Below are 115343 nucleotides of genomic sequence, written 5' to 3'. Positions count from 1 at the left end.
AAGGCGGCGCCGTCGGCGCTCCAGGTGTCCTTGACCCCCGGGCCGCCCCCGCCGGTGCGGATCTCCCAGCCGTGCGCGGCGAGGGAAGGGTCGTCGGCGCCGGTGTAGTCGAAGTCGTCGAACAGGGTTCCCGGCGGTCCGGTGGGCGTCGGCGAGGCGTCCCGTGCGGGCCCGGCGGCGTCGGCGCTCCCGCCGGTCGCGGGGGCGGCGGAACACGCGGCGAGTACGCACAGGAGGGCGGGCAGCGTGAGCGCGGTCCACCCTCGGCGACGAGAGGTGCGGCGGGGCTGGCTCACACAGGCTCCTTGGGGCGTAGAGGCGGTGGCTGGACACGCCCGTTGCATGCGAACCAATCGCTGATCGCATGAATTGAGCGGTCATCCTAGCGAAGGATTCAAGCCATCCCGCCTCGTGTTCGCGACCCGGTCACCCAAGGGTCGGGAGGCGCCCGTTGACATACCGATCCGGTTACGACAGTCGATCGGAATATGCCAAATACGCACATCGCGCTCCAATCGATTCAGGTCATGCGCTACGGTCCGCTCTACGCTTCAGCAGTCTCCACATCATGCACAAAAAGGCCACAAGTCATGCGCCAAGTCGCCACATCCTCCAGGCGCGGATCGCTCCACTCGGCACAGCCCGGCGTGGCCGAATCGCGTCCGTTGGAGCCTGCTCCGGCACCGGTGTTCGTCGACCAGTCGGGTCTGCGCAGCCGTCTGCTGCGGCGCTTCGGCTGGCCGGTCTCCGTGGTCGGCGCGATCCTGGCGGCCGCCATGGGCAGCAGCCTCATCGGCGGGCAGTCGGACGCTCCGGCGATGGGGATACCGCCGAAGCCCCTGTACGTGCCCACCAAGGGGCCCCTGTCGCCCTCCTGGCCCTAGAGGGCGCAGTCTCCGACACCCCACCCGAAAAGTTTGGCCATCACGCCGAACATCGGGACATTCCCTGGCATACCGCGATCATCGTGTCGCCCGGAGCAACGCCTGCAGGCCGGGCCGAGCGCGCCTGATCGTCCGCACCACCCATCTCCAGGAGCGCCCTTGTCCCGCCACCAGCGTCGCCGGCAAACCCTGCTGAGACCGCGCCGACTGGCTGCGCCGCCGCTGCGCTTCTTCATGCCGCTGTCCCTGCTGGCCTGCTTGCTCGCGCTCCTCGTCCTGCGCGGCCTCGCCACCAACGAGGCGTTCCACGACACCCGGATCGCGACCTCGGTCGACAAGACGACCGTGCCGGAGAACCTGCTCAAGGGCGGCCCGATCATCGACGCGCGCGGCACCAGGAACGAGCGCCCCGTGAGTTATCGGATCCCCGACCGCACCGTGGTCCTGAGCTTCGACGACGGCCCCTCGCCGGAGTGGACCCCGAAGATCCTGGACGTGCTCGCGGCCCACGACATCCACGCGGACTTCTTCGTGACCGGCGCGATGACCACGCGTCACCCGGAGCTGATCCGGCAGATCGTCGCGGGCGGCCACGAGATCGGCGTGCACACCTTCACCCACCCCGATCTGGTGTACCAGTCGGAAGCCCGGGTCAGCTGGGAGCTGGCGCAGACGCAGCTGGCGCTGGCCGGAGTCGCGGGCGTCCACAGCGCGCTGTTCCGCCCGCCGTACTCCTCCGACGCCTCGGCGCTCGACGACTGGAACTACCCGGTGATCAAGTACGTGGGTTCCCACGGCTACCTCACCGCGTTCATCGACCGCGACACCCACGACTGGAAGCGTCCCGGCGTCGACGCGATCGTCAAGGAGGCGATGCCGCGCAAGCCCGGCGCGGGCGAGCTGATCCTGCTGCACGACGCGGGCGGCGACCGTACCGAGACCCTTGCCGCGCTCGAGCAGATCATTGAGAAGCTGCAGGGCGAGGGGTACCGCTTCGCCACCATCTCCGAGGCGCTCGGCGCCACCGACGCCACCGTGCCGGTGCACGGCTACCAGCTGTGGGCGGGCAGGTGTTTCATCTGGGCCACCCGGGCCGCCGTGCTCACCCTGCCGGTGCTGGTCGCTCTGCTGGCCGTCGTCGGCTTCCTCAACTTCGGACGGTTCGCGCTGATGCTCGTGCTCGCACCGCTCCACGCCCGGCGCTCCCGGCGGCGGGACGCGTGGGGACCGCCCGTCACCCAGCCGGTCACCGTCCTCGTCCCGGCCTACAACGAGCGCGAGTGCATCGCGAACACCCTGAACTCCCTCGCTTCCAGCGACTATCCGATCGAGGTGATCGTCATCGACGACGGCTCGACGGACGGCACCGCGGACATCGTCGAGGAGATGCGTCTGCCGTTCGTCCGGCTGATCCGCAAGGCCAACGGCGGCAAGTCCACCGCGCTCAACGCCGGCATCGCGGCCGCGTCGCACGACATCATCGTGATGATGGACGGCGACACCGTCTTCGAGCCGTCCACCGTGCGCGAGCTGGTCCAGCCGTTCGGCGACCGGGCGATCGGCGCGGTCGCGGGCAACGCCAAGGTCGGCAACCGCGACAGCCTGATCGGCGCCTGGCAGCACATCGAGTACGTCCTCGGCCACAACCTGGACCGCCGGATGTACGACATGCTCAACGTCATCCCGACCATCCCCGGCGCGGTCGGCGCCTTCCGCAAGGAGGCCCTGCGGCGGGTCGGCGGAATGAGCGACGACACCCTCGCCGAGGACACCGACATCACCATGGCGGTGCTCTGCGACGGCTGGCGGATCGTCTACGCCGAGCGCGCCCGCGCCTGGACCGAGGCCCCCGCCAGCCTCCAGCAGCTCTGGTCCCAGCGGTACCGCTGGAGCTACGGCTCCATGCAGGCGATGTGGAAGCACCGCCGCGCCGTGACCTCCCGCGGCCCGGCCGGACGCTTCGGCCGGCTCGGGCTGCCGCTCGTCGTGATGTTCGGCGTGGTCGCCCCGCTGCTCGCGCCGCTGGTCGACATGTTCCTGCTGTACGGCGTGCTGTTCGCGGACGCCCCGATCACCCTCGCCAGCTGGGGCGGCTTCATCCTGCTCCAGGCCGTGCTGTCCTGGTACGCCTTCCGGCTCGACGGCGAGAAGCCCCTGCATCTGATCAGTCTGCCGATCCAGCAACTGGTCTACCGGCAGCTGATGTACATCGTCCTGTTGCAGTCCACGATCACGGCGCTGACCGGTGGCCGACTGCGCTGGCAGAAGCTCCGGCGCACCGGCGAGGTCGCCGCACCGGTGGAGGCCTGACCATGACCGCATCCTTCGAGTTCGGGGGCACCCAGGAGACCCTCCGGCTGCGCGTCCCCGCCGTTCTGCGACGGGAACCGACGCAGGAGCCGGACCCCATGGCACCGCCCAGGGCCAAGGGCGGCCGGGACCGCTATCTCGACCTGCTGCGCGCCCTGGCGCTGGTTCGCGTGGTGCTCTACCACAACTTCGGCTGGTTCTGGCTGCCCGTCGTCTTCCCGTCGATGGGCGTGATGTTCGCGCTGGCCGGGTCGCTGATGGCCCGTTCCCTCGGCCGGCCCGCCCTCGGCGTCATCCGGGGCCGCCTGCGCCGACTGCTGCCGCCGATGTGGCTGTTCGGCGCGATCATGCTCACCGCCCAGATCCTCGACGGCGGAGGGCCCGACGACGAGGGGCACCCCGACTGGTGGTGGGGCAAGCTGCTGCTCTGGATCGTGCCGCTGAGCACTCCGCCGTACGCCGAATCGCTGAACGGATTCGACCATCTCGTGGGGCAGGGCTGGGCGGCGCAGGTCATCGTCCCGCTCTGGTACCTCCGCGCGTACCTCTGGTTCGTCCTGCTGTCACCGTTGATGCTGTGGGCGCTGCGGCGGATGCCGGTGGTGACGCTGTTCGTGCCGCTCGCGCTGACGATCGTCATGAACACCTTCTTCATCGACCAGGAGTTCCTCTACGGCCGGGTCTGGGAGACCGTCAGCGACTTCGCCACCTTCGGCTCCTGCTGGATCCTCGGCATGGCTCATCAGGAGGGCCTGCTCAAGAAGCTCCCGCAGTACGTCGTGCCGTCCGTCGCGCCGCTGATCATGGTGGCCGGCTCGTGGTACCTGCAGACCCGACCGGTCGATCCGACCGCACCCACCGACATCGAGAGCTGGCCGATAGCCCAGGCCCTGTGGTCCTTCGGCTTCGTCGCCATCCTGCTCCACGTGAGTCCCTCCTGGGAACGGTGGCCCCGACCGCTGGAACGCTGGAACGGCCTGATCAGCCTGCTCAACGCACGCGCTGTCAGCGTCTACCTCTGGCACGAGACCGCGTTGGTGGCCGCCATCCCGCTGATCGACCCCCTCTGGTCCGTCGGCTTCTTCTACGAGCACTTCCAATGGCTGCTGACCAGCCAGTGGTCTCCGCTGATGGTGGCGATCCCACTGACCGGACTACTGGTGCTGACCTTCGGCTGGGTCGAGGACGTGGCCGCGAAGCGCTCTCCGCGGCTCTTCCCGTACCCGCGCCGCGTGCGGGGCAGGCGCCGGGCCGGCGCCTGACGCGGGCCGCCCGAACCGCAGGGCACAGCGCTGCCCTGCGGACCGGGCCCGTAGGATCGCAGCCGACGACGGCAGGAGACCAGCATGTGGAAGCGGGCCCTGGACCGGGCCGGGGTCGGGGAGCCACGGCTACGGCGGGACTACACCGCGCAGCGCCGGGCGGTGCGGAGCTTCGCGACGGCCGAGTACGCGGCCGCACGCCTGCTGCTGCCCGCCGCGCTGGTGCCGCACGTCGTGGCCGCCGTCGCGTTCATGCACGACACCGACGACCGGATCGACCGCGGAACACCGGACGAACGAGCGGCCGCGCTCACGGAATGGGACGGGCTCGTACGCAAGGCCCTCGCCGATGGCGACTCCGCACTGCCCGTGCTGCGCTGCCTGGTACGCACCGTCGAACGCCACCCGGACGTACGCACGTATGTGGAGGCGTTCCTGCGCGGCTGTGAGCGCGAGGTCATGTGGCGGAGCATCGCGGACGAGGAGGAGCTGGAGCGGTACGTGGAGGAGTACTCCTTGCCCGCGCTGATGCTCACGGCCTGCCTCCTCGCGCCCGCGGAAACGTCCGCGCGGGAGGCGTTCACGGGCGGCTGCCACCGCCTCATCCGAGGCATGCAGCGCATCGACTTCCTGGAGGACCTGTCCGAGGACCTGCGCGTGGGCCGGACGGGCGTCCCCGCCGACGCGGTGGCGCGCCACGGTGCGGACCTCACGCGGCCCGACGCGGCGCTGGGCCGGCTCGTACAGGAGCAGGCGGACCTGGCCGACATCGACCTGACGGCGGCTGTCTCCCTCCCGGGCCTGGCGGCCCCTTCGTACAGGCCCTTCATACGGGCCCTCGTCGGGGTCCAACGCCTCCGCCTCGACGCCGTACGCCACGCGGGCGCATCCCTCGCGACACGGACCTCCGGCCCCGCGGCCCCGGCGTCCGCCGCCCTGCTGCTCCGCGAGACAGCGAGCCGAACCCGTCGGACCTCGCGGGCCGGGCACTGAGGTCGTCCGGGGGCCATGCGTCAACAGCGCGCAGGAGCCCCGCCTGTCCAGCGGACCTGTCCGTCCCCCGACCGGCGTGGCCGCTCGCCCGGCCGACCGTGATGCCGTCTACTCGTCGTGGACCGACATCCCTACGGTGGCGCCCGCGGTCACTGCCGCACCGCACCACCCCCGTACGAACCACCCAAGAGAGGGCACGCGGTGAAGGTGATCCTGTTCGGGGCGTCCGGCATGGTCGGCCAAGGCGTGCTGCGCGCCTGCCTGGAGGACCCCGAAGTGACCGAGGTCCTCGCCGTCGTCCGCCGCCCGCTCGGTCGCACCGCCCCCGAACTCCGCGAGGTGCTGCACTCCGACTTCGCCGACCTCACCCCGATCGCGGGCGAACTGGCCGGGGCCGACGCGTGTTTCTACTGCCTGGGTGTCTCCGCGGCCGGGCGCGACGCCGTCGAGTACGAGACGATCACGTACACCTACACGCTGGCGGCCGCGCGCGTGGTCGCCGCCGGCAACCCCGGCCTGACCTTCGTCTACGTCTCCGGAGAAGGCACCGACAGCACCGAGCGGGGCCGCTCGGCCTGGGCCCGGGTGAAGGGCCGCACGGAGAACGCCCTCCTGGCCATGGACATGCACGCCTACGCCTTCCGGCCGGGATGGATCCAGCCCCTCCACGGCGAGACCTCGGGCACACGCTGGTACCGCGTGATGTACCGCCTCACCTCATGGCTCTACCCGGTCATCCGCCGCGTGGTCCCCCGCTTCGTGACCAGTACCGAACAGGTGGGCCGCGCCATGCTCGCCACCACGCGCCTGTGCGGCGCCGGGCCCCACATCCTTCGGACCACCGAGATCAACCGGCTCGGCGCCTGACTGGCCGAGGAACGGGGAACACCGTGAGCATCCACGGACCCATCGACCGGGCGGGGGCCGTCGACCGGCTCGCCCGCGCGAACTGATCGACGCCGCCACCCACTTCGACGGCCGGAGCACCGTCACCCCGGACGGCGACCTCGCGACCGGCGTCACCCACGGCCGGCCCTGAACCGCTGCTATCCCTTGCTCAGTCGGTCGTGAAAACGGTGGGCCAGGTCCGTCAGCTCTTCCGCGTTCCGCGCGGTCTGCTGGAGGTCGATCAGGACCTCGTCGGCCCCGGCCGCATGGGCGGCGAGCAGGTAGTCCGAAACCTGCGACACCGTTCCCCGACGCGGAACGGTCTCGCTCGGAGCCGCTTCGGCCGTCACCACGGGGTTCACCCGGACGACGGTGCGCAGGGCCTCGGGGTCACGCCCGTTGGCCTCCGCGATCTTCCTGATCTGGCCTACGATGTGGGCCAGTTGTGGCACCGGCAGGGCTGCTCCGGCCCAGCCGTCCGCGCGCCGGCCGATGCGTTCCAGGGTGGCCGGGGTGAAACCGCCCAGGAGCACCGGCGGGCGGGGGCGCTGTACGGGGAACGTCTCGATGTGCGCGCTCGGCATCTTCCACAGCGCCCCCTCGTACTCGGCCGACGTGCCGGACCAGACGTGGTCCAGGACGTCCAGGATCTCCTCCAGCCGTGCCCCTCGCCCCTGCCAGGGAACACCGATGGCCTCGTACTCGTCGGACGACCAGCCGAGCCCGAAACCGATGTCGAGCCGGCCCTGGCTGAGGATGTCGACGGACGTCAGCGAACGGGCCAGCAGGAGCGGCGAGTAGAAGGGCGCGTTCAGCGTGCTGGTCCCGAGACGCAGCCGTCGGGTGGCGTGCGCCAGGAAGGACAGGGTGACGATGGGGTCGAGGAAGGTGCGGTACGCCTCCGGTAGCGGACCGCCGCCGGGATACGTGTCACGGGGTTCGGTCGGGACGAGGGCGCGGTCGCCCACCCACAGGCTGTCGAAGCCGATCGCTTCGACCGTGGCGGCGAACTCCGAGATCACGGCGGGGTCCGTGAACGATCCGTACTGGGGGGCTCCCAGGCCGATCTTGACCATGTCTGTCACCTGTTCGAGAGAATGCGGTGGTCCGTTCTCGGACCACCGTGGCGTACACAGCTCGACATGTGATCAACAACGGGTGAATGCGCTGCTCAGTGCCTTGCCGTAGGCGGTCGGTCGCCAGACGGCCCGACGCTCGGCGCGCTCCTGGAGCTCTGGGCCGACGTCCAGCCCGGCGTCGCGGCCCGGCGGCGTCAGGTGCCTCCGCCGCGGTCGCCACGCCCGGTGCCCGCCGCTGCCGCGGCCAGGGCGACGGCTGCCCCGACCGCTCCCCACAGCCACGTCCACCCCGGCCCCAACGCGCCGCCTCCCAGCGCGGACGCCACGACCCAGGCGACGGTTCCTCCGAGCGCTCCTGCCCCGAGTCTCAGCATGGCGAGTGTCCATCGCCGCTCAGGCACGACGACACGCAGCACCACCAGGGAGGCCACCAGAGCCAGGGCGCCCAGGGCCGCCACCACGGCGGGTTTCACCGAACCGGGAAGCGGAACGGTGTACTGGAGGGACTGCACGGCTGCCAGGCTCATCAGAATGGCACCGATGGCGCCCGTCAGCCCGAGATTGACCGTCTCCTGCCGTCGCTGCACATCGCGTTGAACCAACTGGTCCGCAAGGGCTCCGACTTGGGTGCACCGGCGCAGCGCCGCCTCCAGATACGTGGCATCGTCGTCGAGGCGCTGGATGAACCACTCGGACAGCGCCCGATCGTCCGCGAACAGTCCGCCGAGTTCAGGATCGCCGCTGAGCCCCGTGAGGTTGGCCGCGGCGATCTCCACGGTGCGGGACATCTCCCGGCTGCGGGTCGAGCGGTCGACCAGACCGCGTTCGCGAGCCTGGAGATCGACCAGGGCCCGCGACGCATCGAGCAACTCCGAGTGGCGGCCGGTCCGACGCCGAGAGGCGCCCGTCTTCTCCAGCACGTCGCCGACGACCCTGTCCGTAGCGGCGCGCAGTCGGCCGATGCCCTCGGCCGAGGCCCACACGCGCAGTTGGTACCGGAGCTTGGCCGCGTGCAGCAGGTACTTCCCCAAGGGGGGCAGCGCGCGTGTACGCGTGGTCCAGACCCAGGCGGTCAACTCGGGGTCGCGATCGTGCGCGGCGACGACGAGCAGGCGGCGCTCATCGCGAGCATCCTGGGACGTCGAGGTCTCCCACACGGCGAACCCCTGGGGAACCACGACGCCCGCGTACGGCCAACCCGCCGACGCGTTGTCAGCGGTCGGCGCATGGGCGCGCACGTACGAGGTCAGCGGGCCCTCCGGCGCCACCGAGGGCGCAGCCGAGACCCCGTTCGGAGGACGAGGATCCGGCTCGGACAGTCGAGCCAGATACAGCCGGGCCGATCCGATTACGCCTGCCTCGTGCCGCTGTGTGCTCCGAGCCGTCCGCACGACCCGTGACCACTGCGCGTCCAGTTCCGCCCAGCCCAGACCGTCGGCGGCGTCGGGCGCCAGCATGACCGACAGGCACAGGACATCGTGCTCCCGCCGGAGCGCGGCCTGCCACACCCCCGGTCCCGGTCGTCTCCTCGCCGCGAGCAGCCCCTGTGTGCCCCGGACGTCCGCGCTCCCGGCCGCTCCCGGCAGGCACGCGTCCCAGCCGCCCCCCGGTTCCACCTCCGTACCGGTGCCCTCCACCGGTACGGCCATCCCGAGCACCTCGCCGCAGGTGTCCCACAGATTCCGGACGAAGGCGAGAGCGTCGTGCCGGTCGTCCCCTGTGGTGACGACGAAGAGATGCACCCCCAGCGCCTCAGCTCGGAGCATCCGGACCTGCGGCGTCGGCGCCCGATGCGGCGCGGGAGCCCGGGTTGTCGCCGTCCAGGGCATGGACCAGCTCGTCGAGTCGTTCGCGATACTGCTCCGGCAGCGGCAGCATGGCGCTGTCCTCCAGCCCGGAGATGCGCTGAGGGCCTGCCAGCTCGACATCCCCCAGGGCCTCCTGGAAGGCAACGAGGTCTCCCGCTGCGAGCGCATCCCGCATGGCCCTCAGGCCGTGTCCGACCACTTCCCAGTTCCTGGCACGGAGCTGCCAGACTTCGACATCCGCCAAGACCTCGGCGGCCATCTGCCGCAGCTCGTCCTCCATGTACGCAGAACCTAGCGGCGCGGCGGAACGGATGCCGGTCCATTCGGGAAATCAATCAAGAGCCGATGACAGTAAGGTAGATGACCATCCGTCATGTTCCGTGGGTCCGCGACCTTGCTGCGAGGCACCTGTGGCCAGTGTTTCCTCTCGACAGTCCCCCGAGCAGCAGGAGGAGGAGCGTCGCGAACGAGCCCGGCTCCGCCTCCTCCAGCAGCAGGTCCGCGAGCGGGCGAGCCGCCGTCTGCGCGGCGACGCTCGTGCCGGGAGCGACACCCGTCCGGACATGGACCGCCTGACCGCGGCGGTCGCACGCGCGAAGCCCGGCACTCGACGCCGAGCGGCCGCCGTGACGGCCCTGTCCGCAGAACTGCTCCTCCGCTTCCGCCGGAGCCCGGAGAAGGACGTCGCCGACCTCGTGACGGCGATCCGGCTGCTGAGCGAAGGGGCGGGCGGTCGGACGGGAGGGGCCGCGGCCGGCCGTCGACACGCCGTGGACGACGCCCGCGTGGAACGGATCGTGGGATCGGGCAGCGCGGCGGATGCCGCGCGGGTGGCGTTGCTCGTCGAATGTTGCGAGGAGTGGGAGGCCTTCGAGCGGGTCGCACCCCCGGGCGGGTGGGGGACGGACATGGGGCAGGTGCCGGACCTCGACGTGCTGCGGCGGCGACTGGCCGGAATGGCGGGGGCGCCGGCCCGTCAGCGGGTTCGCATGCTGCACGCCTGCGGCCGTGTCCGCGCGGCCTCGGACGGGCCCGGGGCCGGCTACGAGGACATGGTCGCCGCCGTCGCCCTGCTGCCCCGGACGACCGGATGGGGCGCGCCCCCGGGCGGCCCGGGGTCGGCGACCGAGCAGGTCGCGCTCAAGGCCGCCGTCACGGCGGACGCGGCGGCCTGCGCCATCGCCGCCGGGCGCCCGGTCGAGGCGATCGAGCTGCTGGAGACCGGCCGCGGGGTGGTGTGGGACCAGCTGCTGCACGCCACGATCCGGGCAGAGTTACGGGCCGTGAACCGCCGCCTCGCCCGACGCATGGACCGGGCCTGCCGTGATCTCGAACGGCCCGGCCGGTCCGGCGAGGCACCCGACCGCTACGCGGAGCGCGACGTCGCGGCAGAGCGGAATGCCCGCCCCGACACACCCTCCGCGGAGGTCGCACGACGGTGGGGGCTGGTCCTCCGGCTCACGGAGAAGGGCGCCGCGCGGCGCGAACGGCGCTGGGCGCGGGCGGCCGGACGCGCGCAGGGACTGTTGCCCGACGCCACCTTCCAGACGGTGAGCTACCTCTCCGACATCCGGCCCGCCGCCGCCGAAGGGCCCGTGGTGGCGGTGATCCTCAGCCGGTTCGGCTGTCACGCCCTGCTCGTGACGGCGGAGGAAGACGCCCCGCGGGTCGTCCCGCTGCCTGCCCTGACCCTGCGGGCAGCACAACGCAACGCCCGCGGCTATCTCACCGCGTTGAACGAACTGACCGGGGCGGAGCGGGAGGCGCGCGTCCAGGCGACACTGCACTGGCTGTGGGAGACCGTCGTCGCACCCGTCTTCACGGCGCTGGCCCCGCCCGGACGCACCGGGGAGAGCGGGGGCGGCGAGCTCCCGCGCCTGTGGTGGTGTCCCTCCGGGCCGCTCGCGGTGCTCCCGCTGCACGCCGCCGCACCGAGGCCGGTCGCGGGTGGTGTACGCGGAGGGGCCGGGGAGCGGGTCGTGTCCTCGTACACCCCGACCCTGCGCAGCCTGATCTCGGCCCGCAAGGCTCGGGACCTGCGCCGGAACAGCGGCAGTGGCGACCAGGGCGGGAACAGGGGCGACCGGGATCGGCTGCTCCTGGTGTCGGCAGGCGGCCGCGCCGGCCACCAGGCCCTCCCGGCGACGGCCCGCTTCCGCGACTTCCTCACCGGCCTTCTTCCGGAGGACGTGCTGACCACGCTGCACGGGGCGCAGGCCACCACCGGGAACGTGAAACGCGCGCTGGGACGACACGGCCGGGTCCACTTCGACTGCCACGGCCGGCAGGACCCCGTGTCGCCGGAGCGTACCGGCCTGGTGCTGCACGACCAGGACCTGACCATCGCCGATCTCGCCGAAGTCCGGGCGAGGCGCCCCGAGTTCGCCTTCCTCGCCGCGTGCTCCACCGCGGCACCGGACCGCATGGACCTCGACGAGATGATCTCCGTGACCTCCGTCCTGCACTACCGCGGCTATCAGTCCGTCATCGGCACGATGTCGCCCGTCCTCGACACCAGTACCGAGCGCGTGGCCAAGGCGGTCTACGGCCGGCTCACCGAGTCCCGCCCCGACGCGCGGCCGGATTCGCCGCCGGTCTCTGCCGCGACCCTCCTGCACGACGCCGTGAGCCGGGAACGGCTGCGGCGTCCCCGGCACCCGAGCGCATGGGTGCCGTTCATCCATGTGGGCGTCTAGCGTGGCCCCCGTGCCCGAGCGGGCCCTCCCCGTTCTCGTCGCCGTCACCGGCGGCGGGCTGACCCGTGCCGACCTGTCGGCCCTCACCGGTCTCCCGCCGGACGAGCTGGACGCGGCGATCGCCGCCGCCTCCAGCACCGGCCTCGGCCGGGCCACGAGCCGCTGGACCGGCGGGACCGTTCACGTCATCGCCGACGCCGGGCAGCGGCACCGGGTCACGGACGAGGCCGGCGAGCGCGTCACGGCGGACTGCGCCGCTGCCCTGCACGCGTGGGCGGAGTCGTACCGGGTGGCCGGCTGGCCCGACGGCACACCGGAATACCTGCTGGACGGCTACTTCCGCCTTCTGGAGTCGACCGGCGACGTACACCGCATGACGGCCTGCGGTACCGACCGGGCGCGGCACGCGCGGCTGCGCGCGCTGACCGGCGGCGATGTCGCCGCGGCGCACGAGGTCGCGGCCTGCCAGGCCGCCCTCGCAGCGCAGGACGCCCCCGACCTGCCGACTGCCGCCGTCCTGGCGCTGCTACGCGATGAACTGACCGGCCGCGGCGACCGGCTGCCCACCAGCCTGCCCGCGACGCTCACTGCTGCCGGCGACTCGGTACGGGCCGACCAGCTCGCCCGCTCCTTCGCCGCTCCGGCTCGCAGGGCTGCCGCTTTCACCGGCCTGGCTCTCGCGCTCCTGGACGAGGGCCGACTCGCTCCGGCACGGCATGCCATCGACGAACTCGTCACCACCGTCGCCGAGTTGGGCGTGTCGGACGAGAAGCTGACGGGGGACGCTGTGCTGCGGCTCGCGGCCGCCGGCCAGTGGACATCCGCCGAGCGCGTCGCCCGGGCGGCCCCCTCACGGACGGCCAGGCTGGCCGCGCTGCGCGCCCTGGTGGGCGCCCAGATCGCCGCAGGCCATCTCGACCAGGCCGAACACCTCGCCCTGACCCTCACCTCCGACGACGGCGGCACCGACGGCTACCGCGGCGACGACACCGGCGGCGCCGACCGTACGGCGCTGATACCCGTGATCGCCGCGCTCGCTGCCGACGGCCAGGGCGCTCGGGCCGAGTCCCTGGCCCGTGCCTTCCCCGACCCTGTCTCGGTTCGGGAACACGGGGGCGTCCTTGCCCTGCCCCAGCTTGTTCTGGCACTCGCTGCGACCGGGCAGGACGAGCAGTTCCACCGGCTCGTTCGCGCCGTGCCCGACGAGCGGAGCCGTAACTGGCTGCTCACGACCGCCACGATGGCCGCGGCCCACGACGTCGACCAGGCGGAGGAGGTGGCACGTTCCGTAGCCGACGATCTCGGCAGGGCCGACGCCCTGAAAGGTGTCGTCGTCCGGCTCTTGGTGGCAGGCGACACGGAACGGGCCCTCTCCGTCGCGCGGGAGATTCCCGTCGGGCCCCTTGTCCGCGCGCTGCGGGAGAAGATGGGCCAGTCGGATACGGAACTCTTGCTGGATGCGCTCGGCCGCCACGTACGGCCGGGAGTCGTGCGGGCGCTCGTGGAGCAAGGACAACCGGACCTCGCCGAATCCTTCGTGAGCCGGATCACGAGCGACGACGAGCGCCGGACGGCCTCCTGCGAACTGGCTGTGGCCCTCGCCACGACGGGCAACACGGCCCGAGCCGAGGCCCTGTACGCGGAGCACCGCAGCCTCAGGTTCGACGGCCCGGAAGTGCTCAAGGCGGTGGCCCTCGCCCACCTGGAGACGGGGGCCCTCGACAAGGCCCTACGGACGGCGCACACGGCCGGCACGCCGCATCTGGCGAGGCAGCTTCTGCGTGACATCGCGGTGTGGCTGGTCGAGAACGGAATGACCGCAGAAGCGGAACGACTCGCGGCGAGCCCGGATGATGGCTTCGACGGCACCGTGGCCGGTGCCGCGGGTGGGGCCGTCGGGGCACTCGACACCAGGCCCAGGTACCTGCCTGATCACCCCGAGATGCTGGCCACGATCGCCGCCGCGGCCGCCGCCGAAGGAGATGCCGCCACCGCCCGTCGACTCGCGCGGCGTGCGGCGGAGTTGCCACAAACAGCGCCAGGGCTCCCCCCGCTGCGGCTGCTCCTGCTCGCTGAGGCACTGGTGGAAGGGGAGGAGGACGCCTTCGCTTGCCGACTCGCGGAGCGTGCGATCGCCTTGGTCGGAACCTCCAATGATGGTCTGCTCAGTCGCGCCGCGGTCCTCCTGGCCCGCGCCGGGGCCCTCTCCCGGGCCGAAACGCTGGCCCGATCCTTCTCGTTCTGGTCACACCGGGAACCCGCCCTGGAAGCCGCGGCGTCGGCGTACGCGGACGCGGACGACGTCGCCCGGGCACAGTCCGTCGTGGACGCCATGGAGAGCGGGCGTGAACATCAAGTCCGGGCGATGGCCGCCGTCGCGACAGCATTGACGCGCACCGGCGACCGCGACCGGGCCCGAAGGGTCGCCGCGGAGGCCCTGGGGATCGCTCGGGAGCTGTTCTACGGGCAAGGGTCGGCGCTCCTCGCCGTCATCGGTGCCCTGCTCGGCCTCGGGGACGTCACCGAGGCCGAGCAGACGGTCGGCGCGGTCCGCGACTACCACGAACGTGAAGCGGCGCGGAAGACGGTGGCCGCGGCACGCACGGAGCCGGCCGCCCAGGACACCCCTCGGCCGGCGTGGCAGCCCGAGGCTCCGGGTGAGGTACCCGCAGCCCTCGCGGAGGTGGCCCGCTGGTTGAAGGAGGTCGGCGACGAGGCGGGCGCCGCCCGGCTGCTCGCCGACGCCGCCGAGCACGCGCGGAACGCGGACACGTCTCGAGACGCGAGGGACGCAGAGGCCGGACCCCCCGCCTGGGTGTGCAGACTGCTTGCCCGCGCCCTGTGCGGCATCGGCAGGCACTGGGACTTCGTCCTCCCGAGCCTTGCCGCCCTCGACCGGACCGTCCCCGTCGCGGTCGCCGAGGCTCTGGGGCTCGACCGCCCCGCTTCGCTCGCCGACCGGCGACCCGGGCGTTCCTACGCCGGTCTCACGGCGGACCAGCTCGTCGTTCGCGTCGTGCTGTGCCGTCGGGCGAGCCGCACCGAGGATCCGGAGCTGCTCGTCGTCCTCGACGAACTGCGCCGGGACTACGGCCATCACGCCTGCCCCTTCGCTGCATCCCTGGAGCGCCTCGCCTACGGAACGCATGGCCCCGCTCTGTTCCAGGAGGGAATGCAGCCCGACGAGGCGGAGATCGTCGGCAGGATTCTGGAACAGCTCTCGGGCGACCCGGGGCAGCAGGCGCCGTGAACCCTCCAAGACCCCCGAGTGGCGCGCAGGGTGCTGAGCACCTCGCTTCACTCCCGTCCGGCCCGGCAGGGTGAGGCGCCCGTGCGTCGGCTCGGTGGTGCCGTCGTCCGCCTCCTCGGCGCTGCAGGATGGCCACGGGACGACGGGTTCCGGAGAGGTGTGAGCCGATGTGGGTGGCTGGTGAGGCGTACGAGCCGTACGTAGGCCGGTGGAGTCGTCCGGTGGCACACCGGTTCGTTCGCTGGACGGGTGCGGCGCCCGGGGGGAGCTGGCGCGATGTCGGGTGCGGCACGGGTGCGGTGACGCAGGCCGTGCTCGACGTGGCCGAACCGGTGACGGTCGTCGGCGTCGACCCGTCGGCCGGCTACGTGGCGTACGCGCGGAAGAGCGTCACCGACCAGCGGGCGGGGTTCGTCCTGGCCGACGCGGTGAACCTGCCTTTCGCCGACTCCACGGCGTCGGTCGCCGTGAGCGGGCTCGTGCTCAACTTCGTACCGGACGCACCACGGGCGGCCGCCGAGATGGTTCGTGTGGTCCGGCCCGGCGGGCTGGTGGGGGCGTACGTCTGGGACTTCGAGGAGGGAGGCATGGAGGCCATCCGTGCCTTCTGGGACGCCGCGTCCGCCCTGGACCCGGACGCGGCGGCCCTGGACGAGGCCGTCAGGTTTCCCCTGTGCGGCCGGGCGCCGCTGGGTGAGCTGCTGGTCGGGGCGGGGCTTGAGGACGTCGACGTGGACGAGATCACGGTGCCGACCCGGTTCTCGGGTTTCGACGACTACTGGCAGCCGTTCCTGGGAGGGCAGGGGCCGGCGCCCGCCTATGTGGCCTCCCTGTCGGAGGACCACCGCGCCGGGCTGCGTGAGCGGTTGCGCTCGGCACTGCCCCGGGCGGCGGACGGCTCGATCGCCCTGCGTGCGCGGGCCTGGGCCGCGCGGGGCACGCGCGGAACGTGAGCGGGTCGCCCGGGGACAGCGGTCCGGCCCGGCGGCGGGTCGGCCCCGTGCCCTGATGGGGTGGCGGTACCCGCGACCACGCCCGCCCGCCCGTCGCCGAGTACGCCCTGCCCCGTCGGCCCGTTCGAGCTGCGCCGTGACCCTCCCGGAGAGACGATGGAATCGGGGAACGGCCGATACCCGGAAGGGGACTCCGCCATGGCGCTGCTGAAATCCGCGCGGTTTCGCGGCGATCCGGTCCTGGAGCAGATACGTGCCGGAACGACGTCCTCCTACCTCAAGTACGGTCAGTCCGGGAGTCACATCGGAGCTGTCCAGTACGGGCTCATCGATCTGGGCTACTCCATTCCGAGCGGCGCGACCGGGTTCTTCGGGAACGAGACGTCGGCGGCCGTGGTCCAGTTCAAGCAGGACCAGGTGCCGCCCCTGACACCCACCGACCCGGTCGTCGGCATCGGCACGATGACCGCGCTGGACACGGCGTGGGCCATGCCGTGCGCCGACCGCGACGAGTGGCTGTCCTGGCAGACCCGGCGCATACCGGCGTTCGACTTCAATCGCAGCCGTGAACTGGCCAGGCTGCCGATCACCTCGTACACCTTCAACCCCGAGTCCGCGGTCATCCCGGTCCAGTTCCGGACCGCGATGACGGTCGGCCTGGAAGCCCTGCTCGACCCGGCCGGATCACCCGACGGACCGTTCACTCCGCCGGCCACCTGGGGAGCGAGCCCGCTCGACCTCGAACACTGCCACATCGTGGTGGACGTCCCCTCGCCCTCGGCGGACTGGCTCGACACGCGGAACAAGTACATCGCCCTCCGGACGCGGTCCACCGCGCTGATGAACCAGGCCGACCACTCCGGCCACACCAGGTTCGGCCCCGACTGGACCGTGGTCTACAAGCAACTTCTGACGGCCCCGGGCGTCGGAGCCACCCAGGGCTACCTCGATCAGTACGCCGAATTCCTCAACGAGGTGCTGAGCACCAGCGCGACGACGTCGGAGTCCGTACGGCTCCTCTGGCACACCTTCGAGTCGGACAACTGGCGCCCCGTCGGAATGGCCGACAACGATCCGCGCCGGGCCTGGTGGAACCAGGTCGTGCCGGCCCCGTCCGGAGTGACGCGTCCCCCCTTCGGGAGTGACGAGGGAGCAGTGGCGGCGCACACCTTCCTCCTGGGCGACCTGCAGTTCGTCGTCGACGAGTTCGCCGTGATCACGGCTCTCGCCCCGACGTACATCGAGGCGGCGGCGCTGGTGGGCCTGGAGGAGAAACACATCTTCGCCGCCATGCAGGGATTGCCGTACCCCTAGGTTCCGTCGTCGAACGCCCCGCCCGCGTCAGGAGTGAGGCCCGGGTGGCAACTGCTTCGCGGGACCCGGCGACCTCCAGGTCCTCTCTGGTGGGTCTGGTCGGCCTGCTCGGTCTGGTCGGCCTGCTCGGGGATCGGATGAGCGACGCCGTCTCTCGCGTCCACCTCGCTGTCTCCGCGTGCGCAAGCTGCGGTTACGCTCGTCGGCATGCCGAACCGTGTTCCGTTCAATGAGGCGCTGCTCTCCGCCGTGGGCACCCCCGAGCAGGCCGAACTCCTCGACAGCAGCCCGCGGTCACGGGTGTGGCGGGTGCGGCTGGCCGACCAGCGGCTGGTGATCGTCAAGCAGATCACCGACGACGGAGACACGGGCGCCGATTCGGACACGCGCTTCGCGCGGGAGGTCGCCGGGCTGCGACTGGCGGGGCGCGCCTCCGGACGCACCGTGGCCCCCGCGCTGCTCGCCACGGACCCCTCCTCGCGGGTGATGGTCCTCGAGCACCTGGACGACCTCGGCAAGACGGACGACTGGATGCCGGGGTACGCCGAGTCCCTCGCCCGGCTGCACGCCCTGACCGGGCCCGCCGACGTGGGCGCACTACCGGCCTGGTCGGGGCCCACGGCCGCCGACGCGGAGTCCTTCCTCGCCCTTGCCAGGGCGCTCGACGTGCCCGTACCGTCCACGGTTCCCCATGAACTCGCCGGTCTCCTGGAGCGGTTGGACCCCACCCCGCACCATGCGCTGCTGCACGGCGACCCCTGCCCCGGCAATGATCTGCGCACCGCCGACGGCGTCCGCTTCGTCGACTTCGAGCGGGCCTCGCTCGGCAACGGCCTGATCGAACTCGCCTACTTCCGCATCGGCTTCCCCACCTGCTGGTGTGCCATGTCGGTCACCGCGGCCCCGCTCACGGAGGTCGAGGACGTCTACCGGACCACCTGGCGCGGCCTCACCGGGAAGGACGTGCCGGGTGACCTCGCCGACGCGTGCGCAGGCTGGCTGATCCAGGGCGACGCGCTCGTCGAGCGGGCCCACCGGGGGACGGTCGACCAGCTCGCCCGGGTGCCCGCCGAGGACTTCGAGTGGGGCTACGTCTCCGCCCGTGAGCGGCTCGTCCACCGCCTGGGCGTCGTCGCCGACATGACCCGTGACCACGATCACCTGCACGCCGTCGGCCGCCTCAGCTCGGCCCTGGCCGACCGCCTGCTCGTACGCTCGCCGAACCTGCGCCCGCTGCCCACGCAGGACACCCGCCCCTGGTTCTAGGACGTGCCGAACCGGACGGCCGTGCAGTCGGCCCGACACGCCCACGGGCGTCGGCCGTCAGCGCCTGGGGTAGACGCTGAGGATGGCATGGGTGGCCGGTTTCGCCCCCGGGTCCTTCTCGTTGACGGGTGTGGCGTCGTACAGCGCCACGTCACCGGTCACCCGGGTCGGGAGCGTCACGTCGCCGTCGAGCTTCGTCGGCTTGCCGGTAGCGAGATCAAGAGCGACGAGGCCCGCCGATCCGGCCGTCGTCACAGCGCCGTACGCCGTACCGGAGTTGTCGACACCGCGGAACTGCACACCCGCGCGGGACTTCGTCTCGCCGAAGCAGTAGCCCTTTCCGGCCTGGAGGTCGAAGGCCACGTCCCCGTTGACCAGGTAGCGGCCGTTGTCACTGAGGATCGTCTCGTCCCCGCTGGTGAGGACGTCGGTCAGGCCGTCGCACTTGACGCTGATCGTCGGCTTTCCGGTGCGCTCGTCGTGCAACGCCCACACGTAGTTCATCGCCAGGCCGGAGATGTCGTAGTCCTGGTTCTTGGACGGCCATCGGGCCACGAGGTGGCCACCGCGGACTCCGTAGGCCACCCCCTTGTCCAGACCGCTCTCGGAAGCCGCACCCGAAGGCACCACCTGCTGCCCGGCCCAGGCGTCGGCGACGTCGAACTCGGGCTGGGTGAAGCTCTTCACCCTGACCACGAATTCGGGAGTGTTCCTGCCCCGGGAGGGCGTGGTCGTGCCGGTGGTGGCGTCCACGACCGCCATTCCGTCGGAGGTCGGCACAGTCACGGTGCCGTCGGTGTCGTGGGGGAAGACGCCGCCCTCCGCCCCGGGGACCGTGACCTGGTGCGACGGGGCTACGCCGGTCCCGGAGGAGTCCGCGGGAAACACGGCGAGACGAGCGGCGGGCTTCCCCTGGTTCAGCGCGTCCTTGCCCTCTCGGACCGGGACCGCCAGCACGACGAAGTCCTTGCCGCCCTTGCTGGTGACCCCCAGATCCGCGTCCTCGGCCCGGAACTCGTCGGGCCCCCCGCTCGTCTTCCAGGGGGCGCTCGACCAGCGGACGGCGCCGGTGGCCGCGTCCCGTGCCTCCACGCCGAGCGCCTTGGCGTCCGGATACGTCTTGAGGAGCAGCACCAGTTTCGCGTGCGGCGCGACGGCCGGCCGGTCCAGCCGCTCCGCCTGCATGACGGCCCACCCCTTGGCGCCGTCGAACGCGGGCGGGACCTGCCGCGCCTGCGCCTGAGGCACCGCGGGCTTCTGCGGGGAGGAACTCTTCGGCGGCGGCCCGGGCGTCTCGGACTTCCCCGAATCCCCGTCCGTCGAACCGCAGCCTCCCACGGCCAGTACGGTCACGGCTGCAAGTGCGCCTGTCAGTAACTTCTTCACGTTCGGCCCCACCTCGATCGACCCTGCATGTCCAGGGAAACTATCCTTGATCGCATCACCACATGAGGCCCGGTTGCAGGTACCGACTGCGCGGCTGTGCGCGGAGTGGCTGCGAGGGGGAGCCGCGGCCCCGCTCCGCCGCTCGTCCCGGTTCGGTGACCCGCGTCACAGCAGGCTCCTGTCAGCAATCAGGGCGCCATCTCGTTCAAGGGGCACGCGAACGAGACAGGAGCCAAGCCATGAAGCACCGCATCGTCGTCCTCGGCGCCGGATACGCCGGGGCCTTCGCCGCCGGAAACCTGGCCCGTCGGCTTTCTCCCGCCGACGTCGAGATCACCGTCGTCAACGCCGTGCCCGACTTCGTCGAGCGGATGCGGCTCCACCAGCTCGCGATCGGCCAGGACCTCGCGGTCCGCAAGCTCGCCGACGTGTTCGCCGGCACCGGGGTGCGGTTGCGCCTGGCGCGCGTCACCGGTGTCGACCCCGAGCGCGGAACCGTCGCGGTGACCGGCGAGGACGGCGACGGCGAACTCGCGTACGACACGCTCCTCTACACGCTCGGCAGCACCGTCGCCCACCATGGCGTCCCCGGCGTGGCCGAGCACGCCTTCGATGTGACCGGCCGGTCCTCGGCACTACGACTGCGCGAGCGCATGAACACCCTGGGCGCGGGCGGCACCGTGCTGGTCGTCGGTGAGGGGCTCACCGGCATCGAGACCGCCACCGAGTTCGCGGAGTCGCGGCCCGACCTCTCCGTCGCGCTCGCCGCCCGCGGCGAGCTGGGCGCCTGGCTCTCCCCGAAGGCCCGCCGCCACCTGCGCCGGGCCTTCGACCGGCTCGGCGTCACCGTCCACGAGCACACCGGCATCGAAGCCGTCGAGCCGACCCGGGCGATCGCCGCCGACGGTACGTCCATCCCGGCCGACGTCACGGTGTGGTCGGCCGGGTTCGCCGTGCACCCCATCGCGGCCGTCGGCGGTCTGGAGGTCGCCGAGACGGGGCAGATCGTCGTCGACCGCACCATGCGCTCGGTCTCGCACCCGGATGTCTACGCCGCCGGTGACTGCGCCTACGCGATCGGCGAGAACGGCCGGCCGCTGCCGATGTCCTGCGCCTCGGCCGGCTTCACCAACATGCAGGCGACCGCCACGATCATCGCTCGCCTGACGGGCGGCGAGATCCCGACCGTCGGACTGAAGTACCACGGCAACCACATCAGCCTCGGGCGGCGGGACGCGATCTTCCAGATGGTGGACGGGGACGTCCGGTCGAAGTCCTGGTACCTGGGCGGCCGGACCGCCGCGCGACTCAAGTCGGGCGTGCTCCTGGGGGCCGGGTGGGGCATCGCCCACCCGACCTTCGGCCTGCCGAAGCGCAGGCGCCGGGTGGCCACCGCGCCTGAGCAGGTCGGAGTGCGGGTCGCCGCCTAGGCTGTTGCGCATGGACAACGCAGCCGTCGAACGGTTCGAGGCCGGCCGGGGCCGGCTGGCCTCCCTCGCGTACCGTCTGCTCGGCTCGGCCGCCGATGCCGAGGACGCCGTGCAGGACACGTTCCTGCGCTGGCAGGCCGCCGACCGCGAACGGGTCGAGGTGCCGGAAGCCTGGCTGACCAAGGTCGTCACCAACCTCTGCCTCGACCGGCTCCGCTCGGCGCAGGCGCGCCACGAGCGTGCGGCCGGTGCCTGGCTGCCCGAACCGCTCCTCGAGGGCGACCCGATGCTCGGCCCGGCCGACACCTTCGTACAGCGCGAATCGGTGTCCCTGGCCGTATTGATCCTCCTGGAGCGCCTTTCACCGGTCGAGCGGGCCGCCTACGTCCTGCGTGAGGCCTTCTCGTATCCCCACGCCGAGATCGCCGGGATCCTCGACATCACCGAATCCGCGAGCCAGCAACATGTCCACCGGGCCCGACGCCGGGTCACCGCGGAGCGCCGCGGCGGCGACGAGGTGGACCCCGCGTCCGCGCGCCGGATCGTCGAGGAGTTCCTCGCCGCCGCCACGTCGGGCCGCACCGAACGACTGGTGGCGCTGCTCACCGACGACGTGACGGCGGTTTCGGACGGCGCCGGACTGGCCAGGCGATTGCTCCGGTACAAGACGCGCGAGCGCGTCGCCTCCTACGTGCGCGCCGGCTTCAGGCCCACGCCGGCGAAGCGGCGGCTGGCCGGCGGGTCCCCGGCGTTTCATGTCGCGCTGGTCAACGGCTCCCCGGCCGTCCTCGCCGTGGTCGACGACCGGGTCGTGGGCACCGTGGCGTTCGAAGTCGGCGACGGCAAGGTGGCGGCCCTGTACGGCATCGCCGCCGCGGACCGCCTCGTGCGTCTCGGCGAGGCGTGGCGGCAGCACGAACCCGACGCGCCGGTCATTGCCTCATGGTGACCGCCGCAACCGCGACCCGGTGACCTGAGGGGGAGCGAGGGCGGCACCGTGCCCTCGCCCCTCGCCCCTCGCCGGGCAGCGGCGCGCTCCTATCGGCGGGGATCGTCGTCGGCGGCGGACTCTCCCGGTGAGACGAGTCCTGTCTCGTACGCGAGGACGACGGCCTGCGCCCTGTCGCGGAGGGTGAGTTTGCCGAAGATCCGGGCCACATGGGTCTTCACCGTCGCCTCGCTGAGGGTCAGTTGCCGTGCCAGTTCGGCATTGGACAGCCCTCGGCCCATGAGTGTCAGCACTTCGCGTTCGCGCGGCGTCAGCGCGGCCAGGTCCCTGTGGACGGCCGGCGTCGCGGGGCCCGAACCGGTGCCGCCGGCGAAGCGCTCCACCAGGCGGCGGGTGATCGAGGGCGAAAGCAGGGCATCGCCGGTGTCGACCAGGCGTACGGCGGCGGCCAGATGTGCGGAGGTGACGTCCTTGAGCAGGAAGCCGCTGGCTCCGGCGGCGAGGGCGGCGTAGACGTACGAGTCGAGGTCGAAGGTGGTCAGCATGATCACCCGGCAGTCCGGCGCCTGTGCGAGTACGTGGCGGGCGGCCTCCAGACCGTCCATGACCGGCATCCGGATGTCCATGAGCACGACGTCGGGCCGCAGCCTCCGTACGGCGGCCACGGCCTCGACCCCGTCGCCGGCCTCACCCACCACGTCGATACCGCGGGCGGTCAGAATCAGGCGGAAGCCGGTGCGGACCAGCTCTTGGTCGTCGGCGATCACGACGCGAGGGGCGGGCTCGGTACCCGTCGTCATGGCCGGTCCAACGGGATCCGGGCGCGGACGCGGTAGCCGCCGCCGAGGCGGCGGCGGGCGTCCAGGTCACCGCCGTAGACGCCGACCCGCTCCCGCAGACCGAGCAACCCGCGTCCCGTTCCGTTCGCTCGGCCCGTCCCGTCGGTTCGGCCCGTTACGTTCGCTCGGCCCGGGACCGGCCCACCTCGCGAGGGCCGGCCGGCCGACAGGACGCTCGGTCCGCTGTTCAGCACCTCGACTCGCAGGTAGTGGTCCGCATACCGCACGGTCACCTCGGCTTTCGCTCCGTCCCCGTGTTTGAGGGCATTGGTCAGGGCCTCCTGAATGATCCGATAGGCGGTGACATCGATCCCGGTCGGCAGGGGGCGCGGCTCACCGGAGACGCGTACCTCCACGGGCAGGCCGGCGAAGGAGATGCGGTCGATCAGCGGGCCGAGTCGGCTCAGGCTCGGCTGCGGTGACAGGTCCATACCGTAGGGCTTGTCATCGCCGTCCTGTGCTGGTGCGAGCAGGCCGAGCAGGTGTCGTAGCTCGGTCATCGTGTTCCGCCCGGCATCCTCGACGGCGCTCATCGCCGCCGCGGCCTCGTCCGGCATCGTGGCCAGCACCTCGCGGGCGGCCCCGGCCTGGACCACCATGAGGCTCACGTTGTGGCTGACGATGTCGTGGAGCTCGGCCGCGATCCTGGCCCGCTCGGCGTCGACCGCGATCTGTGCCGCACTCTCCCGCTCCCGCTCAAGCAGCCAGCCGCGCTCCTCGACGGCCGCCCGGTGCAGCCGCCGGGCCCGGACCACCGCCACGAACAGGTACCCGGCGGCGCCCACTGCTGCCGCCAGGGCGATGACCAGCCAGATCGTCCCGGATCCCCACACCGGATCATCCTCTCAGCCGCACGGCCCTCTCCTCGTCAGTCCCCGGATGCAGCTCCGTACATCCCAGGGATGACCTGCCCGGACGGATACATGCGGGGGGTGACGCCCCGTCCGCGACACCCCGCCTAGGTTCGAGCCATGACAACTGATCAAGGAAACGCCCGGCACGTGGTGGTGCGGCTGGAAGACGTGCACAAGGAGTACGGCGACGCGAAGGCCCTGGACGGCCTGTCGCTGGAGATCAGGGCGGGGGACGCGGTCGCCGTGATGGGCCCCTCGGGCTGCGGCAAGTCCACCCTGCTCAACATGGTGGCCGGCCTGGACCGGCCGACCTCGGGCACGGTCGAGGTGCAGGGTCATGACCTCGGACAACTGAACGAGACCGGATTGGCGCTGTTCCGGCGGCGGAACGTCGGCATGATCTTCCAGTTCTTCAACCTCATCGACGATCTGCCCGTCCTCGACAACGTGGCGCTGGTCGCGCAGCTGACCGGCACCCCGGCCCGGCAGGCGCGCCGCCGTGCCTTGGAGCTCCTCGACGAACTCGGCGTCGCCGAACGCCGGAACAACTATCCGGCGACGCTCAGCGGCGGCGAGCGGCAACGGGTCGCCGTGGCCCGGTCCCTGATGAACCGTCCCGCGCTGCTGCTGGCCGACGAACCGACCGGGGCTCTCGACAGCCGCTCGGGGGAGCAGGTGATGGACCTGCTGATCGATCTCAACCAGATCGGACAGACCCTGTTGATCGTCACCCACGACCCGCAGCTGGCCACTCGCTGCGCCAGCCGGCTGATCCGGGTCGCCGACGGCCGGGTGGCCGGCGAAAGCGCACTGGAGGCGAGGGTATGAGCGCCGTCTGGAGAGCGTCACGCGGGGCCGTGAAGCGCCGTCGGCTCCAGACCTTCGTCATCGGACTCGTCGTCCTCTGCTCCACCACGACCGTCCTGCTGGCGCTGGGGCTCCTGGCCGCCGCCTCGGGTCCCTTCGACAAGGCGTACGCCGAACAGCGCGGAGCCCATACGGTGGCGACCTTCGACACCACGAAGGTCTCGCCGGAGCAGCTGGCCCGGACCGCCCGGCAGCCAGGGGTGGAGGCCGCGGCCGGGCCTTTCGGGCAGGCCGTCGTCGACATCCCCGAGCGCTGGCTCTGGACGGCGGGCGGCAGCCTCACCGTGGTGGGCCGAGCCGATCCGGCCGGACCTGTGGACCGGGTCGAGCTACTGGAAGGCCACTGGGCCACCGCGCCCGGCGAGATCGTCGTCAACTGGTCCGTCGAGGGCTCCCCGGGCCCGGAGTTGCTGGGCACCAAGCTGGAGAACCCCGGAGGACCGACGCTGACCGTCGTCGGGTTCGCCGCGAGCATGAGCAAGTCGGCGAGTGCCTGGGTGTCACCCGAGCAGATGGCCGCGCTGCATCCGTCCTCCGCCCAGATGCTCTACCGCTTCACGGAGTCCTCCACGGACGCCCAGCTGGCCGCCGGGCTGGCCGGGGTCACCGCGGGACTGCCCGAGGAGTCGCTCACCGGCGCACAGTCCCACCTGGCCCTCAAGCAGGCCTTCTCCGCGCTCGTCGACTCCTATCTCCCGTTCATGACGCTCTTCGGCGTCCTCGGCCTGCTGGTCTCCGTCCTGATCGTCGGAAACGTGGTCAGCGGGGCGGTCGTGTCCGGGTACCGGCACATCGGGGTGCTCAAGGCCCTGGGCTTCACACCGAACCAGGTCGTCGCCGTCTACCTGACCATGCTCTCCGTTCCGGCCGTCGCGGGCTGCCTCCTGGGCACCCTGCTCGGGAACGTGCTGGCCGCTCCGATCCTGAAGGTCGCGTTCACCGGCATCGATGTGGGCCGAGCCTCCGTCGGCGACATCGACCCATGGGTCTCCGTCGTCTGTCTCCTGGGCATGCCCGCCCTCGTCCTGCTGGCCGCGCTGGTCCCCGCGCTGCGCGCCCACCGGCTCCCCGCGGCTCAGGCGATCAGCGCGGGCAGCGCGCCGCGCACCGGGCGCGGGCTGCGCGTCCAGCGGATCCTCGGCGCCACCCGGCTGCCGCGCCCGGTCAGTCTGGGTCTGGGCCAGCCGTTCGCCCGCCCCGGCCGCACCCTGCTGACCATGGCCGCCATCGTTCTCGGGGTCACCACCGTGACACTGTCGACCGGACTGACCAGCACCATGCTGGCGTTCGGCAACGTCGGGCGGGAGGACGGCGGCGCCAGGATCCAGGTGGCGGCGGGGGAGCCGGGCGATGCCCGGACGATTCCCCGGCTCAGCGACCGGCAGATCGACGAACGGCTCCGCTCCCTTCCGGGCGCGGCGGGGGTACGGGCCCGCGCACTGACCCAGGCGAACATGACCGGGCAGAACCAGCCGGTCTTCGCCGATTTCTACCGCGGGGACGATTTCCCGTACACCCATACGATCGTCAAGGGCCGGGCGCCGACGGCGGCGGGCGAGATCGTGGCCGGACCGTCGTTCCTGACCCAGCGAGGACTGAAGGTCGGTGACCGGGTCGGTCTGGAACTGGGCGGCAGGCGGATCTCCGCGATCGTCGTGGGTCAGCTCATCGAAGGCAACGCCCGGGCCCTGGAGGCCACCTGGCAGACCCTCGCCCAGCTCGCACCGCACACGCGCGCCGGCGAGTACACGGTACGGCTCGCGCCCGGCACCGACGCGCGTGCGTACGCCGAGGCGGTCGAGGCGCTCGACCCGGGCCTGCGCGCGTCGGTGGCGGACTCGGAGAGCACCGGCACGACCACCGTCGTCACCTTCTCGACGGTGTTCACGGTGCTGCTGACCCTCGTCGCCTCGCTCGGCGTCTTCAACACCGTCCTGCTGAACACCCGCGAGCGGCGCCGGGACCTGGGCATGCTCAAGTCGATCGGAATGACCCCCCGTCAGGTGGTGGTGATGACAGTGACCTCCGTCGCCGCGTTGGGCGCGGCCGGTGGGCTGCTCGGCATTCCGCTGGGGGTCGTGGCGCACCGCCTCGTCGTGGACAACGTCGGAGTGGTCTCCTTCCCGGCCCATATGAAGGACGTGTGGCACGCGCCGCAGTTGGCCGCGATGCTCTTGGCGGGTGTGGCGATCGCAGTCCTCGGCGCCCTGGTCCCGGCCCGGTCGGCGGCGAGGACGACCATCGCCTCGGTGCTGCACACCGAGTGATCACCCGTCGGCGCCTGTCTCCTGGCGCCTGTCTCCGGGATCCGGCACACGACACCCCACCGCGTCAGCCGTCGGCTGCGCGGAAAGGGATTCCGCCGCCGCGCCCGCTGGGAGTCGGCGGTCGGAGCCGGTCCCGCCGCGGTTCACCGGGGGTCACAGTGGCTGCGTGGGCCAGTCGAGGAGTCTCGCGCCGATCACTGCCGTCTGGAGGGTGTAGCGCTGGACGGGGTCGGTGGGGTCCGACCCGGTGAGGCGGTGGATGCGGGCGAGGCGGTACGTCATGGCACGGACGCTCAGGCTCAGTTGGCGGGCGGCCTGGGCGCTGACGCATCCGGTGTCGAAGTAGGCGGTGAGGGTCTCCAGGAGGGGGCCCGCACCGCCGCGCGCCTCCTGGAGGGGGCCGAGCACGGTGCGTACGAGGTCGGCCATGGCCTGCCGGTCGCGGGTGAGGACGGGGTAGACCAGGAGATCGGCGGCGTACAGGACCGGTTCGTTCAGGTCCATGCGGGCCGCGAGTTCGAGGGCGTTGAGGGCTTCCTCGTAGGAGTGGACGACACCGCCCGGACCCGGATGGGGTCGGCCGACGGCGACCTGGCCGCCGTCGGTCGCGGCGTACGCCTGCTTGGCGAAGTGGGCCAGCACCTCGGGCTCGTCGGCGGGTGCGATGCAGATCAGCCGGCCGTCCTTGGTGGTGAGCAGGATGCGGCGGTTGCCGAAGCGGGCGGCGAGCGAGGCCTCGACGGTACGGATGACCTCGTAGCCGTCGCCGTACGACTCCCGCCCCTGGGCGACGGCCACGGCGTGGGCGTGCGAGAGGAGCAGCCCGAAGCGCTCGGCGCGTTCGGCTATCAGGCCGAGACCGCTGCGGCCGTGCAGCAGGTCGTCGATGAACTCCCGACGATGTGCCTCTTCCTGACGCACCGCCAGGTGCTGTGCCAGCTCGTGGCCTTCGGCGAAGGCGTCGACGGCCTGCTCGACAGCGCTCAGGAGATGCTCGGCGGCGCCCCGCGACAGGCCGGAGGCGACGTGCTGAGCGGCCGAGAGATGGGCCCGGACGAGGGCCCGTAGACCGATGCCGGCCTTCGCGGCCCGATCCCCGCGGGACCGCAGTGCCGCCCGTTCCTCACGGGTGAGCCTGCGGCCGGTCGCGCACACTCCCGTCAGGATCTCGGCGAACCCCTCCAGATGGTCCACCGTCGTGTCCTGCTCCGTCACGGCCCCTCCCGCCTCCCCCGACACGCCCTCGACGCGTTCCTGACGCGCGGGGATCAAGAGTGCCATGGCGCTCGCGGATGCCCTTCACCGGCATCAAGGAGGCGTCAAAGGCTGCCGGGTCGCGGCAATGACCGGACTGGTGTCGATGCGTCAGGGTGGGGGGACGGCAGGGCGTGGGCGGTGCCCCGGTGCCGGGACACGGAAAGCGTGAGCGGAGGGGGGAAAGCCATGGGCGGGCCTGCCAAGCTGTTCCCTGACGAACCCGGGGCCGCCACCGGTCCGTCCCTGCGTGGCTCGACTCCGTCCGTACGCATCGGAACGTAGTTCAGCCGGGTTCCCTCCTTGCCTTACGAGGCGAGGCGAGGCGAGCTGAGGCGCTCGTGCTCGCGGCCGGCGCTCCGGGCCGTGCTTCCCGGCCGCCTACTCGCGCTGCCCTCGCCCCCTCCTCGTGCTGCCCTCGTGCCGCCCTGGTGCCGTCCTTCGTGCCGCCCGAGGCCGCGACTCCCGCTTCCCACCGTCGACCTGCTCCCTCGACTTCCTCCACCGACACGGGGTTCTCTCATGGATTTCCTGACCGCGGGCCTCGGCGTGCTCGTCGCCGTCGTCCTGATCATCGCCGTCGCTCTGCTGTTCGTCGTCAGCCGGCTGTTCCGGAAGGTGGAGCAGGGCAAGGCGCTGATCGTCTCCAAGATGCGGAAGGTCGACGTGACCTTCACCGGACAGATCGTGCTGCCCGTCCTGCACAAGGCCGAGGTCATGGACATCTCGGTGAAGACCATCGAGATCTCCCGGACCGGCCGGGACGGCCTGATCTGCCGGGACAACATCCGCGCGGACATCCGGATCTCGTTCTTCGTACGGGTCAACAAGACCGTCGACGACGTCATCAAGGTCGCCCAGGCCATCGGCACCGAGCGGGCGAGCGACAAGGACACGCTGCAGGAGCTGTTCAACGCCAAGTTCTCCGAGGCGCTGAAGACGGTCGGCAAGCAGCTGGACTTCACCGATCTGTACACCAAGCGCGAGGAACTGCGGTACCGGATCATCGAGATCATCGGCATCGACCTCAACGGCTACAGCCTGGAGGACGCGGCCATCGACTACCTGGAGCAGACCCCGCTCGCCCAGCTCGACCCGGGCAACATCCTCGACGCCCAGGGCATCCGCAAGATCACGGAACTGACCGCCGTCGAGAACGTCCGCACGAACGAGTTCCGCCAGCACGAGCAGAAGGAGATCACCCGGCAGAACGTCGACGCCCGCGAAGCCATCCTGGAGCTGGAGCGGCGTCAGGCCGACGCCGAGATCAAGCAGAAGCGCGAGATCGACACCGTACGGGCCCGGGAGGAGGCCGAGACCGCCCGGGTGGTGGAGGAGGAGCGGCTGCGGGCACAGAGCGCGTTCCTCAGGACCGAGGAGCAGCTCGGCATCCAGCGGGAGAACCAGGCCCGAGAGGTGGCCGTCGCACAGAAGAACCGCGAGCGGGTCATCGCCGTCGAGAACGAGCGGATCGAGAAGGACCGTCTCCTCGAGGTCATCGCCCGGGACCGGGAGACCGAACTGACCCGCATCTCCGCCGAGAAGGAGGTGGAGTCGGAGCGCCGGGACATCGCCGAGGTGATCCGCGAGCGGATCGCGGTGGACCGCACGGTCGCCGAGCAGGAGGAGTCCATCAGGCGGCTCCGTACGGTCGAGGAGGCCGAGCGCACCCGGCAGGCGATCGTCATCGCCGCCGAGGCGGAGGCCCAGGAGAAGCTCGTCAAGGACATCAAGGCGGCGGAGGCGGCCGAGCAGGCCGCCGTGCACCGGGCCGCCGAGGAACTCACCCTGGCCGAGGCCCGCAACAAGGCCGCCGACATGGACGCCCGCGCCAAGATCCGCCTCGCCGAGGGAGTGCAGGCGGAAGCGGCGGCCGAGGGGCTCGCGGCGGTGCAGGTCCGCGAGAGGGAGGCCGGTGTCATCGAGAAGGCCGGCCGCGCGGAGGCCGAGGCCACCGAGGCACGGCTGCGAGCCGAGGCCGTCGGCACCCGGGAGAAGGCCCTCGCCGAGGCGACCGCGATCGGCGAGAAGCTGAAGGCGGAGGCAGCCGGTCTGACCGAGAAGGCGGCGGCGATGGCCGCGCTCGACGAGGCTTCCCGGGCCCACGAGGAGTACCGCCTCCGGCTGGAGGCGGAGAAGGACATCCGGCTCGCCGGGCTCGACGTCCAGCGGCAGGTCGCTGAGGCCCAGGCGACCGTCCTGGCCACCGGTCTGGAGCACGCCGACATCAACATCGTCGGCGGGGAGTCCGTCTTCCTCGACCGGCTCGTGCAGTCGATCGCCCTCGGCAAGTCCGTCGACGGCTTCATGGACCACTCGCGGACGGCGCAGGCGCTCGCCGGGCCCTGGCTGAACGGGGAGGGGTCCTTCACCGAGGACCTCACCAAGGTCCTGGGCTCCCTGACCAGCGCAGACGTTCAGAACCTCAGCGTCTCCGCGCTCCTGGCGAAGGTCATGAAGTCGGGCGTACTCGACGCGGGCGCCGGTGCCGGCAGCAGTGCCGGCAGCAGCGGCATCGGTGTCCTCGACGGCGCCGTCAAGAGCTGACCGCCCCGGGGGGAGCGGTCACGACGGGTCCGGTGCCGTGCGCGGGGGGCACGGCACCGGACCCCCTTCACCACCTTCACAGGGGAGCGGAACGGGATGAGCGCCGGAATCGACCAGGACACGTACGCCGTGCTGCGTGACCGGCTGGCCACGCAGGGCACCGAACTCGCCCGGCGCGCCGGGGAACTGAACCGGGCCCGCACCGCCGAGTACGGCTCCGGTGAGCTCGACCTCGCCGGCACCGGCCGACTGCGCACCGAACGGAACGCGGTCGCGCGGGACGTCGTCGCCGTCGGCGACGGCATTCTGCTCCTCGGCAGTCTCACGGCCGCCGAGCACAGCGCCGAGAGGCCGGTCGGTGACGTCTTCACGCTGTACGACCGCGACCTGAACGCGCTGGCCGCCGACGCCGTGCCCGGACTGCTCGACGACCCCGCCTTCGTACGGGAGTTCTCGGCGCTGCACCGCTACTTCAGGGGCGCCCGCCTGGTCCGGCTCCGCCGGGTGGAGGGCCGGCTGCTGGCCGTCTTCCGGGTCGGGGAGCAGGCCGAAGACCTCCGCGTCCTGCGGTGGTCGGTCGGTCCGGCCGGAGAGACGGCGTTCCTGGACGCGCGAGGGGAGCGCGATCACGTCCTGCCCCCCTCGTACGACGTCGACTGGGTGGGGACGACCCGGGACGACCACGTGCCGGGCCGGTACCCGCACATCTCGCTCGGCGGCCGCGCCTTCCTGTCCACGGCGGGCGGGACGCTGACGGTCAAGACGGAGAACGACACCGGGACGGGGGAGGGCGTCCACGCGGAGCCGGTCGACGAGCCCCTGCAGTCGCTGGCCGACGCCGATGTCGCGTACGCCACCGTGGGCCGTCTGCTCCTGGCCCGCGTCCGCCCGTACAAGGAGGAGACCGACCGCCACCTCGTCCTCAACACCCTGACCGGGACCGTCGTCAGGCTGGACGGCATCGGACGGGCCTGCCTGCGGCTCCCCGGGGACGAGGGGATCGTGTTCCCCGGCGGCTACTGCCTCTCCTCGGGCACCGTGAAGACCTTCGACACCCTGACGTCCCTCGACACTGCGAAGTCCTTCGACGCCGCGCACCCCTCCGCTACGGGGGCCGACGGGCCGGCCTTCGAGCGGGTGGTCCGTTCGCCCGACGGCGAGGACCTCCTCTACGTCTTCCACGACCAGAACGAGGGCCGCTGCCTCCTCCTTCCGTACAACCTCATCCGCAAGGAGATCGCGAATCCCGTCACCGGCAGCGGCTACGCCCTCTTCGACGACGGCACGATGACCGTGCTGCGGGCCGGCGACGGGGAGCCCGGCCGGCTCCATCCGGTGCAGATCTGGCGCACCCCGTACGTCGCCGACACCCATGCGACCGGCACGACGGACGGACCACTGGGACGCATCGGCAACGCGGATCTCGTCCGGGGCATCTCCGACTGCCTGTCCATCGCCCGGCAGGCCACCGAACCCACACCGACCGGCGAGGTGTACGAGGCGCTCGTCACCGCGTGCGCCCGCGCGGCCGACGCCCACCACTGGCTGGGAGCCCCCGAGGCCGGGGACCTCCGCACCCCGCTCGACGAGGTGCGCGCCACCGCCGAGCAGGTCCTCGGCGAATTCGAGACGGTGACGGCCCTCACCCGGCAGGCGGCCGAGGCCCTGGTGGAGGCGGGGCAGCGGATCGGCAGGCTCGCCCGGCTCGTCCGCGGGGAGGCTCCCACCACCGCCGAGGAATGGATCGCGCGGATCACCGAACTCCGCCGCGCCCAGGGGCGGCTGATCACCCTCAAGGAGATGCGGTACGCGGACACCGACGGCATCGACGCCCTCGCCCGGGACATCGAGGAGGACATCACCGCGGCCGCCCGGCGCGTCGTCGACTTCCTCCACGGCGACGAGGCCTTCACCGGCCACCACGCCGACGTGGAGCGGATCGAGGCCGAGGCGGGGGCCCTGACCGCCGTCGCCGCGACGGGACCCGTCGCCGAGCGGCTCGACGCGCACACCGCCGGACTGCGTACGCTCGGCGAGATCGTGGCCGGTCTCGACATCGGAGACGCGACCGTCCGCACCTCGATCCAGGAGCGGATCGCCGGAGTGCTGGGCGCGGTCAACCGGGCGAGGGCCGTGCTCACGGCCCGCCGCGCCGAACTCCTCGACGGCGAGGGCCGGGCCGAGTTCGCCGCCGAGTCCGCCCTGCTCGGACAGGCCGTCACCGCCGCCCTTGCGGCGTCCGACACCCCCGAACTCTGCGAGGAGCACCTCGGCCGCCTGCTGCTCCAGGTGGAGAACCTGGAGTCCCGGTTCCCCGAGCACGACGGATTCCTCGCCGACCTCGCCGAGCGGCGCACCGACATTCAGGACGCCTTCGCCGCGCGCGAGCAGTCGCTCAGGGACGCCCGCGCCCGGCGCGCCGAACGTCTGGCCGGCACGGCGGGCCGGGTCCTGGACGCGATCGCCCGACGCGCCTCCGCCCTGGACGGCCTCGACGACGTACACACCTACTTCGCCTCCGACGCCATGGTCGTCAGGCTCCGCCGGACCGCCGACGAACTCCGGGAACTCGGCGACCAGGTCAGGGCGGAGGAGCTGGAGGGCCGTCTCGCCGCCGCCCGGCAGGAGGCCGGGCGCGCCCTGCGGGACCGCGCCGACCTGTTCTCCCGCGGAGGCGACACCCTGCGGCTCGGCCGGCACCACTTCGCCGTCAACCGGCAGGCCACCGAGCTGACGCTCGTCCCGTACGGCGACGCCCTCGCGTTCGCGATCACCGGCACGGACTACCGCGCCCCCGTCCCCGACCCGGACTTCGCCGCCACCCGGCCGTACTGGGAACGCGCCCTGCCCTCCGAGTCGCCCGGGGTCTACCGCTCCGAGTACCTGGCCGCACGTCTCCTCGCCGAACACGGCGCCGACGCCCTGGCGGGCGCGGACCTGCCCGAACTCGTACGAGAGGCGGCATCGGCCGCGTACGACGAAGGCTACGAGCGGGGCGTCCACGACCACGACGCGGCCCTCGTCCTGGACGCCGTGCTCGGGCTGCGGGAGCACGCGGGCCCGCTCCGCCATCCGGCGGCGGCACGCGCGGCGGCGCAGATCTTCTGGGCGGGCCTCCCCACGTCCGGGGCCCGGGAGCAGTGGACCCGCCGGGCGGTCTCCCTGACCAGGGCCCGGGACCTCTTCGGGACCACCTCGCCCCTCGACGGCCTCCGGCGGGAGCTGGCCGCCGCGATCGGGGACGCGACGGCCGCCGCTTACCTCGTGGAGGAACTCGCCGCCGGAGGACGGGGCTTCGCCGTCTCCGAGACGGCACGCACCTTCCTGGACAAGTTCCGCAGGGCCGTCGGAAGCTCCGCCTACGACGACGACCTCGCCGCGTTCACCGACCCCGCCGCCCGGCGACAGCTCGTCGAAGGCTGGCTCGGCGCCTATGCCTCGGCCTCCGGCGAGCCGGTCGACGACGGCGTGCTCGCGGAGGCCGTCACCGTCGAACTCACCCCGGGCCTCGACCGCTACGAGGTGGACGCCCCCACCACGGCGACGGTCGGCGGGCTCCTCGGCACCCACCCCCGGGTCCGAGGAGGTGCGCTGCGACTGCGCCTGGACGAATTCCTCGCCAGGACGGCGGAGTTCGCCGCCGAGGACGTGCCCGCCTTCCGCGCCTACCAGCGGACCCGGGCCGAACTCGTCGCCGCCGAACGCGCCCGGCTGCGGCTCGACGAGTACCGGCCGCGCGTCATGTCCACCTTCGTCCGCAACCGGCTCGTCGACGAGGTCTACCTCCCCCTGATCGGCGACAACCTCGCCAAGCAGCTCGGGGCCGCGGGCGATGCCAAGCGCACCGACTCCCACGGCCTGCTGCTGCTCCTCTCCCCGCCCGGCTACGGCAAGACGACCCTGATCGAGTACGTCGCCGACCGCCTGGGCCTCCTCCTCGTCACGATCGACGGGCCGGCCCTCGGCCGGGCCACGACCTCGCTCGACCCGGACGAGGCGCCCGACGCGGCCGCGCGCCGGGAACTGGAGAAGATCGCGTTCGCCCTGGCCGCGGCCAACAACGTCCTGCTGTACGTGGACGACATCCAGCACTGCTCGGCCGAGCTGCTCCAGAAGTTCATCCCCCTCTGCGACGCCACCCGCACGCTCGGCGGCCACGACCTGAGGGGCAAGCGCTTCGCCGTCTGCATGGCCGGAAACCCCTACACCGAGTCCGGGCAGCGCTTCCGGGTCCCCGACATGCTCGCCAACCGCGCCGACGTCTGGAACCTCGGCGACGTCCTGACCGGCAAGGAGGAGGCCTTCGCCCTCAGCTTCGTCGAGAACGCCCTCACCTCCCACCCCGTCCTGGCACCGCTCGCCGGCCGCGACCCCGCCGACCTGGAGCTGCTCACCCGCCTCGCGGCGGACGACCCCACCGCACGCCGGGACCGCCTCGCCCACCCCTACGCCCCGGCCGAACTCGACCGCGTCCTCGCCGTCCTGCGCCATCTGCTGACCGCCCGCGAGACCGTCCTGGCGGTCAACGCCGCCTACCTCGCGTCCGCCGCCCGATCCGACTCGACCCGCACCGAGCCGCCCTTCCGGCTCCAGGGCTCGTACCGGAACATGAACAAGATCACGGCCCGCATCGCACCCGCCATGAACGAGGCCGAACTCGCCGCCGTCATCGACGACCACTACACCGCCGAAGCCCAGACCCTCACCGGCGAAGCCGAGACCAACCTCCTCAAACTCGCCGGACTCCGGGGCACCCTGACCGACGCGCAGGCGGACCGCTGGTCGGAGGTCATAGCCGCCCACACCCGCACCCAGAGGCTCGGCGGAGTCGCCGACGACCCGCTGACGCGGGCGGTCGCGGCGCTCGACCTGCTCGCCGACCGGATCACGGCCGTCGAGGCGGCGATCACCCGGGCCGCCGACCCGCGCCGCGCGGACCGACCCCCGGCACCCGCCCAAGCCCGTCCGGAAGGCGTCCGCGGGCCCGGCCGGGCCTGATCCCGCGCACCATCCGCGAGGAGACCGCAGGGGACCACGGGACGCGGGCCCGGACCACCCGGAGGAGAATGAGGGGGCGGAACGCCGCGTGGGAGGCCCCCGTGAACACGAGAAGCTCAGGCGGACCGGGGGGCCGCGCGGTCGTCGTGGGCGCGAGCATGGCGGGGCTGTGCGCGGCTCGCGTGCTCTCCGAGCACTTCGGCAGCGTGACGGTGATCGACCGCGACCAGCTGACCACGGACGCCGGCCGACGCCCGCACGTTCCCCAGGGCAGACAGCCGCACCTGCTGCTGCACGCGGGCACCCGACTCCTCGAAGGCTGGTTCCCCGGCGTGATCGAGGAGCTGTACGCCGGCGGGGCGACGCCCTTCGACATCTGCCGCGACTTCTACTGGCACCAGGGCGGGGGACCCCTGATCCGGCCTGCCACCCACATGGTCGGGCCCGTGATGTCACGGCCCTTCCTGGAGACGACCGTCCGCCGACGCGTCGCGAACCTCCCCGGCGTCACGCTCCGTGGCGGCGCCCCGGCCGAAGGGGTGCTCACCGGCGACCACGGGACCCGGATCACCGGCGTCCGGCTGTCCGACGGCAGCGCCCTCGACTGCGAGCTGCTCGTCGACGCCACCGGGCGGCAGGCCAGGAGCCTCGGCTGGCTGAAGGAGCTGGGCTACGGGGAGCCGCCCACCTCCGTGGTCACCGTCGACACCCACTACGTCAGCCGGATCTACCGCCGCGGCCGGCGGCCCGCGCGGGACTGGAAGGCGGCCGCGGTGATCGGGGCCCCCGGCACCAGGCGCCTGGCGATGGCCCTGCCGTGGGAGGGCGACCGGTGGATCGTGGCCCTGGTCGGCGTCAACGGCGAGCTGCCGCCGATGGACGAGGCGGGACGGCTCGCCTTCGCCCGTTCCCTGGACTCGCCGGTGATCGCCGACGTGATGGCCGCGTCGGAGCCCCTCGGCACGGCGGTCGGCCACCGGTTCGTCGCGAACCAGCGCCGTCATGTCGAGCACATGCGACGCCACCCCACCGGATGGGTCCTGATCGGCGACGCCGTGTGCAGCCTCGATCCCGTCCACGGACAGGGCATGAGCACCGCAGCCCTGCAGGCGGAAGCGCTGGGCCAGGCCCTGCAGCAGTCCCGCTCGGTCGACCGGACCTTCGCGCGCCGCTACTTCCGGGCCGCCGCCGGGTCGGTGGCCGTCGCCTGGTCCGTCACGGTCGGCAGCGACTTCGCGTACCCCGGCACCCGGGGCAAGAAGCCTCCGGGCACCGATCTGATCAACCGGTACATGAACCGGGTCACCCTCGCGGCGCAGCACGACGAGGCCGTGTGCGTGCGGTTCAGCGAGATCGCGGGCATGGTCCGGCGCCCGGAATGGCTCCTCACGCCTCCGTGCGTCCTGCGCGTGCTGCGTCTCTCCCGGCGGGGGCCGGCTCGCGTTCCCGCCTGACGTCTCCCCCTCAACCGTCGAGCAGACGCCACGCGGCGAGGGCGAACTGCGCCCGTAACAGCCCGGTGGGACTGGTCAGTTCGATCCCGAGGGCCTTGCCGAGGCGTTCGAGCCGTCCGGCGACGCTGCTGTGGTGCAGATGGAGCAGGTGGGCGGCCCGGCGCAGGGAGCCGGTGGCGCAGTAGGCGTCCAGCGTCTCCAGATCCTCCGGGTTGCCGGAGATGTCGGCGATGGCGGCGACGTCGGCGTTGTCGCGTACGGCCTCCTGCGGCACCTGCGCGAGGAGGGCCAGCGCCCCCAACTCGGCGTAGTGGAGGGCGGGTCGGCGGGCACTCGTGAAGCGGAGGGCGGTGCGGGCCTGCTCCCAGGAGCGGGCGGGTCCCTCCACGGCGCCGATGCCCGCACGGACGCCGGCCGGAAACCGCTCGGGGGCGACGACGGTGGCGGCCAGGATGACGCCGCTGTCGGAGAGCGGTGCCGCCTTCACCGGGCCGGTGGGACAGAGCAGGACGCCGACCTTGTCGAGCGGAAGGCGGGTGCGTACAGCGACGGCGCGCAGCGGCTGACCGGCGGGGAAACCAAGGAGGCGCAGGGCACGGGCCCGGGCCGCTTCGTCGGTGTCCGGGCTGACGACCAGTTCGACGAGGGCGGGGTCGGCCATGGTGGTGCGGGCCGGGCCGTACCGTTCGACGACCGTCGCGGTGGCGAGGGCGAGCCGGTCCAGGAGGACCTCGTCGAGGGGACTCGGCGCTCCGGGACGCTCCAGCCACACCGTGCCGATCTCCTCCTCGTCGAGGGTGATCGGCGCCGTGCTGGAGGTGGGCTGCGGAGGGCAGGGTGCCTCCCTCCCGTCCGGCGCGATGCGGACGACCCGTCCCGTGCCGTGGATCCCGATTCCGACCACGCACGCGGCCAGGCCCGCGGAGGACCGGGCGAGCGCGGGGACATCGACCCTGCGGCGCATCAGCGTGTCGTAGAAAGCGATGACGCGAATCGCGCCGTGGACGTGCGAGTCCAGGTCTGACAGCCGTTCGGACAGTGCCTCCATGGCTGGAGGATACGGCCCTCCGCACGGCAGGGGTGGCGCCGGTCGGCGCGCAATGGGGGCCGGATGCCCGACAGTTGGCGGGTGAACCAGGGGGCGGCCCGAGCGAGGATGGCCGGCATGGATCCCGAACTGGAAGCATTCGTCCCCCTGATCCCCCCTATCGATCTCAGCGACCCGCTCGCCGACCGCAGGAACTACGCCGCACGGGCCGCGGCTGCCCCGGCCTTCGACACCACGGGCATGGAGATCGAGGACCACGCCGTGCCCGTGCCCGGCGCGCCGGACGTCCCCGTGCGGATCTACCGGCCGCACAAGGCGGAGGGCGCCATCGTGTGGCTGCACGGCGGCTCCTGGGTCATGGGCGATGTGGACACCGACCACCCGTGGGCCTCCCGGCTCGCGGCCCTCTCCGACGTCGTGGTGATCTCGGTGGGCTACCGGCTGGCCCCCGAGCACCGGTTCCCGGCCGCCGTCGACGACGCCTACGCCGTGCTGACCTGGGCGGCCGGCCACGCGGCCGAACTCGGCCTCGACCCGGAACGGATAGCGGTCGGCGGCCACAGCGCGGGCGGCGGCATCGCCGCGGCGGTCGCCCTGCGGGCCCGGGACGAGCAAGGGCCACGGATCTGTTTCCAGCTGCTCAACCAGCCGGGGCTCGACGACCGGCCGGAGAACTGGACCAGAGGCCACCTCGCCGAGACGCTCGCGGGCGGTCACGTGCACGCCGCCGCGTCCTGGCGGCACTGGCTGGGCGGCGCCCCCGCCACCCCGTACGCCGCCCCGGCGCGGGCCGAAGACCTGTCCGGTCTGCCGCCCGCCTTCATCGCCGGCGCGGAGTTCTGCCCGTACCGCGACGTCGGCATCACCTATGCCCTCCGCCTGCTCCAAGCGGGAGTCTCGGTCGAACTGCACCAGTGGCCCGGCACCTTCCACGGCTCCCAGGCGATCCTGTCCGCCGACGTCTCCCAGCGACAGCTGGCCGAGGTCGGCGCGGTCCTGCACCGCGCGGTGGCCGGGTAGCGCGCGATGAACGAGCAGTCAGCACTGCCGCACGAAGAGCCCGCGGCGGCGGGACCCACCCTTGCGGGGCTCCTGCGCCCCCATGCCCGGAGCTTCGCCGCCGTCGTCGCTCTGCAGGTCGTCGGAGCCGTCGCGGGTCTGGCGCCGCTGCTCGCGGTCGTCGAACTCGGGCGCACGCTCCTCGCGCCCGGCCCGGCCGATCACGATCACGTCCGGTTCGTCGTGATCGCCGGTGCGGCCGGCATGTTCGTCCAACTGCTGTGCACGGCGGCGTCCTCCGGGATCGGGCACCTTCTCGACGGTCGGGTACAACTGGCGTTCCGTCGCCGGCTGGCCGCGCAGCTGGGGAGCGTACCGATCGGCTGGTTCTCCCGGCGCCGGACCGGTGAACTGGCCAAGGTGGTGGGGGAGGACGTGAGCGCCGTCCACCCGTTCATCGCGCACACCCCCGGTGAGCTGGTGTCCGCGTTCGTGGTGCCGCTCGTATCGCTCGTCTACCTGCTCACCGTCGACTGGCGGCTCACCCTGATCACCCTGATCCCGGTGATCCTCGCGGTGGCCCTGGTCCCCCTGATGATGACCCCGGCCCGGCTGCGCGAACAGGAGGAGTTCGACGCGGGCATGGGACGGATCACGAATTCCGTCGTCGAGTTCGTCCAGGGCATCGCGGTGGTCAAGACGTTCGGCGGATCCGGGCGCGCCCACGGCGCCTTCCGCGCGGCAGCGGACGAGTTCGTCGCCACCTTCCACCGGTGGGTGCACGGCATCTCCGGGATCGCCGCGGGGATGCAGCTCGCGCTGTCTCCGCCGTTCGTCCTCCTCGTCGTGCTGATCGGCGGTACGACGCTGATCACCGACGGCGGCCTGGCCCCCGCCGATCTGCTGCCCTTCCTGCTGCTCGGCCTCGGCCTGACGGCTCCCGTGGCCGCCCTCGGACACGGCTTCGACGAGATGCAGGCCGCGCGGCGTGCGGTCGGCCGGATCAGGGACGTACTCGCGGTGCCGGCACTGCCGGAACCCGCGCACCCGGTGGCGCCGCGAGGACACCGGGTGGAACTGCGGGACGTCCGCTTCGGATACGAAGCCGGGCACGAGGTGCTGCGCGGGATCGACCTGGTGCTCGAACCGGGAACGGTCACCGCGATCGTCGGACCGTCGGGGAGCGGAAAGTCCACCCTGGTCCAGCTGTTGCCGCGGTTCTTCGACCCGACCCACGGCTCGGTCCTTCTCGGCGGCGTCGACCTGCGCGAGCTGAGCGGCCAGGACCTCTACCGGACGGTGTCCTTCGTCTTCCAGGACGTCCGGCTGCTGCGCGCGTCGGTCGCGGACAACATCGCCCTGGCCGTTCCGCACGCCGACCTCGACGACGTGGTGCGCGCGGCCCGTCTCGCCGGCATCCACGAGCGCGTTCTCGAACTGCCCCGCGGATACGACTCGGTGATCGGCGAGGACGCCGGACTGTCGGGCGGGGAGGCACAGCGGATCTCGCTCGCCCGCGCGCTGCTCGGGGACGCGCCCGTTCTGGTGCTCGACGAGGCGACCGCCTTCGCCGATCCGGAGACCGAACAGGCGGTGCGCCGGGCCCTGGCGACGCTTGAGGGCGAGCGGACCCTGCTCGTCATCGCCCATCGCCTGGAGACGATCACGGACGCCGACACCGTCGTGCTGCTGGAGAACGGGATGATCGTCGAACGTGGTGCACCCGACGAACTCCTGGCGCAGGGAGGGAAGTTCGCCGCCTTCTGGCAATTCCACCGAGTGGCGACCGCCGACGCGTTCGCCACGCACGGCCCTTCCGGTGGCGATCGTGGTGCCGGGTCCCATGGTGACGTACGGCGAGGAGGCGAGCCCCGATGATTCAGCTGCTGCTCCGCGTCCTCGGACGCGAGTACGCCCGGCCGATGCGACGCACCCTGGCCTTGATGACGACGACCGCGGTCGTCGAAGGACTGTCCTACGCGCTGCTCGTTCCCGTGCTGCGGGCCCTCTTCGGCCCCACGCCGGAGGACGCCCGGCTCTGGCTCGTCGCGTTCGGGGCCGCCATCGCGGTCTACGCGACGCTGCGCTACCTCAGCGATCTGTCCGGGTTCCGCGTCGGGGCCTCGTTGCTGCGCGGCATGTACCACCGGCTGGGCGACCATCTGGCCCGGCTGCCCCTCGGCTGGTACGGCGCGGGCCGCGTCGGCGAGGTGTCGGTCCTGGCGGGCAGTGGTGTCCTGCAGGCGATGGGGGTGATCGCGCATCTGCTGGCGCCGTTGGTCTCCGCCTCGGTGACCCCGCTGACGATCCTCGCCGTGATGCTCGCCTTCGACTGGCAGCTGGGGCTCGCCGCGGCGGCCTTCGTTCCCCTGGTGGTGGCGATCCAGATCCTGACCGGGCGCGCGATGGCCGCCGACGACGCCGAGCGCGCCGAGCGCGACCACGAGGCGACCGGGCGGGTCGTCGAGTATCTGCGGGCCCAGCCGGTGCTGCGGGCCGGCGGCCGTACCGCCGAACGCTTCCGGCTGCTCGACGAGTCGCTACGGGAAGTGCGACGGGCCTCCCGCCGCTCCACGTTGTCGGCGCTGCCCGGCGTGGTGGGCCTGACGCTCACGGTGCAGGCGATGCTCACCGTGCTGCTGGTCCTGGGGGCCCACCTCGCGCTCGGCGGACACGTCGGCGTGGCGGAGGTGCTGACGATCCTGGTCCTCGCCGCCCGCTGCGCGGGTCCACTGCTCTCCCTGACGGACATCGGCGGCAAACTCCGCGGCGCGCGTTCCGTACTGGCGAGACTGGACGAGGTCCTGCGCACCGAGCCGCTTCCGGAGCCGCCCGAACCGGTCCAACCGGCGGGCCACGACGTCGAGTTCGAGGCGGTCACCTTCCGGCACGGGGACCGTACGGTGATCGACGGAGCGTCGCTGTCCGTGCCCGCGGGCCGGCGGCTCGCCGTGGTCGGCCCGTCGGGTGCGGGCAAGAGCACCCTGCTGCAGCTGGTCGCACGGTTCCACGACGTCGACGGGGGCGCGGTGCGCGTGGGAGGCGTGGACGTACGCTCCATCGCCCCCGAGGAACTGATGGAGCGGATCGCCATCGTCTTCCAGGACGTCCGTCTCTTCGACGGCACCATCGAGGAGAACGTACGTCTCGGCCGTCCCGACGCCGACGAGGCCGAAGTCCGGGCGGCGGCCGCCGCGGCACGCCTTGACGAAGTGATCGAGCGGCTGCCCGGCGGGTGGTCGGCCCATGTGGGCGAGGGCGGAGCACTGCTGTCCGGCGGAGAACGCCAGCGGGTCTCGATCGCGCGAGCACTCCTGAAGAACGCGCCCATCGTGCTGCTCGACGAGGTGACGTCCGCACTGGACCCGGTCAACGAGGCGGCCGTCCACGAGGGAATCGAGCGCCTGATGGCGGGCCGGACGGTGGTGATGGTGGCGCACCGCGTCCGCACGGTCCGCCGTGCCGACCACATCGCCTTCCTGGACGGCGGCCGGTTCGTCGAGGAGGGCAGCCACGAGGAACTGCTGCGCCGCGGCGGCCGCTACGCGGACTTCTGGAAGCTCTCCCAGGCAGGAGCGGCGAGGGGCGCGGGTCGGATGGGCGCCTGACCGCGCCGGAGCCCGGCCGGGTCTTCTCGGCCGGGCTGTCGGGCCGCCGGTGGGCGGGGGTCAGCCGAAGTCGGGGATCGGGTGGTCCGGGGCGAGTGCGGCGGCGATGCGCCGGGCGATGGTGTGGGCGCTGTGGCCGGCCCGGGCGGTGGGGCCGTTCGTGGTCGAGACGGCGATGGCCAGGCGCTTCGACGGGAGGTAGGCCTGGGAGGCGGAGTAGCCGAAGAACAACGGGTGCTGCGCGACCCAGTCACCCAGGACGAGCAGCCCCATGCCGTAGTGGGTGGCTTCGGTGTTCGCCAGGCAGACCGTCGCGGGGCACGTCTTGGTCGGCTTGCCCAGGCCCACCGTCCCCGGGTTCAGGAGCTCCTCGTACGAGGCCGGGGACACCAGCTCCCCCGATCCGATGCCGGCGGCCGAGCGGGCCAGGTCGCAGATGTCGGTGGTCTGCACCGCGCCGGGCGCCGTGGTCCACGAGGGGTTCCAGAAGGTGGACTCCTCGTACGTCCCCCGTTCGGCGGTGAAGGCGTGCAGGACGGGCTCGGGGATGTCGGGCGTGAAGCTGTTGCGGGTCTCGCGCAGTCCGAGCGGGCGCAGGACCTCGTGCCGGAGCAGGACGTCGAGGCGGGTCCCGGTGATCTTCTCCAGGGCGGCGCCGAGCAGGACGAAGTTGGCGTGCGAGTAACTCCAGTTGGTGCCCGGCTCGTACCAGCGCGGATGGCTCGTCGAGAGTGCGACCAGTTCCTTGGCCGTCCACTGGCGGAACGGGTTCGCGTAGACGCTCTCGCCGAACCCGGCGGCGGTGACGTAGTCGACGAGCCCGGTGGTGGACGCGGCCAGCATCCGCAGGGTGATCCTGTCTCCGTCCTCGAGGTCCGGAAGCCAGCGCGACACGGGGTCGTCGAGACGGACCTCGCCCTGGTCGACCAGGCGCAGCAGCGCGGTGCCCAGGTAGCTGATGGCGATGTTGCCGTTCCGGAAGTGCATGGCGGGGACGGCCGGCACGCCCGTCATCGACTCGCCGAGCGCGGTGGTGACGACCTCGCGGTCGCCGTCCGTGACCCGCACGATCACGGACTTGAGGCCCATCTCGGCCTTGGCCCGCTCCGCGATCCGTAGGACGTCGCGTGCCGGGCCGCGGTCGGGCAGCCGGGAGGCGACGCAGGGCCGGCGGTCGTGACCGTCGCCGCCGGTGGGGCCGCCGAGGGCCGTGACCGGGGAGCCGAGCGCGAGGAGTGCGGAGAGCGCGGTGACCGTGGCGGCGCGGGTCCGGAAGGGGGAGCGAGCTGATCTCATGGCGGGAGTATTGGCCGCGACGTACCCGCCCGGCGGCGGAGGCGTCGCCGACCCGCCCCCATGTCACCCGTCAGGCCCGCGCGTGCGGGCCTGCTCGGAGGGCGGTGGGCGGGCGGTCTCGGCCTCGGGTCCGGGAGACGCCGGTCTCGGCCTCTGGGGACGCCGGTGCCCGTCTCGGGTCCGGGAGACGCCGGTCTCGGCCTCGGGATGCGGCGGTGCCCGCCTCGGGTCCGGGAGGCGTACGTTCTTGCTTCAGGTGCGGGAGGCGTCGGTGCCCGCGGCCGTGTCCGTGCCGGCGGTCAGCCAGGAGCCGATTCCCGGGAGTGCGTCGGGCCCGCTCTCGCCCTCCACCGTCGTGACGAGATCGGCGATCGTGGTGCCCGCGAGCGAGGCCCTCCACGCGGCTTCCGCGGCCCCCATGGCCCGGGCGATCGGGCAGGGCTTCGTGCACTTCTCCGGCGGGGTCGCCAGCGGTCCGCGCTGCCGGATCTCGGTGCAGACGAACGCCGGGTCGGGCCCGTCGACGGCCTGCACGACGTCGAGCAGGGTGATCTCGGCGGCCTGCCTGGTCAGCACGTACCCGCCGGTCTTGCCCTGGACGGATCGCACGAGACCCGCCCGCGACAGCGCCTGCATCTGCTTGGCCAGGTAGCTCGGCGACACGTCGTGCAGCTGCGCGAGCCGGGCCGCGGGCACCGGTCGGCTCGCCGCCGTCAGGACCACACAGCAGTGGAGCGCCCACTCCACGCCACCGGACAGTTTCATGTCGCCTCCCCCTTTGACTCGGACACATACTATCCGAGTATCATCTCGGACATCGGGTATCCGAGTTTGAGTCCCGGGGTTCCGTGCCCCGAGGGCATGACCGGCCCACGAAGGAAGGCACACCATGAAGATCACCGTCATCGGCGGCACCGGCCTCATCGGCTCCCAGGTCGTCACCGTGCTCCGGAAGGCCGGCCACGACGTGGTCCCGGCGTCCCTGTCCTCGGGGGTCGACCTGCTCACCGGCGCCGGCCTGGACGAGGCCCTCGCCGGCGCCCACACGGTCATCAACGTCAGCAACTCCCCGACCTTCGACGACCGCTCGCTCGACTTCTTCCGCACCACCGTGGGCAACCTGCTCGGCGCAGGCGAGCGGGCGGGCGTGCGCCACCAGGTCGCGCTGTCGATCGTCGGCGTGGAGCAGGTCCCCGACCTGGACTACTACCGCGCCAAGGTGCTCCAGGAGGACCTGCTGCGCGACGGCCCCACCCCGTACTCGATCGTCCGCGCCACCCAGTTCTTCGAGTTCATGGACGCCGTGATGTCCTGGACCGCGACCGACGGCGAAGTCCGTCTCCCCGCCACCCCGCTGCAGCCGATCGCGTCCGCCGACGTGGCCGCCGCCCTCGCCGACGTCGCCGTCGGGGAGCCGCTGAACGGCACGCTCGACGTCGCCGGGCCCGACCCCCTCGCGCTGGACGAGATCGGTCGGATCACCCTGGCCGCCCGCGGTGACGGCCGCGCCGTCGTCGTCGACGACCAGGCGGGCATGTTCGCCGCCGTCCGCGGCGACGTCCTCACCCCCGGGCCCGGCGCGCGCCTGGCTCCCACCCACTACCGCGACTGGCTGAGCACCACCCTCGCCGGCTGACCGGGACCGGCAGCCGTTCGCGAGCGCCGCATCGTCCGCCGGCCGGGCACTCGGCCTCCGAGGTGAACGTCGCGGCCGGACGGCTGGGTGCGCGGTGGGGGAAGGGTGCGCGTCCTACGGTGGGTCGATGCGACCCGTTCCCAGGTGGGCCCTGTTGTCCTCGGGGTGTGCCCCGATCCTGCTGGCCGGCGGCTGGACCGTCGCGGCGCTCCTGGAGGGGCCCGCCTACGACCCCGTCACCCAGACGATCAGCGTCCTCGCCGCCTACGGGGCCGCGGGGTCCTGGGTCATGACCGGAGCCTTCCTCGCCCTGGGGGTCTGCCACCTCCTCACCGCCTGGGGGCTGCGGCCCGCCGCGCCCGCAGGGCGGGTGGCGCTCGCCGGCGGTGGCGTGGCGGCGCTGGTGGTGGCATGGGTTCCGGCGCCGAGCAGTGGGGGGTCCCTGCATCACGGGGCGGTCGCCGTGGTCGGCTTCGCGCTGCTCGCGGTGTGGCCCGTGCTGGCCGTCGAACGCGGTCGCGGCGCGCCCTGGGGGCTGCGGATCGCGCCCTCCGTCGCCGTGACCGCGCTGATGGGCCTCGGCGCGCTCTGGTTCCTCGTCGAGCTCAACCGGCAGGGCTCCGCCGGTGTCGCCGAACGACTCGTGACCTGCGTTCAGTCCGCGTGGCCCCTGGTCGTCGTCGCCTCCTGCCTCCGTCAGGCCGACGGCGAGGGTGCCACGCCGACCGGATGAGCTACCGCTCCGCGAGGACGTCGTTCCCCGGTGCCCGCCGATGCGAGCGAAGCGCGAGGGCGCACCAGACGGTCGCCGCGATCAGCGCGGCCGCCGCCATCGCGACGACCAGCGGCGCCTCGGGGCGCCAGCCCAGGGAGAGCCGGGTGCCGGCGTAGGTGAGCGCGGCCGCGATCCGTCCGGGTGCGTAGACGAGGATCCGGGCGGCGGCAGCCCGCAGGACCGCCGCGACCGCGACGCCGATCGCGGCCCACGCGGCCAGGTACGGCCACAGCGCGCCGGGAGCGGCGGGCGGAAGCCCGTACTCCTCGGGTCCGATGCGGAACAGGGCGGTGGCCCAGCCCACCGCCACCGCGCCGGCCGCGATGCCCACCACCCACAGCGCGTGGCGCCACAACGGACCCGGGCGCAGGGCCTCTTCGTCGCTGTCGGGGCCGGAGGGGTCGGAGAGGCCGGTGGGGTCGGAGGAGTCGTATGCGAAGGGCTCGGTCACGCCCCCTAGGACGCGGTGCTGCGGGCCGGGGTTGCCTTCGGCGTCTCAAGGTCATCGGCTCGTCAGCCGGCCCAACGCCCTGTCAGGAAGGTGACGGCGAACAGCGTCGACAGGGGCGCGGCGAGACAGAGGTACGCGGTTCTGAAGCGGGGTGCGCGCAGGCTCCAGGCGGCGAGCGTGATCCACAGCGGCCACCACAGGAGGGTGGCCCGGGGGACGGACTGGTACCAGTAGGACGTGCCCAGGGCCCACAGGCTGAGCCCGACGTAGGCGGCCTCGGGCCACCGGCGGCGTCGGATCAGGAGAGCCGTCAGGATCAGTCCGATCACCATGGCGAGCAGTTCGGCCTGGAACATGAAGGCGTAGCCGGTGGTCTGGACATGCCCGAACGCGGACTCCCAGGTGGTGCTCCAGGCGTCCCAGGGAGTGTGGAACCGGCGGTACCACCCGCGCTCCTGGGCATGCTTCCAGGCCATCCAGTCGCCGGTCCGCGACTGTAGATACCAGGTGTAGAGGAGCGCGGGCAGGGCCGGAAGGGCGAGCCAGGGCAGCGGGCGCCGGTCGGCGCGGGTGCGGGCGGTCAGGACGAAGTGCAGGGCGAGGGCGGCGGCGAGGAAGAGACCGCTGACGCGTACGGCCGTGGCCAGGGCGGCCAGTGTGGCGGCGAGGGGCCAGTTGCGGCGGTGGGCGGCGAGCCAGGCGGGCAGGGCGAGGGCGAGGAAGAGCGACTCGCTGTACCCGGCGGCGAGGAAGACCGCGCACGGTGAAAGCAGCAGGAGCTGTGCGGTCCGCCGGCCGGCCCTCGGGTCGGGCAGATACAGACGCGCGACACGTACGAGCGCCAGAACGGCGATGCCCCCGGCGACGAACGAGATCAGCAGACCGGCCGCGGTCCAGTGCGGAACGACGGTGTGCACGGCCCGCAGGGCGAGGGGGAAGCCGGGGAAGAACGCCTCGCGGTTGTCCCGGTCGACGTCCCCCGGACCGTTTCCGGTGGGGAAGTAGCCGTCGCGCGCCACGTTCAGGAAGTGCCCCCAGTCCCATCGTTCGAAGGGCGCGAGGACGGGGCCCGCGTCGCGCGTGCCGGCATCGGCCGGGAAGAGCCACCGCGCGCAGTAGGCGGTGGTCCACAGGGCGGTGCGCGTGAGCAGATACAGCCACAGCACGTCCCGGTCCTCGGCGCTCGGCCGCAGACGGCGGCCGACGCGGCGCACATCGTCGGTGCGGGGGACGCTCGACGCCGGGCGGGACCGGGGCCGGGGGAGCGGCGGCGCCTCTCCCCGGGACCTGGGGGATATCACAGACATAAAGGACCTTCGTAGGTGTGGGAAGGCATGGCGGATCGCGCGACGGCGGCACGTCGCGATGAAGGGCGGCGCAGGTCAGGGGGTGTGGCGGCGCAGGTCAGGGGATGTGGTGGCGCACGTCAGTGGGTGTGGCGGCGCAGATCAGGGGGGTGTGGTGGTCACGCGGCCGGAGGGCTGCGTCGCCGTGGCCGAGGGATCGCCGGGGGTGCCCTCGCGGGTGGGGGAGGTCGGCGAAGTCGTACTGGTCCGCGGCGGCAGGGTGGTCTCACCGGGATGCGGCGCGTCGGGCGAAGGGCTGGTGGCGGGCGCGACGGGAGCCGGCGCGTCCGACAGCAGAGCCGCCGCGGTCATTCCGCCACCGGCGAAGAGCAGGCACGCGGCGCCCGCCGCGACGGCGACCCGGCGCCGGTGCGCGCGCCGGGCGCGTTCGGCGATGCGCGCGACCGGCACGGCCCGGGTGCGGGACTGCCCGGCGGCGGCGGCCTGCCGGAACATCTCACGAAGGGGGTCCTGGGGTTCCTGGGGGTCAAGCACCGGGGTCCTCCTCAAGGTTCCGGGGCTGCAGACGATCGGCGAGGGCGACCCGGCCGCGGACCAGGTGCGTCTTGACGGTGCTGGCGGACTGTCCCGTCTCGCCGGCGATCTGTTCGACGCTCAGATCGCACAGGTAGTGCAGCGCCACCGAGCGGCGCTGCTGGGCGGGCAGGTCCCGCAGCGCGTCGATGAGCACCACGTGCTCGGGACCCGGTCCCTCGACGGGCGGTGGAGCGCCCGCGCGGTCCCAGGCGTCCGAGGCGCGCCTGCGGAAACGCCAGCGGCTCACGGCCATGCGCCAGGCGACCGTTCGGATCCACGCCTCCGGCTGCCCGTCGCGATCGAGCTGCCGCCGCCGACTCCATCCCTTGACGAACGCTTCCTGTACGACGTCCTGAGCCTCGTGCAGATCGCCCAGCATCACGTACAGCTGCCCCGTGAGTCGCGCGACCGCCTGCTCGTAGAACGCCTCGAACTCCTCAACGGTCAACACTCACTCCCGGATCTTTCGCTTCACCACGCATACGCCCGGGACCAGCCGTCCGGTTGACACGGCCCGTCGATCGGCGGAGTGACGGTGATCACGGAACCGAACGGAGCGGACACGCGTCCCCGGTCCGGCCATTCCACCAGCTCCGGACCGGGGACACCGCGGCGGCACACGACGTCGTTCGGCCCGGCCGCGTCCCGCTCATCCATGAGAGCTAAAGAAACCTGGACGCCGATGTCGAGAACCGGCGACCCGCTCCGTCCCCGGGGTGGATGTGACCACAATGGGTCGCACCGGCACCGAGGAGAACCGTCATGGCCAAGTACCTGCTGCTGAAGCACTACCGAGGCGCTCCGGCCGCCGTCAACGACGTACCCATGGACCAGTGGACGCCGGAGGAGATCACGGCGCACGTGAAGTACATGTACGACTTCGCGGACCGCCTCAAGGAGACCGGCGAGTACGTCGACGGCCATGCGCTCTCCCCGGAGGGCACCTTCGTCCGGTACGACGGTGAGGGACGGCCGCCGGTCACCGACGGCCCGTTCGCCGAGACGAAGGACGTCATCGCCGGCTGGATGGAGATCGACGTCGAGACCTACGAGCGGGCGCTCGAACTGGCCGGCGAACTGTCCGCGGCGCCGGGCGCGGGCGGAAAGCCGATCCACGAGTGGCTCGAACTGCGCCCCTTCCTCTCCGCGCCGCCCACCATCACGGAGTGACCCCTTCGATGGACGAGGCCCTGCTGAGGAGCCTCACGCCGAGCGTGCTCGGGATCCTCGTCCGCCGCGGAGCCGACTTCGCGGCGGCCGAGGACGCCGTACAGGACGCCCTGGTCGAGGCGGTCCGCGTCTGGCAGGCCGAGCAGCCCAGGGACCCGAAGGGCTGGCTCGTCACCGTGGCCTGGCGCAAGTTCCTCGACGCGACCCGGGCGGACACCGCCCGGCGCCGGCGCGAGGACCTCGTCGAGGAGGAACCGCCGTCCGGGCCCGCGACCGGGGTGGACGACACGCTCCAGCTCTACTTCCTGTGCGCCCACCCGTCGCTGACGCCGTCCTCCGCGGTCGCGCTCACGCTGCGCGCCGTCGGGGGACTCACGACCCGGCAGATCGCCCAGGCCTATCTGGTGCCGGAGGCGACCATGGCGCAGCGGATCAGCCGGGCCAAGCGGACCGTCGCCGGTGTGCGGTTCGACCGGCCGGGCGATGTCGCCACCGTGCTGCGCGTCCTCTACCTGGTCTTCAACGAGGGCTACTCCGGCGACGTCGACCTCGCCGCCGAGGCCGTCCGGCTCACCCGGCAGCTCGCGACCGTGATCGACCATCCCGAAGTGGCGGGGCTGCTCGCCCTCATGCTGCTCCACCACGCCCGGCGCGACAGTCGAACCGCGCCCGACGGCAGTCTGGTGCCGCTCGCCGAGCAGGACCGCGGCCGCTGGGACACCGGACTGATCACCGAGGGCGTCGAGATCCTGCAGGCGGCCCTCGCCCGCGACCGCCTCGGCGAGTACCAGGCCCAGGCCGCCGTCGCGGCACTCCACGCCGACGCGCGCACCGCCGAGGAGACCGACTGGGTGCAGATCGTCGAGTGGTACGACGAGCTGGCGCGGCTGACGGACAGCCCCGTCGTCCGGCTCAACCGCGCGGTGGCCCTCGGGGAGGCCGACGGCCCGCGCGCCGGGATCGCGGCCCTCGCGGAGCTGCCCGACACCCTGCCCCGCCACACAGCGGCGGCGGCGTACCTCCACGAGCGCGCCGGTGATCCGGCGACAGCGGCACGGCTGTACGCGGAGGCGGCCCGCAAGGCCTCCAACCTCGCCGAACGCGACTACCTGACCCGCCAGGCCGCCCGCCTCAACACCCGCCGAAGTCACTGAGGGGGTGTGTCGTCGATCAGGCCGGGCTCGCGACGCGGCCTGATCGACAGCACACCCCCTCGGCCGCGGTTCCGGTCCCGGCCGAACGCGGCACCGTCGCGGAGCGGGTCAGTTGAGGGCGTCGTCCATGGAGCTCTGCCAGTACGTCACGCGCAGCGAGCTGTCGACGTACACGCCCTTGCCGGCGAGCGGGGCCTTGGCCATGGTGCCGTTGGTGAAGCCGACCGTGAGGCTCGTCGTCGTGTAGCCGTGCTGTCCGCTGCCGTCGGCGGCGGACAGGATGACGCCCGCGTACCCGGACTCACCCGGAGCGAGGGTCACGACCGCCTGCGGATGGGTCTCCTCCATGACCGGCGGGACGGACTGGGCCTCGCCGAAGCGGGCGACCGGGTAGCCGAGGAGGTCGCAGTGGGCGGAGCCGGTGTTGGTGAGGGTGAGGAGCATGTGGTTGAGCGGGCGGGCGACCGGGGTGGCGGTGATCTTGGTGTTGCCCGCGCCGCACTGCTTGTTCCGCGAGGGCCCGCTCTTGTCGTCACCGCCGCCGGAGGCCGAGGCGCTCGCCCCGCTGTTGCCGCCGGAGCCGCCGCTCCCGGCGGAGGTGGTGCCTCCGGTCTTCCCGCCGGTCGTGGTGCCCGCGGTGGTGCCGCCCGAGGTGTCGCCCGACGTGCCGGAGGAGCCGTCCTGGGGCTTCGTCGACGTGTTGCTCTTCGGGGTCGTAGCCGTGGTCGGGGTCGTGGTCGGGGTCTCGGCCGGCTGAGGGGCGGAGGCCGTGGGCGCTACGGACGTAGCGGCGGCGCCCTCGTCCTTCGCGGTACCGGTGCCGGACCCGCAGGCGGTGAGCGAGAGCGCGGCGACGGCGAGCGTCGTGGCGGCGAGAAGACGGCTGCGGGTGGTGCGTCCGGACATGGGAGTCCCCCTCAAGGGTGGGGTCGGAAATCGGTCGTTGTGCGGTACGGGCCACCGGTTCCCCGTGGCGGCCTTGCTTCGCTGACCACACCTTGTGCGAAGATCCGTTCCAGCTGCCACTCCCGCCGGGTGGTACGGGACGCTGGAACGAATTCAAGGCGCTGACCTGCGCTGATGTCCCTTCCTGGGACGCGGGATCGAACGCTGGAAGAGGGTGGAACGGTGGCGGGGGACGAGTTCGCGGCGCTGTTGGGACAGCTCAAGGAGCGCTCGGGGCTCAGCTACGGCACGCTCGGCAAGCGCCTGCACCTGAGCGCCTCGACCTTGCACCGGTACGTCAACGGGGACGCCGTACCGGTGGATTACGCGCCCGTGGAACGGTTCGCGCGGCTGTGTCGCGCGACCCCCGACGAACTCGTCGAGCTGCACCGGCTCTGGGTACGGGCGGACGTGTCGCGCCAGCGGAAGGCTCCGGCCGCCGTCGGGCCGGAAAGCGCCGCCGAGAAGGAGCCGTCGTCGGCGGAGTCCGTGGCGTCCGTGGTGCCTGTGGAGTCCGTGGCGTCCGTGGAGTCGTACGAGCCGGAGTCCGAGGCGTCGACGACGGAGCCGACGCCGCCGGACGAACGCGTCGCGTCCGAGCCGACACCCGCGTTGGCCGCCCCACCCCCTCAGGAACGTCGGCGGTTCCGGCGTACCGCCGTGATCGTCGGCAGCGCTGTGGCCGCCGCCGTGTCGGTGGCGCTCGTCATGAACCTCTCGGGCGGGGACGGCCCGGCGAAGGGGCGGTTGGCGGGCGACGCGGCCATGCCCTCCGGCACCACGGCCGGAATGCCGGAGCAGCCCGGGAGGTCCGGCCCGTCCGACGGCAAGGCGGCGGCGCACGCGCCGACCGTCGCCACCGCGCCCCACACCTGGGAAGGGCCCTGCAGCCAGCACTACCTGATCGACCGCGAGCCCGAGCAGGTGCCGCCGCCGCCCACGGAGCAGGACGCGCCGGGATGGATCGCCGCGCTCGACGCGGTGCCGGGCGGGGACCAGCTGCTCCGGCTGACCGTGCAGGGCACCGGGAAGCAGACGGTCGTCCTGGAGGCCCTCCACGTCCGGGTCGTGAGCAAGAAGACGCCCCTGGCCTGGAACGACTACGTGATGGGCGTCGGCTGCGGCGGCGACGTGTCGACGAAGGCCTTCGCCGTCGATCTCGACGCCGGCCGGCCCACCGCCGTCCCCGTGGGCGGGCAGCGGACGTTCTCGTACAAGACGAGCGAGTCCGACCCGGTGATCTTCAACGTGGCCGCGCGCGCCCAGGCACACGACGTCAGCTGGTACCTGGAACTCGTCTGGTCCAGCGGCAAGGAGCAGGGCACGCTCCGCGTCGACGACGACGGCCGACCGTTCCGGACCAGCGGCAACCTCGCCCGGCCCGCGTACGCCCACCCCTTGGGCTGGACCGAATGGATCGACAACGACGTCGACACCAGCGGGCGCTAGCGGACGCCGGCGGACGCCGGCGGGCGTCGAGGGCGGCCACCAGGCTCGCCACCGTGACCGTGTCGAAGACGAAGGCGATGGCCGTCCCGCGTACTCGGCGGCCGTACGACGGACGACGCCACGCAGGGCGATCCCACGCCCGCCTGCCCTTGTACAGCGCGGCCGCGAACCCTCGGCACCCTGCTCGCCGATCGGCCGGCCGGTGACGATCCCCCTCCGACGACCTCGGCAACGTGCGGCGCGCACGGCCGAGGTTCGCTCCTCGCTCCTCAAGGCCCCGGTCCTGCGTGCGGTGTGGGCGGTCGATCGGCTCGGGGGCCACCTCGGTGACCGGGCGGTGTGGTGGTCCGGCAACAATGTCGTGACGTCGCCCGCACGCAACGGCACTTTCGATGACGAAGAAGGCGAGAGACACCCATGAACGTCAGCGCTCACATGGAAGCCGTCTACGCGGAGGTCCGCCGCCGCAACCCCGGTGAGGCGGAGTTCCACCAGGCTGCGGTCGAGGTCCTCGACTCCCTCGTGCCCGCGCTGGAGCGGCACCCCGAGTACGCCGAGACCGGGATCCTGGAGCGGCTGTGCGAGCCCGAGCGGCAGCTGCTCTTCCGGGTTCCCTGGGTCGACGACCACGGCACCGTGCGGGTGAACCGGGGTTTCCGGGTGGAGTTCAACAGCGCTCTCGGCCCGTACAAGGGAGGTCTGCGGTTCCACCCGAGCGTCAATCTCGGCATCGTGAAGTTCCTGGGCTTCGAGCAGATCTTCAAGAACGCGCTGACCGGCATGGCGATCGGCGGCGGCAAGGGAGGCGCCGACTTCGACCCCAAGGGCCGCTCGGACGCCGAGGTCATGCGCTTCTGCCAGTCCTTCATGACCGAGCTGTACCGCCACCTCGGCGAGCACACCGACGTACCGGCCGGTGACATCGGCGTGGGCGCGCGGGAGATCGGCTACCTCTTCGGCCAGTACAAGCGGATCACCAACCGCTACGAGTCCGGTGTCCTCACCGGCAAGCCGGTGGGCTGGGGCGGCTCCCACGTCCGTACCGAGGCCACGGGCTACGGAGCCGTGTACTTCGCGGAGGAGATGCTCGCCACGCGCGGCCAGGGCTTCGACGGGCGCCGGGTCGTGGTCTCCGGCTCCGGGAACGTGGCCGTGTACGCCGCGGAGAAGGTGCACGCCCTGGGCGGCCTGGTCGTCGCGTGCAGCGACTCCTCCGGGTACCTCGTCGACGAGGACGGCATCGACCTCGACCTGCTCAAGGACATCAAGGAGGTCCGCCGGGACCGGATCTCCGCCTACGCGGAGGCGAAGCCGACCGCGCGGTTCTCCGCCCGCGGCACGGTGTACGACGTCCCCTGCGACATCGCCCTGCCCTGCGCGACCCAGAACGAGCTGGGCCTCGACGACGCCGTCGCCCTGGTCAAGCACGGGGTCCTCGCGGTCGCCGAGGGCGCCAACATGCCCTGTACCCCGGAGGCGGTGAAGGTGTTCCGGGAGGCCGGGGTCCTCTTCGGCCCCGGCAAGGCCGCCAACGCCGGCGGCGTGGCCACCTCGGCCCTGGAGATGCAGCAGAACGCGGCCCGCGACAGCTGGACCTTCGAGCAGACCGAGGCCCGCCTCGCCGAGGTCATGCGCGGCGTCCACACCGAGTGCCGCGCCACGGCGGAGGCGTACGGCGGCAACGCCGAGGACTACGTCCTCGGCGCCAACGTGGCCGGATTCCTGAGGGTGGCGCAGGCCATGACCGCGCAGGGCGTGATCTGAGGGGCCCTGCCGCACGAGCGGTCCCGCCCCGCGTGCCACCGGGTGCGCGGGGCGGAGAGCCGGGCAGCGTACCAGCGGCGGACCCGGCAAGGGCGGATATTCACGTACTCTCCGCGCCCGGATGTGTTCATACGGTAGTCATGACGCCGGGAGGAACACCTTGATCTTCAGTCGCAGCCGCCGCCGGAAGTCTGTCCCCAGCACGGGCACCTGCCCCTACGCGTCCGGGGACCCCGCCCCCGCAGGCCCCGTCCACGAGGCCGGCGGCCAGGTGCCGCACCTCGTGGACCGGCACGAGGCGGAACGCTTCATCCGTCAGTTCCACGGCGAACAGCCGGGCGCCGGAGACGTGCGGGGCCGGGTCCGTGAGGCGCTGGCCGAGATCGATCGCACCGGCACCTACGAACACTCCCCGGCCGAACTCGCCTTCGGCGCACGCGTCGCCTGGCGGAACGCGGCCCGCTGCATCGGCAGGCTCTACTGGCGCAGCCTCGTCGTGCGCGATCTGCGGCACCTCGCATCCGCCGACGACATCGCCGCCGCCTCCTTCGAGCACCTCCGGCTCGCCGGCAACGGCGGCCGGATCCGGCCGGTCATCACCGTCTTCGCCCCCGACCGGCCGGGCCGCCCCGGCCCCCGGATCGTCAACGACCAGCTGGTGCGCTACGCCGGACACCGCACGCCGGAGGGGCGGTGGAGCGGCGACCCCCGCAGCGCACCCCTGACCGCCCAGGCCCGCGACCTGGGCTGGAAACGCGACGAAGAACCCTTCCAGGTACTGCCGTTGATGGTCCAGGAGCACCCCGGAGGCCGACCGGAATGGTACAAGCTGCCGGACGACTCCGTCCGCGAGGTGCCGCTGAGCCACCCCGATCACCCGTGGTTCGCCGACCTGGGACTGCGGTGGTACGCCGTGCCCGCGATCAGCGACATGACCCTGGAGATCGGCGGCGTGCGGTATCCGGCGGCGCCGTTCAACGGCTGGTACATGGGAACCGAGATAGGCGCCCGGAACCTCGCCGACACCGAGCGGTACGACCTGCTGCCCGCGGTGGCCGACCGGCTCGGGTTCGACCGGTCGAGCGAGCGCACCCTGTGGCGTGACCGGGCGCTCGTCGAGCTCAACGTGGCGGTGCTGCACTCCTTCCACCGGGCCGGGGTGACCATGGCGGACCACCACACGGAGTCCCAGCGGTTCCTGCGGCACATCGCCCAGGAGACCCGCCACGGGAGGGAGACGCCGGCCGACTGGAGCTGGATCGTGCCCCCGGTGTCCGGCTCCGCGACGCCGGTCTTCCACCGGTACTACGACGCGGTCGACCCGTCCCTCCGGCCCGCCTTCCTCGCCCGCGTCTGAGCGGGGCGGGGTGCGTGCGGGTGCGCGGGCGAGCAGCGTGCCCGCGGGCGCCTTCGCCTCAGCCGCCCGTCCCGGGGGCCCAGTAGTTGTGCACCGTCATGACCTCGGGGCCCGCGTCGGTGACGGGCCAGCCCTCCTCGGCCGCGATCGGCATCATGCGCGCGGCGAAGGCGTTCATCTGCTCCTCGGTCTCCCAGACGTCGAAGATCTCCAGGCCGCCGTCCGCCTTCACGCACGTGTGGGACACGCAGCCGTCGAAGATGTCGGGCGTCGTCTGGAGCCGGGCGTTGAGGGCGTCGTACTGGTCGGTGGTGATGCCCGAGAGGACGGCGTGCACGAAGATCGCCATGATGGATCACTCCTCCTGAGGGAGGGCGGCGGCACCTCCCGCGCCGCCCCCGGCGCCGTCCGCTCCCACCCACCAGCACAGCACGGCCCACCGTCGACGGCACGCCGGAGGCCGCCGCCCGCCCCGAGGCGCGGGCGGCGGGTGGTCAGCGGCCTTCGACCGTGTCCTCCACCGCGACCGTCTCCGAACCGGCGCCTCAGCGCCGTCCCAGGAGCTCCGCGATCCGCGTGAAGCCCTCCGCGCCGTGGCCCAGGGCCACCGTCCGGCGGGCCAGACCCTCGGCGGCGCGCATCACGCCCGCGTCGATGCCGTGGGCCTCGGAGGCGTGCACGACGTGCGCCATCGTCGACACCGCCGAAGTGAGCGGATTCCCCTCGCCCGAGTACCGGCCGCTCTCCACGTCCTCGGCCCACTCCTGGAACAGCGGCGGGAGGATCGCGCCGATGCCGGCGGCGAACGGCGCCAGCTCCGTCGGGGAGATCCCCTCGGCGCGCGCCATCGCCAGGGCGTGGACGTAGCCCGTCATGGACGTCCAGAAGATGTCGAGCAGCGCGATGTCGTACGCCGCCGCCCGGCTGATCTCCTCCCCGAGATGGGTGTGGGTGCCGCCCAGCGCGTCCAGCACCGGCCGGTGCTCGCCGTAGAGCGCCTCGGGGCCGCTGTGGAGGAACACCCCGGCGGGCGTCCCGATGGTCGGGGTCGGGGTCATGATGGCGCCGTCGAGATAGCCGATGCCGTGCTCTTCGGCCCACCGTCCGGTGTCCCTGGCCCGCTCCGGGGTGTCGGCGCTGAGGTTCACGACGGTCCGCCCCTTGAGCGCACCCGTCACGGCCGCCTGCCGCAGTACGGAGTCGGTGGCGTCGTAGTTGACCAGGCAGACCACGGTCAGCGGGCTCGCGGCGACCGCCTCCTCGGCGCTCGCGGCCGGGACGGCACCGGCGGCGACCAACTCCCCGTCCCGGCCCGGCGTCCGGTTCCACACGGTGGTCCGTACGCCCGCGGCCAGGAACGCGGCGGCCAGCGCCCGTCCCATCGGTCCGAGACCGACGACGGTGACCGAGGGTTCGCGGGAAGAAGACATGGGTGAACTCCCTTGTAGACATGGAGACAGATGAGTGAAGGACATGCTGGAAGAAGGAGGGGACGGGGATGTCACGCGCCCGGGCCCAGGACAGGAACACGTGCGGAGTGAGCGCCGCGATCGTGGTCATCGAGGGCAAATGGAAGACGCACCTGCTGTGGCTGCTGGAGTCCGCCCCGCACCGACCCGGCGAACTGCGCCGGAAGCTCCCCGAGATCAGCGAGAAGGTGCTGACCCAGGCCTTGCGTGAGATGGAGGAGGACGGTGTCGTGCACCGCGAGGTGTACGACGTCCTGCCGCCGAAGACCGTCTACTCGTTGAGCGGCTTCGGGCGTGAACTCTCCGAGGCGCTCGCCCCGTTGTCCGACTGGGGCCACCGCCGCCTGGACCGGCTCACGGAAGCACCCGTCGCTTCCTGAGGCCCTGTCGTTCTCCCTTCCTCCGGGCCGCTCTCAGCTTCGCCCGGGGGGCGCGCCCCTTCAAGTACGCACAAAAAAGTGGGTATGAGGGGAGCACGAGAAAAGGGGGGCCTCCCCGAAGGGAGGCCCCCCTTGTGCGCCGAATCCTCAGCCCCGCCGCTCCCCGAAGGCGGCCAGGATGCGCTCGGCGGCCAGCGTCGCCGTCAGCCCGCCCGCGCGGACCTGCTCCTCAAGGGCCGGCGCGAGCTCCTTGACCGCCGGGTCCGTGTGGAGGCGGCGCAGGAGTTCGTCGCGGACCATGCTCCAGGTCCAGTCGACCTGCTGGTCGTGGCGCTTGGCCGTGAGACGGCCGGTCGAGTCGAGCAGGGTGCGGTGCTGCCGAAGGCGGTCCCACACCTCGTCGAGGCCGGCCGATTCCCGGGCGCTGCAGCTGAGCACCGGCGGCGTCCAGAACGCGTCGGCGCCGTGCATGAGCCGCAGCGCGCCCGCGAGTTCACGGGCCGCGGCGCGGGCGTCGCGCTCGTGGGGGCCGTCGGCCTTGTTGACGGTGACCACGTCGGCGAGTTCCAGGACGCCCTTCTTGATGCCCTGGAGCTGGTCGCCCGTGCGGGCCAGGGTGAGCAGCAGGAAGGAGTCGACCATGTTGGCGACGGCGGTCTCGGACTGGCCGACGCCGACCGTCTCGACGAGCACCACGTCGTAGCCCGCGGCCTCCATCACGACCATCGACTCGCGGGTCGCCTTGGCGACGCCGCCGAGGGTGCCGGCGCTGGGGGAGGGCCGTACGAAGGCCGCCGGGTCGACGGCCAGCCGCTCCATCCGCGTCTTGTCGCCGAGGATGGAGCCGCCGGTACGGGTCGACGACGGGTCGACGGCGAGCACCGCGACCCGGTGGCCGAGCCCGGTCAGCATCGTCCCGAACGCGTCGATGAACGTCGACTTGCCGACACCGGGCACTCCGCTGATCCCGATCCGCACGGCGTTCCCGCTGTGCGGAAGCAGCTCCGTCAGGAGCTCCTGGGCGAGTGCCCGGTGCTGGGGGCGGGTCGACTCGACGAGGGTGATCGCGCGGGCGACGAGCGCCCGCTTCCCCTCCCGTACCCCCCGGACGTACGTGTCGAGATCGATCACCGCTCGTGCCCGAGGTCGGCCGACAGCCGCGTCACCAGGTCGTGGGCCGCGTCGGGGATCACCGTGCCCGGCGGGAACACGGCGGCCGCGCCCATCTCCAGGAGCGTCGCCACGTCCTGCGGAGGAATCACCCCGCCGACCACGATCATGATGTCCTCACGGCCCTCCGCCGCCAGTTCCTCCCGCAGCGCCGGTACGAGTGTGAGGTGTCCGGCGGCGAGCGACGAGACCCCGACGATGTGCACGTCCGCCTCGACGGCCTGGCGGGCCACCTCGGCCGGGGTCTGGAACAGCGGGCCGACGTCCACGTCGAAGCCCAGGTCGGCGAATGCCGTGGCGATCACCTTCTGGCCGCGGTCGTGGCCGTCCTGGCCCATCTTGGCGACCAGGATGCGGGGGCGCCGCCCCTCGGCCTCGCCGAAGGCGTCCACCAGGGCCCGGGTGCGTTCCACGGAGGGGGACTCGCCGGCTTCGTTGCGGTACACACCGGAGATCGTACGGATCTGTCCGGCGTGGCGTCCGTACACCTTCTCCAGGGCGTCGGAGATCTCGCCGACGGTCGCCATCGCACGGGCCGCGTTCACCGCGAGCTCCAGCAGGTTGCCTTCGCCGCCGGCCGCACGGGTGAGCGCGGCCAGCGCGTCCTGGCAGGCCTGCTCGTCGCGCTCCTCGCGCAGCCGCTTCAGCTTGGCGATCTGCTGGGCGCGCACCGAGGAGTTGTCGACCTTCAGGACGTCGATCTGCTCGTCCGTCGCCACACGGTACTTGTTGACACCGATCACCGGCTGCCGTCCGGAGTCGATCCGGGCCTGGGTACGGGCCGCGGCCTCCTCCACGCGCAGCTTCGGGATGCCCGCGTCGATGGCCTTGGCCATGCCGCCGGCCTGCTCGACCTCCTGGATGTGCTTCCAGGCGCGCCGCGCGAGGTCGTACGTGAGCTTCTCGACGTACGCGCTGCCGCCCCACGGGTCGATGGTCCGGCAGGTGCCCGACTCCTGCTGGATGAGCAGCTGGGTGTTGCGGGCGATGCGGGCGGAGAAGTCGGTCGGCAGGGCGAGCGCCTCGTCGAGGGCGTTGGTGTGCAGCGACTGGGTGTGGCCCTGGGTGGCCGCCATCGCCTCGACGCAGGTGCGCGTGACGTTGTTGAACACGTCCTGCGCGGTGAGCGACCAGCCCGAGGTCTGCGAATGGGTCCGGAGGGACAGCGACTTGGGGTTCGCAGGGTCGAACTGCTGCACGAGTTTCGCCCAAAGGAGTCGGGCGGCGCGCAGTTTGGCGATCTCCATGAAGAAGTTCATGCCGATCGCCCAGAAGAACGACAGGCGCGGCGCGAACGCGTCCACGTCGAGCCCGGCCTCGCGGCCCGCGCGGATGTACTCCACACCGTCGGCGAGGGTGTACGCCAGCTCCAGGTCGGCCGTCGCTCCCGCCTCCTGGATGTGATAGCCGGAGATGGAGATGGAGTTGTAGCGCGGCATCCGCTGCGAGGTGTAGGCGAAGATGTCGGAGATGATCCGCATCGACGGCCCGGGCGGATAGATGTACGTGTTGCGGACCATGAACTCCTTGAGGATGTCGTTCTGGATGGTCCCGGCCAGCTTCTCGGGCGGTACGCCCTGCTCCTCGGCGGCCACGATGTACAGCGCGAGGACCGGCAGCACGGCGCCGTTCATCGTCATCGACACCGTCATCTTGTCCAGCGGGATGCCGTCGAACAGCTGCCGCATGTCGTAGATCGAGTCGATGGCCACGCCGGCCATGCCGACGTCACCGGTCACGCGCGGGTGGTCGCTGTCGTACCCGCGGTGGGTCGGCAGGTCGAAGGCGACCGACAGGCCCTTCTGGCCGGCGGCGAGGTTGCGCCGGTAGAAGGCGTTCGACTCCTCGGCCGTGGAGAAGCCCGCGTACTGCCGGATCGTCCAGGGCTGGTTGACGTACATCGTCGGGTACGGGCCGCGCAGGTACGGGGCCATGCCCGGGCGGGTGTCCAGGAAGTCCAGGCCCTCCAGGTCCTGCCCGGTGTACAGCGGCTTGACGCCGATGCCCTCCGGGGTCTCCCAGAGCAGGTCGTCCCCGCCGGTGGCCTTCTTGACGGCCGTACGCCACGCTTCGGGGCCGCCGTCGGCGGTCGGCGCCCCGAGCTCGATCCCGGAGAAATCGGGGATGGACATCAGGACACTCCCATGCGGTCGAGGGCGGTGGAGAGCAGGGCGACGGCGTCACAGCCCGCGAAGAGGTACGAGTCGACACCGGGGTGGTCCCCGGGACGACCGGCGAGGAGGACGTGCTCGGCTCCCGCCGCGCGCAGCTCCGCGGCCACGGTCCCGGCCTGCTCCGCGTACAGCGCGTCGCTGGAGCAGAGGCAGACCTCGCGGGCGCCGCTCTCCTCGAACGTGCCCTCGGTGACCGGCTCGATGCCGCCCGCCTGGAAGAGGTTCGCGGCGAAGGTGACCCGGGCCGAGTGCGCGGCCGCCGGGCCGAGCGCGGCCAGATAGACCCGGGGCCGGGCCCCGGTCGCGGCCAGGTGCGCGTCGGAGCGGGCGCGCAGCGCCTCGTACGCCTCGTCGCGCCGGACCCGGGGCAGACCGCCGGACGGCTGCTCGGGCGCGGGTGCGCGCTCGACGGGCTTCTCGGTGAGGTGGGGGAACTCGCTGACGCCCGTGATGGGTTCGCGGCGCGTGGCCAGCTTCTTGCTGCGCGCGGCCCAGGTCGCGGCCAGCCGGTCGCCGATCGTCCCGGCGCGCAGCGCGGCCTCCTGGCCGCCGGCCCGCTCGATGCCCTGGAAGAACTCCCAGGCCGCGTGCGCCAGTTCGTCGGTGAGCCGCTCCACGTACCAGGAGCCGCCGGCCGGGTCGATCACCCGGGAGAGGTGCGACTCCTCGATGAGGACGGTGGAGGTGTTGCGGGCGATCCGGCGCGCGAAGGCGTCCGGCAGGCCGAGCGAGTCGTCGAAGGGGAGGACGGTGACGCTGTCGGCGCCGCCCACCCCGGCGGCGAGGGTGGCCACCGTGGTGCGCAGCATGTTCACCCACGGGTCGCGGCGCGTCATCATCACCGGCGAGGTCACCGCGTGCTGGCGCTGCGCGCCCGCGTCCGGGGCGCCGCAGACCTCGGCCACCCGGGCCCAGAGGCGGCGAGCCGCGCGGAGCTTGGCGATGGTCAGGAACTGGTCGGCGGTCGCCGCGTACCGGAACTCCAGCTGCGCGCACGCCTCGGCGACGCTCAGCCCGGACCCGGTCAGACCGCGCAGATAGGCCACGCCCGTCGCGAGCGAGCAGCCCAGTTCCTGGGCGGCCGAGCCACCGGCCTCGTGGTACGGCAGGGCGTCCACGGTCAGGGCGCGCAGCCCCGGGTACCGGTCGGCGCAGCGGCGCGCGAGACCGGCGACGGACGCGAGGTCGTACGCCGGGCGGCCGGTGCGGGCCTCGTGACCGAGGGGGTCGGCGCCCAGGTTGCCCCGGGCCGCGTCGTCGGGGACGCCGCGCTCCTCGTACAGCCCCAGCAGTCGCTCGGCGGCGGCCGCCGTCTCGGCGCCCGCGTCGAGGACCACCGGCGCCAGGTCGAGGTAGACCCCGTCGAGGACCGAGGCGAGGGAGGAGACCGGGATGCCGGTGCCTCCGACGCCCAGCCAGAGGGAGGTGACGCCGTTCTCCAGGTCGGCGAGGACCGCCTCGCCGTCGGCCGCGAGATGCCGCTGGCGCACGTCCCAGCCGCCGAGGGTGTTGCCCTCGGCGCGGCCGCCGCGCACGAAGGGGGCGAAGCCGGGGAGTCCGGCGTCGGGGGCGGCGTCGCGCGCGGTGTACAGCGGACGGGTGTCGAGGCCGTCTTCGAGGAGTGTGGAAAGGGCGTCCTCGGCGGCGTCGCCGGAGACCTCTTTGCCGGACTTGCGCAGGACACCTGCCACAAGGTGTTGCCACTGTTCGTGTGGCGCGTCAGGGAAATCGGACGCCAGGGAGAGCCCGTCGTCAGGCAGGACCGTCATGCTCGGATGCTAGGGGAGATCGACAAAGCAGCAGGAGGGCGTACGACTGTGACCTTCTTCTCTTCGACCTGGGGCGTTCTGTGTGGTGGGCGCTGTGAGCGGCGTCGTGGGCACGGTCGGCGGCGTTGTCAGTGGTGGCTGGGACGCTGATCGTATGGACAGGGACGAGGAGCTGTTGAGAGGCCGGGTCTACGGCCAGGACCATGACGACCCCCGCCCGGGCCCGCGGCCCGGCCGGGTCTATGCCGAACTGGTCGGCGGCCCGCTCGACGGGCTGCTGCTCGACGTCACCGACCGGACGCCGGATCAGCGGGCGGCTGCCGGCGTGGCCCTGGAGACGGAGCTGGGGAGGTACGGCGCCGAGGGGCGCTCGCTGTACGACGCGAGGCCCGGCGACCCCCTCCACTTCGACTGGTCCGGCGATGCGCCGTGAGCGGATTCCCGTCATATGCGCGCAAAAGGAGGCTCATCACACGGGGTGTCAGTCGCCCTGCGGCTCCCGGGTTTTCACCCCTCCGTTCCCTACCGAGCCCGTGATGGGTTAGCTTAGGCTTACCTAAGTAGCTGTCGCCATCTGTCCCGGGAGATCTCGGATGCGTTCCTTCACCACCCGCGTCACGCGGCCCACCCCCGCCGAGCGCGTGCGATCGATCCTGGCCGCCGCCCACTCGATGACGGTCGTGTCCGACGGACTCCACCAGGAGGTGCACCTCCTGGACGGGACCGGGCCCATGGGACACATCCACCTCCACGACCCGTCCGAGGAGAGCCACGCCGGGCAGCCCGCGCGGATCCCCGTGCGCCTGGAGTTCACCGACATCGCCCCCACCCCCGTACGGGAACGGCTGCGGGCCCGCGTCACCCTCACGGGACTCCTCGCCACCCCGTACGAGCCCGGGGCGACCACGAGCATCTGCATGGAGTTCGGCCAGGCCCTCCTGGAGGACGCCGAGGGCCGGAGCTACATCACCCTGGAAGAACTCCACGCCACCGACGTCGACCCGATGGCCTCCTGCGAGGCGTCCATGCTGACCCACCTCGTCGACGGTCACAGCGAGCTCGTCCCCCTGCTCCTGCGCCTCGTCCGGCCGCGCCCCGAACGGGACATGGTCCGCGCCCTCCCCGTCGCCCTCGACCGGTACGGCATCACCCTGCGCCTCGAACACCCCGCCGGCCACCAGGACGTCCGGCTGCCCTTCCCCACCCCGGTCACCGACCTCGACCAGGCCGGCCCCCGGATCCACGCCCTCCTCGCCGCGGCCCGCCGCTCCTCCCACCCCAACCGCCTGCTGACCTGACCGAACGCCCGCCCGCCCCATCCGAGATGCCGGACCGCCGAGGCAGGCGAACAATGGACGGGTAGACCCGCGCACGGTCGGTGCGGGGGACCGCTCGGGGACTTCCCAACCGGACACGGCCTTGCCATGAACGCAGGAAGCCCGGCCGCTACCCGGCCGACACCCCCCAAGGGTGCGCTGTACCGACTGGGGCATTGGTGCGCCCGTCACTTCATCGTCGTCATCGCGCTGTGGCTGGCTGCGATGGTGGGACTCCAGATCACCGACAGGGCGGTCGGAGGACAGTACTCCGACGACTTCGACCTCCCCGGGGTGCAGTCGACGGAGGGGCTCGACGCCCTCCAGGCGCACGACCCCGCTGCCGCCGGCTACGCGGCGCAGATCGTCCTGAACAGGTCCTCGGGGCCGCTCACGGACGAGGCGTCCGCCATCAACTCGACCGTCGCCGCCCTGGAGAAACTGCCCGACGTCATCGGCGCCCAGAACCCCCTGCCGCCGCCGGGCACCACCCCGCCCGCCCTGCCCGCCGGGGTCCCCAACACCGGCCCGCTGTCCACCGACGGCAAGACCGCCTACATCACCGTGCGCTTCAGCGTGCCTCCCTCCACCCTCGGCACCGACTACCTGCCCGGGGTCGACACCGCCGTCCAACCGCTCCGCGACGCGGGCGTGGACGTCGAGTACGGCGGCCCCCTGGGCGAACTCGCCCGGCCCGCGGCCGACGACCGCACCAGTGAGGCCATCGGCTTCGCCGTCGCGATCGTCGTCCTCCTCATCGGCTTCGGCAGCGTCATCGGGGCCGTCCTGCCGCTGATCACCGCGCTCCTCGGGGCGATCTGCGGCCTCGCGCTCCTCGGCCTGATGGCGGCGGCCTTCACCTTCGGCACCGTCTCGCCCACGCTGGCCACCATGATCGGCCTGGGCGTCGGCATCGACTACGCGCTCTTCCTCATCACCCGCCACCGCCAGAACCTCATGAACGGGCACGATCCCGCCGAATCCGCGGGCCTCGCGACCACCACCAGCGGCCGCGCCGTCCTGGTCTCCGGCTGTACGGTCATCATCGCCCTCTCGGGCCTGTGGGTCTCCGGCGTCAGTTTCATCGGCAAACTGGGCCTGGCTGCCGCCTTCACGGTCGTCACCGCGGTCCTGGCCGCGCTCACCCTGGTCCCGGCCATGCTGGGTCTCGTCGGCAAGCGCATCGACCGCTACCACGTGCGCAAGCCCGTGGCGGAGTCCGACGCCGAGCCCGGAGCGCCCGCGCACGGCACCTGGCACCGGTACGCGCAACGGGTGGAGAAGCGCCCCTGGTGGTTCCTGACCGGCGGCGTCCTGGTGCTGCTCGTCCTGGCCTTCCCGCTGCTCTTCATCCAGCTCGGCCACATCGGCGACGGCGCCGACCCCAAGTCCTTCACGGACCGGCGCGCCTACGACCTCATCTCCACGGCCTTCGGGCCCGGCGCGAACGGCCCGCTGACCGTGGTCGTCGACCAGACGGCCGTTCCCTCCGCGGACCGCGCGGACCTCGCCGACAAGCTCAAGCAGTCACTGACCGGGGTCCCCGACGCGGCCTACATCACCCCGCTCCAGGCCACCCCCGACGGGGACGTCCTGGTCGGCACCGCCTACTCGGTGGCCTCCCCGCAGGACGAGAAGACCACCCAGCTGACCAACCACCTCGTCGACGACGTACTGCCGCAGGCTGCGGCCGGCACCGACGCGAAGACCTACGTCACCGGCACGACGGCCTCCCAGGTGGACTTCCTCGACCTCGTCTCCAGCCGGCTCCCGCTGATCATCGCCGTGGTGGTGGGGCTCGCCTTCCTCGTCATCCTCACCGTCTTCCGCGGACTCCTCGTCGCGGTGAAGGCCGCCGTCCTCAACGTGCTCTCCATCGCGGCCTCGTACGGCGTGGTCGTGGCCGTCTTCCAGTGGGGCTGGGGCGGGCCCGCGCTCGGCGTCTCCGGCAAGGTGCCCATCGAGAGCTATGTGCCGATGATGATGTTCGCCATCGTCTTCGGCCTGAGCATGGACTACGAGATCTTCCTGCTGTCCCGTGTCCGCGAGGCATGGCTGCGCACCGGCGATCCGAAGGCCAGCGTGGCCCACGCCCTGGAGATCACCGCCCGGGTCATCACCTGCGCCGCACTCATCATGGTCAGCGTCTTCGCGGCCTTCATCGTCTCGGACAACATCGTGGTCAAGATGCTCGGTCTCGGCCTGGCGGCCAGCGTCCTCATCGACGCCACCGTGGTGCGCCTGCTGCTGGTACCCGCGGTGATGACCCTCCTCGGCAAGCACGCCTGGTGGATCCCGCGCTGGCTGGACCGGATACTGCCGCACCTGGACACCGAGGGCGAGGGCGAGGCCGAGCCGGAACCGGCGGCGGCCGGGGCGAAGAAGGGCTAGGGAGCGTCTTGCCGATCAGGCCGGGCTCGCGGCCCGATCCGGCCTGATCGACAAGACACCTCCCAGCGGTGTCCGACCCGTCCTGATCCGACGCCCCTTGTCGGACACTCCCTACAGCTCAGCCGCGGGACAGCTCGCCGAGCAGCTTCCAGGTGCGGACGCGGGCCTCCTCGCCGTTCAGTTCCGTCGCGGTGAACACCACCTCCGTCGCCCCCGCCTCGCGGTAGCGCCGCACCTCCTCGGCGACGGTCTCCTCGTCGCCGATGACGGCGAGTTCGGCCGCCCGGCCGGCGCCGGAGCGTTCGATGGCACGCTGGTAGGACGGAATCCGCTCGTACAGCGCGAGCGCCTCGGCCGCCTTCTCCCGTACGGCCCCGGCCTCGGCCTTCGTGGTGACCACGCCCGGCACCAGCGCCACGATCCGGGGTGCGGGACGGCCGGCCCCCGCCGCGGCGGCGGTGACGGCGGGGACGATGTGCTCGGCGAGTGCCCGCGGACCCGCCAGGAACGGCAGGATGCCGTCGGCCAGTTCACCGCTGACGCGCAGCGCCTGCGGCCCCATCGCCGCGACCAGGATCGGCACCGGCGGCCGGGCGCCCGGCACCGCCGCCGAGTACGGCGTCGTCGCGGTCAGGAGCTCGCCGTGGAAGTCGGCACTGCCCGTTTCGAGCAGCGGCCGAAGCGCCGTCAGGAACTCCCTGAGCAGCCCGATGGGCCGCTCGTACGGGAGGCCGAAGCCGGTCTCGGTCAGGTGCTTGGTGCCGAGGGCCAGCCCCAGGTGGTACCGGCCTCCGGTGGCCGCCTGCGCGGTCTGCGCCTGGCTGGAGACGAGCAGCGGATGGCGGCCGAAGACCGGGATCGCGGAGGTCCCGACCTGAAGGCCGGGCACCTCGCGCCCCACGATCGCGGCGAGCGAGGGCGAGTCGTACGCGAAGGTCTGGCCGAACCACGCCGAGTGCAGCCCCGCGTCGCGCGCCTCCCGCGCGAGCCGCACCGTGCTGTCGATCGTGTGCTGGACGGCGGTGGAGCCGAGCGTTACTCCGAGAGTCATGTATTCGGCAACCGGCCCCGCGGCGAACGGCATTCCCACCCAGATGTGAAGAGCGTGTTGCACCGTCACCGTCACCGTCACCGGCGAGCGCGAGCGCGAGCGGGAGCGGGAGCGGGAGTGGAAGCGGGCGCCGGCGGTAGGGCGGGACGGCGGTCTCCGGTACCCCGCGATGATGGGGCGATGAAGACTCTCGCCGAGGTGGACGCGCTCGCCGACCGCGCGCACGCCGGACAGACCGACAAGATCGGTGCCCCGTACGTCGAGCACGTCCGCGCCGTCGCCGCCGGCCTCGAACCGCTCGGCCCGCACCTGGCCATGGCCGGCCTCCTCCACGACGTCGTCGAGGACACCGCCTGGACGGCGGAACGACTCCGCGCCGCCGGCATCCCGGACCACGTCGTCGCCCTCGTCGAGGCCGTCACCCACACGCCCGGCACGCCGTACGAGGAGAAGATCCGCCGCATCACGGAGGACCCCGACGCCACCCTCGTGAAGATCGCCGACAACGCCCACAACAGCCGGTCCGACCGAGCCGCCGCACTGCCGCCCGACAAGCGGGAGCGGCTCGCCGCCAAGTACCGCGCGGCCCGGCAGACGCTGTGGGCCGCGGCCGACCCCGAGCACATCGCGACGATCCTGCGCATCGTCAATCCCGAACTCCTGGAGGAGCTGACCCCGCGATGTGACCCGGGTCACGGGAACCCGCTCCGGCGGCCGGACAGACGAGAGACGTGAACATCGACCTGCGCGCACGCATCCGGGACGGAGACCCCTCGGCCTTCGCCGAACTCTTCGACTCCTACGCCCGGAGCGTCTACAACCACGCCTTCCGGCTGACCGGCGACTGGTCCGTCGCCGAGGACGTGATGGCGGCGACCTTCCTGGAATCCTGGCGGCTGCGGCAGAAGGTGGACCCCGAAGGGGGTTCGCTCCGGCCCTGGCTGCTCGGCGTCGCCACCAACGTCTCCCGCAACCACTGCCGGGGCAACCGCCGATACCGGGCCGCCGCCACCGCGTACGCCGCCGCCGGCCCGCCGGAGGCCTCGGTGCCCGACCACGCCTCCGAGGTCGCCGGCCGCATCGACGACCGGCGCCGCATCGCCGCCACCCTGAAGGCGCTCGGCAGCCTCCGCCGCACCGAACGCGAAGTCCTCGTCCTCTGCCTCTGGGAGGGCCTCGCCTACACCGAGGTCGCCAGGGCCCTGCGCGTCCCCGTCGGCACCGTCCGCTCCCGGCTCTCCCGCGCCCGCGCCAAGCTCCGCACCGGCGCCGAGGAAGAACTCGCCCGGGAGAAACGGGAACCCGACTCCCGCACCCGACAGACAACAGGTGATCGCGTGAACGCGGTCCGGCCCGCGCAGGAAGGAATCCGATGAACCCCGACCCGGACAAGACCCGTACGGCGAACCGGTACGAGACCGGAGACCTGCCGGCGATCGAGGAGCACGACCTTCCTCAGGGCCGCCACCAGTTCCACAAGGAGCGCCTGATGAGCCAGATCCACGACGACCGCCGCGCCGCCGCCGAGACGCGCGCCTCCGCCGGGCGCGCGCGCAACCCCTTCCTGCGGAAGAGCATCCTCCTGCCGGCCGCCACCGCACTCGCCGGAGCACTCGCCGTCGGCGTCCTCGTCCTCACCCCGGGCGGCGGCGTCGACCCCGTCGACCGTGCCACCGGCCCCGCCCTCACCACCACCATCGGCGTCGCCGACGCCAAGGGCGCGCCCCGGCTCCTCGACCGCATCTCGCTCGCCGCCGCGGCGGCCGAGGCCCCCCACGGCCGGGCCGGCCAGTACATCTACATCGAGACGCGGTCCGCGAACACCTATGTGCGGACCGTCGACGGCGAGAGCAGCCTCGTCAGCGACCCCCTGCACACCCGGCAGTCCTGGCGGTCGCCCGACGGCCTCAAGGGCTGGCTGATCGAGCCCGGCAACACCGGCCCCGAGGGCCTCACCCTCGAAGGCCGCGACGAACAGGGCAACGTGCCGAAGTCGCACCTCGGTGCGCCCTCCCACGACTACCTCGCGACCCTGCCCACCGACCCCGACGCGCTGCTGCGGAAGATCTACGAGGAGACCGAGGGGCAGGGCCGCGGCAAGGACCAGCAGGCCTTCACCACCATCGGTGACCTGCTCGGGGAGAGCTGGCCGACCCCGAAGCTGACGGCGGCCCTCTACCGGGCCGCCGCGAAGATCCCCGGTGTCGTCATGGTGGACAGCGCCACCGACGCCGCCGGCCGCAAGGGCGTCGCCGTCGCGCGGCTCGACGAGACCAGCGGAGAGCGCACCGAGTGGATCTTCGACAGCAAGACCTTCACCTTCCTGGGTGAGCGCACCGTCCAGGTCAAGGGCAACAGCGGCGAGGGCGGCCTGATCAAGCCCGGGACCGTCGTCTACACCCACGCGATCATGGTCCGGGCCTTCGTCGACGACATCAAGGTCGTGCCGTAGTCCTCAGGACACCTGTCCGGACAACCAACCGCCCAGCTCTGTCGGGCGGTTGGTGATGACCCCGTCCACGCCCAGCGTGTCCAGTGCCTTCCAGCGGGCCGGGGTGTCGACCGTCCAGACGTTCACGGCGACACCCGCCGCGTGCAGCTCGCCGACCAGCCCCGGGCGGGTGGAGAGGGCCTTGTCCGAGGTGTTGTACGCCGCGAGGTGAAGGTCCTCTGCGAGGGAGACCGGGTCGGCGTCCAGGGTGTCCCGCAGCAGGCCCAGCGGCAGTTCGGGGGCCAGCTCGTGGACGTACTGCAGATGCGGGACGTCGAAGCTCTGGACGAAGACCCGGTCGCTCATGCCCTGTTCGCGCACCACCTCGACGATCCTGCGCACCTGGGCGTAGGTGTGAGGGCCCTTCACCTCAAGGAGCAGCTTCCCGCCGCGCTCGCGCAGGTCGGCCAACTGGGCGGCGAGCGTCGGCACACGGGTGCCCGCGTAGGCCGGGGCGAACCAGGAACCGGCGTCCAGGGCGTCCAGCTCGGCGGAGGTCAGCGAGCGGATCGGGCCCGTACCGTCCGTCGTCCGGTCGACGGTCGTGTCGTGGAGGATGTACGGCACGCCGTCCTCGCTGGGCTGGACGTCGTTCTCGATCCAGACGGCGCGGCCCCGCCGGGCCACCTCGTCGGAGACCAGGGTGTTCTCCGGGGCGGCCGAGGAGGCGCCCCGGTGGGCGATCACGGTCAGCGGCGCCCCTGCCTTGCGCATCCAGGGGCTCGCCGCCGCGGCGGCCCCCGCCGCCGCCGGAGCCGGAGCCGGTCCGGGCGCGGACCGCGAGGGCGGGGCGCCGACGACGAACGCGGTCGCGAGCCCGGCGACGGTGGTGACCACGGCGACCAGGCCGGCGGTCCTGCGCCGACGGGTCCGGACGGCACTCGGGTGACGGTCTCTCATGTCCGCACACCCTAAGTGGTGACGCGCCGATCGGGCCGGACCGGGGCGCGGCGTCTCGTGTCGTGCCCCGGGCGTGTCCGGAAGCCCCGCCCGGCCCGTGACGCCCCGCACGACCTGGGGCCCGCCCCTCGACACGACGGACGGCGCGAGCCCTTCGCCGGAATCGACCGGTCTGCGGCATGGTGGGGGACATGCCCGGAGCCGCGCCGTCGGGGGTACGCGGCCGGGCGCGGCGAGTCGGGGGGACTCATGGACGGCGGTACGGGAAGCTCGTCGGGCAGAACCGGGCACGGACAGGCGGGCGACCAAGGGCCCGCGCCGGCCCGTGGCCGGGGCGTACTCGAAGGGGCGTTCGCCCTGCTCGACGCGCTGCGCCGGAACGGCGACGAGGCGGGAGTGACCGAACTGGCGCTCGTCTGCGGAGTACCCAAGGGCAGCGTCCACCGGCTGCTCGACCAACTGGTCACGCTCGGCGCCGTCGAACGGAAGGGCAACCGCTACCGCGTCGGCCCCCAGCTCTACCGCCTCGGCCAGGCCTGGGAGCCGCACCCCGGGCTCCGCGCCGCCGCCCGGCTGCCGCTCCAGCGGCTCCGCGCCGCCACCGGCGCGAGCGTGGTCCTCGCCGTGCTGCGCGAGGACATGGCGATCACCGTCAGCTCGGTCCCGGGAGACCTCGAACCACTCCTCCCCGTACGGGACGGCATCGCGTTCCGGCTCGACACCGCCGCGGGGAAGGCCCTGCGGGGGCCACTCCGCGGCGGCGCGGTCCTCGACCGGGAGGACGTGATGGCCGGAGTGTGCTGCGCCTCGCTCCCGGTCCGCACCCCCGACGGGCGTACGGTCGCGGCGCTCGCCGGCCTGGTGCCCGCGGGCCGCCCGCTCGACTCGCTGGCCCGGGGCGTCGCCGAGGCGGGAGCCGCGATCAGCCGCGCACTCGCCAGGGGCGGGCCGCGAAGACCCGTCCCGACGACCGCGCTCGTGCTCTGAGCGAGCCGCGAGCCGCTCTGGCACGGCGCTGTTCCGCCCAGCGGAACGCGCGTAGAACCGGGACGACGGGCCGGGCACAGTGGGTGTCGTGCCGAGGGGAACGGCACACCGGCCCCGCCCCCACGAGGCGGGCCGCAACCACCGTCACGCGAGTGACACGATGTGTGGGGGGACCACATGCGCAAGAACCGAATCGCCCGAACCGCCGCCACCGCCCTGCTCGGACTCGGCAGCGTCGCCGCCTTCGCCGGCACCGCCCAGGCCGAGCCGATCGACTACGTGCGGATCGAACTGGTCGAGCTCCACTGCCAGAAGAACAGCGAGGGCGACCACGACGAGGCGTACCTCAAGATCACCGACGCCAACGGCAACGCCGTCAAGGTCTGGCCCGGCAACGGCGTCAAGTACCAGACCATGGGCACCGGTTACGTCCGCTCCATGGCTGACGGAAACGGCAACGCCGCCCTCATCCTCGGCAAGGAGCAGGCCCGCACCCTGACCCTGTGGGACTACGACTCGACCAGCGGCGACGACAAGCTCGGTGCCACGCTCGTCACCGGCAGCGAGGTCGGCGCCGAGACCCAGTGGCGCTCCGTGGAGGGCTCCGGCGGCGTGTACGTCATCGGCTACCGCGTGATCGACATCTGACCCACCCCCGGTACGTGAGGAAGGCCGTGCCCGAAATCCGGCACGGCCTTCCTCACCTGCGGGGGATCCGCGCGGGATCAGTCGCCGTCGGGAGCCCGCAGCTCACCCGACCGGGCCACCCGCGCGTACCAGCGGGCGCTGGACTTCGGGGTCCGCTCCAGGGTGTCGTAGTCCACCCGGACCGCGCCGAAACGCTTCGCGTAGCCGTACGCCCACTCGAAGTTGTCGAGCAGCGACCAGAGGAAGTAGCCGCGTACGTCCACCCCGTCCGTGATCGCCCGGTGCACCGCCTCCAGATGCGCGTGCACATAGGCGGCGCGCTCCGGGTCGTGCACCGAGCCGTCCGGGCCGACCACGTCCTCGTACGCCGCCCCGTTCTCGCTGATGACGAACGGGAGTCGGGGGTACGCGTCGGACATCCGGGTCAGCAGGTCGTACAGGCCGCTCGCGTCGACCGGCCAGCCCATCGCCGTCCGCTCGCCCGGCGCCCGGTGGAAAGCGACCGTGTCCGCGCCGGGCCACGGCGAGTGTTCGCTGTTGCCGTGCCCGTCGTCCTGCGGCTTGTCCGCCCCTTCCTGAACCTGCGAAACGACCGTCGGCGTGTAGTAGTTGATCGCGAGCAGGTCCAGCGGCTGCCGGGCCGTCGCGGTGTCGCCGTCCTTGACGAACGACCAGTCGGTGAGCTGCGCCGTGTCGCGGATCAGATCCTCGGGGTAGGCGCCCTCCAGCATCGGACCCAGCCAGATCCGGTTGCCGACCGCGTCGATGCGGCGGGCCGCGTCCCGGTCCTCGGCGGAAGCCGTGAGCGGCCGCACCTCGTGCAGATTGAGCGAGACCGAGAGCTGCCGGTCGGCGGGCAGCGAGGACCGCAGCGCCTGGACCGCGAGCCCGTGCCCGAGGTTGAGGTGGTGGGCGGCCCGCAGCGAGGCCACCGGGTCCGTACGACCAGGGGCGTGCACCCCGGAGCCGTACCCCAGAAAGGCGCTGCACCAGGGCTCGTTGAGGGTGGTCCAGCGGGTCACCCGGTCGCCGAGGGCGTCGGCGACGATCCCCGCGTACTCGGCGAACCGCTCGGCGGTCGCCCGCTCCGGCCAGCCGCCGGCGTCCTCCAGCTCCTGCGGCAGGTCCCAGTGGTACAGGGTGAGCGCCGGCTCGATCCCGGCGGCGAGCAGCTCGTCGACGAGCCCCCGGTAGAAGTCCAGTCCCTTCTGCACGGCCGGGCCCCGCCCGGTGGGCTGCACCCGGGACCAGGAGACGGAGAACCGGTAGGCGTTCAGGTCGAGTTCGGACATGATCGCGACGTCTTCGCGGAACCGGTGGTAGTGGTCCACGGCCACGTCACCGGTGTGGCCCTCGAAGACCTTGCCGGGAGTGTGCGAGAAGGTGTCCCAGATGGACGGGGTACGGCCGTCCTCGGCCGCCGCTCCCTCGATCTGGTACGCGGCGGTGGCCGCGCCCCAGAGGAAGTCGGACGGGAACGAGCGGGTGGCGGTGAGCGGCCGGGTATCGGACGCGGTCATAGGAGAGCGCTCCCAACGCGGGTACGGGGTAGGTACGTTCGGTACGGAGAGGGGTGGCCGGTCAGCTCTTGACGGCGCCGGCCGTGATGCCGCCCACGATGTGCTTGCCGAGGAAGGCGAAGACCAGGAGGAGCGGCACGGTGGAGATGAGGGCGCCGGTCAGGACGACCGCGTGGTCCACGGTGTGGTTGCCCGCGCCCAGGCCGGCGAGTGCCACCTGGAGGGTGGGGTTGCCGTCGGGTGTGAGGGCGATGAAGGGCCAGAAGAAGTCGTTCCACGACTGGACGAAGACCAGCATGCCGAGTACGGCCATGGCGGGCCTCGCTACGGGGAACACCACGTGCCAGATGATGCGGAGGCTGTGGGCGCCGTCCATCCGGGCCGCCTCCACCAGCTCCATCGGCAGTGCCTCCACCAGGAACTGGCGCATGAAGAACACGCCGAAGGCGGCGACGAGCGAGGGCAGGACGACCGACTGGAGCTGGTCGAACCAGCCGAGGTCGGTGATGATCTGGTACAGCGGGATGACGCTGAGCTGCGGCGGGATCGTCATGGTGGCGACCACCAGGGAGAGCAGCATGCCCCGGCCCCGGAAGGGGAGCTTGGCGAAGGCGAAGCCGGCCAGCGTGGAGAACAGGACCGTGGACAGGGACACCAGGCTCGCCACGATCGTGGTGTTGATCAGCGCCTCGCCCATGTCGACCTGGTTCCAGGCGAAGCTGAGGTTGTCCAGGAGGCGGTTGCCGGGCAGCAGCGGCGCCGGGGCCTCCACGACCCGCTCGCCGGTGTGCGAGGCCGCGACCACGTTCCAGTAGAGCGGGAAGAGCGAGACGAAGGCGGCCGCGACGAGCAGCACGTAGGTGAGCGGTCCGGCGTGGTGCTGGCGGCCGGCGGTCTGCCGGAACCGGCGTCCGGGCCGGGTCCGCGCCGCGGCGGGGGTTCCGGACTCGGCCGGGCGCCTGTCGAGTGTGTGCGCCATGAGGTCAGCCCCCCAGCTTCTTGCGGTTGTGGCGGGAGACGAGCGCCTGGACGCCGCCGACGATCAGCAGGAGCAGCAGCATGACCCACGCGATCGCCGAGGCCTGGCCCAGTGCGCCGGTCACCCACCCCTTCTCGTACATCAGCAGGCTCAGCGTCTGGAACTGGTTGCCGCTGCCGCCGCTGATGCCGACGCTGCCGCCGAAGAGCATCGGCTCACCGAAGAGCTGGGTGGCGCCGATCGTGGACACGATGATCGTGAAGAGGATGGTGGGCCGGATCGAGGGGATCGTGACGCTGACGAACTGCCGCCAGCGCGAGGCCCCGTCGAGCGAGGCCGCCTCGTACAGGTCCTGTGGCACGGCCTGCATGGCGGCGAGGTAGATGAGCGCGTTGTAGCCGGTCCAGCGCCAGGTGACGATCACCGAGATGGCGATCTGCGCCGGCCACTTGGACGACTCCCAGTTCACCGGGTCGAAGCCGAACCAGCCCAGGAAGCCGTTGATCATTCCGTAGTCGGTGTTGAACAGCTGGGCGAAGACCAGGGTCGCCGCCGCGATCGAGGTGGCGTACGGGGCGAGGATCGCGACCCGGAGGAAGCCCCGGCCGCGGAGCTTGTAGTTGAGCAGATGCGCCAGGCCCAGGGCCATGAGCAGCTGGGGGACGGTCGAGATGACCCCGATGGTGAAGGTGTTGACGAGCGCGTTCCAGAAGAACTCGCTGGTCGCGAGGTCGGTGTAGTTCTCCAGACCCTTCCAGGTCGGGTCACCGCCGAGTTCGACCCGGTGGAGCGAGAGCCAGCCCGTGTAGATCAGCGGGAAGAGGCCGAAGGCGGCGAAGGTGAGGAAGAAGGGGGCGACGAAGACGTACGGGATCGCCTTGATGTCCCAGCGGTAGAGCGTGCTGCGCCAGCCGCCGGAGGAGGAGCGGCGGCCGCGCGGGCCGGGGGAGGAGGGCGGTGCGGCGGGCGGCGGGGAGCCGTCCGGCTTCGCCCGAACGGAGGTGGCCACGGGGGCGTCCTTCCAGGGTCGATGCGTGCGGTGGTGCGGACGGTGCCGGTCCGCCGCCGGCGGGCGGCGGCGGACCGGCAGGTGTCCCCGCTAGTGGTCGATCTTGTCGTCGACCAGCTTCTTGACGTTCTCCCAGGCCTTGGCCGGGTCGGTGCCGCGCTGCTCGATGTCGAGGATGCCGTTGTCGGTGAGGAAGGTCTTCACCTGGCCGTCGTAGCGGCTGATGGCGGCGGGGGTGATGCCGGCCGCCGCGCTGGAGAAGATCTTGCCGACGGGGGTGTCACCGAAGTACGGCAGCTTCGCCTCCTGGACCGCCGAGGAGGTGAGCGTGTCCTTGGACGAGGGGATGTTGCCGTTGACCGCGAACACCTTGGCGTGCTGCTCGGGCGCGGTCAGCCAGGCGGCCAGTTCGGCGGCCTCCTTGGTGTGCTTGCCCGCCTTGGGCACGGCGAGGAAAGAGCCGCCCCAGTTGCCGGCGACGGGCGGCGCGGCGATGTCCCACTTGCCCTGGTTGGCGGGGCCGGCCTGGTCCTTGATGATGCCGGTCATCCAGCTGGGGCAGGCGACGGTGGCGAACTTCGAGTTCTTGAAGGCGGCGTTCCAGCTGCCCTTCTCGTCGAACTGGCGCAGCTTGGCGGTGAGTCCGCCCTGGGCGGCCTTGACCGCGGTGTCCCAGGCGTTCTTCACGCCGGGGCTGTTCTCCCAGTCGAGTTCGCCGCTGGTGTTGGCGTACTGCACCGGGTCGCTGGAGACGACGGCGTTGAAGAGACCGCTGGCCGAGTCGTGGAAGGAGGTGCCGGCGGGGGCGGCCGCCTTGTACTTCTCGCCGGTCGCGATGAACTTGGCCCAGTCGCCGGCCCACAGCTTGCCGACGGCGTCGCGGTCGGTGGGCAGCTTGGCCTTGGCGAAGAGGTCCTTGTTGTAGCAGATGGCCATGGGGCCGATGTCGGTACCGAGAGCGATGACCTTGCCGTCGCCGGTCGTCGCCTGCTTGACCTTCCAGTCGAGGAAGGCGTCGATCTTCGAGCCGCCCTCCTTGCTCAGGTCGACCCACTTGTTCGCCATCGTCGTGCCGGTCGCCTCGGCGATGTAGCCGACCTCGACGGCCTGGATGTCGGCGACGCCGCTGTTCTGGCCGAGGCGCAGCTTCAGCGTGTCCCAGTACTTCTGGCCGTCGGAGACGTTCGACTCCTCGATCTTGATGTTCGGGTGGAGCCGCTCGTACTCGGCGTAGAGCTTCGCGCCGGTCTTGTTGTCGTAGCCGAAGGAACCGAAGGTCCCGATCCGCAGCGTGATCTTCTCGGTGCTCTGGCCGCCCTTGCCGCCGTTGTCGTCGTCGCTGCCGCAACCGGTGAGCAGGGTCGTGCCGGTCACGACGACGGCGACCGCCGCGATCGCCGCACGGCGTCCGCGTCTGCTGCTGGAAGTGCGCATTCCACTCTCCTCGTCCAAAGGTGGTGCTCGTTGTGCGCCAAGAGGCCCGGCCGGCTGATCGCGGCTCGGCGGCGCCCGCCAGGACCTGATGCAAGGCTGTGCGCATCCCGGATGGGAGCGCTCCCACGTCGTTGCCGGAAGGTTGCTGCCTGGCGGGTGCGGGTGTCAAGACATGAACGCGGATTCGTTACCGGAAGGTTTTCCGGGGGTTTCGCGGGCCTGGGCGGGGATCATCGCGTCATCTCCTGAACGCACCCTCGTGGCGCGAGGAGAGGGGCGTGGACTACGGTGGGAGCGCTCCCATTGGTGCTTCCGTTCCCGGCGGGGCCGTGGTGAGCAGCGCGTTGTCCTACGAGGGGAGTTCGGGAGTTGTGAGCGGACGGCAGAGCGGCAGACCCACCCTTGAGGAGGTCGCGGCCAGAGCCGGGGTCGGCCGGGGCACGGTCTCCCGGGTGATCAACGGCTCCCCCCGGGTGAGCGAGCAGACCAGAACGGCCGTCGCCAGAGCCGTCGCCGAACTCGGCTACGTACCCAACCAGGCCGCCCGCGCGCTGGCCGGCAGCCGTACGGACGCGATCGCCCTCGTCATCCCCGAGGCCGAGGCGCGGCTCTTCGCCGAGCCGTACTTCCTCGATCTCATCCGTGGGGTCAGCGCCGAACTCGCCGAGGCCGACAAGCAGTTGCTGCTCACCCTGGTCCGCAGCGAGCAGGAACGGCAGCGCTTCGAGCAGTACCTCGCCGCCCAGCGCGTCGACGGCGTCCTGCTCGCCTCCGTCCACGGCGACGATCCACTGCCCGAGCGCATCAGGGAACTGGGCCTGCCGGTCGTCATGAACGGCCGCCGCTCGGAGGCCGAGCCCGTGCCGTACGTCGACTCCGACAACATCGGCGCCGGACGGGCGGCCGTCGCCCACCTCGTGGGGCGCGGCCGGAGGCGTATCGCCACCGTCACGGGGCCGCTCGACATGTACGTGGCGCGCGCCCGGCTCGGCGGCTACCGCGCCGGTCTCGCGGAGGCCGGACTCGCGCCCGACGAAGCGCTGGTCTCGGCGGGCGACTTCACCGAGGAGGGCGGCCGCCGGGCCATGCGGCTGCTGCTCGACCGCAGCCCGGACCTGGACGCGGTCTTCGCCGCCTCCGACGTGATGGCGGCCGGGGCGCGCGCGGCCCTGCGGGAGGCGGGCCGCCGGGTGCCCGAGGACGTGGCCCTCGTCGGGGTCGACGACTCGCCGGTGGCGCGGCTGATGGACCCGCCGCTCACGAGCGTGCGTCAGCCCATCGAGGAGATGGGTCGCACGATGGCCCGGATGCTGATCCAGGAGATCCAGGGGATCGCGGAGGCACCGGAGGAGCCCCGCCGGCACGTGCTGCCGACGGAGCTGGTGGCACGGGGCTCCTGCTGACGGCGCCTCGGGTTCCGGCGGTGGCCGGAGCCTTCGTCGTCCTCGCGCGGACGCGCGCAGGCCCCCACCGGGGCCTGCGCGCGTGCGGGTACGGTCGCGGGCCCCGCCGGGCCTCTGTGTGCGCACACGAAGACTCCCGCGGCCCGCCGGGACCTGAGGTCCGGCCGGCCGCGGGGCCTCGCGGGGTCCTACAGCGCCGGGTAGGCGTTCTTCATGAGCTCCTGGAACTGGGCCGAGAACCACTGGCCCGAGATCGGGGCGTCCGGCAGCGCGCCCGACATGCTGTTCCCGTTACGGGCGTTGCCCGTGTACGTCGGGTCGCACATCCGGTCGAAGCCCTTGCCCTCGTTGTTCGGGATCTCCTTGGAGGCGCCGTCGGACTCGCCCGGGGGCTTCATCCAGACGTACGCGTCGATGCCCGCGGCAGGCGCCGCCTGGGGCCGCTCGCCGAGACCCGCGCCGGACTGGTTGCACCAGTTGCCGAGGTGGATGCGACGGTCGTACTTGCCGCCGTTGACGTACGTGTCGACGGTGGTCGTCGGGCCCGCGGCGGTGGGCCGGGCGGTGCCGCCCCAGCCGTTGCGGGAGGTGTCGATCAGCATGCCGAGGCTGCTGTCGAAGCCGAGCGAGACGAGCTTGGTGCGCATCGCCTGCGCGTACGACAGTTCGTCGGTGTACCGGTTCCAGTCGACCCACTTCGACTGGCGCACGGAGACGCCGTTCACGCTGTCGTCGATGGTGAAGTGGTCCTCCTTCAGGGCGCTGTAGTTGGCGGTGTTGACGATGAAGCCGTGGACGTTGGAGACCGTGGAGCCCTCGGCCGTGGCGGCCTGCTTGAACAGTTCGGCGGAGGCTCCGAAGTTGTCGTCCCAGCCCAGCCAGCCGTGGTGGCCGGCGTCCACGTAGTTGTAGACGTTTCCGATCGCGCCCAGCTTCTTCAGGGCGTAGCCGACGCCGGTGATGTAGTTGCCGTTGGCCTTCATGACATCGCAGTTGGCCGTGGCGGTCGGGCGTCCGGAGACGTTGGTGACCAGGTTGGGCAGCGAGTCGATCTCGACCGTGGTGACGATCCGCAGGCCCGCGTACTTGGAGTCGGCGAGGATCGCGGCGATCGGGTCGATGTACTCGGTCTTGTAGCGGCCGATCTCGGTGGGGCCGAGCTCACCGTTGGAGGCGAGTGCGGCACAGTCGCGGCCCGGCAGGTTGTAGACGACCAGCTGGACGACGAGCTCGCCGGAGCCCTTCTGCTTCAGGGCCTCGTCGAGGTGGGCGCGCAGGCCCATGGAGGTGGCGGAGCCGTTGATGGCGGCGATCCGGTCGAGCCAGACACCGGTCGGCTGACCGGAGATCTTGGTGCCGCCCGGCTCGGCCGCGGCCTTCGCCGCCCATTCGGGGTTCACGTACACCTTGGCGCCGGCGTACGGGTTGTCGGCCTTGGAGCCGGCCGGCGGCGTGGTGGGCGGCGTCGTCGGCGGGGTGGTCGGGGGAGTGGTGGGCGGGGTGGTCGGCTCGGTCGCGCCGTTGCAGGTGACCCCGTTGAGCTTGAAGGTCGCGGGCACGGCGTTGGTGCCGCTGTACGAGCCGTTGAAGCCGAAGGAGGTCGAACCGCCCGTGGCCAGGGTCCCGTTGTAGGAGACGTTCTTGGCGGTGACGGCGGCACCGGACTGGGTGATGGTGGCGTTCCAGCCCTGGGTGACCTGCTGGTTGCCGGCGTAGGACCACTCGACGGTCCACGTGGCCACCGGGTCACCGGTGTTGGTGACGGTCACGTTGGCGCCGAAGCCGGTGCTCCACTGGTTGGTGATCTGGTAGTCGACCTTGCAGCCGGGAGTGGCGGCGCCGGCGGTGGCGGTGCCGAAGACGGTGGCGGTGGCGCCGGTGGCCGTGATGAGGCCGAGGGCCGCCAGGAGGGCGGTGCGGCTGGTGCGGCTCATGCGGGTGGGGATTCCTTTCAGGGAGTGAGACCGCGCAGGTGATCGCGCGGTCCGATCAGGGGGTGTGAGGACGCGCAGGTGATCGCGCAGTCCGGTCAGGGGGTGAGACCGCGCAGGTGATCGCGTGGTCCGATCAGGGGGTGAGGACGCGCAGGTGATCGCGCAGTCCGATGCCGAACGCGGTGGGAGTGCCGTCGTACGAACTGATCAGCGCGGGACCGGAGTTGCAGTTCCAGGTGTTCCAGGTCCAGCCCAGGTACGAGAGGCCGCGGTCGTCGAACCACTTCATGACGCGGTCGATGAACGCGTGTCCGCAGGTGTTCTCACCGATCTCGCCCGCGAGGAGAGGAACCTCGGCGGCTACCGGGGCGAGGGTGTCGTTCCAGCACGTCTCGTCGGCGCAGGTGTTGAAGTTGTAGACGTGCCAGGCGGCGGCCAGATTGCCCGCCGGGTCCGTGGGGCGGTACGTGAGCCACTGGCTCAGGTCGTTGGAGTACGCGATGCCCGGGACGAGGACGAGGTTCTTCGACCCCGTGGCGCGGACCGCGTCCAGCAGGTCCTGCATGCCGGCGACCTCGTAGCCGATGCCGGGGCAGGTGCCGCCGTCGCGCCAGCAGGACCAGGCCTGGGTCGCGGTGGAGGTCGCCCGGTCCGGATAGGGCTCGTTGAACAGGTCGAAGACGACCCGCTTGTCGTTCTTGAAGGTGTTCGCGACCGAGGTCCAGAACGCCGGCGTGTACTGGGCGTCGGGCATCGGCTTCTGGCAGGAGGCGTGGACGTCGGCGCAGCCCGCGGAGTTGCCCGTGTACTGGCCGTACGTCCAGTGGAGTTCGACCACCGGGGTCATACCGTGTGCGATGACCTTGGCGACGAGGTCCTTCACGGCGTTGATGTAGTTCGTGCCCCGGTACTCGGGCTTGATGTTGTCCAGGCCGAGCCAGCACTCCTCGTTGAGGGGAATGCGGACCGTGTTGGCCTTCCAGTCGGCGATGGCCTTGACCGAGGCGTCGTCGACGGGACCGTCCCAGATGCCGTAGCCCTGGACGCACATGAACTCGCCGCCGGAGCGGTTGACGCCGAGCAGGCGTCGGGTGGCGCCGTTCTGGTCGGTGAACTTGTTGCCGGACACGCTGAGTTCGGGCGCACCGGAGACCGGGGTCGGCGTCGTCGGGGGAGTGGTGGGTGGTGTCGTCGGGGGTGTCGTGGGTGGTGTGGTCGGAGGCGTGGTGGGTGGTGTCGTCGGATCGGTGGGTGTGGGAGTCGGCGTCGGGGTCGTGCCCGAGTCGCACGGCGTGCCGTTGAGCGTGAACGCGGTGGGCGCCGTGTTGGCACCCGACCAGGAGGCGATGAAGCCGCCCGAGATCTTCGCGCCCGTGCCGAGCGCGGCGTTCCAACTCTCGTTCACGACCGTGACGTTCGTCCCGGACTGGGACCACTTGCCGCCCCAGCCCTGACTGACGACCTGGCCGGCCGGGAAGCCGAAGCCGAGGCTCCAGCCGTTCAGCGCGGCACTGTTGTTGGTGACGGTGACGGCACCCTGGTAGCCGCCGGCCCACTGGCCGACGACCGAGTACTCCACCGTGCAAGCGGGTGCGGCCGCGGCTCCTGAGGCCGTACCCATGAGGGCGAACGCGGTGCTCGCCATCGTGAGCGCCACTCCGGAGAGCAGCGCGGACAGACGTGGGGGATGTCGCATGAGCGAGTCCTCGCAGCGAGGGCACACCCCTGACGGTGTGCCGACCGGACGGATTCGCTCCCACTGGTCGGGCAGACCGTAGCGGCAACTGCCGCCAAGGAAAAGAGGGGTTGGGTAAATTCCCCGGCTTTTGACTTCGACTTCTCACACACCTTGACGGCGTTGGGCCCCAACTGCACAGTGGGAGCGCTCCCACTGGTTCAAAGCTTGACTGTCAGGCCTTCCCGCTCTTCGCTCCCCCGACCTTCCGAGCCGCGAGGAGAACCACCCGCATGCCACGCCTCCGCCCCAGAACGCGACCACGCCGGCAGCTGACCGCGCTGGCCGCGGCGCTCACCCTCCCCCTCGGTCTCACGGCCGTCGGCGCCACCACGGCCCAGGCCGCCGACGTGCAGTGCAGCGTCGACTACAAGACCAACGACTGGGGTTCGGGCTTCACCGCCGAACTCACCCTCACCAACCGCGCCACCACCGCGCTCAACGGCTGGACCCTCACCTACGCCTACGCCGGTGACCAGAAGCTCACCAACGGCTGGAGCGGCGTCTGGTCCCAGTCCGGCAAGAACGTCACGGTGACCAACGCGTCCTGGAACGGCACCCTCGCCGCCGGGGCCGCCACCACCACCGGCGCCCAGTTCACCTACAGCGGTGCCAACGCCGCCCCCAGCTCGTTCGCGGTCAACGGCACCCCCTGCACGGGCGCCCATCAGCCCCCGGTCGCGGTCCTGACCAGCCCGGCCGCCGGGGCCGTGTACAGCCAGGGCGACGCGGTGCCGCTCGCCGCCACCGCCGCCGCGGCCGACAGCGCCACCGTGAGCAAGGTGGAGTTCTACAGCGACACCGCGCTCCTCGGCACCGACACCACCGCGCCCTTCACCTACAGCGCGGCCGGCCTCGCCACCGGCTCCCACTCCCTCTACGCCAAGGCCTACGACAGCCTCGGCTCCTCCGCCGAGTCGGCGCCCGTCGGCATCACCGTCGCCGCGGGCCCCGCGCTCGTCGCCGCCCCGAGCCAGCTCGGGGTACGCCAGGGCGCCACCGGCACCTTCGACCTGAAGCTCTCCACCGCCCCCACCGCCAACGTCTCGGTGAGTGTCGCCCGTACCTCCGGCAACACCAACCTCACCGCGACCCCCGCGACCCTCACCTTCACCCCGGCGAACTGGAACACCGCCCAGAAGGTGACCGTCGCCGCCGCGGCCACCGGCACCGGCTCCGCCGTCTTCACCGCGACCGCCCCCGGCCACGCCAAGGCCGAGGTCACCGTCGCCCAGCTGGCCGCGAACTCCACGTACGACGCCCGCTTCCTCGACCTCCACGGGAAGATCACCGACCCGGCCAACGGCTACTTCTCGCCCGAGGGCATCCCGTACCACTCCGTCGAGACCCTGATCGTCGAGGCCCCCGACCACGGGCACGAGACGACCTCGGAGGCGTACAGCTACCTCATCTGGCTCCAGGCCATGTACGGCAAGATCACCGGCGACTGGACCAAGTTCAACGGCGCCTGGGAGACCATGGAGAAATTCATGATCCCCACCCACGCCGACACGCCCACCACCTCCTCGTACAACGCCGCCAAGCCGGCCACGTACGCGCCCGAGTGGGACCTGCCGTCCCAGTACCCGGCGCGGCTCGACTCCGGGGTGACCTCCGGCGCCGACCCGATCGCCGCCGAACTCAAGAGCGCGTACGGCACCGACGACATCTACGGCATGCACTGGATCCAGGACGTCGACAACGTCTACGGCTTCGGCAACGAGCCCGGGAAGTGCTCCGCGGGACCGACGGCGACCGGCCCCTCGTACATCAACACCTTCCAGCGCGGCCCGCAGGAGTCCGTCTGGGAGACCGTCACCCACCCGACCTGCGACAACTTCTCCTACGGCGGCAGGAACGGCTACCTCGACCTCTTCACCGGGGACGCCTCCTACGCCAAGCAGTGGAAGTTCACCAACGCCCCCGACGCCGACGCCCGCGCCGTCCAGGCCGCCTACTGGGCCGACCTCTGGGCCAAGCAGCAGGGCAAGGGCACCCAGGTCTCCGCCACCGTCGGCAAGGCCGCCAAGATGGGCGACTACCTGCGGTACGCGATGTTCGACAAGTACTTCAAGAAGGCCGGTGACTGCGTCGGCCCCACCACCTGCCCGGCCGGCACCGGCAAGGACAGCGCCCACTACCTGATGTCCTGGTACTACGCCTGGGGCGGCGCCACCGACACCTCCGCCGGCTGGTCCTGGCGCATCGGCTCCAGCCACGCCCACGGCGGCTACCAGAACCCGCTCGCCGCCTACGCGCTCAGCGAGTACGCCCCGCTCAAGCCCAAGTCGACGACGGGCGCGGCCGACTGGGCGACCAGCCTCGACCGGCAGCTGGAGTTCTACCGCTGGCTCCAGTCCGACGAGGGCGCCATCGCGGGCGGCGCCACCAACAGCTGGCAGGGCCGCTACGCCACCCCGCCCGCCGGCACCCCCACCTTCCACGGCCTCTTCTACGACGAGAAGCCCGTCTACCACGACCCCGCGTCCAACCAGTGGTTCGGCTTCCAGGCCTGGTCCATGGAGCGGGTCGCCGAGTACTACCAGCAGACCGGTGACGCCGGGGCGAAGACCGTCCTCGACAAGTGGGTCTCCTGGGCGCTGTCCAAGACCACGATCAACCCGGACGGCACCTACCGCATCCCCTCCACCCTCCAGTGGTCCGGCGCGCCCGACACCTGGAACGCGGCGAACCCCGGCGCCAACGCCGGACTTCACGTCACCGTCGCCGACTACACGAACGACGTCGGTGTCGCCGCCGCCTACGCCAAGACCCTCACCTACTACGCGGCCAAGTCCGGCCACGCCGAGGCCAAGCGGGTCGCCAAGGCACTCCTCGACGGCATGTGGGACCACCACCAGGACCCGCTGGGCATCGCCGTCCCGGAGACCCGCGCCGACTACAACCGCTTCGACGACCCGGTCTACGTGCCGAGCGGCTGGACCGGCGTCATGCCGAACGGCGACGCGGTGAACTCCTCGTCGACCTTCGCCTCGATCCGTTCCTTCTACGAGAACGACCCGGCCTGGCCGAAGATCGAGGCCTATCTGGCGGGCGGTGCCGCGCCCGTCTTCACCTACCACCGGTTCTGGGCCCAGGCGGACATCGCCCTGGCCATGGGCTCGTACGCGGAGCTGCTCGAATAGCAGCCGCCCCGCACGGAGCGGCTCCACGTACGACGAGACCGGGCGGACCCCGAGGGGGGGGCCGCCCGGTCCTCCGCCGTTCCCGACCGGCCCAGGCCCTCTCCGGGGCTTCACCAAGTGCCTCCTGTCGTGCGCGAATTCCCTGTCCCCCAGGGTGAGTACGCGTACTCAGGCCTCGTCGCCCGTGATCTTCCAGACTGAGGCGCGAACGCCGGACCGCCTCAGGGGGAGACTCATGGACCACGCTCTGCAGCTGCGCGCCGCCACGCCTCGCGATCACGACTGGATCCACGAGCTGCGCCATCGTGTGTACGCCGAGGAGCTGGGACAGCATCCGGTGGACCCGTCCGGCCGGCTGAGCGACGGACTCGACGGCGACAACGTCTATCTCGTGGCCGCGCGCGGGGAGACGCGGATCGGCTTCGTCAGCCTCACCCCGCCCTGGGTGGGCCGCTACTCCCTCGACAAGTACCTGACGCGGGAGGAGCTGCCGCTCCTGACGGAGGAGGAGCCGTTCGAGATCCGCGTCCTGACCGTCGAGGAGCGCTGGCGTTCCACCGCGGCCGCACCGCTCCTCATGTACGCGGCGCTGCGCTGGGTCGCCGCGCGAGGTGGCCGCCAGGTGGTGGCGATGGGCCGCACGGAGCTGCTCGACATGTACCTCGCCGCCGGGCTCATGCCGGTGGGGCGGACGGTCCGCTCGGGACCCGTGTCGTTCGAGGTGCTGAGCGGTTCCGTGGCCGAGCTGACGCGAACGGTCGCGGAGCGCCACGGCCGGAAGCTGGAACGGCTGCGCGCGGACGTCGACTGGGAGCTGGACGTGCCGTTCGCGCCGCGCGCCGACGGCTGTGAGCACGGCGGTGCCTTCTTCTCGGCGATCGGGACGGACTTCCGAACCTTGACACGACGTCATGAGGTGGTAGCCGCCGATGTGTTGGACGCCTGGTTCGCACCGGCCCCGGCGGTCCGCGAGGTCCTCGCGGAGGACCCGGGGTGGACGGCGCGGACCTCGCCGCCGACCGGCGCGGAAGGGCTGCTGGCGGAGCTCGCCGGGGTCCGCGGGCTGCCGTCGGAGTCACTGGTCGTCGGCGCGGGCTCGTCCGACCTGATCTTCCGGGCCTTCGGACGGTGGCTGACGCCGGGGAGCCGCGTGCTCCTGCTGGATCCGAGCTACGGCGAGTACGCCCATGTCACCGAGCGGGTGATCGGCTGCCGGGTCGACCGGCTCCGGCTGCGCCGGGAGGACGGCTGGCTGCTCGACCCGGCCCGGCTGGCCGCCGCGACCCGGAGCGGACGGTACGACCTCGTGGTGGTGGTCAATCCGAACAACCCGACCGGCCGCCACGCCCCCGCCGACGCACTGCGCGCCGTGATCGAGGCCTCGCCCGCGCGCACCCGGTGGTGGATCGACGAGGCGTACCTGGGCTACGTCGATGCGGCGGACTCGCTGGCCGGGCTCGCCGCGGTCGACCCCCGGGTCGTGGTCTGCACCTCGCTGTCGAAGATGTACGCGCTGTCGGGGATGCGGGCCGCGTATCTGGTGGCGGACCCGGACACGGCCGCGGAGCTGCGCCGATGGACGCCGCCCTGGCCCGTCAGCCTGCCGGCCCAGCTGGCCGCCGTGACGGCGCTGCGCGACCCCGCGTACTACGCGGAGCGCTGGGCGCGCACCGCCGTGCTGCGCCGGGGGCTGGCCGCCGGGCTCGCGGGGCTCGACGGACTGTCCTCGGTCGACGAGGGGATCGCCAACTTCCTCACGGTCACCCTGCCGCCTGACGGGCCGAGCGCGGCGCGGCTGGTGCGCGAGTGCCGCCGCCACGACGTGTATCTGCGGGACCTGTCGCCGATGTCCCCGTCGTACGAGGGGCGGACCTTCCGTGTCGCCGTCCGCGACACGGCGGAGAACGCGCGGATCGTGGCGGCGTGCCGGAGCGCCCTGGACGTGCTGCGCACGCCGGTGGGGTCGGGGGCGCCGGACGGGCGGGTCTCCCTGTGATGACGGTCGCCGGTCTCGTGCCCTATCTCGGCGGGGCACTGGCGGTCGGGGGAGTCGCGGTGGCGGCGACCCGGCGGCGTGAGCTGATGGTCCGCTGGTGCGTGTGGATGCTCGGAGTGCCGCTGGTCACCGCGGCGTTCTGGCTCGGCCCGCCGGGGATCGCGGCGCTCGCGGCCGTGGTCGGGGTGGTCGCGGTGGCGGAGTTCGGCGGGCTGCTGCGGCTGGGCCCGGTGGACCGGGCGGTGCTCGGCGCGGCCGTCACCGCGCTTGTCCTGACCGCCTGGCTGGCGCCCGGCGAGGTGCTCAGGGTGGCGGCGGTCGGGGCGCTCGCGATCGCCGGGGCGCCCCTGCTGTCGGGTGACGCGGAGCACGGGCTCCGTCGCCTGGGGGCGGGCCTGTTGGGGCTCGTGTGGCTGGGCGCCCTGGCCGGTCTGGTGCCGGCCGGCCCCCTCGGTCTCGTTCTGTTCGTGGCCGTGTCGATCGCCGACATCGTGGCGTACGCGGCGGGTCGCCGTCTCGGCGGCCCCCGGCTCTCCCCGCTGTCGCCCGCCAAGCGGTGGAGCGGCACGCTCGCCGGGGCGGCCGCCGGTCTCTGCGCGCTCGCCGTGCTGTCGTCCCTGACGTGGCAGACGGCGGTGGCCGTGGCGGTCGGCGGCCCGCTCGGGGACCTGCTCGAATCGATGGTCAAGCGGGGTGCCCGCGTGAAGGACGCCGGCCGCTGGCTGGCCGGCTCCGGCGGTCTGCTGGACCGGATCGACTCCCTCCTCGTCGCCCTGGCGGTGCTGCTGGTCCTGAGCTGAGCCATGGGGGACCGGTGGCAGTCGCACGCGCGCGTGCGGTGGCCGGAGGCGGTCCATTGACGCGGGAAGTCCCTCCTCCTACCTTCTCGTTCGGACACACGGCCACTGGTCGATATTTCGAACGAAAGGGACGCGCATGTCAGTCACGGAACCCGCCGCCCGCTTCACCCTCGACCCCGACTTCACCGTCGGCCCCGTCGACCCGCGCCTCTTCGGCTCCTTCGTCGAGCACCTCGGGCGCTGCGTCTACACCGGCGTCCACGAGCCCGGCCATCCCATCGCCGACGAGGACGGACTGCGCACCGACGTCCTGGAACTCGTCCGCGAACTGGGCGTCACCGCGATCCGGTACCCCGGCGGCAACTTCGTCTCCGGATACCGCTGGGAGGACGGCGTCGGCCCGGTCGAGGAGCGCCCGCGCCGACTCGACGTCGCCTGGCGGTCCACCGAGACCAACCGCTTCGGCCTGAGCGAGTTCATCGCCTTCCTGCGGAAGGTCGGCCCGCAGGCCGAGCCGATGATGGCGCTCAACCTCGGCACCCGGGGAATCACCGAGGCGATGGACCTCGTCGAGTACGCCAACCACCCCGGCGGCACCGAGCTTTCGGACCGCCGCATCGCCCACGGCGACAAGGACCCCTTCGGCATCCGCCTCTGGTGCCTGGGCAACGAGATGGACGGCACCTGGCAGACCGGACAGAAGACCGCCGAGGAGTACGGCAGGCTCGCCGCGCAGACCGCGCGCGCCCTGCGCCAGATCGACCCCGACCTCGAACTCGTCGCCTGCGGCAGCTCGGCGCGCGGCCTGCCGACCTTCGCCGCCTGGGAGGCCACCGTCCTCGCGGAGACGTACGAGGTCGTCGACCACGTCTCGCTGCACGCCTACTACGAGGAGGTGGACGGCGACCGCGACTCCTTCCTCGCCTCCGCCGTCGAGATGGAGGCCTTCATCGAGGAGGTCGTCGCCACCTGCGACCACGTCGGCGCCCGGCTGAAGTCGTCGAAGAGGCTCACCCTCTCCTTCGACGAGTGGAACGTCTGGTACCAGCGCCGGCCCCATCCGCATCCCGTGCGGGACTGGCAGGAGGCCCCGCGCCTCCTGGAGGACGTCTACACCGTCACCGACGCCGTCGTGTTCGGCACCCTCCTGATCGCCCTGCTGCGCCACGCCGACCGGGTCGCGGTGGCCTGTCTCGCCCAACTGGTCAACGTGATCGCCCCGATCATGACCGAGCCCGGCGGCCCCGCCTGGCGCCAGACCACCTTCTTCCCCTTCGCGCAGGCCTCCCGGTACGGCCGGGGGGCCGTCCTCGACGTGCGCGTGGACTCGCCCACGTATCCCACGGAGCGGTACGGGGACGTACCGCTGCTGCACGCCACGGCCGTACGGGACGAGGACGGTGGTGTCACCGTCTTCGCGGTCAACCGTGGCCGGAACGCGCCCCTGACGCTGGAGGTCGCCCTGCGCGGTCTCGACCTGGGCCGGGTCGTCGAGCACAGCGCGCTCGCCGACGCGGACCCGGAGGCGGCCAACACGCTCGACGAGCCCGAGCGGGTCACGCCGCACGCGGTGGAGGGCGCGACGCTGGCGGACGGGACGCTGCGGGCGGTCCTGGAACCGATGTCCTGGAACGTCATCAGGCTGGCCTGAGAGGCTCGCTGTTGAATCCTTTCAGCCTGATCGCCCGAGGCCGTGTTTCGAAGCGCTTCGAAAGATCCTGTCCGAAGCGTTGACGTGGCTGGCGGGCGAACCTACTTTGTCCCAGCAAGCGCTTTCCTGAAACGTTCTAATCACACGCGCGGGAGGACGAACTGTGCGTACTCAAAGCACTGTCGACCGTCGGAATCTGCTGAAGTTCGCGGGCGGGTCACTGGCGGCTCTCGGCCTGACCGCCGCGGGGTGCGGCACCGGCTCCGGATCCGGGGACGGCACCGTCACCATCCGGTACGCCTGGTGGGGCTCCGACGACCGGGCCAAGCGGATCAACCAGACGATCGCCCTCTTCGAGAAGAAGTACCCGAAGATCAAGGTCAAGACCGACTTCCAGCCGTACGCCGACTTCTGGAAGAAGTTCAACACCCAGGCCTCGGGCGGCAACGCGCCCGACGTCTTCCAGAACGCCATCGGATTCCTGCGCAAGTACGACGCGAAGAACGTCCTGCTCGACCTGCGCGAGCAGGCCGAGCAGGGCAACCTCCGCCTCGACGGCTTCCGGGCCGGACTGGAGAAGTTCGGCGAGGTCGACGGCAAGCTCCTCGGCGTACCCGTCGGCAGCAACTCGATGGCCCTGGTCGTCGACCAGACCGTCTTCGGCAAGGCCGGCGTCGCCCCCAAGGCCGGCTGGACCTGGGACGAGTACCACGCCGCCCTCGCCAAGATCCGCGACACCCAGGGCCGCGCCGGAGACGCGGGCCCCTACGGGATCATGTACCTGTACGACCTCTACCTGCGCCAGCACGGCAAGGCCTTCTTCAGCACCTCCGGACTCGGCTTCACCGAGGCGGATCTGACGGACTGGTGGACCAAGGCCCACCAGGGCGTCGAGTCCGGCATCTACGCCGACCCGAAGCGGACCATCCAGGCCAAGCCCAAGTCGGCGGTCACCGCCGAACTCGCCGCCTGCGAGTTCACCTGGGACAACTTCACCGTCCGCTACGCCTCCGAGGGCAAGAGCCAGTACGGGCTCGCCCCCATCCCGACCACGGACGGCCGCAAGACCGGCCAGTACCTCGGCTCGCTCATGCTCAGCGGCTCCCGGCGCACCGAGCACCCCAAGGAAGTCGCCCAGTTCATCGACTTCATGGTCCACGACCCCGAGGTCGGGAAGATCATGGGCTACGACCGTGGCGTCCCGGCCACCACCGCCCAGTACGAGGCGTACGTGCCGACCGACGCGGTCGGCAAGCAGATCGCCGCGTACGAGAAGCAGCTGGTCGAGTCCCGCGTCCTGGAACCGATCACCCCGCACCCGGCGGGCGCCGACGTCACCGAGGCCGCGTTCCTGCGGCTCGGCGAGGAGATGTCCCTGGGCACCCGGCCCGTCCCGGACGCGGTGAAGCAGTTCTTCACCGAGGCGAAGACGGCGCTCGCCCCCTGATGGACGCCGCCGTGACCTCCGTACCGACCCCCGCGCCGGCGACCCCGCCGGACGTGACGACCGCACCCGCGGACGCCACGTCCGGAGGGGACCGCCCGCGCCGGACGCCGGGCCGCGCCGGACAGTGCGACCGGGCCCGCCGCGAGAACCTCGCCGGCTATCTCTTCATGTCCCCCTGGATCGCCGGCTTCCTCCTGCTCACCGCGGGGCCCATGGTCGCCTCGCTCTACTTCGCCTTCACCGACTACAACCTCTTCGACGCCCCGAAGCGGATCGGCTTCGACAACTTCACCGAGATGTTCGGCGACCCCCGCTGGCGCACCTCCGTCGAAGTGACCAGCTGGTACGTGGTGATCGGCACCCCGCTCAAGCTGGCCGCGGCACTCGGCGTGGCGCTGCTGCTCAACCAGAGCCGCCGCGGGCAGGGCTTCTACCGGGCCGCGTTCTACGCGCCCTCGCTCGTCGGGGCCAGCGTCTCCATCGCCATCGTCTGGCGGGCGCTGTTCTCCGACGGCGCCGCGATCGACCGCGGGCAGCAGTTCCTCGGCATGGAGGCCGGCGGCTGGATCGGCGACCCCGACCGGATCATCTACAGCCTCGTCGCGCTCACGGTCTGGCAGTTCGGCGCCCCCATGGTCATCTTCCTGGCCGGACTCAAGCAGGTGCCGCGCGAACTGTACGAGGCGGCGGAGGTCGACGGCGCCGGCCCGCTGCGGAGGTTCTGGAGCATCACCCTGCCGATGATCTCCCCGGTCCTCTTCTTCAACGTGCTCCTGGAGACCATCCACTCCTTCCAGATCTTCGGGTCCGCCTACATCATCGGCAGCCAGGGCAACGCCTGCGGACCGGCCGACGGCACCCTCGTCTACACCTGCTACCTCTACATCCAGGGCTTCGAGAACAGCCGGATGGGACTGGCCTCCGCGATGGCCTGGATGCTGCTGCTCGCCGTCGCCCTCGTCACGGCGTTCCTTTTCTGGTCCCAGCGGCGCTGGGTGCACTACGAGGAGGGGGCCCGATGAGCCTCACACGCACAGCCCCGCGCCCCGCCAGGACGCGGACGGCCGGCTCGCTCGTCTGGCACCTCGGCGCCCTCGCCGTCCTCGCCGTCATCCTCTACCCCGTGGTGTGGGTCATCGGCGGCTCCTTCAAGCCGAACGACGAGATCGTCGGCAGCCTCGCCCTCTTCCCCACCGACCCCCTCACCGACAACTACCGGCGCCTCGCCGACGGAATCGCCGACATCCCCATCACCACCTTCTTCGGCAACTCCCTCTTCCTGGCCGCCGGTTCGGTCATCGGCGTGGTCCTCTCCAGCTCGCTCGCTGCCTACGCCTTCGCCAAGGTCCGCTTCGCCGGGCGCGGACTGCTCTTCACCGCGATGATCGGCACGCTGCTTCTGCCGTACCACGTGCTGCTCATCCCGCAGTACGTGCTGTTCCAGAAGCTCGAACTCATCAACACCTACACGCCGTTGCTGCTCGGCAAGTACCTGGCCACGGACGCCTTCTTCGTCTTCCTGATGCTCCAGTTCATGCGCGGGCTGCCGAAGGAACTGGACGAGGCGGCACGGCTCGACGGTTGCGGGCACCTGCGCACGTACTGGTCGATCGTGCTGCCGCTGTGCCGGCCCGCGCTCATCACCAGCGCGATCTTCACGTTCATCAACGCCTGGAACGACTTCATGGGGCCGCTGATCTACCTCAACGAACCCGAGAAGTACACGGTCTCGCTCGGCCTCAAGATGTTCGTCGACCAGGACGGCGTCGCCAACTACGGCGGCATGATCGCGATGTCGCTCGTGGCGCTGCTCCCGGTGGTCGCGTTCTTCCTCGCCTTCCAGCGGTACCTCATCGACGGCATGGCCACGTCGGGCCTCAAGGGCTGAGGGGCGGTGCCGAGATGAGAGCCCGGTTCCTGGCACGGTTCGCCGTCTTCGCCGAATGCCTGCTCGTCGGGGTGTGGATCGCCGTCGCCGCGCTGCCCCTCGTCACCCTCCCGGCGGCCCTCGCGGCCGGCGCCGCGCACCTGCGGCGCTGGACCGGCGACGAGGAGACCGGACTGCGGTACTTCACCGCCGACCTCCGCGCGGCCCTGCGGGGCGGGGGCTGGTCGGCGGGTCTCGGCTACGGGACCGCGCTCGCCCTGGTGGGTGTCGACCTCGCGTTCGTACGGGCGCTGCCCGTGCCCGGCGGGCGGTTGGCCGGGGCCCTCGCGATCCTCGCGGCGCTCTGGCTGACGGTCACCCTCCTCCGGGCGGCCACGGCCTGGCGCCCGGACCTGCGCTGGCGCACCCTGCTGGGCCCCGCCGCCCGCCGCGCACTGCGCGACCCGGCGGGCTCCCTCCTCGTCGTCTGCGGCCTGGCGGTGATCGCCGCCTCGGCCTGGTTCTCCGCCCCCCTGGCCCTACCGGCCCTCGGCATCCTCGTCGCCTCGACCCTGGCGGCGGAGCAGCGCCGCCCCTTGCCGGGCTGACCCATACTCCCGGGGTCCTGGGCGTGCCCGGACGGTGCCCCTTGCCGGGCCTAGGCTCCCGCCCCCTGGCCCGCACCACGAGTGCACCGCGCCTGGTGGTGCGGGCAGGTGCAGGGGGCTGAGGCGCCGCCAGAGCGCGCCGTCCCGTGTGCCCACCCGTCCCGCCCCAGCGGGACGGGTGGGCACACGGGGTGGGCCCGGTTACCCGTACCCCTCCCGCTTCCGCAGGCATGCCCTCGGCATGCCCATGAAAGGAGTTCCCGTGTCTGCCCTACCTCGCCGCTCCCTCCTCAAGGCCGCCGCCGTGGCCGGAGCCGCCGCACAGTTCAGCTGGGTGCTCGGGCGCGGGGACGCCCGGGCGGCCGCGCCCGCCGAGACCCCGGCGGCCGACCGGCCCGCGACCGTCACCTGGCTGGAGCCCGGTGGGCTCGGTGCCGCTGCCGGATCGACCTTCGGCGTCGCCTGGCCCAAGGGCGTCCACCCCGGCGACCGGGCCTTCGCGCTCACCGCCGCCGACGGCGCCGACGTCCCCGTGCAGACCTGGACCACTGCCCGCTGGCCCGACGGCTCCCTCAAGTGGACCGCGCACGCCGTCGGACCCGAGGCCGCCGGGGCCGAGCGGTTCACCCTCGCGCCCGGGACCCCGGCGACCGCCGCGAAGACCGTCACCGTGACCGAGACCGGTCGCCGGATCACCGTCGACACCGGCACCGTCCGGGCCGTCGTCTCCAAGGACGGCGGGAAGCTCGTCGAGTCCGTCACCCGCGACGGCGTGAAGGTCGCCACCGACGGCCGGCTCGTCCTGCTCCGCCAGAGCGACCTCGACGACGGCGACCACGGCAACGCCAAGTGGGACCGGTTCGACGGCGAGATCTCCGGCGCCGTCGTCGAACAGGGCGGCCCCGTCAGGGCCGTGGTCCGCATCGACGGCAAGCACCGCAAGGGGAGCCGGAGTTGGCTGCCGTTCTCGGTGCGTCTCTACTTCTACGCGGGCTCCGATTCCTTCCGCATGGTCCACACCATCACCTACGACGGCGACCAGCAGAAGGACTTCATCCGCGGCCTCGGTGTCCGCTTCACCGTGCCCATGCGGGACGCCGCGTACGACCGCCACGTCCGCATCGCCGGTGAGGGCGCCGGGTTCCTCACCGAGGCCGTCCAGGGGATCACCGGCCTGCGCCGCGACCCCGGCGCCGCCGTCCGCACCGCCCAGGTCAAGGGTGAGAAGCTGCCCGACCCGGCTTCCTGGGACCAGCGCGTCACCACCCGCATGCAGTACGTCCCCACCTGGGGCGACTACACCCTCGCCCAGCTCTCCGCCGACGGCTTCAGCCTCCGCAAGCGCACCAAGCCCGGCCACGGCTGGATCCCGGCCGGCGGCGGCCGGCGCGCGAGCGGCTTCGGCTATGTCGGCGGCGTGACCGGCGGACTCTCCTTCGGGATGCGGGACTTCTGGCAGAAGCACCCCGCCCAGCTCGACATCCGGGGCGCGGCCGGCGACGCCGCCGAGGTCACCCTCTGGCTCTGGTCGCCCGAGGCCCAGCCCATGGACCTGCGCTTCTACCACGACGGCATGGGGCAGGACACCTTCCCCGAGCAGCTCGAAGGCCTCAACATCACGTATGAGGACCACGAGCCCGGCTTCGGTACCCCCTACGGCATCGCCCGCACCAGTGAGCTGATGTTCTGGGCCAACGCCGCCACCCCCACCGCCGCGACGCTCGTCGCCCAGGCGGCCGCCGTCCGTACCCCGCCGCAGCTCGCCGCCAGCCCCGAAGACCTGGTCCGCGCGCGGGTGTTCGGCGGGCTGTTCTCGCCCGTCGACCGTTCCACCCCGGCGAAGGCGACGATCGAGGACCGCCTCGACTACCTCTTCACCTACTACAAGGACCAGGTGGAGCAGCGCCGTTGGTACGGCTTCTGGGACTACGGCGACATCATGCACACCTACGACGAGGACCGGCACCAGTGGCGGTACGACGTCGGCGGCTACGCCTGGGACAACTCCGAGCTCTCGCCCGACCTGTGGCTCTGGTACGCGTACCTGCGCTCCGGCCGCTCCGACGTCTTCCGCTTCGCCGAGGCCATGACCCGCCACACCGGCGAGGTCGACGTCTACCACCTCGGCAAGTGGGCGGGCCTCGGCACCCGCCACGGCGTCCAGCACTTCGCCGACAGCGCGAAGCAGCAGCGCATCTCCACCGCCGTCTACCGTCGTCCCTACTACTTCCTCACCGCCGACGAACGCGTCGGCGACCTCATGCACGACCTGGTCGACTCCGACGAGACCTTCCTCGTCCTCGATCCCATCCGCAAGATCCGCACCGAGCCCTACACCCCCGACCGCCACGCCCTCTCCATCGGCTTCGGCACCGACTGGAGCGGTCTCGCCGCCGCCTGGCTCACCGAGTGGGAGCGCGGCGGCCCCAAGGCGGCGAAGGCCGAAGCCCGGTTGCGCTCCACCATGGAGACCATCGCCGCCCAGCCCAACGGCTTCGTCCAGGGCACCGGCCTCTACGACCTCGACACCGGCCGCTTCGCGATCGCCGACAAGCCCGTCGTCGGCGTCTCCCACCTCTCCGCGATGTTCGGCCTGGTGGAGATGTGCGCCGAGCTCATCGACCTCGTCGACCAGCCGAAGTTCAAGGAGGCCTGGCTCGACTACTGCCGCTACTTCAACGCCTCCAAGACCGAACAGGCCGCCCGCTACGGCCAGAACTTCGGCACCCTCCTCCTCTTCCAGGGCCACTCGCGTCAGGACGCCTACGCCGCCGCCCAGTCGAACGACGCCAAGCTCGCCCAGCGCGCCTGGGCCAAATTCGACAGGAGCGACGGATACACCGCCGCCATGGTCTGGGACAAGACGCCGGTCCAGGGCTCCGCCGCCCTCGAACCGGGCTACGAGCACCTGTGGATCAGCACCAACACCACGGCTCTCTACGGCCTGGCCGCCATCCAGAACCTCGCCCTCGTCGGCGACCACCTGCCCAAGTGACCACCGGAGGCCACACGATGAGGAAGAGAGCGCTGCTCGCCGCCGCGGCGACCCTGCTCGGCACCCTGGCCGGCGCACCCGCCGCCCACGCCGCCCCCGCCCACGGCTCCTACGGCTCCTACGGCCAGGGGCTCGACCACTGCACCACCGTCACGACCTCGGACAACGTCTCGGACACCGCGTCCCTCGCCTGCCACTTCGACGTCCCGCCCGGCACGTACGACGTCACCGTGACCCTCGGCGGCGACTCCGCCGGATCCACCGCCGTCAGCGGCGAGACCCGGCGCGCCCTGCTCGCCGAGACCACCACCGCGGCCGGACAGCGCGTCCGGCGCTCGTTCACCGTGGACGTACGCGACCCGGAGGGCGAACCCACCGGACCGGCCGGAAGCCCCGGACTCGACCTGGTCCTCGGCGGCTCCGCACCCCGCGTCACCGCGCTGCGGGTCACCCCCGCCCGTGCGGCCCGCCGGCTCTTCCGCGTCGGTGACTCGACGGTCTGCGACCAGCCGGGCGACCCTTACACCGGCTGGGGCCAGGTCCTCCCCGCCCATCTGAAGCGGGGGATCGCGGTCGCCAACCACGCCGACTCCGGGGAGAGCACCGTCACCTTCCTGGAGAACCCGGCCCTCTTCGAACGGGTCGAGGCCGCGATCCGGCCCGGCGACCCCGTCCTGATCCAGCTCGCCCACAACGACAAGCAGACGGACGCCGCCACCTACCGCGCGAACCTCACCACCCTGGTCGAGCGGGTACGAGCGCGGGGCGGCGAACCCGTCCTCGTCACTCCGGTCGTCCGCCGCTGGTTCAACGCCGACGGTACCCTGAACAACGCCATCGCCCTGCTCGTGAACGGCCTCGGCGTGGACCACCCCGCAGAGATCCGCGCCCTCGCCGCGACCCTCGGCACCCCGCTGATCGACCTCACCGCCCTCACCAGGGCGCGGGTCGAGGAGCTGGGCCCCGAGGCATCCAAGGCGCTCTATCTGACGACGGAGAAGCGGGACAACACCCACACCTCGGTGCGCGGGGCCACGGAGTACGCGGCCCTCGTCGCGGCGGAACTGCGGGCCCGTGGAATCGTCCCGGGGCGGCTGCTCCGCCGGTAGGGCCGCCGCTCTTGGACGCCCTGGCCGAAACGCATCTACTATGCCGGTGATCATCGCCGCCGTGCCCCTGCGCGGCGGCGTCACCGTATCCCGGGGGGGAAACGTTTCATGGATGCGTACAACGTGCCGGTCGGACCGGCCGCCGTGAGGGGCCCGCGCTTCAGATTCCGCAATCCGGTCGGACCGGCGCTCGTCGTCCAGTCGCTGATCGCCACCCAGGCCCTAGCCGACGTGTACATCATCGCGACCGGCGGCAAGGACTCACCCTGGCTCGCCGAGGACATGGTCCCGTTCCCGGCCGTGCTCCAGGTGGCGTGCTGGATCGCGTTCCTCTTCTGGTTCGTCCGCGTCCGCGCCAACGCCGAGGTCCTCGCCCCGGGCAGTCACAAGCACACGGTGGGCTTCGCCATCGGCGCCTGGGCCATCCCGCTCGCCATGTGGTGGATGCCGCGCCGCATCACCCTCGACATCCACCGGGCCGGCGGCCCGCCTCGCGACGCGTGGCTCATCAACGCCTGGTGGTTCGTCTGGCTCGTCGACGGCCCCTTCTCGGTCGCCTTCCACCTCGGGGTCCTCGACCAGACGGACTACCGCAACCCGGTCGACCAGGGTCTCAACATCCTGTGCGCGATCCTCGCGATCGCGGTCGTCCGCCGGGTGACCGCCGCCCAGCCCGCCGGCCCCCTGCCGTACTTCAACATGACCTGAGCCCCGGCCCCCTGGGGGACCGGGGGACCGGGGACGAGACGGTCAGCCGAGCGGGGTGAAGGAGAGGGAGAAGGCGGCCGGGGCCGCGTCGAGCCGGTACTCCGGCAGTACCCCCGGTCCGCAGGACTGGGAGCCGATGCCGTGCTGGGCGTGGTCCAGGTGCAGCCACAGCGTGTCGCCCGGGACCAGCTCGCCGCGGTGGGCGGCCGCGTCCAGCTGCTCGGTGGTCCAGCGGCGGGCGGTGAACGCGAACGCGGGGTCGCCCTCCACCCGTACGCCCTCCGTCGGGGAGGTCAGCTCCACCCACCGCGTGTCGATCCGTGCCCCGTTCTCCTGCGGTCGCAGGTACGGGGTCTGGAGCGCGTCCACGGTCGCCTCCCAGCGGCCGAGCCGCGCCGCCGCCCGGGTGTCGGGGTACGCCTCGCCCGGCCCCGCCCCGTACCAGTCGACCCGGTCCAGGGCGGCCGGCAGACCGAGCCTCACCCCGAGCCGGGGCAGCGGCACCCGCCACTCGCCCTCCGGGACCACCTCGACCGCGAGCCGCAGCACGGTGCCGTCCGAGGTCCAGCGGTACGTGGTGCGGAGCCCTACGTCCGACGCACCCGATGCGACCCGCGACCGTACGGTCAACCCCTCGGCGTCCAGCAGGACTTCGTCCGTGCGGTGCCGCATCCGGTGCAGGCCGAGCTCGCGCCAGAGCGGCCCGTGGCGCTCGTCCGGCTGCCAGGGCGCGCCGTCGTCGTTGTCCGTCGGCGCCCGCCATACGTCGAGGCGCGGGCCTGCGGTGACGGGGAGGGAACCGAGTGCCGACAGCACACCGGTCCGGGCGTCGAAGACGCCGGGACCGAGCGTGATCCGGTCCGAGGTGCGAGACGGGTGGGCGCGGGTCGGGGGAGCCGGGCGGACGGGCGCGGAGACCTGGATCTGTCCCCAGGCGACCTCGTGCCCGGCGGGCGCCCACGCGGTGTCCGCCGCGAGCAACGCCCGTACCGTCCACAGGGTTTCCGCCCCTTCGCGATGCGCGGGCGGTACGGGAAGGTCGACCCGGGCGCTCGCCCCGGCGGCGAGCGCGGGCACCTCCAGGGGGCCGGTGGCGAGCGTCTCGCCGTCGGCGAGGAAGGACCAGGTGAAGGCGAGATGCGCGAGGTCGGCGACGTCATGGCCGTTGGTCACCAGGGCCGCGCCGGGTCCTCCGTCGGCGATGCGGACCGGCTCGACGACCTTCTTGTACTCCAGGAGTCCCGGCGACGGCGTCCGGTCGGGGAACAGCAGTCCGTCACAGACGAAGTTCCCGTCGTGCAGTTCCTCCCCGAAGTCGCCGCCGTAGCCGTACCCGTGGACCGGATGGACGAGGCCGTGGTCGATCCACTCCCAGACGAAGCCGCCCTGGCAGCGCTCGTACGTCTCGAAGAGCCGTTGGTAGTCGGCGAGTCCACCGGGGCCGTTGCCCATCGCGTGCGCGTACTCGCAGAGGATGAAGGGGAGTTGCGCGCGGGCGGCGGGTCCCCGGTCGGCGCGGCGGCCGATCTCGTCGACCTCGGCGTGCGGCGGATACATCCGCGAGTAGACGTCGGTGTCCGCGCAGGAACGGTCGCCCTCGTAGTGGACCAGGCGGGACGGGTCCCGGTCGCGGATCCACCGCGCCATCGCGGTGAGCCCCGCCCCGGTGCCGCACTCGTTGCCCAGCGACCACATCACCACCGACGGGTGGTTCTTGTCCCGCTCGACCAGGCGGGCCGCCCGGTCGAGCAGTGCCGGGGTCCAGCGGGCGTCGTCGACCGGATTGCCCCGCCAGGCGAAGTCCTCGAAGCCGTGGGTCTCCAGGTCGCCCTCGTCGATCACCCAGAGCCCGTACGTGTCGCAGAGGTCGAGGAAGGCGGGGTGCGGCGGGTAGTGGGAGGTGCGGACGGCGTTGATGTTGTGCCGCTTCATCAGCTCGACGTCCTCCCGCATGGTCGCGAGGTCCAGGCTGCGCCCGCGCTCCGGGTGGAACTCGTGCCGGTTAACGCCCCGGAAGAGGACCCGGCGCCCGTTCACCGTCATCACTCCGTTCTCGACGGCCACCGTCCGGAACCCGACGCGCAGCGCGACCCGCTCCCCACCGGCCGCGAGCTCGGCCTCGTACAGGCGGGGGACCTCGGCGCACCACGGCTCGACCGCGACCGTGACCGCCTCCCCGGTCGCGAGGTCGAGCCCGAGCTCCGGCACCGTGACCCGGCCCGCCACGTCGCCCTCGCACTCCACCCGCAGGGTGCCGGTGCCGGTGACGTGGTCGTACGAGGCATGGACGAAGAAGTCGCGGGGGGCGCCCTCCGGCCGGTGCAGCAGCGTCACGTCACGGAAGACGCCGGGCAGCCACCACTGGTCCTGGTCCTCCAGGTAGGAGCCGGAGGACCACTGGTGGACGCGGAGGGCTAGGACGTTGTCCCGGGCCTTCAGGAGGTGGCCGACGGCGAACTCGTGGGCGAGCCGCGAGCCCTTGAACTCGCCCAGCTCCGTGCCGTTGAGCCAGACCCGTGCACAGGACTCGACCCCGTCGAGGCGCAGGACCGCCCCACCGGACGCGGGCCAGTCTGCGGGCAGGTCGAAGCGGCGCAGATGGTCACCGGTCGGGTTCTCCGTGGGGACGCGGGGCGGGTCGACGGGGAAGGGGTAGCGGACATTGGTGTAGGCGGGTCCGCCGTACTCCCCGGGCGCCTCGCTCCCCTTGCCCTGGAGCACCCAGTGGCCCGGCACCGCGACCGTCCCCCAGTCGCTCGCGTCGTACTCGGGAGCCGCGAAGGCCTGGTCCTCGGCGTCTGCGGTGGGGGAGAGGCGGAACGCCCAATCGCCGTTCAGGGAGAGGGCGGGGGCGTCCGAGCGGGCGTACCAGGCACGGGGCGGGAGCGTGCCTCGGCCGGGGGAGACGTCTTCGTACCAGGGCAGGGCGGACATGGTCCTCCTGTCGGAGAGAGGGAGAGAAAGGGAAGATCAGTGGCTGTGAAAGCGCTTGCTGTCCCGTGTCCATCCCATCGCGCGGCACGCCCCCGCACAACCCCGCCCGGGCATCGGACCCTTGGACTCTTCGCGACCCGCCTGGACAGCTCGACGAGCGGCCGCTTAGGGTCGGGGTCCGAATCATCGACGGGCGCCGTGCGCCCGGAACACCGGGAACACCCGAGGAGCGCGCACGTGGTCACCCTCGCCGATGTCGCCCGCCACGCCGGGGTGTCGGCCAGCACCGTCAGCTACGTGCTCAGCGGCAAACGCTCCATATCCGCCCCCACCCGCGAGCGGATCCAGCACAGCATCGACACCCTCGGCTACCGGCCGCACGCCGGCGCCCGCGCGCTCGCCAGCAGCCGCACCGACATCCTCGCCCTGATGATGCCGCTGCGCACCGGCCTCTACGTGCCGGTCATGATGGAGATCGCGATGGCCGTCACCACCACGGCCCGCTCCCACGGCTACGACGTGCTCCTGCTCACCGGCGAGGAAGGCCCCGAAGCCGTCCGCCGCGTCGAGGGCAGCGCCATCGCCGACGCCATGATCGTCATGGACGTCGGACTCGACGACCCGCGGCTCCCCTGCCTTCAGGAGGCCGAACGGCCCGCCGTCCTCATAGGGCTCCCCACCGAATCCGCGGAAGCCGCCGACACCGCCGGACTCGACTGCGTCGACCTCGACTTCGAGGCCGCCGGCGCGCGCTGCGTCGAGCACCTCGCCGGACTCGGCCACACCCGCGTCGCCGTACTCGGCGAACCGCCCGCCGTCTACGAGCGGGGTACGGGCTTCGCCGCCCGCACCCTCACCGGACTGCGCGCCGCCGCCGACACCCACGGCGTCGGTCTGCTCCACCGGCCCGTCGACGGCACCTACGCGGCCGTCGCCGCCGCCGTCACCCGCGTCTTCGAGGAGCGCCCCGGCACCACGGCCCTCGTCGTCCAGAACGAGGCGGCCGTCGAACCGCTGCTCGCGCTCCTGCGTCACCAGGGCCGCGCCGTGCCCGAGGACGTCTCCGTCGTCGCCATCTGCCCCGACCAGGTCGCCGTTCACGCCTCCGTGCCGCTCACCGCCGTCTCCGTGCCCGCCCAGGAGATGGGCCGGCTCGCCGTGGAACGGCTCGTCGCGCGACTCGCCGGGGAGGAACCCAGGGGCACGGAGCTGATCCCGCCCCTGCTGACCGCCCGCGCCAGCACCGGACCGGCCGCCACCCTCGGCTCCCCGTCCCCTTCCGCGTCCCCCGCCGCCTCGACCGAGGACCGTCGTGGTCTCCGCAGACGCTGAGGCCGACGGGAGCGCGGCGGAGTTCCGGGCCTTCTTCGAGCGCCACTACGCCGAACTCGCCCGTCTCGCCCATCTGCTGACGGGTGAGACCGACGCCGCCGACGACCTCGCCGCCGACGCGATGCTCGCCCTCTGGCACCGCTGGGACCGGGTCCGCGCCGCCGATCATCCCGCCGCCTACGCCCGCGGCGTCGTCACCAACCTCGTCCGCACCCGGATCCGTGGCACCGTCCGAGAGCGGCGCCGCATCGCCGCCTTCTGGGACCGGCGCCCCGACCACACCGAGGACCCGGACGTGCCCGCCGTCGTCGACGTGCGGACGGCGCTGCGCGCCCTGCCCTTCCGCAAGCGGGCCTGCGTCGTCCTTCGGCACGCCTTCGACCTCTCCGAACGCGACACCGCACTCGCGCTCGGCGTCTCGGTCGGTACGGTCAAGAGCCAGACCGCCAAGGGCATGGCCGAACTCCAGCGGCTGCTCGGCCCCCACGCCGTCACCGAACTCGCCACCGGGAGGCGCTGATGGACGAGACACGGCTCCGCCACGAGCTGCGGGAGGCGGCACTCGCGCACCGGCCCGACCACGCCCGCATGCTCGCCCGGGTGGAACGCGGCCTGGCCGCGCCCGCCCCGGCGACCCGTCCGGTCCGGCCCGCGAGCCGCTGGACCGGGCGCCGCTGGGCGGGGGTCGTGGCCGTCGCGGCGGCCGTCGCGGGAGTCGTCGGCCTCGGCGGGCTCGCGGCGACCACGCTGAACGACCGTCCCGCCACGCCCGCCACCGTGCTCCCCGCGCCCGGCCCGAGCGCCCGGGCGACCGCGACGATCGACCCCGGCAGCAACCGCTGGTGGGCGCAGAACGATCTCGGCCTGACGACCGACACCCCCGTCACCGGCCTCACCGTCGAGCTGCGGATCGTCCGCACCCCCGGCGTCGTGAGCACGGGCCACTGGCGCACCCGCCCCGCCGAGGACTTCACCGCGACGGTGACCGAGGAGGGCCGGGAGCTGGTCTACCGGTGGACGCTCAAGCCGGGCCGCACGGTCCCGCCGGGCCCCCATGTCTTCGCCGGCCAGTACAACCACGCCGAGGGGGTGCGGGACGCCTCGGCCGACACGTACACCGCGGTCCTGACGGGCGCGGACGGCGGCCGCACCACCCTGGACGGCGACTTCGGCGCGACGACGGCGAAGTGACGGCACACGGGCCGCACGATCCGCCCCGCGACATCTTCTTGAAACGTTTCGAACATCCGGCAACCCCCACCCCTTCAGCGGCGACCTAGGGCTACCGCCCGTCCCCACCGAAGGAGCCGCATCCGATGAGCGCGTACGACACCTCCGCGCAGTCCCTCCGCCGCCGCACTCTCCTCGGGGCCGCCGTCGCCGGGACGGCCGCCGCCGGAGGCCTCCTGCCCTCCGCGGCCACCGCCGCCGCCACCGCGTTCGGCTGGAGCGACGACGGCACCCAGTACGTCGTCGACACCGGCGCGGGACTGGTCTTCAAGGTCTCCAAGTCCACCGGCGACCTCACCTCCCTCGTCTACAAGGGCAAGGAGTACGAGGGCTACGGCGGCAAGCACTCGCACGTCGAGTCCGGGCTCGGCGCCTCCACCGTCACCCTGGCGCAGACCGGGTCCACCGTGCTGATCACCGTCGTCCACGGCACCCTCCGCCACTACCTCGCGGCCCGCTCCGGACGGAACAACGTCTACCTGTGGACCGACAAGGCCGACACGTCCTTCACGGCCACCCGCTTCATCGCCCGCCTCAAGCCCGGCGTCTTCCCCGACGGGGGCCCCGACTCCTGGGTCGAGGGCGCGGACACCGTCATCGAGGCCGGGGACGTCTGGCAGCGCGCCGACGGGCACACCCGGTCCAAGCACTACTCCGGCGTCCGTGTCATGGACTACGACCACATCGGCTACACCACCGGCTCCGTCGGCCTCTGGATGATCCGCTCCAACCACGAGAAGGCCTCCGGCGGCCCCTTCTACCGCTCGCTGCTCCGACACTCCAACGAACTGGGCGTCGGCCTGTACGAGATCCTCCACTACAACCAGTCCCAGACCGAGGCCATGCGCTTCGGCCTCCAGGGCCCCTACCTGCTGGCCTTCACCGACGGCGGCACCCCCGACCCGGCGCTCTTCGCCGCCGACCACGACACCTCATGGGTGGACGGCCTCGGCATTCCCGGCTGGGTCGGCGCAGCCGGCCGCGGACGGGTCGCCGGCGTCGGACTCCAGGGCATGGCCGCGGGTCACCCGTACACCGTAGGCTTCGCCAACGCCGACGCCCAGTACTGGGCCCGCGCCACCGCCGGAACCGGCGCCTTCTCCTGCCGGGGCATGCTCCCCGGTGCGTACACCCTCACCGTCTACAAGGGCGAACTCGCCGTCCACACAAGCTCGGTGACCGTCACCGCGGGTGCCGCCACCGCCCTCCACACCCTCACCCTCACCCTCGCCAACGATCCGAGCACCGCCCCCGCCCTCTGGCGGATCGGCGACTGGGACGGCACCCCCGGCGCGTTCAAGAACGCCGCCCTCATGACGTACGCCCACCCCGCCGACGTCCGGGCCGCCGCCTGGACGGGGAACGTCGTCCTGGACGGCGGTGACGTGTCCGCCTCCTTCCCCTGCTATCTGTGGAAGGGCGTCAACGACGGCGTCCTCGTGTACTTCCGGCTGACCGCCGCCCAGGCCGCCGCCGCGCACACCCTGCGCATCGGGGTCACCACGGCCTTCCTCAACGGTCGCCCCCAGGTGACCGTCAACGACTGGGTCTCCGCGATCCCCTCACCGCCCACCCAGCCCTCGACCCGTTCGCTGACCAACGGCTCCTACCGGGGCAACAACCACACCTTCACGTACGTCGTCCCCGCGAGCGCCTGGAAGACCGACCCCGGCCAGTACAACGTGCTCAAGCTGAACGTCGTCAGCGGTTCCTCCGGCACCGGATTCCTGAGCTCGGGCACCGCCGTCGACTGTGTGGACCTGTTGGCCTGAGCAACGCCCGGAGGGGAGGGGCCCCGGAGCGGGCCTCTCCCCTCGACTGCGGTGAGCGGCGGGTCAGTTCATCGTCGAACCGATCGTCGTCGAGCCGGTGACGGTGGCGGCCTGCGCCGGACTCGCCAGGACGCCGAGCCCGGCGCAGGCGGCCAGGACGGAGACGGCGACGAAGGTGCTCCTGGTGCGTGCGGTACGAGACATGACGTGCGGGTCCTCTCGTGTGCGGTGGGGGAGGAGCGGGCGGGTTCCTCCCGGGGGTCAGGGGCAGGGCGGGCGCGGGTTCCAGTCGCCGAGATACGTCGACCGGGTCGCGGACACGGCCTCGGAGGGCCCGAGTCGGGGGCGGTTCTCCGGGACGGTGATCCGGGCACCCGGGCCGGAGTTGCGGTACTCGGCGAAGCGCTGTGCCTGCCACGGGTAGGCGTCACGCATGTTCGCGTATGGTGCGACCGCGTCGATCCCCTGGCCGAGGACGCTGTCCCGGACCACGAGCGACGGCCAGGCGGTGAGGTCCGAGCCGGGGACCCATGGGCGGGCCAGCTTGTAGTAGCCGTCCGGGGCCTCGCTGGTGATCCGGCAGCGGGCGGCGAGGAACCCGTACGGGTTCTCCCGGGCCGTGGACGGGGCGAAGACGAAGCCGTGCGGGGCCGCCGCCAGATCGGGGCGGAGCAGCGTACGGAAGTGGCAGCGCTCGAAGACGGCGGTGGCCCGACCGAAGACGAAGTCGACGTCACCCTCGACGTGGCAGTGCGCGAAGTACTGGCGGGCGAAGGTCGTCAGCGACATCGAGTCCGCGTACAGGGTGTCCTGGTGGCCGAGGAAACGGCAGTGGAAGAACGCCGACCGGTCGCCCTGCACCTTGAGCGCGACGGCCTGGGTACCGGGGTTGCCGGGAAGGTCGGTGCGGAGGAAGTCGTTGGCGAAGGTGATGCCGTGGGCGGTGAAGCCGGGCGCCTGGACGGTGGTGGTCGCGGAACCGGTGGTGCCGTAGGTGCCGCCCTCGGGGCGGGGCGTTCCGGCGGCGTTGGCGTACACCACGACGACGTCGCGGGGATCGCCGCTCGCGCCGATCCAGGTCATGTCGGTACGGGCCGGACCCACGGCGACCGTCTCCCGGTACGTACCGGGGGCGAGCACCAGGGTCCGGCCGGTGCCGCTCGCGGCGGTGACCGCGGCCTGGACGCTGGTGTGGTCGCCGAGGCCGCCGGGGTGCACGTACAGGGTCCGCTCGGTGAGCCGGCGGTCGGGCGAACCGAACCGGCCGAAGGGCCGGGCACGTGACGGCGAGGTGTCCGGCGCGGCGGAGACGGCCGAGGCGGGAGAGGCGGGCAGCGCCAGGGCGAGTGCGGTTCCGGCGGCGCCCAGGAGCAGGGAGCGGCGTCCCGTCGGCGCTCCGTTCGGGTGCGAGGGCATGCGGGGGTCCTCCTGGAAGGGGATGGGGGATCAGCAGGACCGGCCGGCGCCCGCGCGGTGGTCGACGAGGGCGGGCACGGCCCTCGGGTGGTCGACCCGGGTGCGCAGGACGGGGGTCCAGCCCGCGTCGGCCCGCAACAGCTCCTCGGGGAACTGCGTGTTGTGGACGGCGAGGAGGTCGACGGGCCTGCCGTTCACGTAGTTGCCCACGGTCGTGACGGGCGCGTCCTTCCACTTCTTCAGGATCTTCCCGGCCGGTACGTCCCCGGCGAGCGTGAACGCGTTCTTCTCCGCGAAGAGCTGGGACTCCTGCCCGATGCCGAGGCTGTAGGCGTAGGCCGAACTCGGCACGACGAAGTGGTTGTTGTACGCGTCGACCTGCCCGAACCGGACCCGCGGCGCCCGCTCGACGACGTTCTCGAAGAGGTTGTGGTGCAGGGTGACCCGCAGCTTCCCCCGGTCGGTGGCGCCCGCGCTGTCGCTGTTGCCGATCATCAGGGTCTTGTCGTGGTCGGTGAAGGCGTTCCAGGAGATCGTGACGAGGTCCGCACCCCGTACGACGTCCAGCTCCCCGTCGTGCTGCTGGTAGACCTCCCCGTAGTACGAGGGCAGCGAACTGTCCGGGTGGGCCCCGTCGGTGAAGGTGTTGTGGTCGATCCACACATGGGTGGAGCCGTACACGACGAGGCTGTCGTACTCGGAGTTCCACGCCCCGGTCGCGCCGTCCGTCGGGTCCCACTGCGGGAAGCAGTCGAGCGGACTCTCCATCGTCAGGTTGCGGATCACCACGTTGTCGACGCCCTGCACCTGGAGGCTGCCGCCGGTGATCCCGGCGTCCCTGCCGACACCGGCGATCGTGGTGTTCGCGGGCACCTTGACCTTGATGGCCTTGCCCTGGGCGGTCGCGGAGGCCGCCCGCAGGTCCTCCTGGGGGCCGCTCACCACGTTCTCGTACCCCCAGACGGCGGGGTCGTAGTCGGCGAGGTAGCGGGCGAAGTCGTAGCCGGGGGCCTCGAAGGCGGCGCAGCCGGCGGCGGTGGCGTTCAGGGTGCCGACCACCTTGACGATCCTGGGCTCGGTGCCGGGCACGGCCAACGCGTCCCGGAACTCCTCCCAGGTGGTGACGGTGAAGACGCGGGATGCGTCGGCGGCGGCCCCGCCGGTGGTGCCGGTTCCGTCGGACGCCCAGCCGTCACCGGCCGGCAGCGTGGCGCGGGCGGGGTCGGCGGCGGGGCGCGGGGCGGCGTGGGCGCCGGCGGCGGGGGCGGTGACCGTCAGGGTGAGGGCGGTCGCGGCCATCACTCCCAGTCGCGTGCGTCGGTTCATGTGCTGCTCTCCTCGGACTCGGGCCAGGTGATCCACGGGGTGGGTATCTCGTCGTCCAGGCGGCGCGTCTCGCGCGGCGCGAGGACATGGGTGCGGAGCAGCTCGGCGGCGGCGAGGCGGGCCACCTCGATCGCCCCGGGCGGGTTGAAGTGGGTGTTGTCCTGCTCGGTCGCGGTCCAGTTGAAGTACGTCTTGGTGGCCTCGGGGCCGAGCCGCTGCCACAGGGCGAGCGACAGCGCCTCCAGGTCGAGGAGCGGGACGTCCGACTCGCGGGCGGTCTCCCGCATCGCCGCCGGGTACGCGCCGAGCGTCCGCAGGGCGGTGCCGTCCACGTCGAACCTGCGCCGCTCGACGGAGGTGGCGAACACCGGGAGGGCGCCACGGGACCGCGCGCCCTCGACGAAGACCCGCAGATTGTCCTGGTAGGTGGTCCACGGCTCGGTGTACCGGCTCGGATCGGCGACCTTCTGGTCGTTGTGACCGAACTGGACCAGGAGCAGGTCGCCGGGGCGGAGCGCCTTCAGTACGACGTCGAGGCGCCCCTCGTCGAGGAAGCTCTTGGTGCTGCGCCCGTTGACGGCGTGGTTGGCGACCCGCACGCCGTGGTGCAGGAAGAAGGGGAGGGCCATGCCCCAGCCGGTCTCGGGAGCGGCGTCGGCGTACTTCTGGGCGGCGGTGGAGTCGCCGGCGAGGAACAGGGTGCGCATGCGGGGGTGTCCTTGGGAACGGGCCGGGGGAGCCCCGGCCAGGGCGAGCGCGAGGCCCGCCCCGGCCGTGACCACCGCGCGGCGGCCTACGCTCACTGGTTCTGCTGCTTCCATTCGGCCTGCGCCGCGTTCAGCTGCTCGGCCAGGTGGTCGAGGAACTCCTTGGCGCCGGACGTACCGAGCAGGACCTTCTGGAAGCCCGGCTCGTTCTCGGCCTTGGAGATCGTGTTCCAGTCCGGCAGGTAGTACGGCAGCTCCACGATCGTGGCCTTGCCGCTGAAGAGGACCTCGGCGCCGAGCTTGGTCGGCTCCGCCTCCTGGAGCCACGGGTCCTGGGCGGCCTCCGTGTTGGCGGGGATGGCGCCGGCCGACTTGTTCCACTTGCTGTTGGAGGCGTGCGAGGCCGCGAACTCGATGAACTTCCAGGCGGCGGCCTTGTTCTTGCTGGAGGAGAAGAGCCCGAGGCCGTCGACCGGGTTGGAGACCTGCACACGGGTGCCGTCGTCCAGGGTCGGGTTGGGGATGCCCCGGAACTTGTCGGTGCCGAGCGCCTTCACGTGGTCCTGGTAGGAGCCCAGGTTGTGGTTCAGCATGCCGATCTGGCCGCTGTCCCACTGCGCGACCATCTTGGTGAAGTCGTTGTTGACGTCGGCGGCCGGGGTGGTCTTCTTGAACAGGCCGGCGTACTTCTCCAGCGCCGCCACGTTCTTCGGATCGTTGACGGTGGTCTTGTCGCCGTTCCAGAAGCTCGTGATGCCGCTCTGGCCGTACATGGCGTCCAGGGCCTGTGCGATCGAGCCCGCGCCGCCGCGGATCGTGTAGCCGAAACGGTTCTTGTCGGTGGCGGTCAGCTTCTCCGCCGCCGCGTAGAACTTCGACCAGGTGGTGGGCTCCTGCAGCCCGGCCGCCTTGAACAGGTCGGTGCGGTAGTAGAGCACGCCGTTGCTCGCGGAGGTGGGGACGGTGAACAGCTTGTCCTGCCCGCCCGCCGCCTTCACGCTCGCGACCATGCCGGCGTTGAGCCTGCCCTTGAGCGCGCTGTCCTCGATCCGGGCGTCCAGCGGCTCCAGGGCGTTCTGCGCGGCGATTCCGGCGAGCATCGCCGCGCCGACGCCGCCCACGTCCGGCAGGCCGTCGCCCTGGATCGCGGTGTCGTACTTCGACTGGACCTCCTTGGAGGCGATCCCGACGTACTCGACGTCGATGTCGGGGTTCGCCTTCTCGAAGTCCGCGATGATCTCCTTCCAGACGTCGGTGCGGACACCGCCGTTGTTGTCCCAGAAGGTGATCTTGCCCTTGCCCGATCCCTCGGTGCCCTTGTCGCCGCCCCCGCCGCTGCCGTCGTCACCGCAGGCGGTGGCGGTCAGTGCGAGGACGGAGGACAGGGCGAGGGCGAGGGCGGCTCTGCGCCGTCCGCCGGGGAAGATGGTCATCGTCGGCTCTCTTCTCTCGGGGTGTTGCGGGGACTTTCGGGGATGGGACGTGGGGGAGTTTCAGGGGGCGCATCGGAGCGCGCCCGGCGGGCGGGGCCCTCAGACGGCGGTGACGCGGAAGGCGGAGAACACGGCCGTCCCGGCGTGTCCCGCACCCTCCGGCGCCCCGGCGAACAGACCGAGCAGGGCGCCGACCCAGCGCCAGGGAGTGGCGGCGAACTCCGGTCCGAGCCGGACCGGACCGTCAGCTGTGTCGTCGGTGGTGTACGAGAAGCGGCAGCGCGCGTCCGCCGTGACCTCGATCCGGAGCAGGACCCGGTCCCCGGTGACCGGCCGGGAGTGCGCCGCGTCCCGTTCGTGCTCCGCGTCGGCCGGGGCGAAACGGTGCACGAGCCGGGCCGTGCCGTCCGGGGCGCGCTCCAGGCCGATCCACGCGTACGCGTCCCCCAGGACGACGAGCCCCGCGCGGGCCCCGGCCGCCTCGGAGTCGAGCCGCAGCCCGACCTCGACGGCCACGGCCCCGGCGGGCAGCCGCTGGGTGAGGACGTGCGGCACGCTCCGGAGGTCGCCGAGCCGGTCCGTCCGCACACAGCCGAGCCGCAGCCCGTCGCCCGAGTGCTGACTGGCCCAGCCCTCGCCCGGGTTGGCGGTCCACTGCCACTGGCGGCCGAACCGCCCGCCGGGAAAGGTGTCGTCCACCGCCGGCCGCGCGGGCGGCTGCTCCGGCAGGTCCGGCTTGCGGTGGACCCGGACCGGGGCACCCCCGGCGCCGAGCACGGGCCAGCCGTCCGCGTCCCAGCGCATCGGCTGGAGATGGACGAGCCGGCCGTGCGCGCCCGACCGCTGGAAGTGCAGGAACCAGTCCTCGCCGCGCTGGGTGCGCACCCAGCCGCCCTGGTGGGGGCCGTTGACGTCGGTGTCGCCCTGCGCGAGGACGGTCCGCTCCTCGTACGGGCCGAAGAAGGACCGCGACCGGAGCGCGCCCTGCCAGCCGGTGGCCACGCCCCCGGCCGGCGCGAGGATCCAGAACCAGCCGTCGTGCCGGTACAGCTTCGGGCCCTCCAGGGTGAACCAGCCCGGTATCCGGTCGGCGTCGACGAGGACCCGGCCCTCGTCCAGCACCTTCGTGCCGTCCGGGCTCATCCGGTGCCCGGTGAGCCGGTTGTTGAACCCCGCGCGGGACTTGGCCCAGGCGTGCACGAGATACGCCTCGCCCGACTCCTCGTCCCACAGCGGGCAGGCGTCGATCAGACCCCTGCCCGCCTTCACCAGGTGCGGGGCCGTCCACGGGCCGCGTACGGAAGGGGCGTTGACCTGGAAGATCCCGTGGTCGGGGTCACCCCAGAAGATCCAGAACCGGCCGTCGTGGTGCCGGAACGAGGGCGCCCACACCCCCCGGTCGTGCCGGGGCTCCGTGAACGCGGCAGCCGGTTCGAGCCGCTCCAGGGCGTGGCCGACGAGCGTCCAGTTGACCAGGTCCCGGGAGTGCAGCAGCGGCAGGCCGGGCGCGCGGCCGAAGCTGGACGCCGTCAGGTGGTAGTCCTCGCCGACCCGGACCACGTCGGGGTCGGACCAGTCGGCGGCGAGGACGGGGTTGCGGTACGTGCCGTCACCGAGGTCCCCGGTGGCCGTGACCGCACCGGCCCCCGTCACGACGTCACCGCCTTGCGGACCAGGGTCGCAGCCTCGCCCCGGTCGAGGCGGCCGTCGGCGACGACGGTCACCACTCGCCGTACGAAGGTCTCGCCGGCCGTCACCGGAAGACGCCCGTCATGGGCGAGCGAGGAACCGACCCCCGGGTACTCGGCCGCCCGGACGAACCACGGGTCCTCACGGGTCCGGGCCGTCGCCCCGGCGAACACCAGGGTCCAGCCGCCGCCCACGAGCGCCACCCAGTCCGAGCGGACCCCGTGCACCGCCTCCTCGCCGTCCGCGCCCGCAGCCGCCCCGAACACCACCGGCGCCTTCGTCTCCTTCGGCGCGCGCCAGAAGAAGCCGCCGTACGCCGCGCCCGGCCGGCCGTTCGTCGCGGGACTGCCGATCGACAGGTCACGGCCGGACACATTGGTGAGGGAGAAGGTGAGGTCGAGCGCCCAGGCGGTCTCGGTGAGCGCGGTGGCCGCCACCGTACGGTGCTCGCGGAGCAGCCGCTCGCCCCCGGCCGTCCAGGTCAGCTCCTCCACGAAGCCGTCCGGGTCGCACAGCTTGAACCCGTCGTGCCGCTGCACCCCGTGGTTGTCGAGCTCGACCGAGCCGCGGTCGCGCACGAAGGTGCGCCCGCCCCAGAAGTTGTGGCCGGCGACGTCGGGCACGGCGACGCCCGCGCCGAGGTGGTGCGGATGGTCCTCGGGCGCCGTCTCGGTCACCGGGCGCCCGGCCAGGGTGGTCACCGGGTGCAGGTACGGCCGCGGGGAGTGGTCGAGGGCGAGGTCGGGCCGGGTCGTGCAGCGGGCGACGGTGACGCCCGCGCAGCGCAGGACCGTCGACGGCTCGGGGTTCATCGGGCCTCCGCCCGGGTCGACGGAGCCCAGGGGGCGCCGAGTTCGGAGAACAGGCTCAGTTCGTCGGCACTGGCGTCCACCAGGGCGTCGACGCCGTCGACGACCCGGCGCGGCGCGCTCTCGCCGGGCTCGGCGTGCCAGTGCGCGGCGGGTATCTCCAGCGGGTCGGGAGCCGTCCGTACGGCCTCGACGACCCGCATGAACGCGCCGGTGGCCGCGGGCGGGACCCACAGCGGCTCGCCTTCCGTGACGTGCGCGACGAGGTTCTCCAGGAGGTCGGTGCGGCCGTACTCGGTCTCCACCGGGCCGTGCCCGGCGCGCTGCACGAGCACCCGGTCCTGCCGGTACCAGAAGGTGATCCGGCCCTGGCTGCCGTGGACGATCACGTACGGCTCCGAGGACCTCTCGGCACAGAGCGTCGCCGCGACCGTGACCTGGGTGCCGGCCGAGGTGACGACCCGTACCGCCGAGGTGTCGTCCGACTCGATGGCGTGGGCGTGCAGCAGCTCGGTCTCGATGTGC

89 protein-coding genes and 1 pseudogene (2 of these 90 running past the window's edge) are annotated in these 115343 nt (G+C 72.1%); 52 read left to right on the top strand and 38 right to left on the bottom strand.

The window, feature by feature from the left end; translation table 11 throughout:
* Positions 1 to 296: the beginning of a glycoside hydrolase family 16 protein gene (locus tag OG259_RS06765; protein ID WP_328941382.1), read on the bottom strand. The gene continues 655 nt to the left of window position 1, outside the view; 296 of the gene's 951 nt are visible here — the first part of the coding sequence; its start codon is at positions 294 to 296; the stop codon falls past the left edge of the window.
* Between the two features lie 369 nt (positions 297 to 665).
* On the opposite strand from OG259_RS06765, the gene OG259_RS06760 reads away from it, so the two are divergent.
* From OG259_RS06760 to OG259_RS06740, 5 genes are all read left to right on the top strand, one after another.
* Positions 666 to 884 carry a hypothetical protein gene (locus OG259_RS06760; RefSeq protein WP_328941381.1) on the top strand — a complete coding sequence of 73 codons (219 nt, stop codon included), beginning with the start codon at positions 666 to 668 and terminating at the stop codon, positions 882 to 884.
* 222 nt (positions 885 to 1106) lie between these two features.
* The gene (locus tag OG259_RS06755; RefSeq protein WP_443052116.1) at positions 1107 to 3194 is read left to right on the top strand and encodes a bifunctional polysaccharide deacetylase/glycosyltransferase family 2 protein; all 2088 of its coding nucleotides are present in this window, start codon (positions 1107 to 1109) and stop codon (positions 3192 to 3194) included.
* A gap of 2 nt (positions 3195 to 3196) precedes the next feature.
* Positions 3197 to 4456, top strand: coding sequence for an acyltransferase family protein (locus OG259_RS06750; protein ID WP_328941380.1), 1260 nt, complete (start codon positions 3197 to 3199; stop codon positions 4454 to 4456).
* Positions 4457 to 4540: 84 nt separating this feature from the next.
* Positions 4541 to 5449, top strand: coding sequence for a squalene/phytoene synthase family protein (locus OG259_RS06745; RefSeq protein WP_328941379.1), 909 nt, complete (start codon positions 4541 to 4543; stop codon positions 5447 to 5449).
* 201 nt (positions 5450 to 5650) lie between these two features.
* Positions 5651 to 6316, top strand: coding sequence for an NAD(P)H-binding protein (locus OG259_RS06740; protein WP_328941378.1), 666 nt, complete (start codon positions 5651 to 5653; stop codon positions 6314 to 6316).
* Between the two features lie 179 nt (positions 6317 to 6495).
* On the opposite strand, the gene OG259_RS06735 is transcribed toward OG259_RS06740, so the two are convergent.
* From OG259_RS06735 to OG259_RS06725, 3 genes are all read right to left on the bottom strand, one after another.
* Positions 6496 to 7413, bottom strand: coding sequence for a TIGR03619 family F420-dependent LLM class oxidoreductase (locus tag OG259_RS06735; protein WP_328941377.1), 918 nt, complete (start codon positions 7411 to 7413; stop codon positions 6496 to 6498).
* Positions 7414 to 7610: 197 nt separating this feature from the next.
* Positions 7611 to 9158, bottom strand: a complete 1548-nt coding sequence (locus tag OG259_RS06730; protein WP_328941376.1) for a CATRA conflict system CASPASE/TPR repeat-associated protein — start codon at positions 9156 to 9158, stop codon at positions 7611 to 7613.
* A gap of 10 nt (positions 9159 to 9168) precedes the next feature.
* Positions 9169 to 9504 (bottom strand): CATRA system-associated protein, encoded by a 336-nt coding sequence (locus tag OG259_RS06725; protein ID WP_328941375.1) that lies wholly within the window; start codon positions 9502 to 9504, stop codon positions 9169 to 9171.
* 130 nt (positions 9505 to 9634) lie between these two features.
* Between OG259_RS06725 and OG259_RS06720 the strand changes: the two genes are divergently transcribed.
* The 5 genes from OG259_RS06720 (at position 9635) to OG259_RS06700 (ending at position 18703) form a co-directional block, all read left to right on the top strand.
* Positions 9635 to 11920, top strand: a complete 2286-nt coding sequence (locus OG259_RS06720; protein WP_328941374.1) for a CHAT domain-containing protein — start codon at positions 9635 to 9637, stop codon at positions 11918 to 11920.
* A gap of 10 nt (positions 11921 to 11930) precedes the next feature.
* The gene (locus OG259_RS06715) at positions 11931 to 15170 is read left to right on the top strand and encodes a hypothetical protein (RefSeq protein ID WP_328941373.1); all 3240 of its coding nucleotides are present in this window, start codon (positions 11931 to 11933) and stop codon (positions 15168 to 15170) included.
* Positions 15171 to 15298: 128 nt separating this feature from the next.
* Positions 15299 to 16123, top strand: coding sequence for a class I SAM-dependent methyltransferase (locus tag OG259_RS06710; protein ID WP_328941372.1), 825 nt, complete (start codon positions 15299 to 15301; stop codon positions 16121 to 16123).
* Positions 16124 to 16321: 198 nt separating this feature from the next.
* The gene (locus OG259_RS06705; RefSeq protein WP_328941371.1) at positions 16322 to 17437 is read left to right on the top strand and encodes a peptidoglycan-binding domain-containing protein; all 1116 of its coding nucleotides are present in this window, start codon (positions 16322 to 16324) and stop codon (positions 17435 to 17437) included.
* A 207-nt stretch (positions 17438 to 17644) separates the two neighbouring features.
* Positions 17645 to 18703 (top strand): phosphotransferase, encoded by a 1059-nt coding sequence (locus OG259_RS06700; RefSeq protein WP_328941370.1) that lies wholly within the window; start codon positions 17645 to 17647, stop codon positions 18701 to 18703.
* Positions 18704 to 18760: 57 nt separating this feature from the next.
* On the opposite strand, the gene OG259_RS06695 is transcribed toward OG259_RS06700, so the two are convergent.
* Positions 18761 to 19951, bottom strand: coding sequence for a hypothetical protein (locus tag OG259_RS06695; protein ID WP_328941369.1), 1191 nt, complete (start codon positions 19949 to 19951; stop codon positions 18761 to 18763).
* Between the two features lie 377 nt (positions 19952 to 20328).
* Here OG259_RS06695 and OG259_RS06690 point away from each other — a divergent pair, with 377 nt between their 5' ends.
* Both OG259_RS06690 and sigJ read left to right on the top strand, forming a co-directional pair.
* Positions 20329 to 21519, top strand: a complete 1191-nt coding sequence (locus OG259_RS06690) for an NAD(P)/FAD-dependent oxidoreductase (RefSeq protein WP_328941368.1) — start codon at positions 20329 to 20331, stop codon at positions 21517 to 21519.
* Positions 21520 to 21529: 10 nt separating this feature from the next.
* Positions 21530 to 22468 (top strand): RNA polymerase sigma factor SigJ, encoded by a 939-nt coding sequence (sigJ, locus tag OG259_RS06685; protein WP_328941367.1) that lies wholly within the window; start codon positions 21530 to 21532, stop codon positions 22466 to 22468.
* A gap of 89 nt (positions 22469 to 22557) precedes the next feature.
* Here the strand turns inward: sigJ and OG259_RS06680 are convergent, their stop codons facing one another.
* Both OG259_RS06680 and OG259_RS06675 read right to left on the bottom strand, forming a co-directional pair.
* The gene (locus OG259_RS06680) at positions 22558 to 23268 is read right to left on the bottom strand and encodes a response regulator transcription factor (RefSeq protein ID WP_328941366.1); all 711 of its coding nucleotides are present in this window, start codon (positions 23266 to 23268) and stop codon (positions 22558 to 22560) included.
* Entirely contained in the window at positions 23265 to 24140 is an 876-nt protein-coding gene (locus tag OG259_RS06675; protein WP_328941365.1) for a sensor histidine kinase, read from the bottom strand. The genes OG259_RS06680 and OG259_RS06675 overlap by 4 nt, the downstream gene beginning before the upstream one ends.
* A gap of 138 nt (positions 24141 to 24278) precedes the next feature.
* On the opposite strand from OG259_RS06675, the gene OG259_RS06670 reads away from it, so the two are divergent.
* Both OG259_RS06670 and OG259_RS06665 read left to right on the top strand, forming a co-directional pair.
* Entirely contained in the window at positions 24279 to 24989 is a 711-nt protein-coding gene (locus OG259_RS06670) for an ABC transporter ATP-binding protein (protein WP_328941364.1), read from the top strand.
* Positions 24986 to 27295: an FtsX-like permease family protein gene (locus OG259_RS06665; protein WP_328941363.1), complete on the top strand. Its 2310-nt coding sequence runs from the start codon at positions 24986 to 24988 to the stop codon at positions 27293 to 27295. The genes OG259_RS06670 and OG259_RS06665 overlap by 4 nt, the downstream gene beginning before the upstream one ends.
* 153 nt (positions 27296 to 27448) lie before the next feature.
* On the opposite strand, the gene OG259_RS06660 is transcribed toward OG259_RS06665, so the two are convergent.
* Positions 27449 to 28576, bottom strand: a complete 1128-nt coding sequence (locus OG259_RS06660) for a PucR family transcriptional regulator (RefSeq protein ID WP_443051925.1) — start codon at positions 28574 to 28576, stop codon at positions 27449 to 27451.
* Positions 28577 to 29071: 495 nt separating this feature from the next.
* Between OG259_RS06660 and OG259_RS06655 the strand changes: the two genes are divergently transcribed.
* The 3 genes from OG259_RS06655 (at position 29072) to OG259_RS06645 (ending at position 37548) form a co-directional block, all read left to right on the top strand.
* Positions 29072 to 31096, top strand: coding sequence for a flotillin family protein (locus OG259_RS06655; protein ID WP_328941362.1), 2025 nt, complete (start codon positions 29072 to 29074; stop codon positions 31094 to 31096).
* A gap of 96 nt (positions 31097 to 31192) precedes the next feature.
* Complete coding sequence (locus tag OG259_RS06650) at positions 31193 to 36094, top strand: DNA repair ATPase (protein WP_328941361.1); 4902 nt, start codon at positions 31193 to 31195, stop codon at positions 36092 to 36094.
* A 101-nt stretch (positions 36095 to 36195) separates the two neighbouring features.
* Positions 36196 to 37548, top strand: a complete 1353-nt coding sequence (locus tag OG259_RS06645; protein ID WP_328941360.1) for an FAD-dependent oxidoreductase — start codon at positions 36196 to 36198, stop codon at positions 37546 to 37548.
* A gap of 10 nt (positions 37549 to 37558) precedes the next feature.
* Here the strand turns inward: OG259_RS06645 and OG259_RS06640 are convergent, their stop codons facing one another.
* Positions 37559 to 38596, bottom strand: a complete 1038-nt coding sequence (locus tag OG259_RS06640) for a helix-turn-helix domain-containing protein (protein WP_328941359.1) — start codon at positions 38594 to 38596, stop codon at positions 37559 to 37561.
* A 117-nt stretch (positions 38597 to 38713) separates the two neighbouring features.
* Between OG259_RS06640 and OG259_RS06635 the strand changes: the two genes are divergently transcribed.
* From OG259_RS06635 to OG259_RS06625, 3 genes and pseudogenes are all read left to right on the top strand, one after another.
* A complete protein-coding gene (locus OG259_RS06635; RefSeq protein WP_328941358.1) occupies positions 38714 to 39616 on the top strand; it encodes an alpha/beta hydrolase in 903 nt (300 codons plus the stop codon).
* A gap of 27 nt (positions 39617 to 39643) precedes the next feature.
* Positions 39644 to 41473 (top strand): annotated as a pseudogene (locus OG259_RS06630) (ABC transporter ATP-binding protein); the annotation flags it as partial.
* Positions 41470 to 43203 carry an ABC transporter ATP-binding protein gene (locus OG259_RS06625; RefSeq protein ID WP_328941356.1) on the top strand — a complete coding sequence of 578 codons (1734 nt, stop codon included), beginning with the start codon at positions 41470 to 41472 and terminating at the stop codon, positions 43201 to 43203. The pseudogene OG259_RS06630 and the gene OG259_RS06625, both read left to right, overlap by 4 nt.
* Before the next feature lie 60 nt (positions 43204 to 43263).
* On the opposite strand, the gene OG259_RS06620 is transcribed toward OG259_RS06625, so the two are convergent.
* The gene (locus OG259_RS06620) at positions 43264 to 44499 is read right to left on the bottom strand and encodes a serine hydrolase domain-containing protein (RefSeq protein WP_328941355.1); all 1236 of its coding nucleotides are present in this window, start codon (positions 44497 to 44499) and stop codon (positions 43264 to 43266) included.
* Between the two features lie 252 nt (positions 44500 to 44751).
* Entirely contained in the window at positions 44752 to 45264 is a 513-nt protein-coding gene (locus OG259_RS06615; protein WP_328941354.1) for an RrF2 family transcriptional regulator, read from the bottom strand.
* 124 nt (positions 45265 to 45388) lie between these two features.
* On the opposite strand from OG259_RS06615, the gene OG259_RS06610 reads away from it, so the two are divergent.
* Entirely contained in the window at positions 45389 to 46135 is a 747-nt protein-coding gene (locus tag OG259_RS06610; protein WP_328941353.1) for an SDR family oxidoreductase, read from the top strand.
* A gap of 127 nt (positions 46136 to 46262) precedes the next feature.
* Positions 46263 to 46868, top strand: a complete 606-nt coding sequence (locus tag OG259_RS06605; protein WP_328941352.1) for a DUF998 domain-containing protein — start codon at positions 46263 to 46265, stop codon at positions 46866 to 46868.
* A 1-nt stretch (position 46869) separates the two neighbouring features.
* Here the strand turns inward: OG259_RS06605 and OG259_RS06600 are convergent, their stop codons facing one another.
* From OG259_RS06600 to OG259_RS06585, 4 genes are all read right to left on the bottom strand, one after another.
* Positions 46870 to 47361: a hypothetical protein gene (locus tag OG259_RS06600; protein WP_443051924.1), complete on the bottom strand. Its 492-nt coding sequence runs from the start codon at positions 47359 to 47361 to the stop codon at positions 46870 to 46872.
* 62 nt (positions 47362 to 47423) lie between these two features.
* Positions 47424 to 48668, bottom strand: a complete 1245-nt coding sequence (locus OG259_RS06595) for a mannosyltransferase family protein (protein WP_328941351.1) — start codon at positions 48666 to 48668, stop codon at positions 47424 to 47426.
* A 141-nt stretch (positions 48669 to 48809) separates the two neighbouring features.
* Entirely contained in the window at positions 48810 to 49202 is a 393-nt protein-coding gene (locus OG259_RS06590; protein ID WP_328941350.1) for a hypothetical protein, read from the bottom strand.
* Positions 49195 to 49692, bottom strand: coding sequence for a SigE family RNA polymerase sigma factor (locus OG259_RS06585; RefSeq protein ID WP_328941349.1), 498 nt, complete (start codon positions 49690 to 49692; stop codon positions 49195 to 49197). The genes OG259_RS06590 and OG259_RS06585 overlap by 8 nt, the downstream gene beginning before the upstream one ends.
* A gap of 314 nt (positions 49693 to 50006) precedes the next feature.
* Between OG259_RS06585 and OG259_RS06580 the strand changes: the two genes are divergently transcribed.
* Both OG259_RS06580 and OG259_RS06575 read left to right on the top strand, forming a co-directional pair.
* Positions 50007 to 50414, top strand: coding sequence for a YciI family protein (locus OG259_RS06580; protein WP_328941348.1), 408 nt, complete (start codon positions 50007 to 50009; stop codon positions 50412 to 50414).
* Positions 50415 to 50422: 8 nt separating this feature from the next.
* Positions 50423 to 51568, top strand: coding sequence for an RNA polymerase sigma factor (locus tag OG259_RS06575; protein ID WP_328947009.1), 1146 nt, complete (start codon positions 50423 to 50425; stop codon positions 51566 to 51568).
* Between the two features lie 108 nt (positions 51569 to 51676).
* Here the strand turns inward: OG259_RS06575 and OG259_RS06570 are convergent, their stop codons facing one another.
* Entirely contained in the window at positions 51677 to 52474 is a 798-nt protein-coding gene (locus OG259_RS06570; protein ID WP_328941347.1) for a DUF4232 domain-containing protein, read from the bottom strand.
* Between the two features lie 222 nt (positions 52475 to 52696).
* Here OG259_RS06570 and OG259_RS06565 point away from each other — a divergent pair, with 222 nt between their 5' ends.
* The 3 genes from OG259_RS06565 (at position 52697) to OG259_RS06555 (ending at position 57083) form a co-directional block, all read left to right on the top strand.
* A complete protein-coding gene (locus OG259_RS06565; RefSeq protein WP_328941346.1) occupies positions 52697 to 53962 on the top strand; it encodes a helix-turn-helix domain-containing protein in 1266 nt (421 codons plus the stop codon).
* A 417-nt stretch (positions 53963 to 54379) separates the two neighbouring features.
* Complete coding sequence (gdhA, locus tag OG259_RS06560) at positions 54380 to 55726, top strand: NADP-specific glutamate dehydrogenase (RefSeq protein WP_328941345.1); 1347 nt, start codon at positions 54380 to 54382, stop codon at positions 55724 to 55726.
* Positions 55727 to 55889: 163 nt separating this feature from the next.
* Positions 55890 to 57083 carry a nitric oxide synthase oxygenase gene (locus OG259_RS06555; protein WP_443052115.1) on the top strand — a complete coding sequence of 398 codons (1194 nt, stop codon included), beginning with the start codon at positions 55890 to 55892 and terminating at the stop codon, positions 57081 to 57083.
* 58 nt (positions 57084 to 57141) lie between these two features.
* Here the strand turns inward: OG259_RS06555 and OG259_RS06550 are convergent, their stop codons facing one another.
* Both OG259_RS06550 and OG259_RS06545 read right to left on the bottom strand, forming a co-directional pair.
* Positions 57142 to 57432: a hypothetical protein gene (locus OG259_RS06550; protein ID WP_328941343.1), complete on the bottom strand. Its 291-nt coding sequence runs from the start codon at positions 57430 to 57432 to the stop codon at positions 57142 to 57144.
* Positions 57433 to 57628: 196 nt separating this feature from the next.
* A complete protein-coding gene (locus OG259_RS06545) occupies positions 57629 to 58513 on the bottom strand; it encodes an NAD(P)-dependent oxidoreductase (protein WP_328941342.1) in 885 nt (294 codons plus the stop codon).
* A gap of 68 nt (positions 58514 to 58581) precedes the next feature.
* Here OG259_RS06545 and OG259_RS06540 point away from each other — a divergent pair, with 68 nt between their 5' ends.
* Positions 58582 to 58932 (top strand): winged helix-turn-helix transcriptional regulator, encoded by a 351-nt coding sequence (locus tag OG259_RS06540; protein ID WP_328941341.1) that lies wholly within the window; start codon positions 58582 to 58584, stop codon positions 58930 to 58932.
* Between the two features lie 147 nt (positions 58933 to 59079).
* On the opposite strand, the gene meaB is transcribed toward OG259_RS06540, so the two are convergent.
* The 3 genes from meaB to OG259_RS06525 are packed head-to-tail and all read right to left on the bottom strand — an operon-like array spanning position 59080 to position 64045.
* Positions 59080 to 60063 (bottom strand): methylmalonyl Co-A mutase-associated GTPase MeaB, encoded by a 984-nt coding sequence (gene meaB / locus OG259_RS06535; protein ID WP_328941340.1) that lies wholly within the window; start codon positions 60061 to 60063, stop codon positions 59080 to 59082.
* The gene (gene scpA, locus OG259_RS06530) at positions 60060 to 62234 is read right to left on the bottom strand and encodes a methylmalonyl-CoA mutase (protein WP_328941339.1); all 2175 of its coding nucleotides are present in this window, start codon (positions 62232 to 62234) and stop codon (positions 60060 to 60062) included. The genes meaB and scpA overlap by 4 nt, the downstream gene beginning before the upstream one ends.
* Positions 62234 to 64045, bottom strand: a complete 1812-nt coding sequence (locus tag OG259_RS06525) for a methylmalonyl-CoA mutase family protein (protein ID WP_328941338.1) — start codon at positions 64043 to 64045, stop codon at positions 62234 to 62236. The genes scpA and OG259_RS06525 overlap by 1 nt, the downstream gene beginning before the upstream one ends.
* Before the next feature lie 154 nt (positions 64046 to 64199).
* On the opposite strand from OG259_RS06525, the gene OG259_RS06520 reads away from it, so the two are divergent.
* The 3 genes from OG259_RS06520 to OG259_RS06510 all read left to right on the top strand — a co-directional run bounded on the left by OG259_RS06520 (position 64200) and on the right by OG259_RS06510 (position 67752).
* Positions 64200 to 64478, top strand: a complete 279-nt coding sequence (locus OG259_RS06520) for a hypothetical protein (RefSeq protein ID WP_328941337.1) — start codon at positions 64200 to 64202, stop codon at positions 64476 to 64478.
* A gap of 160 nt (positions 64479 to 64638) precedes the next feature.
* Positions 64639 to 65343 carry a DUF2470 domain-containing protein gene (locus OG259_RS06515; protein ID WP_266899207.1) on the top strand — a complete coding sequence of 235 codons (705 nt, stop codon included), beginning with the start codon at positions 64639 to 64641 and terminating at the stop codon, positions 65341 to 65343.
* 126 nt (positions 65344 to 65469) lie between these two features.
* Positions 65470 to 67752 (top strand): MMPL family transporter, encoded by a 2283-nt coding sequence (locus OG259_RS06510; protein ID WP_328941336.1) that lies wholly within the window; start codon positions 65470 to 65472, stop codon positions 67750 to 67752.
* 118 nt (positions 67753 to 67870) lie between these two features.
* Here the strand turns inward: OG259_RS06510 and OG259_RS06505 are convergent, their stop codons facing one another.
* Positions 67871 to 68803 (bottom strand): TIGR03564 family F420-dependent LLM class oxidoreductase, encoded by a 933-nt coding sequence (locus OG259_RS06505; protein WP_328941335.1) that lies wholly within the window; start codon positions 68801 to 68803, stop codon positions 67871 to 67873.
* 180 nt (positions 68804 to 68983) lie between these two features.
* Between OG259_RS06505 and OG259_RS06500 the strand changes: the two genes are divergently transcribed.
* The 3 genes from OG259_RS06500 to OG259_RS06490 are packed head-to-tail and all read left to right on the top strand — an operon-like array spanning position 68984 to position 71255.
* A complete protein-coding gene (locus tag OG259_RS06500) occupies positions 68984 to 69538 on the top strand; it encodes an HD domain-containing protein (protein ID WP_328941334.1) in 555 nt (184 codons plus the stop codon).
* On the top strand, positions 69535 to 70179 hold the full coding sequence (locus tag OG259_RS06495) for an RNA polymerase sigma factor (RefSeq protein WP_328941333.1): 645 nt from the start codon (positions 69535 to 69537) through the stop codon (positions 70177 to 70179). The genes OG259_RS06500 and OG259_RS06495 overlap by 4 nt, the downstream gene beginning before the upstream one ends.
* Positions 70176 to 71255, top strand: a complete 1080-nt coding sequence (locus OG259_RS06490; RefSeq protein WP_328941332.1) for a CU044_5270 family protein — start codon at positions 70176 to 70178, stop codon at positions 71253 to 71255. Before OG259_RS06495 ends, OG259_RS06490 begins: the two co-directional genes overlap by 4 nt.
* 3 nt (positions 71256 to 71258) lie before the next feature.
* On the opposite strand, the gene OG259_RS06485 is transcribed toward OG259_RS06490, so the two are convergent.
* Positions 71259 to 72194, bottom strand: coding sequence for a glycerophosphodiester phosphodiesterase (locus tag OG259_RS06485; protein WP_328941331.1), 936 nt, complete (start codon positions 72192 to 72194; stop codon positions 71259 to 71261).
* Between the two features lie 249 nt (positions 72195 to 72443).
* Here OG259_RS06485 and OG259_RS06480 point away from each other — a divergent pair, with 249 nt between their 5' ends.
* Together OG259_RS06480 and OG259_RS06475 are read left to right on the top strand one after the other, a co-directional pair.
* Positions 72444 to 73181 carry an IclR family transcriptional regulator gene (locus tag OG259_RS06480; protein ID WP_328941330.1) on the top strand — a complete coding sequence of 246 codons (738 nt, stop codon included), beginning with the start codon at positions 72444 to 72446 and terminating at the stop codon, positions 73179 to 73181.
* Positions 73182 to 73358: 177 nt separating this feature from the next.
* Positions 73359 to 73829 (top strand): hypothetical protein, encoded by a 471-nt coding sequence (locus OG259_RS06475; RefSeq protein ID WP_328941329.1) that lies wholly within the window; start codon positions 73359 to 73361, stop codon positions 73827 to 73829.
* A 77-nt stretch (positions 73830 to 73906) separates the two neighbouring features.
* On the opposite strand, the gene OG259_RS06470 is transcribed toward OG259_RS06475, so the two are convergent.
* The 4 genes from OG259_RS06470 to OG259_RS06455 all read right to left on the bottom strand — a co-directional run bounded on the left by OG259_RS06470 (position 73907) and on the right by OG259_RS06455 (position 78771).
* Entirely contained in the window at positions 73907 to 75349 is a 1443-nt protein-coding gene (locus OG259_RS06470; RefSeq protein ID WP_328941328.1) for a GH1 family beta-glucosidase, read from the bottom strand.
* Between the two features lie 61 nt (positions 75350 to 75410).
* Positions 75411 to 76328 carry a carbohydrate ABC transporter permease gene (locus tag OG259_RS06465; RefSeq protein ID WP_328941327.1) on the bottom strand — a complete coding sequence of 306 codons (918 nt, stop codon included), beginning with the start codon at positions 76326 to 76328 and terminating at the stop codon, positions 75411 to 75413.
* 4 nt (positions 76329 to 76332) lie between these two features.
* Positions 76333 to 77337: a carbohydrate ABC transporter permease gene (locus tag OG259_RS06460; RefSeq protein ID WP_328941326.1), complete on the bottom strand. Its 1005-nt coding sequence runs from the start codon at positions 77335 to 77337 to the stop codon at positions 76333 to 76335.
* A 90-nt stretch (positions 77338 to 77427) separates the two neighbouring features.
* Positions 77428 to 78771 (bottom strand): ABC transporter substrate-binding protein, encoded by a 1344-nt coding sequence (locus OG259_RS06455; protein WP_328941325.1) that lies wholly within the window; start codon positions 78769 to 78771, stop codon positions 77428 to 77430.
* Positions 78772 to 79142: 371 nt separating this feature from the next.
* On the opposite strand from OG259_RS06455, the gene OG259_RS06450 reads away from it, so the two are divergent.
* Positions 79143 to 80174: a LacI family DNA-binding transcriptional regulator gene (locus tag OG259_RS06450; protein WP_328941324.1), complete on the top strand. Its 1032-nt coding sequence runs from the start codon at positions 79143 to 79145 to the stop codon at positions 80172 to 80174.
* Positions 80175 to 80362: 188 nt separating this feature from the next.
* On the opposite strand, the gene OG259_RS06445 is transcribed toward OG259_RS06450, so the two are convergent.
* Positions 80363 to 82108: a glycoside hydrolase family 6 protein gene (locus tag OG259_RS06445; protein WP_328941323.1), complete on the bottom strand. Its 1746-nt coding sequence runs from the start codon at positions 82106 to 82108 to the stop codon at positions 80363 to 80365.
* A gap of 133 nt (positions 82109 to 82241) precedes the next feature.
* A complete protein-coding gene (locus tag OG259_RS06440) occupies positions 82242 to 83804 on the bottom strand; it encodes a cellulase family glycosylhydrolase (RefSeq protein WP_328941322.1) in 1563 nt (520 codons plus the stop codon).
* Positions 83805 to 84076: 272 nt separating this feature from the next.
* Here OG259_RS06440 and OG259_RS06435 point away from each other — a divergent pair, with 272 nt between their 5' ends.
* The 11 genes from OG259_RS06435 (at position 84077) to OG259_RS06385 (ending at position 100170) form a co-directional block, all read left to right on the top strand.
* Entirely contained in the window at positions 84077 to 86989 is a 2913-nt protein-coding gene (locus tag OG259_RS06435; protein ID WP_328941321.1) for a glycoside hydrolase family 48 protein, read from the top strand.
* Positions 86990 to 87224: 235 nt separating this feature from the next.
* Positions 87225 to 88985: a histidinol-phosphate transaminase gene (locus tag OG259_RS06430; RefSeq protein WP_328941320.1), complete on the top strand. Its 1761-nt coding sequence runs from the start codon at positions 87225 to 87227 to the stop codon at positions 88983 to 88985.
* Positions 88985 to 89785 (top strand): phosphatidate cytidylyltransferase, encoded by an 801-nt coding sequence (locus OG259_RS06425; RefSeq protein ID WP_443051923.1) that lies wholly within the window; start codon positions 88985 to 88987, stop codon positions 89783 to 89785. Before OG259_RS06430 ends, OG259_RS06425 begins: the two co-directional genes overlap by 1 nt.
* A gap of 136 nt (positions 89786 to 89921) precedes the next feature.
* Positions 89922 to 91436 (top strand): arabinosylfuranosidase ArfA, encoded by a 1515-nt coding sequence (arfA, locus tag OG259_RS06420; protein ID WP_328941318.1) that lies wholly within the window; start codon positions 89922 to 89924, stop codon positions 91434 to 91436.
* Between the two features lie 163 nt (positions 91437 to 91599).
* Positions 91600 to 92883, top strand: a complete 1284-nt coding sequence (locus tag OG259_RS06415) for an ABC transporter substrate-binding protein (protein ID WP_328941317.1) — start codon at positions 91600 to 91602, stop codon at positions 92881 to 92883.
* Positions 92883 to 93905, top strand: a complete 1023-nt coding sequence (locus OG259_RS06410) for a carbohydrate ABC transporter permease (protein WP_443051922.1) — start codon at positions 92883 to 92885, stop codon at positions 93903 to 93905. Before OG259_RS06415 ends, OG259_RS06410 begins: the two co-directional genes overlap by 1 nt.
* Positions 93902 to 94771: a carbohydrate ABC transporter permease gene (locus OG259_RS06405; RefSeq protein WP_328941315.1), complete on the top strand. Its 870-nt coding sequence runs from the start codon at positions 93902 to 93904 to the stop codon at positions 94769 to 94771. Before OG259_RS06410 ends, OG259_RS06405 begins: the two co-directional genes overlap by 4 nt.
* A 14-nt stretch (positions 94772 to 94785) precedes the next feature.
* Positions 94786 to 95358 carry a hypothetical protein gene (locus OG259_RS06400; protein WP_328941314.1) on the top strand — a complete coding sequence of 191 codons (573 nt, stop codon included), beginning with the start codon at positions 94786 to 94788 and terminating at the stop codon, positions 95356 to 95358.
* Between the two features lie 262 nt (positions 95359 to 95620).
* On the top strand, positions 95621 to 98353 hold the full coding sequence (locus OG259_RS06395; protein WP_328941313.1) for an exo-rhamnogalacturonan lyase family protein: 2733 nt from the start codon (positions 95621 to 95623) through the stop codon (positions 98351 to 98353).
* 17 nt (positions 98354 to 98370) lie between these two features.
* Positions 98371 to 99462 (top strand): rhamnogalacturonan acetylesterase, encoded by a 1092-nt coding sequence (locus OG259_RS06390; protein ID WP_328941312.1) that lies wholly within the window; start codon positions 98371 to 98373, stop codon positions 99460 to 99462.
* 108 nt (positions 99463 to 99570) lie between these two features.
* Entirely contained in the window at positions 99571 to 100170 is a 600-nt protein-coding gene (locus OG259_RS06385; protein WP_328941311.1) for a DUF4328 domain-containing protein, read from the top strand.
* A 42-nt stretch (positions 100171 to 100212) separates the two neighbouring features.
* On the opposite strand, the gene OG259_RS06380 is transcribed toward OG259_RS06385, so the two are convergent.
* Positions 100213 to 103104: a glycoside hydrolase family 2 TIM barrel-domain containing protein gene (locus tag OG259_RS06380; RefSeq protein ID WP_328941310.1), complete on the bottom strand. Its 2892-nt coding sequence runs from the start codon at positions 103102 to 103104 to the stop codon at positions 100213 to 100215.
* Positions 103105 to 103341: 237 nt separating this feature from the next.
* Here OG259_RS06380 and OG259_RS06375 point away from each other — a divergent pair, with 237 nt between their 5' ends.
* The 4 genes from OG259_RS06375 to OG259_RS06360 all read left to right on the top strand — a co-directional run bounded on the left by OG259_RS06375 (position 103342) and on the right by OG259_RS06360 (position 107438).
* Positions 103342 to 104436 (top strand): LacI family DNA-binding transcriptional regulator, encoded by a 1095-nt coding sequence (locus tag OG259_RS06375; protein WP_328941309.1) that lies wholly within the window; start codon positions 103342 to 103344, stop codon positions 104434 to 104436.
* Positions 104417 to 104956, top strand: a complete 540-nt coding sequence (locus OG259_RS06370) for a SigE family RNA polymerase sigma factor (protein WP_328941308.1) — start codon at positions 104417 to 104419, stop codon at positions 104954 to 104956. The genes OG259_RS06375 and OG259_RS06370 overlap by 20 nt, the downstream gene beginning before the upstream one ends.
* Positions 104956 to 105627, top strand: coding sequence for a hypothetical protein (locus OG259_RS06365; protein ID WP_328941307.1), 672 nt, complete (start codon positions 104956 to 104958; stop codon positions 105625 to 105627). Before OG259_RS06370 ends, OG259_RS06365 begins: the two co-directional genes overlap by 1 nt.
* Before the next feature lie 125 nt (positions 105628 to 105752).
* Positions 105753 to 107438, top strand: coding sequence for a rhamnogalacturonan lyase B N-terminal domain-containing protein (locus OG259_RS06360; protein WP_328941306.1), 1686 nt, complete (start codon positions 105753 to 105755; stop codon positions 107436 to 107438).
* A 63-nt stretch (positions 107439 to 107501) separates the two neighbouring features.
* Here OG259_RS06360 and OG259_RS06355 read toward each other — a convergent pair whose 3' ends face one another.
* The 8 genes from OG259_RS06355 to OG259_RS06320 form a co-directional block, all read right to left on the bottom strand.
* A complete protein-coding gene (locus tag OG259_RS06355) occupies positions 107502 to 107642 on the bottom strand; it encodes a hypothetical protein (RefSeq protein WP_328941305.1) in 141 nt (46 codons plus the stop codon).
* A 57-nt stretch (positions 107643 to 107699) separates the two neighbouring features.
* On the bottom strand, positions 107700 to 108854 hold the full coding sequence (locus tag OG259_RS06350; RefSeq protein ID WP_328941304.1) for a pectinesterase family protein: 1155 nt from the start codon (positions 108852 to 108854) through the stop codon (positions 107700 to 107702).
* 30 nt (positions 108855 to 108884) lie between these two features.
* Positions 108885 to 110180 carry a pectate lyase family protein gene (locus tag OG259_RS06345; RefSeq protein ID WP_328941303.1) on the bottom strand — a complete coding sequence of 432 codons (1296 nt, stop codon included), beginning with the start codon at positions 110178 to 110180 and terminating at the stop codon, positions 108885 to 108887.
* The gene (locus OG259_RS06340) at positions 110177 to 110983 is read right to left on the bottom strand and encodes a rhamnogalacturonan acetylesterase (protein WP_328941302.1); all 807 of its coding nucleotides are present in this window, start codon (positions 110981 to 110983) and stop codon (positions 110177 to 110179) included. Before OG259_RS06340 ends, OG259_RS06345 begins: the two co-directional genes overlap by 4 nt.
* Entirely contained in the window at positions 110980 to 112320 is a 1341-nt protein-coding gene (locus OG259_RS06335; protein WP_328941301.1) for an ABC transporter substrate-binding protein, read from the bottom strand. The genes OG259_RS06340 and OG259_RS06335 overlap by 4 nt, the downstream gene beginning before the upstream one ends.
* A gap of 99 nt (positions 112321 to 112419) precedes the next feature.
* A complete protein-coding gene (locus OG259_RS06330; RefSeq protein WP_328941300.1) occupies positions 112420 to 113973 on the bottom strand; it encodes a glycoside hydrolase family 43 protein in 1554 nt (517 codons plus the stop codon).
* On the bottom strand, positions 113970 to 114821 hold the full coding sequence (locus OG259_RS06325) for a PmoA family protein (RefSeq protein WP_328941299.1): 852 nt from the start codon (positions 114819 to 114821) through the stop codon (positions 113970 to 113972). Before OG259_RS06325 ends, OG259_RS06330 begins: the two co-directional genes overlap by 4 nt.
* A protein-coding gene (locus tag OG259_RS06320) for a Gfo/Idh/MocA family protein (protein ID WP_328941298.1) crosses the window boundary here: on the bottom strand, positions 114818 to 115343 show its end. Its footprint extends 641 nt past the window's final position; the window shows 526 of its 1167 coding nt (coding positions 642-1167); the start codon falls outside the window, past its right edge — the gene reads right to left on this strand; the stop codon is at positions 114818 to 114820. The genes OG259_RS06325 and OG259_RS06320 overlap by 4 nt, the downstream gene beginning before the upstream one ends.

Source organism: Streptomyces sp. NBC_00250 (assembly GCF_036192275.1).
In the GTDB taxonomy this organism is placed as follows: domain Bacteria; phylum Actinomycetota; class Actinomycetes; order Streptomycetales; family Streptomycetaceae; genus Streptomyces.
The sequence above is the reverse complement of the archived record's forward strand: the minus strand, read 5'-3'. Positions and strand labels throughout refer to the sequence as shown.

What these genes read in the sequence shown, in the direction of transcription:
- OG259_RS06750 (WP_328941380.1), top strand. Translation starts at nt 3,197, where the DNA reads ATGACCGCATCCTTCGAGTTCGGGGGCACCCAGGAGACCCTCCGGCTG.
- OG259_RS06745 (WP_328941379.1), top strand. Translation starts at nt 4,541, where the DNA reads ATGTGGAAGCGGGCCCTGGACCGGGCCGGGGTCGGGGAGCCACGGCTA.
- OG259_RS06735 (WP_328941377.1), bottom strand. Translation starts at nt 7,413, where the DNA reads ATGGTCAAGATCGGCCTGGGAGCCCCCCAGTACGGATCGTTCACGGAC.
- OG259_RS06725 (WP_328941375.1), bottom strand. Translation starts at nt 9,504, where the DNA reads ATGGAGGACGAGCTGCGGCAGATGGCCGCCGAGGTCTTGGCGGATGTC.
- OG259_RS06710 (WP_328941372.1), top strand. Translation starts at nt 15,299, where the DNA reads ATGGCCACGGGACGACGGGTTCCGGAGAGGTGTGAGCCGATGTGGGTG.
- OG259_RS06705 (WP_328941371.1), top strand. Translation starts at nt 16,322, where the DNA reads ATGGCGCTGCTGAAATCCGCGCGGTTTCGCGGCGATCCGGTCCTGGAG.
- OG259_RS06700 (WP_328941370.1), top strand. Translation starts at nt 17,645, where the DNA reads ATGCCGAACCGTGTTCCGTTCAATGAGGCGCTGCTCTCCGCCGTGGGC.
- OG259_RS06690 (WP_328941368.1), top strand. Translation starts at nt 20,329, where the DNA reads ATGAAGCACCGCATCGTCGTCCTCGGCGCCGGATACGCCGGGGCCTTC.
- sigJ (WP_328941367.1), top strand. Translation starts at nt 21,530, where the DNA reads ATGGACAACGCAGCCGTCGAACGGTTCGAGGCCGGCCGGGGCCGGCTG.
- OG259_RS06680 (WP_328941366.1), bottom strand. Translation starts at nt 23,268, where the DNA reads ATGACGACGGGTACCGAGCCCGCCCCTCGCGTCGTGATCGCCGACGAC.
- OG259_RS06670 (WP_328941364.1), top strand. Translation starts at nt 24,279, where the DNA reads ATGACAACTGATCAAGGAAACGCCCGGCACGTGGTGGTGCGGCTGGAA.
- OG259_RS06665 (WP_328941363.1), top strand. Translation starts at nt 24,986, where the DNA reads ATGAGCGCCGTCTGGAGAGCGTCACGCGGGGCCGTGAAGCGCCGTCGG.
- OG259_RS06660 (WP_443051925.1), bottom strand. Translation starts at nt 28,576, where the DNA reads ATGGCACTCTTGATCCCCGCGCGTCAGGAACGCGTCGAGGGCGTGTCG.
- OG259_RS06655 (WP_328941362.1), top strand. Translation starts at nt 29,072, where the DNA reads ATGGATTTCCTGACCGCGGGCCTCGGCGTGCTCGTCGCCGTCGTCCTG.
- OG259_RS06650 (WP_328941361.1), top strand. Translation starts at nt 31,193, where the DNA reads ATGAGCGCCGGAATCGACCAGGACACGTACGCCGTGCTGCGTGACCGG.
- OG259_RS06640 (WP_328941359.1), bottom strand. Translation starts at nt 38,596, where the DNA reads ATGGAGGCACTGTCCGAACGGCTGTCAGACCTGGACTCGCACGTCCAC.
- OG259_RS06635 (WP_328941358.1), top strand. Translation starts at nt 38,714, where the DNA reads ATGGATCCCGAACTGGAAGCATTCGTCCCCCTGATCCCCCCTATCGAT.
- OG259_RS06625 (WP_328941356.1), top strand. Translation starts at nt 41,470, where the DNA reads ATGATTCAGCTGCTGCTCCGCGTCCTCGGACGCGAGTACGCCCGGCCG.
- OG259_RS06620 (WP_328941355.1), bottom strand. Translation starts at nt 44,499, where the DNA reads ATGAGATCAGCTCGCTCCCCCTTCCGGACCCGCGCCGCCACGGTCACC.
- OG259_RS06615 (WP_328941354.1), bottom strand. Translation starts at nt 45,264, where the DNA reads ATGAAACTGTCCGGTGGCGTGGAGTGGGCGCTCCACTGCTGTGTGGTC.
- OG259_RS06610 (WP_328941353.1), top strand. Translation starts at nt 45,389, where the DNA reads ATGAAGATCACCGTCATCGGCGGCACCGGCCTCATCGGCTCCCAGGTC.
- OG259_RS06605 (WP_328941352.1), top strand. Translation starts at nt 46,263, where the DNA reads ATGCGACCCGTTCCCAGGTGGGCCCTGTTGTCCTCGGGGTGTGCCCCG.
- OG259_RS06595 (WP_328941351.1), bottom strand. Translation starts at nt 48,668, where the DNA reads ATGTCTGTGATATCCCCCAGGTCCCGGGGAGAGGCGCCGCCGCTCCCC.
- OG259_RS06580 (WP_328941348.1), top strand. Translation starts at nt 50,007, where the DNA reads ATGGCCAAGTACCTGCTGCTGAAGCACTACCGAGGCGCTCCGGCCGCC.
- OG259_RS06575 (WP_328947009.1), top strand. Translation starts at nt 50,423, where the DNA reads ATGGACGAGGCCCTGCTGAGGAGCCTCACGCCGAGCGTGCTCGGGATC.
- OG259_RS06570 (WP_328941347.1), bottom strand. Translation starts at nt 52,474, where the DNA reads ATGTCCGGACGCACCACCCGCAGCCGTCTTCTCGCCGCCACGACGCTC.
- gdhA (WP_328941345.1), top strand. Translation starts at nt 54,380, where the DNA reads ATGAACGTCAGCGCTCACATGGAAGCCGTCTACGCGGAGGTCCGCCGC.
- OG259_RS06550 (WP_328941343.1), bottom strand. Translation starts at nt 57,432, where the DNA reads ATGGCGATCTTCGTGCACGCCGTCCTCTCGGGCATCACCACCGACCAG.
- OG259_RS06545 (WP_328941342.1), bottom strand. Translation starts at nt 58,513, where the DNA reads ATGTCTTCTTCCCGCGAACCCTCGGTCACCGTCGTCGGTCTCGGACCG.
- OG259_RS06540 (WP_328941341.1), top strand. Translation starts at nt 58,582, where the DNA reads ATGTCACGCGCCCGGGCCCAGGACAGGAACACGTGCGGAGTGAGCGCC.
- scpA (WP_328941339.1), bottom strand. Translation starts at nt 62,234, where the DNA reads ATGTCCATCCCCGATTTCTCCGGGATCGAGCTCGGGGCGCCGACCGCC.
- OG259_RS06525 (WP_328941338.1), bottom strand. Translation starts at nt 64,045, where the DNA reads ATGACGGTCCTGCCTGACGACGGGCTCTCCCTGGCGTCCGATTTCCCT.
- OG259_RS06520 (WP_328941337.1), top strand. Translation starts at nt 64,200, where the DNA reads ATGGACAGGGACGAGGAGCTGTTGAGAGGCCGGGTCTACGGCCAGGAC.
- OG259_RS06515 (WP_266899207.1), top strand. Translation starts at nt 64,639, where the DNA reads ATGCGTTCCTTCACCACCCGCGTCACGCGGCCCACCCCCGCCGAGCGC.
- OG259_RS06510 (WP_328941336.1), top strand. Translation starts at nt 65,470, where the DNA reads ATGAACGCAGGAAGCCCGGCCGCTACCCGGCCGACACCCCCCAAGGGT.
- OG259_RS06505 (WP_328941335.1), bottom strand. Translation starts at nt 68,803, where the DNA reads ATGACTCTCGGAGTAACGCTCGGCTCCACCGCCGTCCAGCACACGATC.
- OG259_RS06500 (WP_328941334.1), top strand. Translation starts at nt 68,984, where the DNA reads ATGAAGACTCTCGCCGAGGTGGACGCGCTCGCCGACCGCGCGCACGCC.
- OG259_RS06490 (WP_328941332.1), top strand. Translation starts at nt 70,176, where the DNA reads ATGAACCCCGACCCGGACAAGACCCGTACGGCGAACCGGTACGAGACC.
- OG259_RS06485 (WP_328941331.1), bottom strand. Translation starts at nt 72,194, where the DNA reads ATGAGAGACCGTCACCCGAGTGCCGTCCGGACCCGTCGGCGCAGGACC.
- OG259_RS06480 (WP_328941330.1), top strand. Translation starts at nt 72,444, where the DNA reads ATGGACGGCGGTACGGGAAGCTCGTCGGGCAGAACCGGGCACGGACAG.
- OG259_RS06475 (WP_328941329.1), top strand. Translation starts at nt 73,359, where the DNA reads ATGCGCAAGAACCGAATCGCCCGAACCGCCGCCACCGCCCTGCTCGGA.
- OG259_RS06470 (WP_328941328.1), bottom strand. Translation starts at nt 75,349, where the DNA reads ATGACCGCGTCCGATACCCGGCCGCTCACCGCCACCCGCTCGTTCCCG.
- OG259_RS06465 (WP_328941327.1), bottom strand. Translation starts at nt 76,328, where the DNA reads ATGGCGCACACACTCGACAGGCGCCCGGCCGAGTCCGGAACCCCCGCC.
- OG259_RS06455 (WP_328941325.1), bottom strand. Translation starts at nt 78,771, where the DNA reads ATGCGCACTTCCAGCAGCAGACGCGGACGCCGTGCGGCGATCGCGGCG.
- OG259_RS06445 (WP_328941323.1), bottom strand. Translation starts at nt 82,108, where the DNA reads ATGAGCCGCACCAGCCGCACCGCCCTCCTGGCGGCCCTCGGCCTCATC.
- OG259_RS06440 (WP_328941322.1), bottom strand. Translation starts at nt 83,804, where the DNA reads ATGCGACATCCCCCACGTCTGTCCGCGCTGCTCTCCGGAGTGGCGCTC.
- OG259_RS06435 (WP_328941321.1), top strand. Translation starts at nt 84,077, where the DNA reads ATGCCACGCCTCCGCCCCAGAACGCGACCACGCCGGCAGCTGACCGCG.
- OG259_RS06430 (WP_328941320.1), top strand. Translation starts at nt 87,225, where the DNA reads ATGGACCACGCTCTGCAGCTGCGCGCCGCCACGCCTCGCGATCACGAC.
- OG259_RS06425 (WP_443051923.1), top strand. Translation starts at nt 88,985, where the DNA reads ATGACGGTCGCCGGTCTCGTGCCCTATCTCGGCGGGGCACTGGCGGTC.
- arfA (WP_328941318.1), top strand. Translation starts at nt 89,922, where the DNA reads ATGTCAGTCACGGAACCCGCCGCCCGCTTCACCCTCGACCCCGACTTC.
- OG259_RS06410 (WP_443051922.1), top strand. Translation starts at nt 92,883, where the DNA reads ATGGACGCCGCCGTGACCTCCGTACCGACCCCCGCGCCGGCGACCCCG.
- OG259_RS06405 (WP_328941315.1), top strand. Translation starts at nt 93,902, where the DNA reads ATGAGCCTCACACGCACAGCCCCGCGCCCCGCCAGGACGCGGACGGCC.
- OG259_RS06400 (WP_328941314.1), top strand. Translation starts at nt 94,786, where the DNA reads ATGAGAGCCCGGTTCCTGGCACGGTTCGCCGTCTTCGCCGAATGCCTG.
- OG259_RS06390 (WP_328941312.1), top strand. Translation starts at nt 98,371, where the DNA reads ATGAGGAAGAGAGCGCTGCTCGCCGCCGCGGCGACCCTGCTCGGCACC.
- OG259_RS06385 (WP_328941311.1), top strand. Translation starts at nt 99,571, where the DNA reads ATGGATGCGTACAACGTGCCGGTCGGACCGGCCGCCGTGAGGGGCCCG.
- OG259_RS06380 (WP_328941310.1), bottom strand. Translation starts at nt 103,104, where the DNA reads ATGTCCGCCCTGCCCTGGTACGAAGACGTCTCCCCCGGCCGAGGCACG.
- OG259_RS06365 (WP_328941307.1), top strand. Translation starts at nt 104,956, where the DNA reads ATGGACGAGACACGGCTCCGCCACGAGCTGCGGGAGGCGGCACTCGCG.
- OG259_RS06360 (WP_328941306.1), top strand. Translation starts at nt 105,753, where the DNA reads ATGAGCGCGTACGACACCTCCGCGCAGTCCCTCCGCCGCCGCACTCTC.
- OG259_RS06355 (WP_328941305.1), bottom strand. Translation starts at nt 107,642, where the DNA reads ATGTCTCGTACCGCACGCACCAGGAGCACCTTCGTCGCCGTCTCCGTC.
- OG259_RS06350 (WP_328941304.1), bottom strand. Translation starts at nt 108,854, where the DNA reads ATGCCCTCGCACCCGAACGGAGCGCCGACGGGACGCCGCTCCCTGCTC.
- OG259_RS06345 (WP_328941303.1), bottom strand. Translation starts at nt 110,180, where the DNA reads ATGAACCGACGCACGCGACTGGGAGTGATGGCCGCGACCGCCCTCACC.
- OG259_RS06335 (WP_328941301.1), bottom strand. Translation starts at nt 112,320, where the DNA reads ATGACCATCTTCCCCGGCGGACGGCGCAGAGCCGCCCTCGCCCTCGCC.
- OG259_RS06325 (WP_328941299.1), bottom strand. Translation starts at nt 114,821, where the DNA reads ATGAACCCCGAGCCGTCGACGGTCCTGCGCTGCGCGGGCGTCACCGTC.